This is a genomic window from Nonomuraea sp. NPDC052116, assembly GCF_040680035.1.
GTDB classification, from domain to species: domain Bacteria; phylum Actinomycetota; class Actinomycetes; order Streptosporangiales; family Streptosporangiaceae; genus Nonomuraea; species Nonomuraea angiospora_A.
On sequence record NZ_JBFAWA010000003.1, the window covers coordinates 165,768 to 281,110 of the forward strand.

Genomic DNA, 115,343 nt, shown 5'->3' on the forward strand with positions numbered 1-115,343 from the left:
CTACGAGCACGCGCTCAAGCTGTGGGAGGGCCTGGAGGAGGAGCTCGGCTACGACCTGCTGTTCAGCCAGCGTGGCGTGCTCAACCTCGCGCATAGCCTCCAGGACGTACGCGACAGCGTGCGCCGCGTCGAGGCCAACCGGCTCAACGGCGTCGACGCCGAGTGGCTGGACCCCGAGCAGGTCCGCGAGGTGTGCCCGATCGTGGACATCTCGCCCGGCGTGCGCTACCCGGTGCTCGGCGCCACCTTCCAGCCCCGCGCCGGCATCGCCAAGCACGACCACGTGGCCTGGGGGTACGCCCGCGCCGCGGCGGCCCTCGGCGTGGACTTCATCGAGCACTGCGAGGTCACCGGGCTGCGGGTGAGCGACGGCCGGGTCACCGGCGTGGACACCACCCGGGGCCCGATCTCGGCCGGCCGGGTCGCGCTGTGCGCCGCGGGCCACACCTCGGTCGTGGCCAGGACCGCGGGGATCGACCTGCCGCTGCAGAGCCACCCGCTCCAGGCGCTGGTGTCCGAGCTGCTCGAACCCGTGCACCCGACGGTCGTCATGTCCAACGCCGTGCACGTCTACGTCAGCCAGGCGCACAAGGGCGAGCTGGTCATGGGCGCCGGCATCGACGCGGCCAACTCCTACCGGCAGCGCGGGGCCTTCCACATCATCGAGCGGCAGATGGCCGCCGCGCTGGAGCTGTTCCCGATCTTCGCCCGCGCGCACGTGCTGCGCACCTGGGGCGGCGTGGTGGACGTCTCGCCCGACGCCTCGCCGATCGTCGGCCTGACCCCGGTCCGGAACCTCTACCTCAACTGCGGCTGGGGCACCGGCGGCTTCAAGGCGACACCCGGCGTGGGCTGGTGCTTCGCGCACACCGTGGCCAACGACGAGCCGCACCCGCTCAACGCCCCCTTCTCCCTTGACCGATTCACCACCGGGGCGCTCGTGGACGAGCACGGCGCCGCCGCGGTCGCGCACTGAGGAGCCGCCGATGCTGCAGATCCCATGCCCCTGGTGCGGCCCTCGCGACGAGGCCGAGTTCCACTACGGCGGGCAGGCCCACGTCGCCTACCCCGCCGACCCGGCCGCGCTGTCGGACGAGGAGTGGGCGCGCTACCTGTTCTTCCGCGACAACCCCAAGGGCCCCTTCGCCGAGCGGTGGAGCCATGCGACCGGCTGCCGCCGCTGGTTCAACCTGGTCCGCGACACCGCCACCAACGAGATCCTGGAGGCCCGATGAGGCTGTCCACCGGCGGGCTGATCGACCGCGGCGGCACGCTGCGCTTCCGCTTCGACGGCCGCGAGCTGACCGGCCACCCCGGCGACACCCTGGCCTCCGCGCTGCTGGCCAACGGCGTGCGCCAGGCCGCGACCAGCGTCAGGCTGGGCCGCCCGCGCGGCATCTTCGCCGCGGGCAGCGAGGAGCCCAACGCGGTCGTCCAGATCGAGCGGCCCTTTCCCGAGCCGATGCGGCCGGCCACCACGATCGAGCTGTACGACGGGCTCGTGGCGAGCAGCCTGCCCGGCCGGGGCCGCCTGGCGTCTGAGCCCGACCCGGCCCGTTACGACGCCGTGCACGCCCACTGCGACGTGCTGGTGGTCGGCGCCGGCCCGGCGGGGCTGGCCGCCGCCCGGGCCGCGGCCGTGGACGGCGCCCGGGTGATCCTGGCCGACGAGCAGCCCCGTCCGGGCGGCAGCCTGCTGGGCACCACCGAGGACATTCCGGGCGGCCCGGCCGGGCAAGGCGGCCACGAGTGGGCGGCGGCGGTGGCGGCCGGCCTGGAGCGCCTGCCGGACGTCACGGTGCTGCGCCGCACCACGGTCTTCGGCTACTACGACGACAACTACCTCATGGCCGTCGAGCGCCGCACGGACCATCTCGGCGCCGCCGCCCCCGCCCACGTGGCCAGGGAGCGGATCTGGCGCATCCGGGCGGGCCGGGTCGTGCTGGCCACCGGCGCGCACGAGCGGCCCATCGCCTTCGCGGGCAACGACCTGCCCGGCGTGATGCTGGCCGGGGCCGCGCGCACCTACGCCGTCAGGTACGGCGTGCTGCCCGGGCGCCGGGCCGTGGTCTTCACCACGAACGACAGCGCCTACGAGGCCGCATTCGACCTGGCGGACGCCGGCCTGGAGGTGGCCGCGATCGTGGACGTGCGCCCCTCCCCCGGGCCGCTGGCCGAGGCCCGGCGGCGCGGCATCGAGGTGCTGGCCGGGCAGGCGGTCGAGGCCGCCAGGGGCGCGGTCGAGGTCTCGTCCGTCCTGGCCGGCGGGACCGAGATCGAGGCCGACCTGGTGCTGGTGTCCGGCGGGTGGAACCCGGTGGTGCACCTGTTCAGCCAGGCGGGCGGGACGCTGCGCTACGACGAGGACCTGGCCGCGCTGGTGCCCGGCGTCTCGCGGCAGCAGGTCCGCGTGGCCGGGGCCGCCAGGGGCGTGTTCACGCTGGAGGGCTGCCTTGCCGACGGCGCCGGGGACGCGGGGCCGGTGCCGCCGGGGCCCGGGGGGACGCCGTACTGGCTGGTGCCGGCGGACGACCTCGGCGGGCACTTCGTGGACCTGCAGCGGGACGTCACCGCGGCCGACGTGCTGCGCGCCACCGGCGCGGGGCTGCGCTCGGTCGAGCACGTCAAGCGCTACACCACCGCCGGGACCGCGCACGACCAGGGCAAGACGTCGGGGCTGCTGACCTCGGCCGTGGTGGCCCACGCGCTGGGCGTGCCGGTGGGCGAGGTCGGGATCACCTCCTACCGGGCGCCGTACACGCCGGTGAGCTTCACGGCGCTGGCCGGGCGCGACCGCGGCGCGCTGCACGACCCCGTCCGGGTGACGGCGCTGCACGAGTGGCACGCCGAGCACGGGGCGCTGTTCGAGAACGTCGGGCAGTGGCAGCGGCCGTGGTACTACCCGCGCGCGGGCGAAACCATGGAGGCGGCGGTGCTGCGCGAGTGCCGGGCCGCGCGCGAGGGCGTGGCGGCGATGGACGCCTCCACGCTCGGCAAGATCGACGTGATCGGCCCGGACGCGGGCGAGTTCCTCGACCGGCTCTACACCAACCTGATGAGCTCGCTGGCCGTCGGCTCGATCCGGTACGGCGTGATGTGCCGGGCCGACGGCATGGTCTTCGACGACGGCACCGTCATCCGCCTGGCCGCCGACCACTTCCTGGTCACCACCACGACCGGCAACGCCGCCGCGGTGCTGGACTGGATGGAGGAGTGGCTGCAGACCGAGTGGCCGTCGTTGCGGGTGCGCCTCACCTCGGTGACCGAGCAGTGGGCGACGGTCGCGCTGGTCGGGCCGCGCTCGCGCGAGGTGCTCGCGGCGCTGGCGCCCGAGCTGGCGGTCTCGGCGGCCGACTTCCCGTTCATGACCTGGCGCGAGGCCGAGGTGGCCGGGATCCCCGCCCGGGTGTGCCGCATCAGCTTCTCCGGCGAGCTGGCCTACGAGATCAACGTGACCTCCTGGGACGGGCTCCGCCTGTGGACCGCGATCATGGACACCGGCCTGGTGACGCCGTACGGCACGGAGACCATGCACGTGCTGCGGGCCGAGAAGGGCTACCCGATCGTCGGCCAGGACACCGACGGCACCGTCACGCCGCAGGATCTGGGCATGTCGTGGGTGGTGTCGAAGAAGAAGCCCGACTTCGTGGGCAAGCGCTCCCACGCCAGGGCCGACAGCTCGCGTCCCGACCGCAAGCAGCTCGTCGGGCTGCTGCCGGACGACCACGGTTTCCTGCTGCCGGAGGGCGCCCACCTGGTGGCCTCCGCCGAGCTGCCCGAGCCGCCGGTGCCCATGCTGGGGCACGTCACCTCCAGCTACCGCAGCGCGGCGCTCGGCCGCACGTTCGCGCTGGCCCTGCTCAAGGGCGGGCAGTCGCGCCACGGCGAGCGGCTCTACGCGCCCGTGGGCGACGCCATGGTGCCGGTGACCGTCACGTCTCACGTCCTGTACGACCCCGAAGGAGCGCGTCGCGATGGTTGAGCGCAGGAGTCCGGCCGGGGCGTTCGCCGGCCGTTTCGAGGCGGCCTCGCGCGGCGGGGCGCTGACGCTGCGGGAGATCCCCTTCCTCACCCACGTCAACGTGCGGGTGGACCCCGGGGCCGATCTCGGCGTCCCGCTGCCGGTCGAGCCGAACACCGCGGTCACCTCCGGCGAGGTCACCGCGGTCTGGCTGGGGCCGGACGAGTGGCTGGTGATCGCGCCGCCCGGATACCGGCCCGAGCTGCTGCGCAAGGAGCTCGGCGAGCGGCACGGCTCGATCGTGGACGTCTCGGCGCAGCGCACCACGCTGTTCGTCGGCGGACCGAAGGCGCGCGACCTGCTCGCCCACGGCTGCTCACTCGACCTGCATCCGCGCGCGTTCGGGCCGGGCCGGTGCGCGCAGACCATGCTGGCGCAGGCGCAGGTCGTGCTCGTGCCCCGGGAGGACGGGTTCCTGGTGCTGGTGCGCTCGTCCTTCGCCGCCTACCTGGCGGAGTGGCTGCTGGACGCGGCGGCGGAGTACGTGACGTGAGCATCGGGGTCTTCGACCTGTTCAAGATCGGCATCGGGCCGTCCAGTTCGCACACGGGCGGGCCGATGGCCGCCGCGCACAGGTTCGTCCGGGGGCTGCGCCAGGACGGGCTGCTGGAGTCCGTCGCCCGGGTCGAGGTGATCCTGTACGGCTCGCTCGGGCTGACCGGCAAGGGCCACGGCAGCGACAAGGCCGTGCTGCTCGGCCTGTCCGGCGAGAAGCCGGAGCTGGTCGACGTGGACTCGGTCGACGCCCGGCTGCTCGCCATGCGGGAGTCGGGCACCGTGTCGCTCGCCGGCACGCACCCGGTGCCGTTCGTGGTCGGCGAGGACCTGGTCTTCGAACGCAGGATCTCGCTGCCCGGCCACCCCAACGGGATGCGCTTCACCGCCTTCGGCGCCGACGGCGGGGTCCTGCGGGAGAAGGTGTACTTCTCGGTCGGCGGCGGCTTCGTCGTCGACGAGACGGCCGCCGGGGCGGACCGCATCAAGGCGGACGACACGGTCCTGCCGTACCCGTTCACGACCGCGGAGGAGCTGCTCAAGCACTGCGCCAACACCGGGCTGTCGATCTCCGGGCTGATGCTGGAGAACGAGAAGGCCTTCGGCCGCACCGAGGCGGAGATCCGCGCGGGCATCCTGGAGCTGTGGCGGGTGATGACCGAGTGCGTCCGCCGTGGCATCGCCTCCGAGGGCGTGCTGCCCGGCGGGCTGCGCGTGCGCCGCCGCGCCCACGGGCTGCACCGGCGCCTGCTGGCGGAGGCGCCGGAGAAGGACCCGCTGCACGCGATGGACTGGGTGTCGCTGTTCGCGCTGGCGGTCAACGAGGAGAACGCCGCCGGGGGCCGCATCGTCACCGCGCCCACCAACGGCGCCGCGGGCATCATCCCGGCGGTGCTCACCTACTACACGCGGTTCGTGCCCGGCGCCGGCGACGACGGGGTGGTGCGCTTCCTGCTGACGGCGGCGGCGATCGGCGTGCTGTTCAAGGAGAACGCCTCGATCTCCGGAGCTGAGGTGGGCTGCCAGGGCGAGGTGGGGTCGGCCTGCTCGATGGCCTCGGCCGGGCTGACCGAGGTGCTGGGCGGCACGCCGGAGCAGGTGGAGAACTCCGCCGAGATCGGCATCGAGCACAATCTGGGCCTGACCTGCGACCCGATCGGCGGCCTGGTCCAGATCCCGTGCATCGAGCGCAACGCGGTGGCCTCCATCAAGGCGATCGCCGCCGCCCGCATCGCCCTGCGCGGCGACGGGCGCCACTTCGTCTCGCTGGACAAGGCCATCAAGACCATGCGTGACACCGGCCGCGACATGCTCGACAAGTACAAGGAGACCTCGCGCGGCGGCCTGGCCGTCAACGTCATCGAGTGCTGACGGAGCCGGCCAGCAGCCGCAGGTTCTCGGCCTGGGCGGAGCCGGGCGGGGCGTGGTAGACGGTCAGGGACTGCTCGGGGTCGTCGGGCAGCCGCAACGACTCGAAGGAGAGCGTGAGCTCGCCCAGCAACGGGTGACGCAGGCGCCGGGTGCCGTGGTTGCTCTCCTTCACGTCGTGCCCGGCCCACAGCCGGCGGAACGTCTCGCTCTTCACCGACAGCTCGCCCACGAGCGTCAGCAGCCGCGGATCGTCGGGATAGCAGCCGGCGTACAGGCGCAGAGCGCCGACCACGTCGGCGGCCTTCGCCTCCCAGTCCGCGAACAGCCGCCGATGGCCGGGGTCCAGGAACACCAGCCGGGCCCAGTTGCGCTCCTGGGGCGGCAGCCGGTCCCAGTCGCCGAACAGGGCCGCCGCTATCGGGTTCCAGCCCAGGATGTCCGAACGGGGCCCGGTCACGTACGCGGGGATCCCCTCCAGGGAGGCCAGCATCTGCCCGAGCGCGGTGCGCACCTGCTGCAGCGGCGGGGGCCCGTACTTCCTGCGGTCCCGGCACTTGACCAGGCGGGTGAGGTGCTCGTGCTCGGTGTCGCTCAGCCGCAGCGCGCGCGTGATCGCCCCGATCACCTCGCCCGACACGTTGTTGCCCTTGCCCTGCTCCAGCCGCGTGAGGTAGGCGACGGACACGCCGGCGAGCTGGGCCAGCTCCTCGCGGCGCAGCCCCGGCACGCGCCGGTGCCGGCTGAAGACCGGCAGCCCGACGTCCTCCGGCCGCAGCCGCGCCCGCCGGCTGCGCAGGAATTCGCCGATCTCGCTCATAACCCCCGATAGTACGCACACGACGACGAACAAGGCTGACCCTGCCAGTAGTAGGAACAGCGGTCGTACGCGGAGCGGGGTTCTGGGCGATCCAGCCGGGCTGCGGCAGGCTCGATTCCCCTGATCACCACCTAAAGGGGGATATTTCAATGTTTGTCGCTCAGCGCAACGGCCGTCCTGCGACCGCCGAGGAGTTGGCGCCGCTCGCCTTCGCCGGCTACGCGCATTTCACCGCCATGCAGGTGCGCGGAGGCCGGGTCCGCGGCCTCGACCTTCACCTGGAACGGCTGCGCCGCGCCTCGATGGAGTTGTTCGGCCGGGCGGTGCCCGACGATCGGGTGCGTTCCTACCTGCGGGCGGCGCTGCGGGACGGCCCGGCCGGCGTCTCGCTGACGGCCACGGTGCATTCACCGGCGGGCGAGTTCACCGTGGCCGAGGGGGAGCCCGAGGTGCTGGTCCGTACGGGGCCGGCGGCCTCCGGTCCGGCGGGCCCGCTGACGCTGGCGGCGGTCGAGCACGAACGCTTCCTGCCCGCCGTCAAGCACGTCGGCGAGGTGGCCAAGACGTACGTCCTCCGCCAGGCCGCCGGCCAGGGCTTCGACGACGCAGCCTTCGTCGACCGCCGCGGCCGGCTCAGCGAGGGCTCGATCTGGAACCTGGCCTTCTGGGACGGCACCGCCGTGGTGTGGCCCGTGGCCGAGATGCTGACCGGGACCACGATGGCCGTCGTCCGCCGGCGGCTCGATCGCCTCGGCGTCCCCCAGCGCGCCCAGGAGATCACCCTCGCCGACCTGCCCGCCCTGGCCGGGGCCGTGGTCATGAACTCGTGGACGCCGGGCGTGCCCGTCCACCGGATCGGCTCCGTGCCCCTGCCGGAGGCCGAGCCCTTCGTACGGTTGCTGCACCGCGCCTATCAGGCCGAACCGCCGGCCGCCCCCTGATCCGTCCCCTCCGCCCGGATGTCCAGGACCTCCAGGAACGCGGCGGCGGCCGGTGACGGGCGCCCCCTGCTCCAGATGAGGTGCTCCACCCGGGTGGGCGGGTCGCGGAGCTCGACGACGCGCACGCCGGGGAGTTCGGGCGCGAAGGCGGCGGGCATCATGGCGATGCCCAGGCCCAGCCGGACCAGCCGCGCCATGAGGTCGGCGTTCGTGATCTCGAAGGCGACCTCACGGCCGACGCCGGCGGCGGCGAACGCCTCGTCCGACTGGGCGCGCGCGGCCGTGCCGGCGGGGAAGTCGACGAACACCTCCTCCGACAGCCGGTGCAGGTCCACCCCGGCAGCCTCGTCCGGCTGGTCGGCCTGTGGGTCGGCGAGGGGGTGGCCGGGCGCCACCACCGCGACCAGCTCGCCCCGCGCCAGGACGAGCCCCCTGACGCCCTTCGGCCGCACGCTCGGCGGCAGCCCGAGGAACGCGATGTCCAGGGCGCCCTGCCGGACCTGCTCGGCCAGCTCGTCGCTCGCCCCGACGCGCAGCGTGATCCGTACCTGCGGATGGCGCACGTGAAAGGTCTTCAGCGCGCTCGGCAGGTCGACCGCCGTGACGGTGGGGATGGCGCCGATGGCGAGCCGGCCGCGGAGCTCCCCGGAGGCCGCCGCCACCTCGGCGCGAGCCCGTTCGGCGGCGTCGAGGGCCTGCCGGGCGGCGGGCAGGAACGCCTCGCCGGCGGGGGTCAGGGTGACCCGGCGGCTGGTGCGGTCGAAGAGCCGGGCGCCCAGCTCCCGTTCCAGCCGGGCGATCTGGTGGCTCAGCGCGGACTGGACGACCCGGCAGCGCTCGGCGGCCCGGGTGAAGTTCGCCGTCTCCGCCACCGCGACCACATAGCGCATCTGTTGCAGCTCCACGGATCAATCGTGGATCACGATCGCCTGACGTGACAAATATGCGTCGGGCTCATTGATCGTCCAGGTCCCGCAGGAGACCGGCCCGGCGCGTCAGTAGGTGGCGCGGCCGCCGCTGATGTCGTAGACGGCGCCGGTGGAGAAGCTGACCTTGTCGGAGGCCAGCCAGGCGATCAGTTCGGCGACCTCCTCGGGCCGGCCGATGCGGCCCATCGGGATGAGGCTGGTGATGTGGGCCAGGGCCTCGGGGCCGGTGGTGGCGTTCATCGGGGTGGCGATGACGGCCGGCGCGATGGCGTTGGCCAGCACGCCGCTGGTGGCCAGCTCCTTGCCGAGCGACTTGGTCAGCGCGATGACGGCGGCCTTGGAGGCGGAGTACGGCGCCATGTTCGGGTTGCCGTCCTTGCCGGACATGCTGGCGATGTTGATGATGCGTCCCCAGCCGCGCTCGCGCATGCCCGGGACGAAGGCGCGGCAGGTGTGGAAGGTGCCGTAGACGTTCACCTCGAAGGTGCGCCGCCAGCCGTCCGGCGGGATCTCCCACAGGGGCGCGTTGGGGCCGACGATCCCGGCGGAGTTGACCAGGATGTCGACCGGCCCGACCTCGTCGGCGGCGGCCTGCACGGCGGCGGCGTCGGTGACGTCGAGGACGAGGTCGGCGCCGTCGGCGATGTCGGCGGTGATGATCGAGACGCCTTCCTTCTCCAGCCGGAGGGCGGCGGCCTTGCCCAGGCCGCTGACGCCTCCGGTGATGAGGGCGGTGCGGGAGGAGGTCATGAGGTCCTTTCATTCCAATAGTTGGAACGAGGATTTATCTTATGGAAGTTGCTTGCGAGATTAGCCGATACCCACTTCCCGCAGGAAGCTCCCATGGAGCAGAACTTCCAGTTTTCGGAACAGTGGTCTAGCGTTCGGAACATGTTGGTATCTGTGCCCCGCCCCGGGAAACCCGTCCGCCACACCGACGTCAGCGACCGGCGCCCGCAGATCGTGGGGGCCCGGTAGTGCGCGCGCTGGTCCTGACCGGCCCGGGCAAGGCCGAGGTCCAGGAGGTCGAGCCGCCGGTCGCCGCGCCCGGGCAGGTGGTCGTGGACATCGAGCGGGCTGGCGTGTGCGGCACCGACATGGAGCTGTTCACCGGCGAGATGAGCTACCTGCACACCGGGCGGTCGTGGTACCCGCTGCGCCCCGGCCACGAGTGGTGCGGTCGCGTGACCGACGTGGGCGAAGGCGTGGACGCCGGCTGGCTGGGCCGCCGCGTCACCGGTGACACCATGCTCGGCTGCGGGCACTGCGAGCGCTGCCGAGCCGGCCGCCACCACGTCTGCGCCGAGATGTCGGAGATCGGCATCAGCCTCGGCCGCTCCGGAGCGCTGGCCGAGCGGCTCGCCTTACCGGCGACGGCGCTGCACGCGCTGCCGGACACCATGGACCTCACGCTGGGCGCGCTGGTCGAGCCCGGCGGCAACGCGCTGCGCGCCGTCCAGGGCGCCGGCCTGCGGCCCGGCGAGCGGCTGCTGATCCTGGGCACGGGTGCGATCGGCCTGCTGGCGGCGCTGTTCGCGCGCTCGCAGGGGATCGAGGTCCACCTGCTGGGCCGCGACCTCGATGGGCTGCGCCTGGCGCAGTCCCTGGGCTTCGCGGGCACGTGGACCCGGCCGTCGCTGCCGGAGCTGCGATGGGACGCCGTCATCGACGCCTCCAACGCGCCCGAGCTGCCCGCGCTCGCGGTCGACCTCGTCGAACCGGCCGGCCGCGTGGTCTACATCGGCCTGGCCGGCACCCCGAGCACCCTCGACACCCGCGCGCTGCTCCTCAAGGACGTCACCGCCGTCGGCATCCTCGGCGGCTCGGCCGCGCTGGCGGGGACCATCGCCGCCTACGCCGACGGCTCGGTCGACGCCCGCCCGCTCGTGGCCGCCACGGTCGGCCTGGCCGAGACCGCCGACATCCTGGCCGGCCACCGCCCCGCCGACGCCGGACCGGGCCCGAAGATCCACATCGATCCGCGACGATGAGCCCGGCGATGCCGCACCTGTCAGTCGCTGATCTCAGGACAGCCCGGCGGCTCCACGATCTCGACGCCGATGGGCGCCACGGTCCCCGCCTTCACGTCCGACGTGTAGCCGCCCGGCGCCGTCGCGTATGGATCCGGGTCAGGCGGGAGAAGCGCCTCTTTCCGCAACTCCTCCTCGAACCAGCCGTCGGCATCAACGAGTGGCCGCACTCGACAATCCAACGGGGCGGCCGTGCCGAGCGCCGGCACCGCCGCCAGTGCCAGGGCCAGCAGGCAGGCCGTACTCCGTCGCATCGGTAAAGGCACGCGCGCTTTCGCAGTCATTTGACGGGACAGACTAGCAGCCCTTGATCGGATCCGACGGCATTCTCTTCGGTAAAACGGCGGAATTTCCATTGTTTGACAGGTTTCGGTCCGCACTCTACTCTCCTCCGGGAACGGAAGCGCGGATACGGGGGGCTGCATGCGCGTATTCTTGGGCGTGGCCGCGAAACGCCACAGGGTGGATCTCAGCCGATATCTCTCCGTGGCTCGTTCGCATATCGGTGACGTATTTCCGGTGCCATTGGAAACCATTGACACCGACGAATGGGCCGGCGCGGGCGCCGCGTTGCTCGCCTGGTCCAATGAGGAAGGCGCCGATGAACGCCCGCCGCTGATCGTGCGGGACGGCCGTGGCGGCCTCGTCGTGAGCGGCACGCTCGCCGCGCAGCGGGACGTGCGGCGCCTCGCTCAAGCGCCCGGACTGAGCGAGGTGATGGCGGATCTCTCCGGTTGTTTCTCCGTGATCCGGGTGGCGGCGGAGGAAATTCAGGCCGCCACCGCGAGCACCCGGGCCCATTCCGTTTTCCACGCCGAGAACGACGACGTGCACGTGGTGGGAAACCGCGCCCTGCACGTGCACCTCGTGGCCAACGGGGGAAAGGTCACCTGGCACGAGGTCGCCCTGCAAAGCATGGTCCGACAGGGATACTTCTTATCCGATGAGACTCCTTACCGAGGGGTGACGGCGCTCGGGCCGTCCTCCGTCGTCACGGTGAAGGACGGCCGCGGGAGCATCGCGGCGCGTCCGCTGCCGGCGGCGCAGCCGGTGCCGGCCTCGGCGAGAGCCAGGCGCAGGGCGATCACGCAGCTGAGCGACGCCCTCGTCGCCGCCGTCGAGCCGCTGCGGGCCGTCTCCGAGCCGGTGAACCTGGCGCTGACGGGCGGGCGCGACAGCCGCCTGATGGCCGCGCTGCTGCACGCGGGCCGCGTCCCTTTCCGGGCAACGACCAACGGGCTCGACACGCACCCGGACGTGATCATCGCGGGCGCGATCGCGGCCCGGCTGGGCATCCAGCACACGGTCATCCCGCCCGTGCGGACCGAGGCGAAGGACGCCGTCCTCGTCCCGCACCCGAGCGCGCGCACGTATGAGGTCGTCCGCGCCTGCGAAGGCATGACCTCCGCGTACGAGAGCATCGTGGACTACCGGCCGTACTCCACGATGCCGACCATGTCCGGGCAGAGCGGTGAGATCCTGAGAGGCGGTTTCCTCTACAGCCAGGGGCAGACCACCGACAAGGCGATGCGCCGCAGGGTCAGTGACTTCTTCCTCAAGAACGAGCCGTTGTTCACCGGCGAGGCGAACGAGCACGCCCGCGACCTGGCGGAGCCCTGGCTGCGCCGGGTCGGTGAGAATCCGTGGGAAGTGCTCGACCACCTGTACGTCACCTACCGGGTGGGACGCTGGCACGCCGCGGCCCGGGTCGGGTCGCTGCGGCGTGGGGATCCGGTGCAGCCGTTCCTCGACAACCGCGTGGTGGTCGAGGCTCTTTCGCTCGATCAGCAGTGGCGCCACTCGGAAGAGGTCGTCTACGAGCTGATCAGCCGGCTGGCCCCCGGGCTGCAGAAGATCGAGATGGAGGGCAAGCCCTGGCGTTTCCAGGCCGGGCAGGCGGACAAGCCGCGCAGATGGTGGCAGCGGAAGCCACCCGAGGCGACCCCCGCCACGCCTGCCCCGAAGCGCGGGAACAACTGGAACTGGCGCACCAGCCCAGGGCCCCGCCTTTCCGCCCTGCTCGCAGAGTTCGTGCTCGAACGCGCCGACGCTCTGGCCCCCCTCGTACGCGGCGACGAGTTGAAGGCCTTCTTCTCCGAGCCCGTGGTGAAGCAGCCCGCGCTGGCCTGGAATCTCTATACGGTCGCCGCCCTGCTCACCGGAGTCTTCCCGGGAGAGCCCCCGACGGGCACGGATCCGGTACGCATCGAGATCCCGCAGCTGTAGGGCGCGGCGGCCCGACATTGAGTAGGGGCTACTCATGCGCGGCCGGGCCCAGAAGCCGGACGATCCTCCGCAAGGCGAACTCTCCTGGAGGAAACGACCGTGAGCTTCAACCATGGAGCGAGAACGTGGCGCCGGCGGCTCGCGTCCGGGGCGATGGGCGCGCTGCTCGCCGCATCGATCCCGGCCCTGACCACGCCCGCCGCGGCGGCGCCGGCCCCGAACATCTCGCTGACCTTCTCCATCGACTATCTCTTTCAGATCGAGAACCCGGACGGCGGGGGCCTGAAAGACGGGGACTACTACCCGAAAGTCCAGATCGCCGACGGGCCCATCGAGGTGGGCCCGCGGATCGAGGACGACGAGTTCTCGCCCAAGGGCCTGCCCGAGGCGCCCAACGGCTGGGTCTTCACCAAGTCGGACCTGCCCGGCGACAAGCCGACCGTGGACATCACCGTCAGCTTGTGGGACTGGGACAGCGCCCTCAACACCAATGACGACAGGATGGACATCAGCCCTCAGCCCCAGGACATCGAGCTGAACCTCGTCTACGACTTCCGCTCCCGGTCCCTGTCGGGGGACGGCATCGTCTTCGGCACGCCGTGCATCGATTCCACCGGCGACTTCAAGGGCCAGAGCTGCGTCGAGGGCAACGGCGACCACGGCTTCCCCAAGGACAACGACGGCAGGAGGACCAGGCTCGGCATCACCGTCAGCACCGATCCTCCCGACACCGACCAGGACGGCATCCCGGACATCGTCGAACTCTCGGGGATCCGCGACCGCAACGGCACGGTTCTCGCCGACCTGCCGGCGCTGGGCGCCGACCCGTGCCGTAAGACGATCATCCTGCAGGTCGACTACATGGCCGACGCCAGGCACTCCCACCAGCCCAAGGGCGACGCGATCACCCTGGTCAGGAACGCCTTCAAGAACGCTCCGGTCCGAGCGGCGAATCCGTGCCCGTACGGCGCACGCCCCGACGGCGTCGACTTCGTCTACATCCCGGGCGCGCGGCTCAACGAACAACCGGCCATCGGGCTGGTCAACGACACCGAGTTCGTCTCCGCTCGCAACGACCACCTCCGCCAAGAGCTGTCCCTGTACGCGCACTATGCGATCTTCGGGCACGACCTCATCGTCAGCCGCGAGGACGGGGACAAGACCGAGCCGGGGATCTCAGGCGAGTGCTGCGAGTTCCAAAGGGACAACAACAAGGACTTTCTCGTCACCCTCGGCTCGTGGCGGACCACATGCGTGGCGGACTTCGGCGTCGACTACGGCGGCGACGGCGTCCTGCAGACGAAGCCGGCGGGCGACGACAAGATGGTCGGCACAGCGATCCGGGTGGGCGGCGACGGCACCTGCGACACCACCAGCACGCATCGCACCGACGTGCAGGTGCTCGACACCGGAACGGGCAAGGCCGACGCCGAGGTCGGCACCGTGCAGGACCAGGCCGGCACCCTCATGCACGAACTCGGGCACGCGCTCGGCCTGGCCCACGGCGGTGCCCTGCCCCAGGGCGACGACCCCGACGACAACTTCAAGCCCAACTACCCCAGCGTCATGAACTACTTCTTCCAGTCGGGCATCCCCAACAGCCCGCCGCCCCTGCTCGTCAACGACATCGGGATCTGGAAGACCGGGGCGACCCGCATCGGGTATTCGACCGGGAAGCTTCCCGGCCTGGTCGAGAGCTCGCTCCTGGAGAGCAACGGGATAGGCGACGGCACCGACTACACGTTCTGGATGACCGACAACCTCGCCCACCCCGACAGCTCCGTCAGGCCCTGGCGAGCGGGGATCGGCAACGGACCGCTCAACTGGAACGACAACACCACCACGGGCACCGGCGTCCCGATCATCGACTCGACCCGGGTGAGCGTGGACATCAACGGCAGCGGTGACAAGACCACCCTCACCGATCACAACGACTGGGCGGCCGTCAGGTTCCGGGCCGGCAACTCGCCCGACAGCAGGGGGCGGGCCTGCAGCAGCTACCCGGTGAGCGCGCCGACCTGCAAGGGGACCGGCGGAAGTCCGGAGAGCGAGCTCGACTTCGCCACCGTGCTGCGGCAGGAGGTCTCCTTCTTCAACCAGTACGACCCCGACATCGCCACGACCAAGAGCGTCGACAAGCGCGACGCCGAGCCCGGTGACACTCTCACGTACCAGGTGAAACTCGACAACGTCGGCACCGGCGCGGCGACGGCGATCGCGCTGACCGACACCCCGCCCGGCGGCGCGGCCCAGACGCGCCAGGTGCCCTACCTCGGCCCGGGAGTGTCCACGACCGAGACGCTCACCTACGCGATCCCCTGCGACACCGCCAACGGGACCGTCCTGACCAACACGGCCACGGCGACCGCCAAGGACACCGGCGGCGGAGCCGAGGCGAACACGGCGAACAACACCGCCAAGGCCGAGACCACCGCGCACGCCCCGAAGCTCACCCTGGCCAAGACCGCGCCGCGGACGGTCAACGCGGGCGAGGCCATGACGATCGACCTGAAGGTCGTCAACGCGGGCAGCGGCACCGCCACCGATGTGACCCTCACCGACACCCTCCCGGCCGAGGTCGCCTACAGCCGGGCCCTCGACCAGGGCACCGGGCCCAAGCCCTCGTCGGTGACCGCCAACCCGGACGGCACGACCACGCTCACCTGGTCGCTCGGGTCGATCGACGGCGGCGCGACCTCCGGTGTGCGGTTCACGGCCCGGCCCGGCCTGCTGTTAGCCGCCGGGGACGAGCTGCCCGACGTCGCCTCGGTCTCGTACCGGAACGGGAACGGGTGCGTCTACGAGCCGGTGACCGCGACGGCCTCGACCACCGTCACCGAGGTGCCGCCCACCCGTAACCCGTGGCCGCAGCTGTCCTGGCAGCTGCACCCCGACCGGCAGAGCGCCGAACTGCTGGCCCGGATCCAGGCGACCGACTCCCGCTTCGACGGGGCCGACGGCTCGGCCCCGGACGGCGCGCTGACCCGGGCCGAGGTGAACGCGGTCTTCGGCCTCTCGATCAGGCAGCCGGACCTTCTCCGGGCCCAGCTGCTGACGACCTACCTCAACCTCGCCGACCGGCGGATCAACGCGGCGACGAAGATCTCCTCGCTGGTCGCCGCCGCGCTGGAGCTGAAGTCGGTGGCCCAGGCCGCCCGCCACGCGCAGGCCACGCTCCTGCTGCCGGACGACCTCGCGCACCTGCTCACGTATACCAAGGCGACGACCGTACTGACCGAGATCAACCTCAACCTGAGCGAACGCTACTGAGCCGGACGGCCCGCCGCGGCGACCCCGCGGCGGGCCGGGTCTCAGTCCTGGCCGCGCCACCAGGTGACGAGCAGGCCGCCGGCCAGGACCACGGCCGCCACGACGCGGTAGCCGGCGCTCATCCCGTACGTGGCCGTCACCGTGCCCATGACGGCGACCCCGACCGCGCTGCCGAGCTCGCGGGTGGCACTGTTGAGCCCGGAGCCGAGCCCGGCCCGCTCGCGCGGCAGCGCCGCCATGATCTCGTGCGAGAGCACCGGCAGGCACACCCCCATGGCCGCCCCCATGACGACCAGGCCGACCGCGTACACCGGGTACGGCATGGCCGCGTCCGCGAACGACAGCAACACCAGCCCCGCCACGATCCCCGCCAGCCCGGCCGGTACGGCGGGCCGCGCGGGCAGGCGGCCCGACAGCCGCGACAGGACGATCATGGGGATGACGAGCGGCACGATGGCCACGCCGGTGACCAGCGGCGAGAAGCCCTTGACCTCCTGCAGGAAGCGGGCGTTGACGAAGAACATCGCGAACAGCCCGAAGAACGTCACCGCCACCCCCAGCGTCCCCGCCCGCAGCCGCGGCAGCGCGAACAGCCGGGGGTCGAGCAGCGGCCGCGGCGCGCGGAGCTGGTGCCCGACGAAGACGCAGAACAGCACGGCCGCCACGCCGAACGCCGACAGCACGAGCCCGCTCCCCCACCCGGCCTCGGGCCCCTCGATGACCCCTGCCAGGAGCGCCACGGACGCGGCCGTGAGCAGCACCGTCCCCGGCAGGTCCAGCGGGGTCGCCGCCACGCGGGGCGCGCGCGGCACCAGCACGGCGACCAGCACGGCCAGCGCCCCGGCCAGCAGCACCGGCACGCCGAACAGGGCCCGCCACGGCAGGTACTCCATGACCGCGCCGCCGCCCACGTTGCCGACCACCCCGGCGGCGCCGGTGGCGGCGGTCCACGCGGCCACGGCGTGCCCGCGTTCGGCGGCCGGGTAGACGCCGACCGTCAGGGCCAGGGAGGCGGGCATCACCAGGGCCGCGCCCGCGCCGCTGAGCGCCCTGGCGGCGATCAGCGTGCCGACGTCCGGTGCGAGCGCGGCCAGCAGGCAGCCCGCCGCGAACACGCCCAGGCCCGCCAGCAGCACCCCCTTGCGGCCGAACCGGTCCCCGGCCGCTCCGGCGGGGATGAGCAGGCAGGCGAAGACGATGACGTACGCGTCCACGATCCAGAGGATCTGGGACGGTGACGGGCGCAGCTCGCTCGCGGCGAGCGTGGGGATGGCGAGGTTGACGGCGGCGACCAGGGCGACCGCGAGGATCACGGAGGAGGCCATCAGGGCCATGATCCGCGTCCGGGCGGGATGGCCGGTTTCTAACGTCGGTGCGGGCATGCGAAACCCCCGGGTTGTGGAGATGGGTGATGAGTCGAGCGGAGGCCTCCCGCGGAATTCACCGTAAACTCGGTCCTGACTTAACCTCAAATGCATCTTTTTCAGGTGATATATGCGTCAGACGCAACCCAGCCTGGACCTGCTGATCGCGCTGGACGTCCTGCTGGAGGAGGGCAGCGTCTCGGCCGCCGCGCAGCGGCTGCACCTGTCGGAGCCGGCCATGAGCCGTACGCTCGGCCGCATCCGCAAGGCCATGGGCGATCCCGTGCTCGTGCGCTCGGGGCGGCACATGGTGCCCACGCCGCGGGCGCTGGCCGTGCGGGACGAGGTGCGGGCGCTGGTCGAGGCGGCCAGGAAGGTGTTCACGCCGCCGGGCCGGCTGGACCCGGCCACGCTGGTACGGCGCTTCACGATCCTGGCCTCGGACGCGGTGATCACGGCCATGAGCGTGGCACTGCTGACGGAGGCGGCCGCGTCGGCTCCCGGGGTGCGCTTCCACTTCATCCCCGAGGGGTACGGCGACGCGCGGGCGCTGCGTGACGGGAGCGCGGACCTGGAGGTGACCGTGATCTCGGACCCGGCGCCGGAGACGCGGGTCGAGCCGATCATGGCAGACCGGGCGGTGGGCGTCGTCCGTCCCGGGCACCCGCTGCTCGACGGGCCGGTCACGGCGGAGCGGCTGGCGGCGGCCGAGCACGTGATCGCCACCCGGCGGGGCCGCGACGAGGGCCCGGTGGACGAGATCCTGGCCGGCATGGGGCTGACGCGCCGGATCGCGGGCTCGGTGCCGACGTTCGAGGCGTCGCTGCTGGTGGTGCGGCAGTCCGACCTGGTGGGGATGACGCCGGAACGGCTGACCCGGCCGCTGGTGGAGGCTCTGGGGCTGGCGACGTTCCCGATCCCGTTCGCGTTGCCGGAGATGACGCTGTCGCAGGCGTGGCATCCCCGCTACGACGTGGACCCCGCGCACGTGTGGCTGCGCGACCTCGTACGCGAGATCCTCGGCCGGCACCGCTGATAAGTGCTCAATCGATGAGCACTTTGACCGGGAGGATGGGACGCATGATGATCCTCCCGGACGCCGCCGCATGGCGGAGCTGGCTGAACGGCCACCACGACTCCATGACCGAGGCCTGGCTCGTCCTGGCCAAGAAGGGCACGAACGACCCCACCAGCCTCACCTACGAGCAGGCCCTCCAGGAGGCGCTGTGCTACGGGTGGATCGACGGCACGGCCCGCCGCCGCGACGAGTCCACCTACTGCCAGCGCTTCAGCCCGCGCCGGCGGCGCAGCTCCTGGTCGCGGCCGAACGTCGCGCGGGTCGAGCGGCTGCGGCGCGAGGGCCGCATGCGCCCGGCCGGCCTCGCGGCGTTCGAGCAGGCGGAGGCCGAAGGCCGCCTCCCGGCCCCGTCCGACGGCTGACGGCTGACGGCTGACGGTGACCGTCCCGTCCGGCGGCTGACGGCTGACGGCTGACGGTGACCGTCCCGTCCGGCGGCTGACGGCCACCGCCCGGGGCGGTGGCCGGCGATCCGGTTCAGGCGACCTTGGAAGAGCTCGCCGTCCAGGTGTTACAGGCGCCCGGCTTGCCGGACTTGTAGCCCTTCTCGAGCCAGGAGAGCCGGTTGGCGGTCTTGCCCTGGTACCTGTTCTTCCAGAACTCCGGAACCTTGGCGACGGGCTTCCAGTCCTTGACCTGCCGCCCCAGGGCCTTCGCCGACACGCCCACGAAGCAGTCGATCTGCAGGTAGTAGCGGCGGTTCTGCTCGTTCATGATGGCCGCGTCGGCGTCGTTCTCGAGTCCCCACCAGGCCTTCCCGATGCCGGTCTGCCCGGTCACGACCCCGCCCCACGTCCTGGCGATGGAGGTGAACACCGTGAGGTCGTTCTTGGCCTTGATCCAGTCGTCGGCCAGCCGGACGCGGATGACCGTGGCGCAGACCTCGGAGAACGAGCCGGAGACGTCCATGCCGGTGGAGCAGGACTCCTTCTCGTCCGGGCCCTTGAACTCCACCTTCACCGGGGCGAAGTCCTTGATGGCCGGCTTCCAGGCCGTGTTCAGGCAGGCGACGAGCTTGGTGACGTACTTCCTGGTCGACGCGGCGCTCGTGCCCTTGTCCAGCTTGCAGGCGGCCTTGGGCAGCGCGGCCGCCTTGTAGAGATCGTTGCTGGTGAGCTCGGGGGCACCCTTGACCGGTGTGGCGAGCGCCGTACCGGACAGGAGCGCCAGGCCGGCGGCCGTCCCGGCTAATAGACGAATGATCATAAAGGTGAATATTAGGGGGGTGAGATCACCAAGGGTCTCCGCTTTGACGAAGGGCCAGACTGATGAGCGAGGTCACCCCCGAGCTGGTCGTGGACGGTGCCGTACCACTGCAGCCGGCGATCTCCCCTGACGGCCGCCGGGTCGCCTACACGGTCACCACGATCGGGCGAAAGGGAGAGCACCCGAGCGGTGCGATCTGGGTCGCCGCGACCGACGGGAGCTCGTCGCCCAGGAAGCTGACCGCCGGTACGGCGAAGGACTTCCTCCCGCGCTGGGCGCCGGACTCGGCCTCGCTCTTCTTCGGGTCGGACCGGATGCGGCGGGGCACCGCCCAGTTGCACCGGATCCCGCTCGACGGCGGGGAGGCCGAGGCCCTGACCGCCTGGGAGGGCGGGATCTCCGGCTACCTGCCGCTCGCCTGCGGCCGGCTGGTCGCGGTGGTGGTCACGGACCGGCCGACCGGCGAGGACGTCATGGTGTGGGGAGAGCAGGTTCCGTACGGCCGGTTGCGGCTGCTCGACCTGGACACCGGCCGGTCGCGGGCGGTGGACGGGCTCGATGGCAGGCACGTCGTCGAGGCGGCGCAGCGTCCGGACGGGGGCCCGCTGGCGGTGCTCAGCCGGGCCGCCCCGGACCTCGACACCGGCCTCTGCACCGGCGAGCTGCACGTGATCGACCTGGAGACCGGCGACGTCCGGGAGCTCGGCGGGACCGCGCCGGAGGCCTCCACTCCGACCTGGTGGAACGCGGACGACGGCTGGCACCTGTGCTACCTGGCGACTACCCCGCCCGGCCCGGTCGGAGGCCGCGCCGTCTTCGACATCACCGTCCCCTCGACCGGCCCCACGACCGGCCCCGTGGGGGGACATCGCAACCTGACCCTCGGCATGACCGTCTGCCCGTCCGGCCTGGCGCAGGTCGCGGACGGGCCACCGCTGGCACTGTTCGCGGACGGGCTCGACACCGCCGTCCACCGGCTCGATCCCGGCACGCTGGGGTTCCGGCGGGTGTCCTCCGTGCGGGGCTTCGCCGGATTGCTCACCGTGAGCCGGTCGGGCGAGGTCGCCGCCGTGGTGGCGAGCACGTCGTACGAGCCCATGAACGTGCACGCCGGGCCACCCGCCGGCCCGCTCATCCGGCTCAGTGACACCCGGCCCGAGCTGCGCCAGGTCAGGTGGGGAAGCCAGGAACGCCTGTCGTACCAGGCGTCCGACGGACTCGATCTCGACGGGTTGCTGATCCTGCCGCCCGGGAGGACCCGCCGCGACGGCACGTTCCCGCTCGTCACGCTGGTACACGGCGGTCCGTACGCCAGGCACGCCGACCAGTTCATGCTCGGCCCGATCCCGTCGGGTCAGTGGCTCGCGACCACCGGGTACGCGGTCTTCCTGCCCAACCCGCGTGGCGGCCAGGGCCACGGGCACGACTTCGCGGCGGCCGTCGCGGGCGCGGTCGGCATGGAGGAATGGACGGACATCCTCAGCGGCATCGACCTGCTGATCTCCGGCGGCGTCGCCGACCCGGGCCGGCTCGGGATCGGCGGATGGAGCCACGGCGGATTCATGGCCGCCTGGGCCGTGGGGCAGACCGACCGGTTCAAGGCCGCGGTGATGGGCGCCGGCATCAGCGACTGGGGCATGCTCGTGGCGACCGGCGAGGGCGGGACCGCAGAGGCGGGGCTCGGCGGCAGCTGCGGCTGGGAGGGCGCCGGCCCGCACCCGCACGACCGGGTCAGCCCCATCTCGTACGCCTCACGGATCCGCACCCCGGTGCTGATCCTGCACGGCGAGGACGACACGAACGTGCCACTCGGCCAGTCCGTGTACTTCCACCGGGCCCTGCGGCGGTTCGGCGTCGAGCACCAGTTCGTCGTCTATCCCGGGGAAGGACACTCCATCCAGGACCGCGACCACCAGCTCGACCTGCTCCGGCGCACCCGTGCGTGGTTCGACCGACGGCTCGCCGGCTGAGCCACGCGGCGATCACGCGCCGGGCGGTGGGGCGGTGCTGCCGCGGACGACGAGCTCCGGCGTCGGGGCCTGGACCGCGCGGGGCTCCGGGCGCTCGGCCATCGTGTGGAGCAGCTCGGTCGCCGTCAGCGTGCCCAGCGCGTACGTGTCGCGGGTCAGCGCGGTGATCGGGGGATGCGGCAGATGGGTGAGGATGGAGTCGTCGAAGGACACGATGGACACCTCGCCGGGCACCGGCACGGCCATCTCGGTGGCCACGCCGAGCCCCGCCGCGGCCATGACGTCGCTGTCGTAGATGATCGCCGTGCACCGCGGGCTCGCCTCCAGGAGGCGGCGGGTGGCCGAGGCGCCCTGGGTGTCGGAGTAGTCGGTGGCCACGCTGGCGATGTCGATGCCGAGGCTCTCGCGGGCGTCGCCGATGGCCCGCAGGCGGCGGCGCGTGTGCTGGTAGGACGGTATGCCGCTGACGTGGCCGATGAACCGGTGGCCGAGCGCGGCGAGATATTCGAGGATGCGGGTCATGGCCGCGTGGTCGTCGACCCAGACGCTGGTCAGCGGCAGCGGGGCCCCGTGGCCGCCCAGGATGACGGCGGGGACGCGCAGGTCGGCGACGAGCCGGGGCCGGACGTCGTCGACCGTGAGGTCCAGCAGCACGAGCCCGTCGACGCGGTTCTCGGCGGCCCAGCGGCGGTAGACGGCCACCTCCGCCTCGGTGTCCTCGACGATGAGGAGCTGGGTGGCGATCCCCTCGTTGGACAGGCGGGACTGCAGGCCGGACAGGAAGTGGGCGAAGAACGGCTCGACGCCGAGCGTGCGGGCCGGACGGGCGATGACGATGCCGGCCACGTCGTTGTTGGCCCCCTTGAGGGCGCGGGCGGCGCGGTGCGGGCGCCAGTTGAGCTCCTCGGCGACCTCGAGGATGCGCTTGCGCGTGGCGTCGCTGATGCCGGGGCGGGCGTTGAACGCCAGCGACACCGCCGACACCGAGACCCCCGCCAGCCGCGCGATGTCGGTGCTCCTCAGCCGGGCCGGCGCAGTGCCCGCCAGGGACGCGGGAGGCTCGGACGAACCGTCTGAGTCCTGAAGCGGAACCTGGTCGTTCGGCGGCATCGATCCTCCATGGCGGACAACCGTCGTTATGCAAACTTGATGAGCCCCCCGGGTGACCGCAGCACCTAAAACGTATTAGTCTGCGGTCGCTCGCTGATCATAACGTACTAAAACGTATTAGTCAGATTGTGATACCTCCGCTACGGAGAGGTACGGAATGCACAACCACCTCAGCCGCACGCTAGAGAGGCTCGCCCGCGTGCGGCGGGAACGGATTCAGCCCCGGCTCCACACCCGGCTGGGCGGTGTCGAGGTCGAGGCCTGGACGGTCCCGGACGACGGCGAGCCGGTGCGCGCCCGCCATGCCCTCGGGCTCGAACCCGAAGCCGGCCGGGCCGCCCCCGCCTACCGCCCCTTCCCCCTGGGCGCCGCCTGGGGCGAGGCCTGGTCCACGACCTGGTTCCGGATCCGGGGCACGGTCGACCCGGGGCAGGACGGCCCGATCGACCTGGTGCTGGACCTGGGCTGGTTCGACCACTCCGTGGGCGGTCACTGCGAGGGCCTGGTCTTCACCCCGGACGGGACGATCGTCAAGGGCCTGCACCCCCGCCAGTCCGACATCCGGTTACGAGGTCACGGGGCCGATCTGGTCGGCGCCGACGGCTCGTTCGTGCTGTATGTCGAGGCGGCGGCCAATCCCCTGCTGCTCGGCCTGCCGCCCTTCGTCGTCACCGAGCACGGCGAGAAGGGCGCGCAGGAGCCGTTCGAGCAGTTCAGGCTGCGCCGCGCGGAGATCGCCGCGTTCTCGCCCGAGATCCACGCGCTGTGCTGCGACCTGGACGTGGCCGGCGGCCTGGCCGCCGAGCTGAGCGCGGACGAGCCGCGTCACTGGCGGCTGCTGCGCGCGATCGAGGAGGCCCTGGACGTCTACGACGAGGCGGACGCCGAGGCGGGTGCCGGGCGGGCGCGGGCGATCCTCGCTCCCGTCCTGGCCACGCCCGCGCACGCCAGCGCCCACCGGATCACCGCCGTCGGGCACGCGCACATGGACACGGCGTGGCTGTGGCCGCTGCGCGAGACGGTCCGCAAGCTCGCCCGTACGGTCTCCAACGCGCTCGCTCTCCTCGACGCCGACCCCGGCCTGGTGTACACGATGTCGGCGGCCCAGCACTTCAGCTGGCTCGAAGAGCACTATCCGGAGCTGTTCGAGCGGCTTCGGCGCTATGTCGAGCAGGGCCGGTTCGTACCCGTCGGCGGCATGTGGGTGGAGGCGGACGGCGTCATCCCCACCGGCGAGTCGATGGTGCGCCAGCTGACCTACGGCAAGCGCTACTTCCTGAGCCGCTTCGGCCGCGAGCCCCACGAGATGTGGCTGCCCGACTCCTTCGGCTACTCGGGCAGCCTGCCGCAGCTGGCCCGCAGGGCCGGGTCCCGCTGGTTCCTGACGCAGAAGATCTCCTGGAACGACACCACGGTCTTCCCGCACCACTCCTTCTGGTGGGAGGGCATCGACGGCACCCGCGTCTTCACCCACTTCCCGCCCGCGGAGACGTACGCCGCCGAGGTGACCGCCCGCGAGCTCCATCACGCGGTCGCCACGTTCAAGGACAAGGCGATCGCCTCCCATTCGCTGCTCCCGTACGGCTACGGCGACGGAGGCGGCGGCCCCACCCGGGAGATGGCCGAGCGGCTGCGCCGCTTCGCCGACCTGGAGGGGGCGCCGCGCGTGATCTCCAGGACCCCGGCGGAGTTCTTCGAGGAGGCCGAGTCCGAGCTGCGGGAGGCCGGGGCGCTGGAGCCGGTCTACCGGGGCGAGCTCTACCTGGAGCTGCATCGGGGCACCCTGACCTCGCAGGCGGCCATGAAGCGGCACAACAGGCGCTGCGAGTCGCTGCTGCGGGCGGCCGAGTATCTCAGCGCGGCGGCGAGCGCGCTGCGCGGGGCGCCGTACCCGCGCGAGGACCTCGACGAGATCTGGCGCACCGTGCTGCTGCACCAGTTCCACGACATCCTCCCGGGTACGTCGATCAGCTGGGTGCACCGCGAGGCCCGCGACACCTACCTGGCGATCGAGGAGCGGCTGCACGATCTGATCAAGCGGGCCGGCACGGAGCTGGGCGACGAGCAGGCTGAGGGCGGGCTGCCCCCGTTCATCACGCCGGCGCGGCCGGGTGCGGCCCCGGTCGAGGTCTCCGACGGCGAGGCCGGCGCCACCGTGCTGGACGACGGCCTGCTGCGGGTCGTGGTGGACGGCGGCGGCCACGTCGTCTCGCTCCTCGACCTGCGCAGTGGCCGGGAGGTCGTCCCGCCCGGCCGCCGCCTCAACGAGCTGCAGCTCTTCCGCGACGAACCGGTGCGCTGGGACGCCTGGGACGTGGACCGCCACGTGCTGCGCCACCCCCGGGCGCTCGACGACGTCACGAGCCGCAGGGTGGTCCGCAGCGGGCCCGACGCCGGTGTGGAGGTGGTCCGGCGGACCGGCGCGTCCACGGTCACGCTGACCATGTGGCTGCGGGCCGGCACCGGGCGGTTCGAGACCGAGTGCGCCGTGGACTGGCAGGAGCGCGAACGCCTGCTCAAGGTCGCCGTCCCGGTGCGGGTCCTGGCGCGGACCGCGCGCTTCGAGACCCAGTACGGCTACGTCGAACGCCCGCTGCTGACCAACACCGCGACCGAGGAGGCGATGTTCGAGGCCGCGATGCACCGCTACGTGCACGTGGACGACGGCGACTTCGGCCTCGCGATCGTCAACGACACGATGTACGGGGCCGACGCCCGCGCCGACGGCGACTCCACCGTCGTCCGGCTCTCCCTGCTGCGGGGCGCGCGCTTCCCCGACCCCCGCGCCGACCTCGGCACGCACACCTTCCGCTGGGCGGTGCTGCCCGGCGCGGACGTGCCGGCCGCGGTCGAGGCCGCGTACACGTTCAACGCGCCCGACCTCACCGGGCTGCCCGCCCCGCTGGTCCGGTTGGAGCTCCTCACCGGCCACGCGCTCGTCGACTGGGTGAAACAGGCCGACGACGGCTCCGGCGACCTGGTCGTACGCGTGTACGAGACGCGGGGCGGACGGGCGAGCGCCCGGCTGAGCTGCCACGACGAGCTCGGCGCGGGAGCCGTCGTGTGGGAGACCGACCTGCTCGAACGGGAGATCGACGCGGACGAGGACCTGCCCGTGGCCCTGGGCCCGGCGGGCGCGCGCCGTCCCGTCGGCGAGGCGCGGCTGGACCTCGGCCCCTTCCAGGTGGCGACCCTGCGGATCGCCACTCATGCATCACTCAAGGAGGATGTCCAATGAGAACACGGACTTGCGTCGCGGCGCTGGCCCTGGGATCGCTGCTGCTGTCCGGGTGCGGTGACGGCGGAGCGACGCCGCAGGCCTCGGGCGGGGCGCTGACGGGATCGATCAAGTTCCAGACGTGGAACCTGAAGAACGAGAAGTTCACGCCGTACTTCACCGAGCTGATCGCGGCCTTCGAGAAGGAGCACCCGGGCACGAAGATCGCCTGGGTGGACCAGCCCGCCGAGGGCTACCAGGACAAGCTGTCGGCCGACGCCGCGGCGGGGGCGCTGCCCGACGTCGTGGACATGGGCCCCGAGGCCGCCTACACGCTGGCCCAGGCCGGGGTCCTGCTCGACCTCAACAAGGCCGACCCCCAGGCCAAGGGCCAGTACCTGGACAAGGCGTGGCAGGCGATGACGTTCAGCGGGCTCGGCGGCGGGACCTACGGCTACCCGTGGTACCTGAACACCGGGCCGGCGTTCTTCAACACCGCGCTGTTCAAGAAGTGCGGCCTCGACCCGGCCAAGCTGCCCGCCACCTACGACGAGCTGTTCGACCAGGCCGAGACCATGGCCAAGAGCTGCTCGGACGTGTCGATGATCGCCCGGATGCCCGTCATCGAGATGTTCGGCGAGTACGGCGTGCCCCTCATGGACGCCGCGGGCAAGCAGTTCACCTACAACGACGCCAAGGGCGCGGAGTTCGTCGAGCGCTTCCGCAAGCTGTTCGCCAGCAAGGGCCTGACCCAGGAGGCGCTGAACAACCTGCAGACCAAGGAGGTCGAGGAGTTCAAGGCCGGCCGGCTGGCGTACCTGTCGGGCAGCTCGTACACCCTCAACGACCTGAAGGACACCGCGCCCGAGATCTACAAGACGCTCGGGATCGGGCCGCGGATCAGCAACGCCGCCCCCAACATGTACATCGAGTCGCTCGTCGTGAACGCCGCCGGCAAGAACCAGCCGCTGGCCACGGCCTTCGCCAAGTACGTCACCAACACCGCCAACCAGCTCGCCTTCGCCAAGAAGGCCTCGGTGTTCCCGTCGTCGGCCGGGTCGATGGACGACGAGTACTTCACCAAGGACGACGGCGACCCCGCCACGAAGGTGCGCCTGGAGAGCGCCGCCCAGGTCAAGAAGGCGGTCGTGTGGTGGCCTCCGGCGTTCTCCGGCTCGGCCGACGCCGACACGCTGCGCGAGCAGATCGCCCAGGCGCTGCTCGGCAAGAAGACGGTGCAGCAGGCGCTGGACGAGTCGGCCAAGTACTCCAACGAGCGGCTGGCCGCGCACGGATGACCGGCTCCGCCACGCACGACGAGGGCAGCGCGCCGGCGACCCATCGCTGGCGCCTGACCCCGTGGCTGTTCCTGCTGCCGGCGCTGGCCGTCATCGTGGTCCTGGTCCTCGTGCCGTTCCTGAACACGCTGCGCCTGGCGTTCACGGACTCCACCCTGCTCAGGGCCGGGGAGTTCACCGGGTGGGACAACTTCCGGCGGATGTTCACCGACGAGCGCTTCGGCACCGCGCTGCTGAACTCCACGCTCTACACGGTGTGCGTGGTGCCGCTCATGGTGGCGCTGCCGCTCGTGCTCGCCTCGCTGCTGAGCGGCGCAGGCCGGCTGATGGGCTTCTTCCGCACCACGATGTACCTGCCGGTGATCATGTCGCCGGTCATCGTCGGGCTGATCTGGACGAACATGCTCGACAAGCGCGGCCTGGTGAACGAGCTGCTCGGCACGCTCAAAGCGGTCGCCGCGCCGGTCCCTTTCCTGACCGACCGGTGGCTGCTGCTGTTCAGCGCGATGTTCGTCACCGTGTGGATGGGCCTGGGCTACTACATGGTCATCTACCTGGCCGCGCTGGCGAACATCGATCAGAGCCTGTACGACGCGGCGGCGATGGACGGCGCGGGCCCGATACGCAGCTTCCTCAGCGTCACCGTCCCGGGGGTGCGCTCCACGATGGGGCTCATCGGCGTGCTGTCCTCGGTGGCGGCCTTCCGGGTGTTCGGCGAGATCTACGTGCTCACCGACGGCACCGGCGGGATCGGCGGCGGCGATCTCACGATGACCATGCTCATCCAGCGCGAGGGCACCGGCCTGCAGGCGCGCACCGGATACGCGGGCGCGATCAGCCTGGTCATGTTCGTCATCCTCGGCGGGCTGCTGGTCGCGCAGCTCGTCCTGCAACGCAAGCAGAGGTCCTCCTGATGTCCGGTCCGTCCGCGCGACGCCGCATCGCGGCAGGCATGGTCGTGCGCTACCTGATCCTCCTGCTGATGGCCGTGCTGCTGGCGGGCCCGCTGCTGTGGCAGGTCTCGCTGTCGCTCAAGGGAGCCGGGGACGCGCTCTACACGCGGCCGCCCGAGCTGCTTCCCGGCCATCCCACGCTGGGGAACTTCGCGACGGTGCTCGACCGCGTCCCGGTGCCGCACTACCTGCTCAACTCCCTGATGGTGGCCGCCATGGCCGTCACCGGCAACGTGGTGGGCGCCACCTGCGCCGGGTACGCGCTGGGCAAGCTGCGCTTCCGCGGCCGCGGGGTGGCGGCGGCCATCTGCGTCGCGGCCCTGCTCGTCCCGGCCGAAACCGTGCTGATCTCCCAGTTCCTGCTGGTCAGGGCGGCCGGGCTGGCCAACACCCTGGTGGGGGTCGTCCTGCCGACGATCGTGGCCGCCCTGAACGTCCTGCTCATGCGCAACGCGTTCCGCAACCTGCCGGCCGAGTTCGAGGAGGCGGCCGTCGTCGACGGCGCCAACGCCTGGCAGCGGTTCATCCGCGTCTCCGTCCCCCAGGTCAAGGGCGTCATCACGGTCGTGGCGATCTTCGCTTTCGTCGGCTCGTGGAACGACTTCCTGTGGCCGCTCATCGTGCTGTCCGACGAGGACAACTACACCCTCACCGTCGGGCTGAACCGCCTGCGCGGCACCTTCTACGACGATCCGCGCCTCATCGCGGCCGGCACGATCATCGCCCTGGTGCCCATCGTCACGTTCTTCGCCATCCTGCAGCGCTACTTCTTCCGCGGGCTCGAAGCGGGAGGCTTGAAAGGTTGAAATGCTGAGATTCGGGGTCAACTACACGCCTTCCCAGGACTGGTTCTACTCCTGGCTGGATCCGGACTGGGCGGCCACCCGGCGGGACATGGAGGCCCTGGCCGGGCTGGGCCTGGACCACGTACGCGTGATGCCGCTGTGGCCCGTCCTGCAGCCGAACCGGACGCTGATCCGCCGCCGCGCGCTCGACGACGTCCGCCGCGTCGTGGAGATCGCGGGCGAGGCCGGCCTCGACGCGAGCGTGGACGTCCTGCAGGGGCACCTGTCCGGCTTCGACTTCGTGCCGAGCTGGCTGACGGACTGGCACCGGCGCAGCATGTTCACCGACCCCGCCGCGATCGCCGCGCAGGCCGAGCTGGTGGAGGCGCTCGACGGGCACCTGTACGACCTGCCCAACTTCCTCGGCCTGACCCTGGGCAACGAGGTCAACCAGTTCACCTCCGCGCTGCACCCGAGCCGGATGCCGGCCACCGCCCGGCAGGTGACGGCCTGGCTGCGGGCGCTGCACGGCGAAGGGCCGCGCGACCGCCGCCACTTCCGGCTCAACGCCGAGTACGACGCCGTCTGGTACGCCGACGACCACCCCTTCACCCCGGCGCACTCCAGCCGGCACGGCCAGATGAGCGTGATCCACTCGTGGATCTTCAACGGCACCGCCCAGGGCTATGGGGCGATGTCCCACGAAAGCATCACCCATGCCGCGTACCTCATAGAGCTGTCGCGCGCCTTCGCCCTCGACCCGGCGCGTCCCGTCTGGCTGCAGGAGGTCGGCGCGCCGCTCAACCACCTCACCGAGGACCAGGCGCCCGGCTTCTGCGAGGGGACCGTGCGGGCGGCGGCCGACAGCGACGCCCTGTGGGGCGTCACGTGGTGGTGCTCGCACGACGTGGAGCGCCGGCTGGCCGACTTCCCCGACCTGGAGCACAGCCTCGGCCTGATCGGGGCGGACGGCGCGGTCAAGCCGATCGGCCGGCGCTTCGCCGACCTGGCCGCCGAGCTGCGGCACCGGCCGCGTCCCTCCCCGCGGACCGAGGCCGTCGTGGTCCCCGTCGGCGCCGACGACGTCCCCGTGTCCCGGGCGGAGCTCTCCCCCGGCGGCGGCGTCTTCGAGACCTGGATGGGCCGCGCCCGCGCCGGGGCCCGCCCCGCCCTGGTGACCTCGGCGACCGCGGGCGACCCGGCCGCGCTGCGCGCCCGCGGCATCGAACGGCTCGTCCACGCCGAGCCCACGGGCCGCACCTTCTACAGCTCGGTCGCCGACGACGAGGTCCTCGACCGGATGGCCGCCCATGCCGACCGATGAGCCGGTCGAGCGGCTGCTCGCCAAGCTGTCCCCGCGCGAGAAGGTCGGCCAGCTCAACCAGCGCCTCTACGGCTGGCAGGCCGTCGAGCGGGACCCTCGGGGCGGATTCCGGCTCACCGATCTCGCCCGCGCCGAGCTCGACCGGTGGGGCGGGCTCGGCGCGCTGTACGGGGTCTTCCGCGCCGACGCCTGGTCGGGCCGTACCTGGGCCGACGGGATCCGGCCGGAGGAGCGCGCCGAGGTCGCCGCCCTCGTCCAGGACGAGGTGACGCGGGCCGGCGGCCACGGGATCGGGGTGCTGCTGTCGGAGGAGGCCCCGCACGGACACCAGGCGCTCGGCGGGACGCTGCTGCCCACCAACCTCGCGGTCGCCGCCGGGTGGGATCCGGAGCTGCTGGTCGAGGCCGCGGCCGCCGTCGCCGCCGAACTCGCCGCGAGCGGCGTGCACCTGGCCCTGGTGTCCGCGCTCGACCTGCTGCGGGACCCGCGCTGGGGCCGCGCGGAGGAGTGCTTCGGGGAGGATCCGCTGCTGGCCGCCGAGCTCACGCGGGCGCTGGTGATCGGCATGCAGGGCGCCGAACGCGGCGCGGTGGGCCGCGGCGGGGTCGCGATCGTGCTCAAGCACCTGGCCGCCCAGGGCGAGGCGGTCGGCGGACGCAACGGCCAGTCCGCCGTCATCGGCCCCCGCGACCTGCGCGAGCTGCACCTCCCGGCGGCGCGGGCCGCGGTGGAGGCCGGGGCGCTGGGGTTCATGGCGGCCTACAACGACATCGACGGGGTGCCGTGCTGCGCCAACCGCGACCTCCTGACCGGCTTCCTGCGGGACGAATGCGGATTCGACGGGATCGTCATGGCCGACGGGCTGGCCGTGGACCGGCTGACCGCGATGACGGGCGACCCGGCGGCCGCCGCCGTGGCCGCGCTGGAGGCCGGGGTGGACCTGTCGCTCTGGGACGAGTCCTTCGCCCTGCTGGAGGAGGCGGCCCTGGCGGACCCGCGGGTGGCCGAGCTGGTGGACGCCGCCTGCCGCCGGGTGCTCACCCTCAAGCACCGCGCCGGCCTGCTCGGGGACACCGGGGGTGAGGCCACCCCGGGTGCCGAACGCGAGGCGCTCACCCTGGCCGGGCGGGCCGCCGACGGCCTGTCCCGCCGCCTGGCCCGGCAGTCCCTGGTCCTGCTGCACAACGCCGGCGACCTCCTGCCCCTCGAACCGCGTTCGCTGACCAAGGTCGTCCTCGCCGGCCCGAACGCCCGCGACGTCACCGCCCTGCTGGGCGACTACGTGCCGCCCCTGCCGCCGGGGTCGGCCGCCGGACTGGACCTCGCCCTGCGGCAGGCCCTGCCGGACGCCGAGGTGGTGTGCCCGCCGGGCGTTCCCACGGCGGCCGACCTGAGCGGCGCCGACCTGGTGATCCTGGCGCTCGGCGGGACGAGCCACCGCACGTACGCCGAGGAGTTCGCGGCCAACGGGGCGATCGCGGGCCAGGCGGCCACGGCGACCGCCGGGGAAGGCGTCGATCTGGCCGATCTCACCCTGCCCGGCGGCCAGGACGACCTGGTCGCCGCCGTCCGGGCGCGGGCCGGCTGCCCCGTGGTGGCCGTCGTCGTCGCCGGCCGGCCGCACGTGCTCACCGGCGTCCTCGCGCACACCGACGCGCTGCTGTGGGCCGGCTACCCCGGCCCCCATGGAGGCCACGCGATCGCCGACGCGCTGTTCGGCGGCTACGAGCCGGTCGGCCGCCTGCCGTTCACCGTGCCGAGCCATCCGGGCGCCGTGCCGGTCCGCCACAACGACCGGCACCCCGCCGGCGGCGTCTACCAGGACGCGCCGGACCCGGTGCTCTTCCCCTTCGGCCACGGCCTGCGCTACCGGCCCGTGCTCCTCGACCGCCTCACCGCCGAGGCCGGCGCGGACACGGTCCGGGTGAGCGTCGAGGTCGCCAACCCGGGCGGCGCCGCGGCCGAGGTCGTCGTGCCGCTGTTCGGGCGCCGTACCGGAGGCCGGGTGCTGCCGCGCCTGCGCGAGCTGCTCGCCTTCCGCAGGGTGACCGTCCCGGCGGGCGGCCGTACCGCCGTCGTCTGGGACCTGCCCGCCGCGCGCTGCTTCGCCGAGGACGCGGCGGACCGGGCCCGTACCGATCTGTACGTCGCGGACCTGCACGAAACCATCCGCCCGGCCGTCCACTCCCCCGGACCGGCCGACCCCCTTCCCGACAGTGAGGAGTCGTGATGGCCCGATCACATCGCACCCGCAGACGGGCGGTGACGCGCGCCGGCACCGCCGCCTTGGCCGCGATGCTCGCCGTCGCGCTGACCGCCACCGGCGCCGCGGCCAGCGACACGCTGCCCTGGACCGGCGAGAGCGCGGTCGGCGCCAGCCAGCCCTACCAGCACGGCTACTCCGTCACCGACCTGCTGCGCTGGAACCCCGCCGACGACGCCGGCGCCGAGTTACTGCGCGCCAAGGTGCCGCTCCAGCAGCGCAACGCCGCCAACGCCGCCACGCAGCGCAACCCGGCGCTGCCCGGCGGCACCCAGCTGCTGACCCTGGCCGGCGACTACGGCAACGCCTTCTTCGAGAGCCACCCCTACACCAACGAGTTCAGCCAGTACCTGTTCAACTACTGGCAGTACGCCGACTTCTACGGCTCCTGGCACGGCATGCCCACCCAGGGAGTCCCGGTGAACTACTACGACCCGGCCGCCGACTGGCGGGAGAAGTGGTTCGAGTTCGGGATGCTCAACCTGCCCAACCCCGGCTACACCAACGCCGCCCACGCCAACGGGGTGCGCTCGCTGGGCTGCATCTTCTTCTCCGACAACGACCGCGGCGACCAGACCTACTCCGAGCTGCTGGTCCGCGACGCCGCCGGCGGCTTCCCCGTGGCCGCCAAGCTGATCCAGGTCGCCAAGTTCTACGGCTTCGACGGCTACTTCATCAACCAGGAGGCGCGGGTCGCCCCGGCGGACATCCCGGTGTACAAGCAGTTCCTGAAGCAGCTGCGCGACGGCGGCATCTACGTGCAATGGTACGACTCCATCGACAACTCCACGGGCGCCATCTCGTACCAGAACGAGTTCAACGCGGTGAACGGCCCGTTCGTGCGCGACCCGCGGCTCGGCGACGTGTCCGACTCCATCTTCCTCAACTACTGGTGGAACCGGACCAAGCTCACCAACTCCAAAAGCTACGCCGCCGGTCTCGGCCTGGACTCCCGCAAGAGCGTCTTCGCCGGGGTCGAGGCCGGGCAGTACCAGTTCAACCAGCCGTACAACCTCGAGGACAACCTCGACGCCGGCGGCGCGCCGATGAACGCCATCGCCACGCTCGGCGCCGACTTCGTCTCCTCCGACTACGCGAACAAGACCGACGACGCCGCGCAGCGGGACGTCTTCGACCGGGAGCGCCGCTGGTGGACCGGCTCCTCGGCCGGCGCCACCACCCCCGAGGGCACCTGGAAGGGGATCTCCAAGTACGTCGCCGAGCGCTCCGTCATCGGCGGCACCACGTTCGCCACCTCCTTCAACACCGGCCACGGCCTGTCCACCTGGACCAAGGGCCGGCTGTCGAACCCGAAGGAGTGGGGCAACATCAACCTCCAGGACATTCCGGTGACCTGGCAGTGGTGGATCGACGCGGCCGGGACGCCGCTCAGCGCCGACTTCGACTACGGCCCCGCGTACACGCCGGCGAGCCGGTTCTCGTACCAGAAGATCGGCGCCTACAACGGCGGCAGCTCGCTCGTGCTCAGCGGCACGCTCGACGGCGACAACACCGTACGGCTCTACAAGACGGACCTGCAGGTCGCCAAGGGCTCGACCCTCGACCTGACCTACACCAAGCCCTCGGCGAGCGACGACTCCGAGCTGCGGCTCGGCCTCGTGCTCGCCTCCGACCCCACCAAGGTGGTCCAGCTACCGGTGGCCGGCTCGGGCCGGCGCACCACGGGCTGGACCACGCGGTCGGTGGACCTGTCGGCGTACGCCGGCCAGCGCGTCGCCGCGCTCGGCCTGGTCGTCGCCGCCGGCGCCCGCCCGATCCAGGGATACCAGGTCAACCTCGGCGCGCTGGCCCTGCGCGACGGCAAGGACCGCACCCCCGCGGCGCCGCAGGACCTGCGCATCACCCAGCTGCTGCCCGAGACCGGAGAGCTGTTCCTGGCCTGGAAGAGCGCCGGGTACGACAAGGTGCGCCGGTACGACGTCTATCTCGACGACACCTACCTCGGCGGGATCTACGACGACGTCTACTACGTCAAGCGCTTCACGGCCACGTCGGGGACGATCAGGCTGGTGGCGGTCGGCCCGGACGGGTCCGAGAGCCCGGCCGCGACCACCTCGTTCGACCTGGCCACGGCGCCGGCCAAGGTGAAGGCGTCGGCCAAGCCCGACGGCACGTTGACCGCCTCCTGGACTCCCCCGGCGAACGGCCGGCCCGTCACGCTGAAGGTCCAGAGCCTCGACACGTCCCGCCCGTACAGCAAGGAGGTCGAGCTGCCCGGGACCGGCACGGGCACGACGCTGACCGGGGTGCCCGTCAACGGCGACGGCTACCTGCTCACCCTGCGGGCGGGGCCGGGCACGGCCACCGCCGTGCGCGGGAAGTTCGCCGACACCGAGATCGCGCCCTACCCGGCGTCGGCGGTGAAGATCAGCGGGAACACGTTCACCTTCTCCCGGCCGACCCTTGCGGACTGGCACACCCTGACCGTCCTTGAGAACGGCCAGGCGAAGTCGTTCGCGACGACGTACGGGTCGGGCGCCAAGCCGTACATCATCCGCGGCCGCACCACCCGGGCGGCCGAGACGGTGACCATGTCCAGCGCCGGTAGCAAGGTGGTCGCGGTGCTGGAGGACTACGCCGGTAACAAGGTTACGACGGTGCTGCGCGGCAACTGATCACGGGGGCGCCGCGGGCTGGTGAGCCAGCACCCGCGCGGCGAACGCGGCCCCGGCGTCGCGGGCACGGCGGACCGTGTCGCCGACCCGGACGACCTCCAGGGCGTTGTTCCCGCCGGTGAGAGGTTCCTCGGTCATGACGACCATGGTGCCTCCCGCCGGAAATCCGGGTGCTCGGCGGGCCGGCGATCCGGCACGATGGCCGCCATGACCTCGGGAACGGTGACGCAGCCACCGCCCGGCGTGCTGACCGCCTTCGGGCTGACCGCACCCGTCCACCCGCTCGCCGGCGGCCGGGGACGGAGCTTGCGGGCCGGCGACGCGGTCGTGAAACCCGTGGACGGCGCGGAAGAGGCCGAATGGTCCGCGCGGGTGTTCGCGGGCCTGCCCCCCACCGCCGGTTTCCGGGTCCCCCGCCCGCTCCGCTCCCACGACGGGGGCTACGTGGTCGAGGGGTGGACGGCCGCCGAGTTCCTGGACGGCCGGGAGGGGCCGGCCGGGAAGTGGGGGTCGCTGATCACCGCAGGCAGGGCGTTCCATCGGGAGTTGCGGCACGTCCCCCGCCCGGCCCTGCTCGACCGGCGCGACGATCCCTGGGCGGTCGCTGACCGGGTCGCCTGGGGCGAGGCCGCTCCGCCGCGACCGACCAACGCCGATGAGCTGCTGGGCAGGCTGGGTGAGCTCGCGGGTCCCGTGGCGGCTCCCAGCCAGCTCATTCACGGCGATCTGACCGGGAACGTGCTGTTCCATCCCGGACGGCCACCCGTCGTGATCGACTTCTCCCCGTACTGGCGGCCGGTCGCGTATGCCGAGGCCGTCGTGGTCGCGGACGGGCTGCTCTACCACCGGGCGGAACCGGAGCTCATCGAGGCCGTCCTGCCCGGCCGCGAAGGGCTTCACGTGCTGGCGCGCGCGCTCATCTTCCGGCTGGCCACGACGGCCGTCTGGGCGGGCCGCGTTCCCGAGGACGAGCTGACCCGCTTCGCGGGCGTCACTCACCTCGCCGAGCAGGCCGCCGTGGCCGCCCTCGCCACCCGGCGAACCCTGTAGCGGCGCCGGAAATTGAGCGGCGGGCCCCGGATCGGGAGGGATAGGGTTGCCCGCGTGATTTCCTCCCGGCTCGGCGCATACCGATCATCCCAGGCAGGCCCCGTGGGCGATGCGCGCTGACGCGCGGCCGGTGAGCCGGTCGCTGTGGCGCGACCGTGACTTCCTGATCTTCTGGTGTGCCCAGACGCTGTCCGTGGCGGGCGACTCGTTCGCGCTCATCGCGGTGCCCCTTCTCATCCTCGACGTCACCGGCTCCGTCGCCCAGATGGGGCTGCTCACCGGCGTGTCGGGGGCGGCGTCGGTGGCGGCCGGGGTGTTCGCGGGGGTGCTCGCCGACCGGTTCGACCGGCGCCGGCTGCTCATCGCCTGCGACGTCATCCGGCTCGTGCTGTACGTGACGATCCCGGTGGCCTGGGCGTTCGGCCAGCAGGTCTGGCTCCTGTACGCGGTGCTGCCGCTGGCCGCCGCCGTGGGCATGGTCTTCCAGGTCACGTACGTGGCCGCGGTCCGCGGGCTGGCCGGCGAGAAGCGCGTCACCGAGGCCAACAGCATGCTGTACGCCACGGCCGCCGCGGCGGGCATCCTCGGCCCCACCCTGGCCGGGGTGGTCAGCGGGCACCTGGGCCCGACCGCCGCGATCGCCATCAACGCCGCCAGCTTCGGGCTGTCCGCGCTCGGCGTCCTGCTGACCCACGCCTCCCGGTACGCCGTCGAGACCGTCGAGCCGGTGGAGCCCGCGCCCGGTCGGCGGCCGTGGCGGGAGCTGCTGGCCGGGGCGGAGTTCCTGCTCCGGCACCCGGTGCTGCGCACCCTGACCATCCTGCTGTCGTTCTTCATCTTCATGACGCTCGGGCTGACGGACATCATCATCTACCGCCTCAAGCACGACCTCGGCCAGCCCGATTCCGTGGTGGGCGTCGTGCTGGGGGTCGGGGCGGTCGGCACGATGGCCGGTTCGGCGCTGGTGGCCCGGATGCGGCGGATGCTCGGGTTCGGACCGTTGTGGATCGGGGCGCAGATCGTGTCGGGCCTGGCCATCCTCAGCCTCGGGCTCGCCGGCTCCGTGTGGGGCGTGGCCGCCATCATGGCCCTCTACCTGGCGTGCGTGAGCCTGGCCGGCATCAACTCCATGTCGCTGCGGCAGCAGGTGACACCCGCTCACCTGCTGGGCCGGGTGACGTCGGCGTTCTGGACGATCCACTTCTCGCTCGGGCCGGTGGGCGCGGCCGCGCTCGGCTGGGGCGCCGCGCACTACGGCGCGACGACGGTGTTCGTCGTCGCGGGGGCGTCCTGCCTGCTGCTGGCGCTGATCGCGCTGGCCACCCCCGTACGCCAGCGCCACCCCGAGAAAGCCTGAGGTCACACCCATGATGAAGGACGACACCGCCGGCATCGCGACATGGCTGTGGCGCGAGGTGGATCCCGGCGACTGGTCCGGCGCGGCGCTGCGACCGGCGGCCGAGGGGCACGGCCGGCTGGTGCCGGTGCCGGCGGCGGAATGGCGCGGCGGGCTGGTGCCGGTGGCGGAGCACGAGCGGCGGTACGCGGGCGATCGTGAACATCGCGGCCTGACCGTCCCCCTCTCTCTAGCGGGCGCACCGGCCGCCGCGTTCCGGCGGCACGCCGAGGCGGTGGAGGCCGCGATCGGCCCGGCCGACAGCGTCGGCAGCCACGGCCGGACCGGCCCCTGGTACGACCCGTCGCCGGACTGGGGAGCCCCTTTCCTGCGCTGGCGGCGGCCCGGCGCCGAATCGCTGGAGCTACGTGCCACCGCGACCGGCGCGGAGCTCTCCCTGCAGCCGACAGAGCCTTACGAGGAGTGGCGGCGGGCCACGTTCGAGTGGGGCGAGCCGTCGCAGTCGCCGGGTGGATTCGTCATCGAATATCTGACCCCCGCCAACGAGGGGCTGAGCACGCCGGGCGGGTGGCGGGTGCCCCGGTGGGCGGCGCTGCCGCCCCTGCTGGGGGCGTTCCTGCGCACGCTGCCCGCCGAGACCGGCGCGATCGGCAGGAACGTGAGCGTCACCCTGTTCGTGGGAACCCGCTCCGTCCTCGCCATCCGCTCCGCCGAACGGCTCACCGTCGAGGGCTGGTTCAAGCACTTCTCGCCGGGCACGGACCAGGACTGGTCGCAGCGGGTCGAGCGGACCGTGCGCTCCTGGACGCTCGACGCGGGCGGCCCCGGCGAGGTGGACGGCGAACGGCTGGCGCGGCACCTCGTCGACGTCCTCAAGGCGGAGAAGGTGTCCTCCCCGGCGAAGCTGAGCAAGCACGTCCGCGGCCCGGAGGACGCCCACACGGTGCTGCTCGGCCTCGGCTTCTGACTCGGGGCGGGCCGATCCGCGAGGCGGGCGGCGCGCCGGAAAGCGATTGCTGGGGCCGCCTGATCACCCCTAGGGTGGCGGGCATGTCCCTGTTGAGCTACGACCGGATGCGGGCCGAGATCGCCGGGCAGACCGAGCTGCTGCGATCGCTCATCAAGAACGCGGACATGAAGACGCCCGTGTCCACCTGCCCTGGGTGGTCTCTGGGGCAGTTGCTGCGGCACGTCGGCGAGGCCCATCGCTGGATGGGGACGGTCGTGGCGTCGCGGTCCGTGGAGCCGGTCTCCGACGAGCGGATCAACGACCTCGACGCGTACACGGACGAGGTGGCGGCCGAGCTCGATCCCTGGCTCGGGGAGGGCGCGGAGCGGCTGGTGGAGGCGTTGCGGGGGGCCGAGGGGCCCGTGTGGACCCCGCAGGGGCTGGACACGCCGGCGTTCTGGGCGCGGCGGGCGCTGTTCGAGACCGTGCTGCACCGGGCCGACGCCGCGCTCGCCCTGGGCGCCGGCTTCGAGGTCGACGACGAGGTCGCCGTCGAAGGGCTGGAGGAGTGGCTGGGGTTCAGCTGCGTGCCGGAGGCGTACGAGGGGCACGGGCTGCTCGGCCCGGGACGGGCGCTGAGCTTCAACGGCGAGTGGCTGGTCGACCTCGGCGGGGACGCGCCCGTCTGGAGGCGCGGGCAGGGGGACGCCTCGGTGACGGTTCGCGGGCCGGTGAGTGAGCTGCTCCTGTTCGTCTACCGGCGTCCCGCGCCGAAGGTCGAGGTCTCCGGGGATGCGGCGCTGCTCGGGCGGTGGCTGGAGCGGTCCGGGTTCTGGCTGGAGGAGGACGGCTGACCCCATGGCGAGCCTGGACGAGCGTCTGGCCGACATCGGGATCACCGGCCTCGAACCGCTGGGGCGGGGCCTGGAGTTCTCCGTCTTCCGCGGCCGGTCGGGCGACGGCGGGCCGCCGGTCGCCGTCCGCGTCGGCGAGCGCCGCTTCGACTCCAACGCCAACGACCCCCGGGTCGACACCCGCGCCCTGCTGCGCCAGGAGTACCGGCTCACCCGCCTGCTGGGCGACCACGGGCTGCCCGTGCCCGAGCCGGTCGCCCTCGTCCTCGCCGAGACCCCCGACGAGCCGGACCTCCTGATCAGCCGCTACGTGGAGGACGACGGATCGGAGCTGGACTGCTTCCGGCTCGGCGAGCTCCTGGCGCGCCTCCACGCGGTCCCGCTGCCCGGACCGCGACCCGTCGCCGCCGAACATCTGACGGCGCCCCGGCTCGTGGTCGGCAGGATCCTGCGCCGCTGGCGGGAGATCGCCCGCCTCAGGGACGGCTGGCCACCGCCCCCCGCTCCTGGACGGCTGCTCCCGATCGCCGCGCCGCTCGGCCGTGGCTCCCTGCTCCACCTGGACGTCCGCAGGGCGAACGTCCGCTGCCACCAGGGCCGGGTACGCGCCCTCCTCGACTGGTCGAACGCCCTGCACGCCCACCCCGCCCTGGAGTTCGGGCGCCTGGGAGAGTTCGCCAGGCTCCCGGAGAACCAGCTCGACGTCGAGGCGTTGCGCGCCGGCTACGCGCGCCACGGCGAGCCCCCGCCCGACGCCGGGCCGCTCGCGCTGCTGTGCCGGCTGGACGCGGCGGTGATGCTCGCCCTCGTCTTCCTCTCCGAGGCACCCGACCCCGCCCGCGCGGACACCGCCGTGGAACGGGTCCTCGAGCTGGCCGCACTGTGAGGTCAGGCGGCCGGGTCGTCTCCTTGTGGGTCGGCATGCGCGCGACCAGGTTGCGAGGAGATGAGGATTCTGAGCCCGCCGCGCGAGCTGTGCCCATGTGCCAGGGCGGCGGCTCCATGACCTACAGCGGGACGTTCATCGCCCGCTGCTGGGGCTGCTCCGGCACGGGGCAGCCCCAGCGACAGGCACGTGTTCCAGCTCGTCGCCCTCCAGACGTTCGCTCTCCTGGTGCGTCGGGGGCCGCCGGCGCGCTCCGCGAGCGCACCGGCATGAGGTTCCTGGGCTCCCTGTTCTTCGTTCTGGACGCCGACTAACGGCACCTCGTAACGATCAATTGTGGTGACAGAGCGTTCCAGCGGATGCTCTCACGAAGATCCGCCTCGCGGCCGGTTACCTATTCCAGCGGGCCGGCGTGCACGGTTTTTGAGGCTACGCTCCTGATTCGATTTGCCTTGCCACGTCCCTAGATTGGTCGCCATTCGGGCTCTCGGGAACGTGGAGGAACGCGTGCGCAGAAGAACCATAGGTCTGGCCACAGCCTTAGCTCTCACCGTGGTGACCACCATGCCCGCAGCGGCGCTCGCCTCGGCGGCGCCCCCACGCGGGCCTGTGCTGCTGTCGCCGCAGTCGACCGATGTCAAGACGTTGCCGGAGCCCACGGCACTGGCTCTGGACAGGGCACGGAAACTGGCCGAGCAGCACCCCGATGACTTCGGCGAGCCGTGGGTGGACCCGGAGACGGGCCAGGTGGTCCTCGGAACGGTGACCGGCACCGGCAACCGCCTGGCCGCCGATCAAGGGAAGGACGTTGTCCAGCGGCCGGTCACCCGGAGCAAGGCCGTACTGGAGAAGATCAAGGATGGCGCGATCGGGGAGCCGGCGGCGGACGTCCCTGATGCGGAGGCCATCCGGATGACCCGCATCGACGCCGAGCACAACCGGGTGATCGTCACGGTGAACAAGACCACCGACGCGATGCTCCAAGCGCTGACGGCAAGGTACGGAGCCGACGCTTTCGCCGTCGAGGTCGATCCCGCCTTCAACCCCACGAAGTCCAGCCGCTCCGACGACGGACCCGACAACTGGGGCGGAGCCGCGGAGATGACGATCCGCCAGTCCCCCGACGGAAATGTGGTCGGATGCTCCTCCGGCATCCCCGTCTGGCTGCCGGGCGACAAGTCGGGGATGCTGACCGCGGGCCACTGCGCTCCCAAGGGCGGCTTTTTCTTCAACGGGAACGACACCGACTACATGGGCTGGGTCAGCGAGAACACCAGGGAGAACTGGTATGACGGGCGGGGATCCACGCTGATACCCGGCCAGACTGAGTTCAGGGGCGACCTCGCGCTGATCGAGATCCCCAACGGGACCAGCGGCTACTACATTTACCGCGGATCCGTCAGCAACCCCTACACCGCGATCATCGGTCAGCTCGCGCCGCGCCGAAGCGGGGTGGGCGACACGTACTGCAACAGCGGCTACAAGACGGGCGAGCTTTGCGGGTGGAAGGTCTACAACTACAGCGTCAACATCAATTACAGCGGCGGTGAGACCGTCCGCAATGTCATGGCCGGCTCCAAGACCGGCACGTGCACGGGCCACGGCGACTCGGGAGGCCCGACGTACTACGTCATGTCGAACGGCCGCGTTCAGGTGAAGGGCATCCACTCGGGCGGCAGTAATCTGGACGGCTCGGGCGACTGCAGGGAGTACTTCACCGACGTGTGGGACGCCCTCGACGCCTTCCCCGGCATCTTCCCCCGCGTGCTGCCCTGACTCTGGTCAGGGCGCGAAGAAGACGGCACAATGATCAACTGTGCGCGGGGCGTCCTTGACGGGCAGGGTGCGGGAACGGCAGGTCGTCGACGGGCTGCTGGCCGGCATGGCGGACGGCGGGAGCGGCGCGCTGATCATCAGGGGCGGGCCGGGCATCGGCAAGACCGCGCTGCTTGAGTACGCGCGCGACGCCGCGGAAGACGTACGCCTGCTGTGGGCCAACGGCGTGGAATCCGAGGCCGAACTCCCTTTCGCCGGACTGCACCAGCTCCTTCAGCCCGTCATGCACGGGCTGAAGGAGCTGCCGCGCACCCAGGAGGCCGCCCTGCGCGGCGCGATGGGGCTCGGCCCCGCCACCGGGGACCGGTTCCTTGTCGGCCTCGCGGTCCTGACGCTGCTGGCCGGCAGCGGTCCCGTGCTCTGCCTGATCGACGACGCACAATGGCTGGACAGGTCCTCCGCGGACGCGCTGATCTTCGCCTCCCGCAGGCTGACCGTCGGGGGCGTGGTGCTGCTGTTCGCCGCCAGGGACGACTGGCCCGCGCTCGCGGGGCTTGACGAGCTCCCCCTGACGGGGCTGGACCCGGCCGCCGCCGAAACGCTGCTGCGTGAACGGGCGCCCGGGCTCACTCCACAGTTGCGCGAACGGATCATGAGTGAGGCGCTCGGCAACCCGCTCGCGCTGATCGAGTTCGCGAAGACGGCCGGGGTCGCCGATCCGCAGGGTTTCGGCGCCCCGCAGGCCCCTCTGCCGGTCACCCGGAAATTGCACGAGACGTTTCACCGCCAGGTCGACGCGTTGCCGGAGGCGGTGCAACGCCTGTTGCTCCTCGTGGCCGCCGATGACACGGGCGACCTGGAGTTGGTCCTTCGAGCCGCGGAGCTGGCCGACGGGCAGGCCGAAGCCGAGCGGGCCCTTGAATCGGCCGAGACCGCCGGCCTGATACGGATCGACGGTGGCCTGCTGGCGTTCCGGCACCCACTGGTCAGGTCGGCCGTCTACCAGGGCGCGCCCTTCACCCGCCGCTGCGCGGCGCACCGCGCGCTCGCCGACGTCCTGCTCACCTACGGCGAGGCCGTCGACCGCAGGGTCTGGCACCTGGCCCTGGCCGCCACCCGTTCCGATGACGCCATTGGGGCCGCCCTCGAAGGGGTGGCCCACCGGGCAGGCGGCCGGACCAGGTACGCCACCGCGGCCGCCGCCTACGAGCGGGCCGCCCACCTGACCGCCGACCTCCGCCAGCGCGGCCTGCGGTTCTCCTATGCGGCCGAGGCGGCGGTCCAGTCAGGTCAGCTCGGGCAGGCACGTGACCTCGCGCGTCGCGCCGAGCGCCTCACTCACGACCCCGTCCGGCTGGCCGGTCTGGCGAGGGTGCGCGCCGCCGTGGAGTTCGAGCTGGGCTTCCCCTCGGACGCGGGAGAGGTCCTGGTGAAGAGCGCCGAATCCATCGAGCGCGCCGATCCCGAGCGCGCCGCGCTGATGCTCGCCCACTCCATCCGCACCTTCTCCTTCAGCGGTGACGCCGGCCGGGCGCACGATGCCGCGGAGCGGCTGAGCCACATCGACGTGCCACCGGGCTCAGGCCTGACGCCGCTGGTCAGGGCAATGCGGGCGATGGCCGACCTGCTGGCGGGCAGAGGAGGCGTCGGAACCCCTATTCACGAGCTGATCGCGGCGGCGCACCACTTGCCGGCTCACCGGCCCGCCGAACGTCTCCTCGCGGCCTCACTCGCCCTCGTCACGGCACAGGACACGATCGCGCTCGAGCTGGCCGAGCCCGTCGCGGAGCACGCGAGGACGCACGGCATGGTCGGGATCCTGCCACATGCGCTCGAGATCATCGCTGAGGCGCAACTGCTCGGCGGACGGCATTTGGACGCGCTCACCAACGCCACCGAGGGCTACGACATCGGCCGCGGCATCGGTCAGCTCCACCGCCTCGCCCATCTCGGTGGCCTGCTGGCCTGGCTGGCCGCGATCAGCGGTGACCACGAGCGGTGCCGCATGCTCGCCGAGGCCGGTATCCGCTATGGAAGCGACCACGGAGTGGTACCTGCCGGGGCTCTCGGCACATGGGCGCTCGGCCTGCTCGAGCTGGGCATGGGGCGCGCGGCGCACGCTGTCGGCCATCTGGAGGCCACGCGGCACCCCATCGTCGCCGTGTGGTGCGCCGCCGACCTGATCGAGGCGGGGGTACGCGCCAACCGGACCGAGGTTGCCGAGCGGTCGCTACGGACGCTCATGGAGTGGACCCGGACGGTAGGGAGACCTTGGGTCTCGGCCATGGCGCTCCGCTGCCGAGCCATGACAACCTCGGGCAGTGACGCGGGGGAGTACTTCGAGGCCGCGATCGAGCTCCACGAACGATGCGCGCAGCCGTACCAGCATGCCCGGACGTGCCTGGCCTACGGCGAGTGGCTGCGCAGGCGACGCAGCCGGGCCAGGGCGGGGATCCAGCTCAGGACCGCCCTGCGGATCTTCGAGGACCTCGGCGCACGACCGTGGGCGGACCGGGCGCGGGCCGAACTCGACGCCGCCGGCGAGGCCCGGCCGGGATACGGGACCGACGCCGCGAGCCTGCACCGGCTCACGCCCCAGGAACTCCAGGTCGTACGGCTGGCAGCGGCCGGCCTCAGCAACCGCGACATCGCCGGACAGCTCTTCCTCAGCCCCAAAACGGTGGCGCAGCATCTCTACAAGGCCTACCCCAAACTCGGCGTAACCTCCCGAACCCAACTCGACCACCTGGATCTCGAAACCCCTGCGGCCACCGGCCGACCGTGACCCATGACGAGAGCCCGAAGCCGGGTCGGTCCGGCTGCCGGCCTCCCGCCAGATGACCTCCTCGACGAGGTGGTCACAGTCCGAGCTGCTGGTGAAGGACGCCGGCCTGCCTCTGGTGGTGCTCTCCCCCGGTCTCGCTCCCCCCGCAGCTCCCGGAAATCGTCCGGAGGTCACGCATCGGGATGGCCGGTCAGTCGGTCGGCGGCGCGAGCACCATCGCGGCCATGGTGAAGGACGCACGCATCCGCTCGGGAGTCAACCTAGGTGCTGCGTACCAGGTTGTAGCCCGCCGCGGGGAGAGCACTGCGGGCTGACCGCGGGCGCCCTACTCGCGGGACTCCGTGCCGGACAGCTCAAGAGCGGCACCGAGCAGGCTGCGGGTGTACTCGTGCCGGGGCGCCCCCAGCACCTCCGTCGCCTGCCCTTCCTCCACCACCACACCCTGGCGCATGACGGCGATCCGGTCGGCGATCTGGTGCACCACGCCGAGGTCGTGGGAGATGAAGAGCATGGCCAGATGGTGGCGCTCGCGCAGGTCGACCAGCAGCCGGAGGATCTGCGCCTGGACCGACACGTCCAGGGCGGACACCGCCTCGTCGCACACCAGCAGCCGGGGCCGGACCGCGAGCGCGCGGGCGATGCTGACCCGCTGGCACTGCCCGCCGGACAGTTCGGCCGCCCGCTGCCCGGCGACGCTCGCGTCGAGGCCGACGTCGTCGAGCAGGCGGTGCAGCGCGGCGGTGCGGTCGCCGGACGGGGCCGAACTCGGATGGGTGCGCCACGCCTCGTCGATGATCGCGGCGGCGGTCATGCGCGGGCTGAGCGACGACCGCGGGTCCTGGAAGACCATCTGCGCGGCACGCTGCTGCGCCGTCGTCCGCCGCCCGACCGGCCCCAGGGCCACGCCGTCGAGCAGGACGGCGCCGGAGTCGGGCCGGACGAGGCCGACGATCGCGCGGGCCACCGTGGTCTTGCCCGACCCCGACTCCCCGACCACCCCCACGATCTCGTCGGGGGCCACCGTGAGGCTCACGCCGTCGACCGCGACGAAGTCCCCGGACCGGCGGGCGGCGCGCGGCCGGAACCACGCGGTACGCCGGCCGAAGCTGACCCGCAGGTCCCGCACCTCGAGCAGATCGACGCTCATCGCTGCAGCAGCTCCTCGGCGAAGTGGCACGCGGCCCACCGGCCAGGCGCGACGGTTCTGGTCTCCGGCTCCTCGGTGCGGCACCGCTCGCGCGCCAGCGGGCACCGGGGGTGGAAGGCGCACCCCGGCGGGCGGTTCGCCGGGGTGGCCGGCGTGCCCGGCAACGGGTGGGCCAGCGCGGTACGGGTCCGCACCGCGGGCACGCTGTCGACGAGTGCGCGGGTGTACGGGTGAGCCGGGCCGGCCAGCACCGCCTCGGTGGGGCCGCGCTCGGCGACCCGGCCCGCGTACATGACGACGACCTGGTGCGCGACGTGCGCCACCACCCGCAGGTCGTGGCTGACGAGGAGCATCGCCAGTCCCTCGTCCTGCTGGATGGAGCGCAGCAGGCGCAGGATGCGCGCCTGGACGGTCACGTCCAGCGCCGTGGTGGGCTCGTCGGCGAGCAGCAGCGCCGGGCTGCCCGCCAGCGCGAGGGCGATCATGGCCCGTTGCCGCATCCCACCGGAGAACTCGTGCGGGTAGCCGCGCATCCTGCTGTCCGGCTCGGGGATCCCCGCCCGCTCGAGCAGTTCGAGCACCCGCCGGCGCACCTCGTCACGGGGGCGGCCGGCGCGGCGGAGGATCTCGCCGACCTGGCGGGCGATCGTCTGGGTCGGGTTGAGCGCGGCCAGCGGGTCCTGGAAGATCATCGCGATCTCGTGGCCCCGCAGCCGGCGCCGGTGGGCGGGGCTCGCCTTCAGGAGGTCCTCGCCCCGCCAGCGCAGCTCCCCGCCGGTCGCCGCCCCCTCCGGGAGCAGGCCGATGACGGCGTTCGCGGTCATCGTCTTGCCGCTGCCCGACTCGCCGATGAGCCCGACCGTCGTCGCCGGCGGGATGTCGAACGTCACCCGGTCGACGACGCGGACCGGGCCGCGGGCGCCGGGCAGGTCGACGACCAGCCCGGCCACCTCAAGCAGCCCGTCCACCTCGACCGGCGCCTCGACCGGGGTCCGCACGCCGCTCATGAGCTGCTGACCCGCACGCCGGCGAAGTCCGGCAGCCCGTTCGGGTCCGGCGTGACGCCGGTGACGCGGTGGTTCCAGGCGTAGGCGTACTTGACCGCCATCGGGAACATGCCGACCGCGTCCTGCCAGATGATCTTGCTGGCCTCACCGTACAGCTTGACCCGCTCGTCGCTGTCCGAGCTCGCCCCGGCGGCGGCGAGCAGCTTGTCGAGCTCGGGGTTGCAGTAGCCGTTGCGCTTGGCCGCGCAGGGGTAGAGCCGGCCGAGCGTGTTGGCCGCGTCGAACGTGGGGTTCGACAGCTGCTGGAAGTTGACGTCCCAGTTCAGGGCGAGCAGGTCCTTGGTGAACACCGCCTGCTCCTTCTCCAGCAGGTCCACCTGGACTCCGATCTTCTGCAGGTCGGAGACGATCGCCTGGTTGAACGGCCGGAACTCGGCGTTGGCGAACTGCAGCCGCAGCTTCGTGGAGAAGTCGAACTTGGCGTCGGCCAGCGCGGCCTTCGCCGCGGCCGGGTCGTAGCGGACGGGCTCCTGGGGAGCGTAGCCGAGGGTGACGGGCGAGACCGGGGCGTCGGCCAGGGTGCCCGTCTGCGGATAGAGCCGCTTGATGATGGTGGCGAAGTCGACCGCCTGCCACAGCGCCCGCCGCACCTTGGCGTCCTTCAGCGCGGGCGTGGAGGAGTTGAACCACATGGTGAACACGGCGGTGCTCGGCACCGTCTCGACCTTGAGGGTGGAGTCGCGCTGCAGCTCCGCGAGCTGGTCGTCGGGGATGCCCCAGGCGAGGTCCACCTCGCCCGTCCGCAGCGCGGTCAGCCGGGCCGCGAGCTCGGGCATCTTGCGGATGGTCACCCGCTTGACCTGGGGCGCGCCGCCGTAGTGGTCGGGGTTCGGCACCAGCACGAGCGTCCCGGACGGGTCGAACTTCTCCACCTTGAACGGCCCCGACCCGACCGGGTGCTGGAAGAACGCCGGGTTCTCGCCGGTCAGGCTGCCCGGCAGCACGTAGAAGATGGCGAGCTTGTACGGGACCGCCGCGTCCGGTTTCGGCGCCTTCAGCACGACCTCGGTGGGCGACGAGGCGGTCATCGTGTAACCGACGAAGTTGGCCGCGTTCGTGCTCTTGAGATCCATCATCCGCTTGAACGAGGCGACGACGTCGTCCGCGGTGACGGCCTTGCCGTCGCTGAACTTCACGCCCTGGCGCAGCGTGAACGTCCACTGCGAGGCGGAGCCGTCGGGCTTCCACGCGGTGGCGAGGTCGCCCTCCAGGGTGCCGTCCGGGCGGGGCCGTACCAGCCGGCTGAAGATCGCCTTGGAGGCCAGCTGCGTGCCGGTGGCGCTGCCGCCCGTGGGGCTGGCCGGGTCGAGGCTGTCGATCGCGTAGGTGCCGGCGACGGTGATCTCGCCGCCGGCGCCACCGCCGCCGCCCGTGCCGCCGCCGGTGGCGGCGCTGCAGCCGCCGAGCACGAGGGTCGCGGCGGCGATGAGGGCCAGTGCCGCGAGCCGCGGCCTACCTGAGGCAAGGGGTCTGGTCATGGACGTCTTCCCGCCTTCCGGGGATGGTTCTTCGGGGGGGTGCTCGTGATGGAAGGGGTTATGTGCCTGCCGGACGACGGTCGCCGCACTCACCTGAGGTGTCCGCGTCCGTATCTGGCGGTGAGCTGGTCGCCGAGGATCCCGATGTTGATGATCAGCAGCGACAGCGCGACGCCGGGCAGAGTGGAGATCCACCAGGCGGTTTCGAGATACTGCTTTCCGTTCGCGATGGTCTGGCCCCAGGACACCGAGGAGCCGGGCAGGCCGATGCCGAGGAAGCTGAGCCCGGCCTCGGCCAGCACGACGAGGGCGAACTCCAGCGTCGCCAGGGCCACGACCGGGCCGACCGTGAGCGGCAGGATGTGCCGGACCAGGATGCACGCCGGCCGTACGCCGAGCACGCGGGCCGCGTCGATCCAGGCCCGCTCCCGCATCGACAGGGCGACGCCGCGGGTGACCCGCGCGAACGAGATCCAGGCCGTCGCGGAGAGCGCGATCACCACCACCAGGACGCTGCGCTCGAAGGCGCCCGCGATCACGATGGTCAGCAGGATCGCCGGGAAGGCGAGCAGGATGTCGATGCCGCGGGCGAGCACCGTGTCCAGCCAGCCGCGGAAGTAGCCGGCGACGATGCCGACGGTCACGCCGATCACGCAGCAGACGGCGACCGTCGAGACACCGATGATCATCGACGTGCGGGCGCCGTAGACGACCTGCGCGAGGACGTCACGGCCGAGGCCGTCCGTGCCGAGCCAGGCGACGCCGCCCGACGCGAGCCGCGATCCCGGGCCGAGCAGCCGGTCGTCGAGGGAGACACGCACGGGGTTGTAGTCGAGGACCAGCGGTCCCACCCCGGCGACCACGACGTACAGGGTGAGGACGGCGTACGGGATCCGGCTGAGCCACCGGCCGCGCACCACGGGCCGGCGTACGGCGACGGCGGTCATGCCGCACCGTCCAGCTTGATACGCGGGTCGAGCTGGGAGTACAGCAGATCGGCGACGAGGTTGAACAGCATCACGATGCCCGCGATGAGAAACGTGGCCGCCTGCACGACCGCGTAGTCACGGTTGGAGACCGCGTCCACCACCAGCGTGCCGAGCCCCGGCCAGGCGAAGACGTTCTCGACCACGACCGCGCCGCCCATCAGGCCGCCCATGTGCAGCCCGACGATGGTCACCACCGGGATGAGGGAGTTGCGCAGCGCGTGGCCGAGCAGCACCTGCTGCTCGGTGAGCCCTTTGGAGCGGGCCGTCTGGATGTACGGCTCGCGCATCGTCTCCGCGACGCTGGTCCTGGTCAGGCGGGCCACGATGGCGGTGAACGGCAGCGCCAGCGTGACGGCCGGCAGGACCAGGTGAGCCGGCGATCCCGCCCCGGCGCTGGGCAGCAGGCGGAAGGCCAGCGCGAAGACGAGGATCAGCATGATGCCCACCCAGAAGGTGGGGAACGACTGCAGGGCGATGGTGCCCGCGGTGACCAGCCGATCGACCGCGCCGCCCGGGCGCGCGCCGGCCAGCAGCCCGAGCACGAGGCCGAGGGACACGGCGATGACGGTGGAGGCGAGCATCAGGTCGGCGGTCGCGGGCAGGCGCTCGAACACCTCCGACATCGCCGGCCGGTCGAACCGGTAGGAGTCGCCGAACTGTAACCGGGCCACCTCGCCGAGATAGCCGAGATACTGGCTGAACACCGGCCGGTCGAGCCCGAGCTTCCCGGTGAGCTCGGCCACCTGCTCCCGGCTCGCGTCCGGGCCCAGCAGGATCGTGGCCGGATCTCCCGGGGCGACCCGGACGATGAGGAAGATGAGCGAGGCGGCGCCCCACATCACCAGCACGCCCACGAGCAGTCGTTTGGCGATGACCCGGATCATGTGGGCTTACCTGGTTCGGTCACTGCTGTCTCCTTGGTGGGGCCACGGTCGCGCCCGGCATGAGGGGGCACTCGACGTTCTCTCTGCGGGCCTCCGGCTCGGGTGCCTCCAGCAGCCGCACCAGCAGGTGGGTGGCCTGCCGGCCCATCTGCTCCCGTGGGACCACCAGGCCGGTCCAGAGCGTGTCGGTGCGGCGCGCGCCGGTGGAGTCGCCCAGCACGACGACGCTCAGGTCGTCCGGGACCGACATCCCGTGCCGTCGCGCGCACTCCAGGAGCTCCTCGGCCAGGAGGACCTGCTCGGCGACCACGGCGGTGATGCCGCCGTGCCGGATCTCCGCCAGGAGGCCCGCCACGTCGTCGGCGGATTCCAGCGTCCACACCGGGCCGGTGAGCCGCCTGGCCTCACCGGCGGGCATCGCCCGCCGGAATCCCTTCTCCCGGTCCCGGCTGGGCTGGGCGTCGCCGTCACCGATGCGGGCGTACGCGACGCGCCTGTGCCCGAGCTCGAAGAGCCGTTCGGTGAGCTGCCGGGTCGCCGTGGCGTAGTCGGCCGCCACGTAGGAGACCGGCTCTCCCGACACCTCCCGGTGTCCCACGTAGACGAAGGGGAAGCCGGTGTCGCGCAGCCGCTGGATCTCCTCGACGTTCGGGTCACGCCCGAGCAGCAGCGCGCCGTCCGCGAGCGACAGCCGGGTGGAGCCGTCGCGGAAGACCTGCCGCTCGCCGCCGAGGCTGGTGAACAGCAGGAGGTCGTAACCGAGCTCCGCCGCCGCCTGCTCCATGCCGAGCAGGAACGGGAAGTAGAAGTCGACGCTGGTCGTCGGGAAGACCGGCTCGAAGGTGAACACGCCGATGATCTTGTTCTGGCCGCCGGCGAGGGATCTCGCCGAGGCGTTGGCGACGTAACCCCACTCGCGGATCGCCGCCAGCACCCGCTCCCGGGTCGCCTGGCTGATCCGGACGTCGGAGTCCCGCTCGTTCAGCACCAGCGAGACGGTGGCCTGGCTGACCCCCGCGAGGCGCGCGATGTCGGCCTGGGTCGGCCTCCGCCCCGGTCCGCGACTCATTCGGGCCTCCTGCTAATGCGCCTGACCCAACGAACGCAAAGTTTGACCCGCGCTTCTGTGAGGCGTCAATGGACCTGGGCGAAAAAGAACACGGGAAACAAGAGCGAATTACTAATACCCATTAGCATCTAGCGTCCCGCGTAGATCGCGGATACCGTCCGGAGCGTTTGCCGAGGGAGGTGCCTTGGATACCGACCATCCGGTCACCGGCATGATCATCCCGCTCGTCACCGCGCTCGACCGGGGCGGGCGGCCCGACCCGCCGGCCGTCCGGCCGCTGCTGGCCCACCTCGCGTCCGCCGGCGTCACCACGCTGATGCTGGCCGGCACCAACGGCGAGGGCCCGCTGCTGCCGGCCGACGACGTCCGGGCGTACGCGGTGGAGGTGTCCGCCACGTGGCGCGACCTGGCCGGGGCGCCCGCCCGGGTCATGGTGGCCGCCGCCGGCACCGGCACCCGGGAGACCCTGCGGCGCATGGACCGCCTCGCGGAGCTCGACCTGGACGCCGTGGTCGTGCTCGCGCCGTCCTACTTCCGGCACACCGAGAGCGAGCTGCACGCGCACTTCCGCGACCTCGCCCGCCACGGCCGCCCCGTGGTCGTCTACAACAGCCCCGGGTACACCGGCAACCCCGTCCCCGTGTCCGTGATGCGCCGCCTGCTCGACGAGCCGGCCGTCATCGGGTTGAAGGACAGCTCGGGGGACGCCGCCCTGTTCGCCGAGTTCTGTGCCCTGGCCGGAGAACGCCCCGGCTTCCAGGTGGCCCAGGGCGCCGAACGGCAGCTCGCCGACGGGCTCCGCACGGGGGCCGCCGGGCTGGTGCCGGGGGTGGGCATGCTCGCGCCCGCGCTCTGCGTCGACCTGCTCAAGGCCGGCCGTGGCGGTGACCACGCCACCGCGGCGGCGCTGCAGCACGACGTCGACCGGCTGGCCGCGCTCTTCGGGGTCCGCCCCGGGGTCAGCGGCGTGGTCGTGATCAAGACCGCGCTCCACCTGCTGGGGCTCTGCCCGCCGCACGCCGCGGCGCCGTTCCTGCCTCTCACCGAAACCGAGCTCGCCGCGCTGCGCGCCGCGCTGGGCCGGATCCATGACCTCGTAGGACCACTCGACCCGCAATAGACCCGAGCACCCCCACGCTCCTGCCGAGGAGAGTCGCATGACCATGCCCATCAGCCGGCGGGCCTTCGCCCTCGGGCTCGCCGCGGGCGCCGCCGCGGCCGCCCTGCCCTCCCCCGCCGCGGCCGCGCCGGCCGCGGCCCAGCCGTTCTTCGCGGAGGCCACCTTGTGGGACTCCGCCGTGGATCCGCTGGCCAGCTACCACGTGTACGGCCTGGCCGTCCTGCCCGACGACACGATCCTGGCCTGCACGGAAGGCCGGCACAAGGTGTGCGACGCCGGACCGCACGACCTGCTCGTCCGCCGCAGCACCGACGGAGGGAAGACCTGGAACCCGTCGCAGACGGTGGCGGCGTCCGTCGACGGCGAGTCCTGGTCCAACCCCACCTTCGTGGTGGACCGGGTGACCGGCGAGGTGTTCCTCTTCCACGGGCTCTGCGTGCAGTTACCCGAGAACACCAGCTGCTCGGCCGACTCCAGCACGGTGTACGTCATCTCGAGCAAGGACGGCGGCGTCACCTGGAGCGAACCGCGCAGCCTGGCCGGGCTCTTCGACCACTTCCCGTACAACTGGGCGATGCACGGCCCGGGACCCGGCCACGGCATCCAGCTCGACTCCGGCCGGCTGCTGCTCACCGTGTCCCACCGCACCATCATCACCGGCGTCCCGACCGCCGATCGCCACTACGGCGCCTCCACCGTCTACAGCGACGACCACGGCGCCACGTGGCAGTCCGGCGGCGAGGTGCCGATGGGCGACGGCTACCCCGTCGTGGGCGAGGCCAGGCTGGTGCAGCGTGCGGACGGCACGGTGGTGATGAACAGCCGGCCCGGTTCGGGCAACGACTGGCCACGGGACATCGCGGTCAGCACGGACGGCGGCCTGACCTGGTCGCCGCCCAGGATGGACTTCAGCCCCGCGCTCTTCAACGGCGTCGACACCGGCCTCATCCGCTACACCGGCGGGCCGGGCAGCGAGGACGTCAACCGCGTGCTGTTCAGCCGGCCCGACTCGCCGATGCGCTGGAACATGACGGTCGCGGTGAGCTACGACGAGGGCCACTCCTTCAGGTACAGCCGCTCGGTCAACCCGGGCCGGGGATATTACTCGGACCTGGCGTCCCTGTCGGACGGCACGATCATCCTCCTCTACGGCTGCGACGGCGACCTCGACGGCTCTCCGCGGCGCGTGGCCGCCGCCCGGTTCAACCTGGAGTGGCTGACGCAGGGCCGGGACAGCCTGGTCACCGTTCCGAAGCCGGCCGAGAGAACGCACGACCTGGGCCGCCCGGCGGTGCGGGCCAAGCTTTCGGGCGGGACGGTGACCGTGGTGGAGGAGGCCACGGCGCGCGGCGGCGCCCGCGCCGTCTTCACCCCCGGCGCGATCGGGGACTACATCGAGTACCCCTTGATCGTCGCCCCGGGCGGGCGGCCGGAACTGTGGCTGCGCTACTTCCGCTCCGGCGACGGGGGCCTCGTCACGGTGACCGTGGACGGGAAGGCGCCGCGCGCCTCCACGCTGGATCTGACGTCGTTCCGCGGCGACGGCTACGACGTCGCCTTCCTGGGCCGGATGGCGTTGCTGCCCGGCCCGCACACCATCCGCTTCACGCTGGCCGGCGCCGGCCGGGGCGGCGGCACGACCATCTCGCTCGACCAGCTGAGCCTCGTCCGGGGCTCCGCCGCGCCGGACGTCCGCGAGGAGGTCACCGTCGACAACGGCGGGCTCGGTTTCGAGACCACCGGCACCTGGCCGAGCAGCAGGGGCGTCAGCGGATACTACGGCTTCAACTACCTGACGCACGCCCGCGGCACCGGCGCCAACACCGCGCGGTGGCGACCGGCGCTCCCGGGCGAGGATCGCTACGAGGTGCTCGTCTCCTACGCGGCCGACCCCAACCGGGCGACCAACGCCCCCTACGTCGTCCACCATGCCGGGGGCACCACTCCGGTGGCCGTCAACCAGCAGGTGCGCGGCGTGCCCGACCCGCGCATGGGCGAATGGACGTCTTTGGGCACCTTCTCCTTCCGGGCCGGCCTCGAGGGATATGTCGAGCTCAGCGACGCGGCCAACGGCGTGGTCATCGCCGACGCCGTCCGGTTCCGCCGGCAGGCGCCCGCATGACGGCCGTACCGAGCCCCGCCGCCGCGGTGGCGCTGCGCCCGCTGCCGCTCTCCGGCAGCCGCGTGGCCGGCGGGTTCTGGGCCCGGCGGCTGGACGCCAACCGGGCCGCGATCCCGCTCGGGCACGAACGGCTGGACGAAGCGGGCAACCTCGGCAATCTCCGGATCGCCGCCGGCGAGGCGGCCGGTGAGGCCCGGGGTGCGAGCTTCCGCGACTCCGACGTCTACAAATGGCTGGAGGCGGTCGCCTGGGAGTACGCCCGCAGCCCCGACGACGCGCTGCTGGACCACCTGCGCGCGCTCGGCCGTACGATCGCGTCGGCGCAACGCGAGGACGGCTACCTCAACTCCGCCATCCAGGTCCGCGGCGAGGAGCGGTACGCGCGGCTGTGGATGAGCCACGAGCACTACTGCGCCGGCCACCTGATGCAGGCGGCCGTGGCCGCGGCCCGGGCGACCGGCGAGACGGAGCTGCTGCGGGTCGCCACCCGGCTGGCCGACCATCTGACCGGCACGTTCGGCCCCGGCCTGCGCGAGGAGCTGGACGGCCACCCCGTGGTGGAGATGGCGCTCGTCGAGCTGTACCGGCAGACGGGCGAACGACGGTACCTGGACCTGGCCCGCCACTTCGTCGAGGCCCGCGGGCACGGTCGTGCCGTCAAGCCGGGCTTCGACCCCTCGCACTACGGCGACCCGGCCCACTACTCCGACCGGCTGCCCGTACGCGAGGCGGAGACGGTGGAGGGGCACGCCGTGCGCGCCGTCTACTTCGCGGCGGGCGCCACCGACGTCGCCATCGAGACCGGCGACACCGAGCTGCTGGCCGTGATGCGCCGGCAGTACGACGCGATGCGCCGCCGCAAGCAGCACGTCACCGGCGCCGTCGGCGCACGCTGGGACGGGGAGGCGTTCGGCGAGGCGTACGAGCTGCCGCCCGACCGGGCGTACGCGGAGACCTGCGCCGGGATCGGGGCCATGCAGTGGGCGTGGCGGCTGCTGCTGGCCACCGGCGAGTCCGCCTACGCCGACCAGATCGAGCTGCTGCTGTACAACGCCCTCCTGCCCGCGGTGTCGCTGACCGAGGCCGACTACTTCTACGTCAACACGCTGCACCGGCGGACCGGCGCCCGGGGTGACGTGCAGCGGTCGCCGGCGTACGGCCGCCGTCCCTGGTTCAACTGCGCCTGCTGCCCGCCCAACGTGATGCGTACGCTGGCCGCCCTGCCCACGTACCTGGCGACCGGCACGGAGGACGGCCTCCAGGTGCACCTGTACGCCCAGAGCACGCTGACCTCGGGTGGGCTCGCCGTGGACGTGGGCACCGAGTATCCGTGGGACGGCCTGGTCACGGTGACCGTGCGCGAGGCGCCGCCGCGCGAGATGGAGCTGGCGCTGCGCGTACCGGACTGGGCCGAGGGCGCCACCGTGGACGGCAAGCCGGTGGAGCCCGGTTACGCCCGCGTCCGCCGGGTGTTCCGGCCCGGCGATCGGGTGGTGCTGCGGATGCCCATGCCCGCCCGGTTCATGGTGGCCGACGATCGCATGGACGCCACGCGGGGGTGTGTCGCCGTCACCCGCGGGCCGCTGGTCTACGCGATCGAGCAGCCCGACCAGCCGTCCGGCGTCGTCCTGGAGGACCTCCGCATCGACGCCGCCACGCCGCCGCGGCCCGAACACCGGCCGGACCTCCTCGGCGGCGTGACCGTGCTCCGAGCCGGCGGCGCGCTGGCAGGAGGGCCCGCCGAGTCCCCCTACCGCCCCCACGGGCAGCCGGCCCCCGAGGCGCGGCCCACGGAGCTCACGCTGATCCCCTATTACGCCTGGGCCAACCGCGGGCCGCACGCCATGCGGGTGTGGATCCCCCTATGAAGGAAAACATGACGCATTACGGGCATGTCCAAGCCTCGCTCGCCCGGGGCTGGAACACCTGGGACACGCGCAGCGTGCTCACCCACGTCCTCCTCCCCGACGCCCTGGGCCTGTCCCTCGGCCTGAAGGAGTACTACCGGGGCACGTCGCTGCGCGCCGCCCAGATCGGCCGCCGCACCGAGGGCGCGGAGACGGTCACCCTGGGCCGGCACGCCTACGACGGCGGCTACACCGAGACGACCGTGACCTGGGCGGGCGTCACGATCCGGGTGCAGACCGCGCACGCGGGTGACGACCTCGTCGTACTGGTGACGCCCACCGCCAACCAGCACAAGAGCGCGCTGCTGACCGTGGGCGTCGCCTTTCTGTGGAACCGGCCCGGCTCCGTCACCCGCGAGGGCGACCGGATCACCGCCCAAGGGCCCGGCGGGACGGTCGAGGTCTTCTGCACGGCCCCGCACGTCGACGACCCCTACACCGACGTCGACGGGCCGTACCTGGCGATGGAGCTGACCGGCGCCGTCGGGATCAGCACCGGCCGCGCCCGCGACCTGCCGGAGATCGCGCGGATCGTCGCCCGCGCCTCGACCGCGATCGGGGCGGCCGGCACCGATCCCCTGGCGCAGCACCGCGAGATCGTCAGGGACGCCATCTCCTGGAACACCATCTACGAGCCCGCGCGCTCCCGCGTGATCACGACCGTCAGCCGGCTCTGGAACGTCGGCAAGCGCGGCGGCTACGCCCTGTTCTGCTGGGACGCGTTCTTCAACGCGCTGCTGGCGGCCGTGTCGAGCAAGGAGCTCGCCTACGTCAACACCGTCGAGATGCTGCGGGCCCTGACGCCGGAGGGCTTCGTGCCCAATGTCGAGCAGGGCACCGGCCGCACGACCCACGACGGGTCCCAGCCGCCGGTGGGCTCGCTGGTGGCCCGGGAGCTCTATCGCAGGTTCGGCGACCGGTGGTTCCTGGAGGAGTGCTTCGAGCCGCTGCTGTCCTGGAACCGCTGGTGGTGGCGGGTGCGCCGGGACGGTGACCTGCTGTGCGCGGGCTCGACGTACTTCGACCCCGAGTTCCCCTCGCCGCAGGACATCCCCCGCATCCACCAGCATTTCGGCGCGACCTGCGAGACCGGCTGGGACAACCACCCCGTCTTCGAGGACGTGCCCTTCGACCAGGCCAAGAGCCTGCTCGCCGCCCACGACGTGGGCCTGAACAGCCTGTACGCGGCCGACTGCGAGGCGCTGGCCGACCTCGCCGACGTCCTCGGCGACCGGGAGGCCGCGGCGGAGCTGCGCGAGCGGCACGCGACCGTCGTGGCGGCGATGGAATCCCTGTGGGACGAGCCGAGCGGCGTCTACCGCAGCAGGCGCACCGACACCGGGCTGCCGACCGAGCGGCTGTCCACGATGAGCTTCTACCCCCTGCTGGCCGGCGTCGGCGCGGGGGAACGGACCCGGCGCATGGTGTCCGGGCTCCTGATGACCGACGACGGCTTCGGCGGCGAATGGCTGCTGCCCACCTCACCCCGCGGCGAGCCGGTCGACGTCGGCGAGGGCAGCTACTGGGCGGGACGGGCGTGGCCGCCGGTGAACTTCCTCGTCTACCTGGGGCTGCTGCGCGCCGGGGAACGGCCTGCGGCCGCGTGGCTCGCCGAAGGCAGCTCCCGGCTCGTGCTGAAGGAATGGAACGAGCACCGCCACGTGCACGAGAACTACTCCAGCGTCCACGGCGGCGCGTGCGACAAGCCCAACAGCGAGCCGTTCCAGACCTGGGGCGCGCTGCTGAGCCTCATCGTCCTCATGGAACGCGGCGAGGTCGACTTCTTCGAGAAAGGTGATGTGATTTGAGCGGCGCCGAGGCGGACGTCCTGGTGGTCGGGGGCGGGATGGGCGGGGTCGCCGCGGCGCTGGCGGCGCTGCGGCGCGGCCGGACCGTCGTGCTCACCGAGGAGACCGACTGGCTGGGCGGGCAGCTCACCAGCCAGGGTGTGCCGCCGGACGAGCATCCGTGGATCGAGCAGTTCGGCGCGACCCGCTCCTACCGCAGGTTACGCACGGCCATCCGCGACCACTACCGCACCTGGTACCCGCTGACCCGGGAGTCCCGGGAGGCGCCCGACCTCAACCCGGGGCGCGGCACGGTCAGCAGGCTCTGCTGCGAGCCCCGGGTGGCCGCCGCGGTGCTGGCCGACATGGTCGGCCCGTACCTCGCCGCCGGGCGGCTGACGATCCGCTACCTGCACCGGCCGGTGGCCGCCGACGTGGACGGCGACCGGGTGACCGGGGTGACCTTCGCGGGCCCGGACGGCGAGCCGTTCCACGTGCGCGCGGCGTACGTGCTCGACGCCACCGAGCTGGGCGACCTGCTGCCCCTGGCGGGGATCGAGCACGTCACCGGCTTCGAGTCGGCCGCGGAGACCGGCGAGCCCAGCGCCCCCGCGCAGGCCCAGCCGGCCAACATGCAGGCGTTCTCCTGGGTCTTCGCCGTCGAGCACCGCGCCGGCGAGGACCACACCGTCGATCGGCCCAAGGACTACTCCTTCTGGCGCGACTACCGGCCGCCGTTCTGGCCGGACCGGCTGCTCAGCCTCGTCGCGCCCGATCCGCGCACGCTGGAGCCGAAGCCGCGCAGGTTCGTGCCGCACGCCTCGTCGGGCCCGGTCGTCGCCGACCAGAGCCGCGACCCGGGCGACACGGATCTGTGGGTGTTCCGGCGCATCCTGTGCCGCGAGGTGTTCGAGCCCGGCTTCGCGGTGAGCGACGTCGTCGTGGTCAACTGGCCGCAGATCGACTACCTCCCCGGGCCGCTGATCGGCGTCCCCGAGGACGAGCGGGCCCGGCATCTCCAGGGCGCCAGGGACCAGGCGCTCAGCATGCTCCACTGGCTGCAGACCGAGGCGCCCCGGCCCGACGGCGGCACCGGCTGGCCGGGGCTGCGGCTGCGCCCCGACGTCATGGGCACCGCCGACGGCCTGGCCAAGAGCCCCTACATCCGCGAGTCGCGGCGCATCCGCGCCCGCCGCACGGTCGTGGAGCACGACCTGTCGCTGGCGGTGCGCGGCGAGCACGGCGCGGTCGCCTACCACGACACCGTGGGCGTCGGGATGTACCGCATCGACCTGCATCCCTCCACCGGCGGCGACAACTACATCGACGTGGCGAGCTGCCCGTTCCAGATCCCCCTGGGCGCGCTGCTGCCGATCCGCGTGCGCAACGTGCTGGCCGCCGGGAAGAACCTCGGCACCACCCACATCACGAACGGCTGCTACCGCCTGCATCCGGTGGAGTGGAACGCCGGCGAGGCGGCCGGCGCGCTGGCGGCGCACTGCCTGGCCAACCGGCTCGAACCGGCGCAGGTCCACGAGGATCCCGCGGCGCTCGAACGGTTCCAGGCCGAGCTGGTCGCCGACGGTTTCGAGCTGGCCTGGCCGCAGGTGCGGGGATACTGACCGCTTCCGGACTTTTGGTCTTACGTAGGAGTTCATGGCTCAGTTAGTGTGAGCCGGTGTGATCACGAGGTGTCAACTCCCCGCTCGTGGCTCGCCGCCGCGATCATCGGCGCGGTGCTCAGTACGGCCGTCGCCGTCCCGGCAGCCGCAGCCCACTCCCCCACCAAGGTCACCGATCCCGCCAAGGTCACCGATCCGGTACGCCACGTCGATCCGCTGATCGGATCGGCCAACGGCGGCAACACCTATCCCGGCGCCGTCCTGCCGTTCGGGATGATCTCGTGGAGCCCGACCAACACGGCGGGCGACCAGACCAACGCCGCGGGCGCCAACGGCTACTCCTACAACACGCCCCGCGTGCGGGGCTTCGCGCTCACGCACGTCAACGGCGCGGGCTGCCATCCGGGGGCCGCCGGGGACGTCCCGATCATGCCGTTCGCCGGCCAGGTCACCTCGTCGCCGACCGCGGACAAGACCGACGCGATCTACGCGAGCACGTTCAGCCACGACAAGGAGAGCGCGCGGCCCGGCCGGTACACGGTCACGCTGGACTCCGGCGTCAGGACCGACCTCGCGGTCACGACCCGCGCGGGCGTGGGCGAGTTCAGCTTCCCGGAGGGCTCGCCGGCCAGCCTGCTGTTCCGGGTGTCCAACTCGCTCAACGGCAGCGAGGACGCCGAGATCACGATCGACCCCGCCACCCGTACGGTCACCGGCTCGGTGCTGACCGGCGCGTTCTGCGGCCGGCGGGCCAACGGCGGCGTCAACAACCGCAAGAGCTACTACCGGCTGCACTTCGCCGCCTCGTTCGACCGCGCCTTCACCGCCACCGGCACCTGGGTGAACGGCGACCTGCGCCCCGGCACGACGACGGCGAGCGGCGGCGAGGGCTACGCCACGGGCGCCGACCGCGCGGGCCGCGGCTCCGGCGGGTACGTCACCTTCGACGGCGCCGACGTCCGCATGAAGGTCGGCATCTCCTACACCAGCCTGGTGGCGGCCAGGCAGAACCTGGCCGAGGAGATCTCCGGGCGGGACGACGTCGCGTCCGTGGCCGCCCGGGCCACCCGCGCCTGGAACGAGCGGCTGCGCTCGGTCGAGGTGGCCGGCGGGTCGGCGGACCTGCTGACCACGTTCTACACGGCGATGTACCACGCCTACCTGCAGCCCAACGTGACCAGCGACGTCGCGGGCACCTACCTCGGGAGCGACCGGCAGGTGCACCGGCTGGCCCGGGGCCAGGGCGTCCAGTACGGCAACTTCTCCGGCTGGGACCAGTACCGCGCGCACACCCAGCTCCTGGCCCTGCTCGAACCGCGGGTCGGCGGCGACTACGCCCAGTCCCTGTACAACCTGGCGCGGCAGAACGGCGGCGTCTGGGACCGCTGGGTGCACGTCAACGGCCCCACCCACGTGATGACCGGCGACCCGTCGGCCCCCGCGCTCGCCGGCTTCTACGCGCTCGGCGTGCGCAACTTCGACGTGCGCGGGGCCTTCGACTCCCTGCTCGCGCAGGCGACCGTGCCGCACCCGTCCGGCCTGTCGGACAAGGGGTGCCCGGGGCAGTGCGAGGGCCAGCGCCCGAACCTGGCCGAGTACCTGCGGCTCGGCTACGCGCCCCAGGACACCTGCCACTGCTGGGGCGGCGCGGCGGAGACGCTGGAGGACGCGACCGCCGACTTCGCGCTCGCGGACTGGGCGGGCCGGCTCGGCCGCACCGCCGAGCGCGACCTGCTGATGCCGCGGGCGAGCTGGTGGCGTAACACGTTCAACCCGTCGGCCGGGCCGGAGGGCGGCTACCAGCAGGCGCGCAAGGCCGACGGCGGCTGGCTGTGGCCGTTCTCGGCGACCTCGGACGCCGGTTTCGCGCAGGGCACCAGCGCCACCTACACCTGGATGGTCCAGCACGACGTCTCGGGGCTGGCCGCCGCCATGGGCGGCCGGGAGCAGGCGGTCAAGCGGCTCGACACGTTCTTCCACCGCGCCGACGGCTCGTGGGCGACCGGCGGCGACGGCTTCCGCTACGACCCGACGAACGAGCCCGGCATCCACGTCCCGTGGCTCTACAACGCGCTCGGCCGGCCGTGGAAGACCCAGGAGACGGTACGCGCGATGGCGTCCCTCGTGTACAAGACCGGCCCCGGCGGCCTGCCCGGCAACGACGACCTCGGCACCATGTCCGCCTGGTACGTCTTCGCCGCGCTCGGCATGTACCCCCAGACGCCGAGCCGGGCCGAGATGCTGCTGTCCAGCCCCATGTTCCCGAAGGCGTGGATCAAGCGCGGCAACGGCCGCACGATCACCGTGAGCGCCCCGCAGGCCGCCCCCGACGCCGTCTACATCCAGGACGTGAAGGTCGACGGCAAGGCGTACACCCGCTCCTGGCTGCCCGAGTCCCTGCTCGACAAGGGTGGCGACGTCGTGGTGAACGTCGGCGCCACTCCCGACACCACGTGGGCGACCGCACCCGGCGACCTCCCCGTGGACCGCGTCCCCGCCGCCGAGGCCCCGATCCCGAACCTGCCCGCCGCGTGCGAGCCGTCCGGCTCCTCCTGCGCCCAGAGACTCCAGTACGACGTGGACGGCGTGGCCACCGCGGACGCCAAGCCCCAGGGCAACCTGGACGGCAAGGGCTGGAGCTTCCCGGCCGAGCAACTGCCCGAGCCGGGCCTGCGCACCGTGTCGGGCGGCGCCTACCTGATCCCGGAGACCAGGGGCACGGCGGGCAACTTCCACAGCCTGCGCGGCCAGCGCACCTACCTCACGCCGGGCCGCTACCAGGCCCTCGACCTGCTGGTCACGGCCGTCAACGGCGACCAGCAGACCGAGCTCACGATCACCTACGCGGACGGCACGACCTCCACGGCCCCGCTGAAGGTGACCGACTGGGCGAGCGCGTCACCGCGCTTCGGCGAGGAGGCGGCGATCACGGCCGGGACCCGCTACAACGTCAACGGCACCGCCGACGGCCGCAAGGTGAGCATCTGGCAGGTGTCGGTGCCGGCCGACGCGGCCCGCGAGGCGGTCTCGTTCGCCGGCCCCGCGATGCCCAACGTCAAGATCTTCGCCCTCACGACCCGCGCGTGACCGACCGCGGTGCCCGGCCCGCTACGGACGGCGGGCCGGCACCGTGGTGAAGGCGGCGCGGTCGGGGTCCGGCAGCCATTGGCGGCGCGGGTCGAACGGCTGGTAGTTGTCCGTGACGTACCGGACGAGCCGGGCCAGCACCGGGTGGTGGCTGTGCCGGTGGAAGATCAGCGAGCACGGGTACACGGGGGCGGGGGCGACGACCGGGATCTGGACGGTGCGCGGGTTCCAGGGCATCCGGAGCCGCCCCCCGACGAACCCGACGCGTTCACCGGCGGCTATCTCCTCCGTGAAGTACTCCCAGCCGAAGTCCGGCCCCGCGGTGTCGAGCGGGATGTCGAAGGCGGCGCTCAGGAAGCCGTAGTACTCGGCCCACTCGCTGCCCGGGACGTTTCCGGGCATCCACACGGTCGTCCCTGACAGGCGTTCGACCTCCACCTCCCGCAGGCCGGCGAGCGGATGGTCGCGGGCGGCCAGCAGGTGCACGGGGTCGAGGTAGGCCGGCACGTGCCGGAGGTCCTCCTCCAGCGTCCCGCTGACGCGGGCGAAGGCGGCGTCGACGGACCCGCGGGTGAGCGCGCCGCGTGCCGATCTGAGCCCGTTCGAGGTGATGACCTCGACGTCCGCGTCCTCGACGGTCTCGTGGAACTTCCGGATCAGGTCGCTGGAGTGCATCCGGGTGTCCATGACGTCGACCCGGAGCGAGCGGCGCCGGCCGCGCAGCACTTCGCGTGCCTGGTCGGCGATGCCGACGAGGGCTCGGGCGTGATGCAGGAACGCCTTGCCGTCCTCGGTGAGGTCGGCCCCCGTGCGGGTGCGGGAGAACAGCCGTACGCCGAGGTCGGACTCGAGCTTGGCGATCCGCTTGGAGACGGCCTGCTGGCTGATGCCCAGCCTGGCGGCGGCCTCGCTGAAGTAGCGGTCCTCGGTGATGACGACGAAGGCGCGGACGGCGGCGAGGTCCAGGTCGGCCACCGCCTCTTCCACCACCGTCGGTTGTGGCTCTTCGGTGTGTCGATTGTTGGACAACCGGGCCTGCTCTCGGGTCGAATGCTCGGGTTCGCGGGTGAGCCTACAACCAGGAGGCGTGGTCTCGGTGGGATCTTTCGTGCATCTCCACGTGCATACGGAATACAGCATGCTCGACGGCGCGGCCAAGGTCGGGCTGTTGATGGATGAGGTCTCCCGGCAGGGGATGCCCGCGGTGGCGATGAGCGACCACGGGAACGTGCACGGGGCATATGAGTTCTACCAGGCGGCGCGCAAGACGGGGATCAAGCCGATCATCGGCATCGAGAGCTACGTCGCCCCGCTCTCGCGGCGCCACCGGCAGCCGGTGTACTACAGCGACAACCTCGCGCTGCGCCGCTCCAACGACGAGACCGGCGAGGGCGGCGACGTCTCCGGGCGCGGCCTGTACACGCACATGACGATGTGGGCGACCGGGGCGCAGGGCCTGCGGAATCTGTTCCGGCTGCAGTCGCGGGCCTGGCTGGAAGGCCACGTCCAGAAATATCCGCGCATGGATGACGAATTGCTCGCCGAGTACGGCCAGGGCATCGTCGCCACGACCGGCTGCCCGTCCGGCGAGGTGCAGACCAGGCTGCGGCTCGGCCAGTACGCCCAGGCCGTCGAGGCGGCGGCCCGCTATCGCGACATCTTCGGCAGGGACCACTATTTCCTGGAGCTGATGGATCACGGCCTGGCCATCGAGCGCCGGGTCCGCGAGGAGCTGCTCAAGCTCGGCAAGGAGCTCGGCCTGCCGCCCCTGGCCACCAACGACTCGCACTACGTCACCGAGAACCAGGCCCCGGCGCACGACGCGCTGCTGTGCGTGGGCACCGGCAAGCGGCTGGCCGACGCCGACCGGTTCCGGTTCGGCGGCAGCGGCTACTACGTCAAGTCCGCCGCCGAGATGCGCGCGCTGTGGGACGCCGAGGTGCCGGGGGCCTGCGACAACACGCTGCTGATCGCCGAGCGGGTGGGCGACTACGGCGAGGTGTTCGCCCACCGGGACCTGACGCCGCGCTTCCCCGTGCCCGAGGACGAGAGCGAGGCCAGCTGGCTGCGCAAGGAGACCCTCGAGGGCGCCCGCCGCCGCTACGGGCGGCCGTCGCAGGAGGTGCTGGACCGCATCGACTACGAGCTGTCGGTCATCGAGGCCATGGGCTTCCCCGGCTACTTCCTGGTGGTGGCCGACATCTGCCGCCACGCCCGGGAGCGCGGCATCGGCCTGGGCCCCGGCCGCGGCTCGGCCACGGGGTCGATCGTCGCGTACTGCACGGGGATCACCCAGCTCGACCCGATCGAGCACAGACTCATCTTCGAACGCTTCCTCAACCCCGAGCGCATCTCCATGCCGGACGTCGACCTCGACTTCGACGACCGGCGGCGCGACGAGATGATCGACTATGTCACCCGCAAGTACGGCGACGACCGCGTCTGCCAGATCGTCACCTTCGGCACCATCAAGGCCAAGGCCGCCGTCAAGGACTCCTGCCGCGTGCTGGGCCTGCCGTACGCCTTGGGCGACCGCATCACCAAGGCGTTCCCGGCGGCGGTCGGCGGCAAGGAGATCCCGCTGGCCGCCGTCCACGACAAGGGTCACCCCCGGCACGGCGAGGCAGCCGAGCTGCGCCAGATGTACGAGCAGGACCCCGACGTCAAACGCGTGCTCGACACCGCGGCCGGCATCGAGGGCCTCACCCGCGGCACCGGCATCCACGCCGCCGGCGTGATCCTGTCCAGCGAGCCCCTGATCGACGTGATCCCGCTGGTCAAGCCCAAGGCCGGCGGCCCGATCGTGACCGGCTTCCCCTTCACCCAGGCCGAGGACATGGGCCTGCTGAAGATGGACTTCCTCGGCCTGCGCAACCTCACCGTCATCGGCGACGCGATCGCCAACGTCCGGGCCAACAAGGGCGTCGACATCGACATCCTCGACATCCCCATCGACGACGCCACCACGTACCGGCTGCTGGCGCGCGGCGACACGCTCGGCGTCTTCCAGCTGGACGGCGGCGGCATGCGGGTCCTGCTGAAACTCATGCAGCCCACCGCGTTCACCGACATCGCCGCGGTGAACGCGCTGTACCGGCCCGGGCCGATGGAGATGAACGCCCACACCAACTACGCCCTACGCAAGACCGGCAAGCAGCCGGTCGAGCCGATCCACCCCGAGCTCGAGGAGGCCCTGGAGCCCATCCTGGGCGACACCTACCACCTGGTCGTCTTCCAGGAGCAGGTCATGGCCATCGCCCAGCAGCTGGCCGGCTACTCCCTCGGCGCCGCCGACATGCTGCGCCGGGCCATGGGCAAGAAGAAGAAAGAGGTCCTGGACGCCGAATGGGACCGCTTCTCCGCCGGCATGAGCGGCCGCGGCTTCTCCGCCGAGGCGATCAAGGCGGTCTGGGACGTCCTCGTCCCCTTCAGCGGCTACGGTTTCAACAAGTCCCACACCGCCGGGTACGGCCTGGTCTCCTACTGGACCGCCTACCTCAAGGCCAACCACCCCCAGGAGTACCTGGCCGCGCTGCTCACCTCCGTCGGCGACGACAAGGACAAGATGGCCGTCTACCTGTCGGACTGTCGCCGCCTGGGCATCAAGGTGCTGCCCCCGGACGTCAACGCCAGCCGGCTGGACTTCGCCGCCGTCGGGTCCGACATCCGCTTCGGCCTGGGCGCCGTACGCAACGTCGGGGCCGGCGTCGTGGACGCCATCGTCGCCGCCCGCGAGGCCCAGGGCCCCTACGTCGACTTCAACGACTTCCTCGGCAAGGTCCCGACGGCCGTCTGCAACAAGCGCGTCATCGAGTCGCTGGCCAAGGCCGGCGCGTTCGACAGCCTGGGGCATCACCGCAAGGCCCTGGTCGCCGTCCACGAACAGGCCGTCGACTCGATCATCGACGTCAAGCGGAACGAGGCCCGCGGCCAGGACTCGCTGTTCGGGGAGCCGAGCCAGAGCGGCGCCTTCTCCATCGCGATCCCCGAGGGCGAGTGGGACGGCGTCACCCTGCTGGCCTTCGAGCGCGAGATGCTCGGCCTGTACGTCTCCAGCCACCCGCTCGACGGCGCCGAACGCGTCCTGGACGCCAACCGCGACACCACCCTCGCCGACCTGCTGGCCTCCGGGCGGCAGGACGGGGCGACCCGCATCAGCGGCATCGTCTCCGGCCTGCAGCGCAAGGTCACCAAGCAGGGCAGCCCGTGGGCGATCGTCACCCTCGAGGACCACGACGCCGCCATGGAGGTGCTCGTCTTCCCCAAGACCTACACCCTGTACGGCGAGGCGCTGGCCCAGGACCGCGTGATCTCCGTGCGGGGCCGGATCAACGTCCGCGACGAGACGATGAGCGTGTACGGCGAGGAGATCGCCCTCCTCGACGTCTCCCGGGCGGACACCGAGCCTCCCGTGGTGATCTCGATCCAGGAGACCCAGCTGAGCCCGCGGCTCGTCCAGGAGTTCAAGCACATCCTGATCACCCATCCCGGCCGCGCGCCCGTACACGTGCGCCTGCACCGCCCCGGCGCCAGGAGCGTACTGCTGAACCTCCAGCCGTTCCGGGTCACCGCCGAACCGGCGCTCTACGGCGACGTCAAGGCGCTGCTGGGCGCGGACGCGATCGGCGGGGCATGACCGGCGACCCGCCCTGCCCCCGGTGCCGCACCGACAGCGTCCTCGCCGAGCTGCGCCTGCCGCTCACCTGGACGAACGCCTCGGGGAACGAGGTCCGGGGCGTCAGCGAGGTCCTGCTGTGCGCCCGCTGCGACGCCGGCGATCCCGTCGCCGGGCCGATCGTCGCGTACTTCGCGATGCACGGATCCGTGCGGCCGGAGCACACCGCCGAGCTGGCGCGGGCGCTGCGCCACTGGGCCGATCGGGCCCGGCTCCCGCGCCCGGACGAGACCGAAGCCTCCTACCGCGGCGACCTGTGAGCAGCCTTATCGGGCGGCGTCGGCGTACTGCGCCACGCCCTCGCCGAACGACCAGTCGAGCAGCGAGTTCTCGCTGACCGTGACGAAGACGTTGCGCGGCTCGGTGCCCGCGTACTCCTCCGCGAGCTCGGCGATCCTGCGGTAGAGGGCCTGCTTCTGGTCGGCGGTGCGCCCCGCGCGCATGGTGACGGCCACGAACACGAGGTCGTCGTCCCGGCGGATGCCGAGGTAGCCGTCGTCGTAGCGGAACGTGCCCCGCGCGCCGTCATGGCTGGTGAGCACCTGGAACAGGTCGTCCTTCGGGATGCCGATGGCCTCCACCAGGGCGTCGTGCACGGCCCGGCCCAGGGCCTCCAGCCGCTGCGGGTCCGCACGGAGCGCGTCGATCCGAACAAAGGGCATGGGTTCCTTCTTTCACAGCGATTCGATCAGCGGCTGGTCGCCGGTGAGCAGGTAACTGGCCACGAACGTGGCCGGCTCGGTGGCGGAGAGGTTGTCGAAGCGGCGGACGGTCGCGCCGGCGGGCTCGAAGAAGGCGCTCCCGGCGCTGAGCTCCCGCGCGGGGTGCCCGTCGAGCTCGTACACGATCCGGCCCGCGGTGACGTAACCGGCGACGCCGCCGGGGTGGGTGTGCGGGCCGCTCGCCGCCCCCGGCGGCAGGGTGACCCGGTGCGTCTCCACCCGGTCGATCCGCCCGGGCCGGCCGGCCAGGTCGCCGGTCACCAGGTGCTCGCGGCTGATGGCGCTCATAGGAATGCTCCCTTCACGTGTTCCCTTCACCGGGCATGTCCGGCGAGCAGGCCGAGCGCGCCGTCGACGGCCTGCGCGTACACCTCCGCGTCGGCGGCGGCGCGGGCCAGCACATATCCGCCCTGCAGCACCGCGACCAGCGCGGTGGCGGTGGCCGCCGGGTCGGGCCCGGCGGCGAGCTCGCCGCCGGCCTGCGCTTCCGCGAGGACGGCGGAGAGCCGGGTCCGCAGCCAGGAGAAGGTCTCCTCGACCGGACGGCGCAGCTCGGGATCGGCCATCACGTCCGGGTCCTGGGTCAGCCGGCCGACCGGGCAGCCCCGCAGCGCGTCGCGCTCCCGGCTCAGGTAGGCGGTGATCCGCTGGAGCGGGGTGCCGGGGCCGGACAGCTCCGCCTCCGCGCGTCCGCGCATGTCGTCGGCGGTCCGGGCGATCGCGGCCAGCGCCAGGTCGGGCTTGCCGCGGAAGTGGTGGTACATGCTGCCCTGGCCCGCCCCGGACCGCTGCTGGATCGCCTTCGGCGAGGTGCCCACGTAGCCGCGCTCCCACAGCAACTCGCGGGTGCTCTCGATCAACCGTTCCCTCATGTCCACGCCACGAGCGTACATACTAGTAGGTACAGAGGGCAACTAAGTCGTGACGACGATCTTGCCGAACTGGGTGTTCGACTCCATGTGCCGGTGCGCCGCCACGATCTCCTCCAGCGGGAACAGGCGGTCCACCACCGCGCGGAAGGCCCCGGTACGCAGCCCCGAGGCGACGAACGCCGCGGCGCGGCGCATCCGCCGCGGATCCCGGGTGATCTCATGCACCGTGTACGTGCGCATATTCAGCGCCGGCATGCCCAGGTCGAACCCCGGATAGGGCGTCGGCTGCCCGCTCTGCGCACCCCACAGGAACAGCGTCCCGTCGGCCGCCACGGCTCTGGCCAGCTCCGTCACGCCCGGTCCGGCGACGGCGTCGAAGACGTACTCGGCGCCCCGGCCGCCGGTCAGCGCCAGGATGCGGCCCGCCACGTCCTCCTCGTCCGAGACGATCACCTCGGCCGCGCCCTCCTCGATGAGCCGCCGTCTCTTGGCATCGGTGCGGGTGACGGCGATCGGCGTGGCGCCCAGGCGGCCGGCCGTGCGGATCGCGGCCAGGCCGACGCCGCTGGAGGCCGCGTTCACCACCGCCACGTCGCCCGCCCGCATGCCGCCGACCTCCACCATCGCGCCGTAGGCCGTCAGGTAGGGCATCCACACCGCCGCGCCGGAGACCGCGTCCACCCTGTCGGGGCGCGGCACGAGCGAGCTCGCCGGCGCGATCGCCCGTTCGGCGTACATGCCGTAGTCGTTGTAGGAGAAGTTCGGCACGACGCTGACCGCCTGGCCCTCCTCGAACCCGGCCACCTCCGGGCCGACCGCCTCGATCACACCCGCGGCCTCGGAGCCGAGCCCGGCCGGGAACCGCTTGACCGGCTCGATGTACCGGCCGCTCCGGAACAGCGCCTCCGCCCGGTTGACCCCGATCGCGTCCACCCGGATCCGCACCTCGCCCGGCCCCGGCTCGCCTGGCTCCAGATCCTCCAGCCGCATCACCTCGGGCCCGCCGACCTCGTGGAACCGCACAGTCCTCGCCATGGCAACGTCCTTCTCTCTCAGCTCGAACGCGGCTCACTGTAGAGAGAAGTACGATCGTCGTCAAACTTCGATGTATGTCGTACTATTGGCCCATGGGACGTACACCACCTCACCCCGAGGTGTCGCAGTTCGGCCTCCAGCAGGTGCTGGAGGCCCTCGTCGATCCGGTACGCCGGAGCATCGTCACGCAGCTCGACGCCTCCGGCGAGGACATCAAGTGCGGCGACTTCGACATACCGGTCAGCAAGTCCACCGCCACCCACCACTTCAACGTGCTGCGCGAGGCGGGCCTGATCCGGCAGTACTACGTCGGGACCGCCCGGATGAACACCCTGCGCCGGGACGAGGTGGACGAGGCGTTCCCCGGCCTCCTCGCCGCCCTCACCACCCCCCAGGCCCGCGCGGCCCAGCCTCTCGCCGGCTGACCCCGGCTTCAGAAGCCGATGCGCTCCGGCGCCTGGGCGACAGGTCCGAACACGAAGCCCAGGGCGGTGCGCAGTTCGCCGATCGTCTCGGGTGGCAGTTCGAGGCGGGCCTCGAAGGTCGTCTCGGTGCCCACGGCGTCGGCGGCCTCGGGCGTCAGCTCGAACCGGAGCGCCGTCTCATCCAGGGTGATGGAGCGCACGCCCTCGCTGGTGCCGCGGGTGCCGGGCCGGATCACCCAGTAGGCCTCCTCGTAGCCCATCACGTAGAGGTGCTCGGACTCGTCGTCGCCGGCCGACTCCGCCAGGAAGACCACGCGCTGGCGATGCTCGTCGCGCCGGCCGAAGTCGCGGCAGGTCATGGCCGCGGCCGGGACGTAGGCGACGTCCCCGTGGATCGGGGGCGGAGGCGGCGGGCGGCGGCCGGAGTCGTCGCCGCCCCATGTGGTGTAGCGGCGGTCGTAGTGTTCGCCGTACGTCGTGGGCATGCCGATCGGCGCGGCGGTCGGCAGCGCGGCCAGCAGCCAGCCGGGCGACTCCGTGCGGGGGAACGTGGTCAGCTCCGCCAGCGCCGCCGGCGCGGGCACGTCCTCGAACGGCGGCGCGGAGGAGTCGACGCGCCCGGTGTAGCCCCGGCCGCCGGCCCGGAACGCCAGCTCGCAGGTGAACCAGGTGCCGGAATCGGCCTGGTAGGAGAGCTCGCGCAGGCGCTGGAACGGCTCGTCCAACCCCTCCGCGGCGATCTCGCGGCCGTCGCGGGTGAGCGTGGTCCGCGCGTACGAGCCGACCTGGGCGCGGCGGACCTCCAGCCGCGTCCAGCCCGGCTCGGCGGCGGCGCGGGCGAGGTCTCCGATCTCCAACCGCAGGGCGTGGCCCTCGTCGTGCCGGGTCCGCCATTGCTTGTTCTTTCGGAATCGTCTGGCCGCCATGGTCATCCTTCCTGGCCGTTGTCGCCGGTGAGCAGGTCGTGCAGCCGTCGGGTCTCGCGCAGCAGGCCGCTGCCGCCCCTGCGGGCGGCCATGGCGCGTACCTCGGGGATCTCGCCGCGCGCCCCGGACCACTCGGCCGCCGCGGCGGCGAGGAAGACGAAGCCGGCCAGGCCGTTGCGGGGGCGCTCGCCCGGCGCGGGCAGCAGGGCGGGCAGGGCGGTGGCGGCGATCCGCCACACGTACGCGTGGGCCCCGCGCCGGGCCGCGGCGTCCAGCGGGGCGATCATGTCGATCATCCGGACCTCGCCGCTCGCCACGAGGAGCCCGACCTGGCGACCGACCTCCTCCGCGGGCAGTTCGCCACGCGCGGCGGTCTCCAGCAGGACGTCGACCGACTCGGGCATCCGCGGGTCGCCCAGGACCCGGGCCAGGACGACCGCGAACGCCGCCCCGACCGGCCCCTCCGCGCGGGCGAGCTCGCGGGCCTGCTCCGGCCCGACGGTGTCGTGCACCCAGTAGCGCCTGAGTGCGTGCGGCATGAGGTACGCGGCGGCGGCCTCGCGATGGGAGGGCAGCGTCGAGGTCCACCATTCGCGGTGCTCGCCACTGCCAGAGTGCTCGGGGACGCTGAGCATCAGGTCGACCAGCGGCAGCCCGGTGGGCGCGACGGTGGCCGACGGCACCAGGCGTATGTCGTGACTGTGGCTCCGATCGTGCCAGTCGTGGCCTTCGCCTTCGCCGTCGCACCGCCACTCGAGCTCGATCGCGATCTCCGGGCAGGTCCAGCCGGCGACGATCCGGCCCGCGCCGGACGTCAGGCGCGCGGCCCGCCGCATGGCCTCGGGATCCGGGGTGCGCGGCAGGCGCAGCAGCGCCTGCTGGAGGTCGGCGGCCAGCGGCTTGGCCCCGGCCGCCTCGATCACCTCCAGCCGCCGGACGAGCTCGGCCGCCGCCACGTGCCCGGTGCTGTGCGTGGGCGTGGCCAGCAGCAGCGGCGGGAGGGTGTCCTCCTCGACGGCCCGCAGGATCTCGGCCGCGCGATGCAGCAGGAGCCGGAGCGGGGCGGCCAGCCGGGTCTTCGGCATGTAGCGCGTCCAGGCACTCCGGACGGCCGCGGTCCCGGCCAGCGAATGCGTGGCGCCGTCGAACCACTGGCCGACCCGCTCCCAGGTCTCCTCGCGGTACGTCCAGCCGGGCCCGCCGATCAGCCGGGGGCGCAGCTCCGCCACCATGCCCGCCCGGTCGCGGCCGGCGAGCGCGACGAACCCGGCGAGCAGCCGTTCCCAGGCCTGCCAGGAGCGGGGCACCTCCGTCATCAGCTCCTCGATGGACTCGATCGGGGCCGGGAAGGCGTGGACGCGTTCGGGCGCCGCGGGCAGCGGCGGCGGCACGAACGCGGGCTCGGCCTCGGCGACGCTGCCGCCCGCGAAGGCGGCGGAGGCCCGCAGGCCGAGGTGGGGCGGGAGCAGCTCGATCGCCTCGCGTACGGTGGCGCGACCCTCCTCGGTCATGCGGCCGGCATGGGCGACGGCCAGCTCGACGGCCTTCTCCTGCAGCTCGGCCGAGTCGGCGGCGAACGCGCTGGCCAGCGGCGCGGCGACCAGGCCGGCCAGCTCGGGCGCGCGCCGCACGGAACGGTCGAGCCACGACATCCCGGCGCGCACCAGCTTGCGCTCGGGGCGGAACAGCAGCGACTCCCACGCCTCGACCAGGTCGTCGGCGGTGAGCTCGCCGCAGGAGCGCAGGCGCTTCAGGGCCAGCTCGGCGACCGGGCCCGGGGAGGCGGGCAGCAGGCGCAGGTAGTCGCGGGCGCGGGCGGCGGCCTCGGCGGGCGAGGGATCCAGCGCCTCGTGCAGGCGTACGAAGAAGCGCAGGTCGATGGGCGTGCCGCCGAGCAGGAAGCGGCGTACGCAGCCGTCGATCAGCGCCTCGCGCCTGACCCGGCCCGACGCGGCCACCTCCAGCAGCGCCCGCAGCCAGCCCTCCTGCGGCGACCGCTCCCACTGGAGCACCCGGCCGACCCCCTGGGCCTCGAACAGGCGCGGCAGCAGGTGGTCGAGCAGCGGGTCGTCGGACAGCGACGGCTCACGGCCCACCCAGCCGGCCACCAGCGGCTCGTGCGGCGGCGGCTCGATGCCGGTCTCGCGGAGCAGGGCCAGCGCGAGCCCCATGCCGCGGTCGTCGGGCACGCGCAGGCGCAGCACCAGCCGCTCGGCCAGGTCGGCGCGCCAGGCGGCGGGCCGGTCGGCGAGCACCGCCAGGACGAGGCCGACGTCGGCGTCGGGGCCGTCCCACTGCGGCGCGAAGTCGCGCCGGTAGAGCCAGGACGCCACGGCCGCCGCCCCGCCGAAGGTGGCCGCGCCCGCCACCCGCAAGGCGCTCCCGTAGGCGACCAGGCCGTCGTCCCACCGGTCGAACCGGACCCGCAGCTCCTTCAGCAGCTCCGGCAATCGGGCGGCGACCTCCTTGCGCCCCTGCTCGTCCAGCGCCTTGACCTGCTCGGCGAGCCGGTCGGCCTGGCGTGCGACGATCAGCTTCTCGATCTCTCCGCAGTGATCCACAGCGGGGACATTAACCACCGCCGCCGACACTTTTGGCCACACTATTAAATCAGTCGCTTGACTTACGTATCCCCCCCTGGTTGGCTGGCGGAAGGGGTCCACTCGGGGAGGTCATGGTGGGTCAAGGATGCGGTGAGAGCCGCGCCTTCGAGCCGCGGGGACCGTACGGTCCGGCTCGGCGGCGACCATGACGGTGCGGGCCGAGCGGGCCTGCGCGACCCGCGAGCAGATCCTGACGGCGGCCGAGCGGCTGTTCGCCGAGCACGGGGTGTTCGCCGTCTCCAACCGGCAGGTCAGCGAGGCCGCCGGGCAGGGCAACAACGCCGCCGTCGGCTACCACTTCGGCACGAAGACCGACCTGGTACGCGCGATCGTGCGCAAGCACATCGAGCGGATCGAGCGCGTCCGCCGCCGCATGCTGGCCGAGACGGCCGGGTCCGGCGAGGTACGCGACTGGGTGGCGTGCCTGGTGCGCCCGGTCACCGAGTATCTGGCCGAGATGGGCAACCCCACGTGGTTCGCCCGGTTCGGCGCGCAGGTGATGACCGACCCCGTCCTGCGCGACATCATGATCGACGACGCGCTGAGCTCCCCCACGCTCGTCGAGATCCTCGGCGAGCTGAAGCGGTGCCTGCCCGAGCTGCCGCCCGACGTGCGGGCCGAGCGCAGGGACATGACGAGCCACCTCATGGCGCACGTGTGCGCCGAGCGCGAACGCGCGCTGGCCGAGGACACGCCCACGCCCCGGGCCGACTGGCACGACACGGCGACCGGGCTGATCGACGCGACCGTCGGGCTGTGGACAGCACCTGTCACAGCACCCATCATGGGGCCCGGCGGCCGGACCACCTCACGCAAAGGAAGCCGGCGATGACCGAGATCCACGAGTTTCCCATGGCCAGAGCGGCGAGCTGCCCGTTCGACCCGCCGCCGCCCCTGCGCGACCTGCAGAAGGAGGGGCCGCTGGCCAAGGTCAGGTTGTGGGACGGCAGCACCCCGTGGCTGGTGACCACGTACGCCGAGCAGCGGGCGCTGCTGGCCGACCCCAGGGTCAGCGCCGACGTCACCCGCCCCGGCTACCCGATCCAGGCGCCCCGCATCGGCGCCGGCGGCACGATCAGCTTCATCATGATGGACGACCCCGAGCACTCCCGGCTGCGGCGGATGGTGCAGGCCCAGTTCACCGTCAGGCGGACGGAGTCCCTGCGCCCGGCCGTGCAGAAGATCGTGGACGACCTGATCGACGGCCTGCTGGCCGGCCCGAATCCGGTGGACCTGGTGGAGGCGTTCGCGCTGCCGGTGCCCTCGCTGGTGATCTGCGCGCTGCTCGGCGTGCCGTACGCCGACCACGACTTCTTCCAGGAGAACAGCAAGACCGTCATCAGGCGCAGCACGCCGCCCGAGGAGCGGGCCGCCGCCGGCGCGAGGCTGTTCGAGTACCTGGACTCCCTGATGGGCGAGAAGCTCGCCGACCCGGCGGACGACCTGCTGTCGAAGCTGGCCGAGCGGGTCAGGGCCGGCGAGATGACCCGGCAGGAGGCCGCCCAGATGGGCGTGCTGCTGCTGATCGCCGGGCACGAGACCACCGCCAACATGATCGCCCTGGGCACGCTCGCCCTCCTGCGGCACCCGGGCCAGCTCGCCCTCCTGCGCCACAACGACGACCCACGGCTGGTCGCCAGCGCGGTGGAGGAGCTGCTGCGCTACCTCAACATCACCCACAGCGGGCGCCGCCGGGTCGCGCTGGCGGACATCGAGATCGGCGGCCAGGTCATCCGCGCGGGCGAGGGGATGATCATGGCCAACGACATCGCCAACCGCGACCCCGCGATCTTCCCCGACCCCGACGAGCTGGACATCCGCCGTGACGCCCGCCGTCACGTGGCCTTCGGCTTCGGCGTCCACCAGTGCCTGGGCCAGCCGCTGGCGCGGATGGAGCTTCAGGTCGCCTACAGCACGCTCTACCGGCGGATCCCGTCCCTGCGCCTGGCGGCGGACCTGGAACAGATCCCCTTCAAGCACGACGGCCAGGTCTACGGCGTCTACGAGCTCCCCGTCACCTGGTGACCCGCCGGCACCTGCTCAGCGGCAGAAGGGCGCCATGCCCATGACGGACTTCACGCCGCCGAGCAGGTGCTGCACGAAGTACTGGTCGCCGTCGAGCGGCTCGTCGGTCCACGCCTTGACGTCGTGGCCGAGGGTGGTGAGCCAGGCCCTGCCGCCGTCGTAGTACTGGCACCAGCTGACCGGATGGTCGCCGCCGTGGCCGGGATGGCCGAGGTTGCCGCGCACGCCGCGGGCCAGCGTGCTCTCGTCCACCTTGGCCAGGACGCGGACGCGCGTGGGGAACGGGACGAGGTTGTACCACTCGTCGGTGAAGGCCCAGCGCTGCGGCAGCCCCTGGGTGGAGGCGTCGCGCCGGTCGGCGGTGACGACGGTGCCCGGCTGGTTGGCGGCGTGGTCATAGAAGTTGGCGTTGCCGAGCAGCCCTTCGTACCAGGGCCAGTTGTACTCGGTGCCGAAGGCGTTGTGCACGCCGACGAACCCGCCGCCGGCCCGGATGTACTGACGCAGCGCGGTCTGCGCGGCGTCGTCGAGGGTGTCCCGGGTGGTGCTGAGGAACATCACCGCGTTGTACGGCAGCAGCCGCCCCGCCGAGGACAGCTGGGCGACGTCCTCGGTGTAGTCGACGGCGAAGCCGTTGTCCTGGCCCAGCTTGAGCACGGCCTTGATCGCGACGTTGTCGTCGTTGAGCGGCGGGTTGAGCCCGGGGCCGAGCGGGGTGCCGAGGTGGGCGTGGCGGGGGCCGGCGGTGCGGCTGTAGACGAGCAGCCGGTAGCCCTTGGCGGGGTCGAAGTTGCCCCAGTCGTGGTAGCAGCGCGGGTCGGTGCCGCGGCAGACGCCGTAGTCGGGGTCGCCGAGGTTCTGCGCCCCCTCGCGTGCGGCGGCGGAGCCGGGAGCGGTGGCGGTGAGCAGGAGTGCCGCCGCGCCGGTGAGGGCGGCGATCGACAGTCTGGTACGCATGGGCACCTCATGCCTCGATCCACTAGACGGATCGTATGGTCCACTAAGAGGTTCGAGCGTAACCACGGCCCGGCACGAGAACAAGCTCTTGCCTTCACGATCGGCCGAGGCTTATGGTGCGTCCGTCATATGGATCAATAGGTCCATGTAGCGGACCGCTGAAGGTGTGTGGTGCCAGTGGAACGACGTAACTTCCTCCTCGGCGCGGCCGCGGCGCTGACCACCGCCGCCACGGTCGCGGAACCCGCCACGGCCGCCACGGAACGCCAGCCCGCCTCCCTCGGCGTCGCCGGCAAGGACTTCCCCAAGGTCTGCGGCAACCTGGGCAACCACAACCACTCCCCGCTCAAGCAGATCACCGCCCGGAACCTGAGCCGCCTGGGCGGCGCCTGGCACGTCAACCTCGAGGGCGGCAGCACCGCCGCGCACCAGCAGAGCACCTGCGTCGTCGAGAACGGCGTCCTGTACGTGCAGACCACGCAGCAGAACGTCTTCGCCGTGGACGGCCGGACCGGCGCGATCAAGTGGAAGACCAACCTCGGCACCAGGCAGACCAACATGCGCGGCGTCGCCCTCGGCGAGGGCCTGGTCTTCTCCACCTCGGGCGCCAACATCGTCTACGCCTTGAAGAAGGACACCGGCCAGGTCGCCTGGCAGCGCCGGCTCATCACCGACGACGAGGGCGGCGGCGACACCGGCGGCTGCGACCCGCAGAACGGCCAGTGCGGCGGCCTGACCGGCACCCTGGCCGGCGCGGTCGTCTACCACGACGGGCTGATCTACGTCGGCATGCAGGGCAGCACCGGCGGCGCGCGCGGCCGGGCGTACGCGCTCAAGGCCGCCACCGGCGAGGTCGCCTGGACCTTCTGGGCGTGCCCCGGCGAGGGCCAGTTCGGCAACGACACCTGGGAGGGCGAGTCCTGGAAGACCGGCGGCGCGGTGCCGTGGATCCACCCGGCCGTCGACCCGGAGCTGGGCCTGGTCTACTGGACGTTCGGCGGCTCCTACCCGCGCCTGGACGGCTCCGGCCGGGGCGGCGACAACCTGTTCGCCAACTCGATCGTGGCCATCGGGGCCAAGACCGGCAAGCGCAGGTGGCACTTCCAGTCGGTGCACCACGACATCTGGGACCTGGACAACGTCATGGCGCCCGTGCTCGTGGACATCAAGGTCAAGGGCAGACTGCGCAGGGCCGTCGTCTACGGCAGCAAGGCCGGCATGTTCTACCTCCTCGACCGGGAGAGCGGCGAGCCGCTGCACGGCGTGGAGGAACGCCCCGTGCCGCAGGACCCCCGGCAGAAGACCGCGCCGACGCAGCCCTTCCCCGGCGGCGAGCCGTTCATCACGCAGGCGCCCGAGTTCGGCAAGGCGACCAGGCCGGTGCCGTTCTACGCCTGGGGCGGCCTCTACACGCCGCACTGGGACCGGGCCACGATCATCTTCCCGGGCGCGGGCGGCGGCGCGGACTGGGCGCACCTGTCGTACAACCCGCACACGGGCTGGATCTACGTCGGGTACGGGCTGATCAACTCCGGCTTCTCCAACACCCACGACGGCCGGGTCAACACCTCGCGCCCGCTGGGCGAGTACTTCGCGGGCGGCATCGCGGCCGTGGACCCGCGTACCAACGAGCCGGTGTGGACCCTCGACCGCGAGTGGTCGCTGGCGCACGGCAACGGCATCCTGACCACCGGCGGCCGGGTGATGTTCCAGGGCGGGCCCGACGGGCTGCTGCACGCCATGGACGACACCGACGGCCGGATCCTGTGGAGCTTCCAGTGCGGCGCCGGCGTGCACACCAGCCCGATCAGCTACGAGATCGACGGCGAGCAGTATCTCGCGGTCCTGGCCGGCGGCAACGGGCTGCCGTATCCGGACATCCCGCGCGGCGACCACCTGTGGGCGTTCAAGCTGGGCGGCAAGGTGGCCCCGGCGGCCACGCCCACGCCGCCCAGGAAGCGCAACGACATCAGGGCGGCGGTCGTGGCCGGCACCACCGTCACGCTCGGCCGGATCTGGGACGCCGCGAACCAGCGGCCCGGCGCGACCGAGAACACCGTCGCCCAGAACGCCATGTCACCCCAGCACCTGCGGGTGCCGAAGGGCACGACGGTCACCTTCGTCAACCCGGCCGACAACAAGTCCGCGCACGCCGCCGTGTCGTTCTTCGAGTACGAGTTCGACAGCGGCGTGCTGATGCCCGGCCAGTCCTTCACCCACACGTTCGACACGGCGGGCGAGTACTTCTACAACGACGCGATCTTCCCGCAGAACACCGGCAAGATCGTCGTCTACTGACGGCGCTCAGGCGAGGGGGTGGTCGAAGCCGCGTTCGGACATGCGCTTGGCCACCTCCCGCAGGTCCGCCGCGAACTCCGCGACGCGGTCGTCGCCGAAGCGCACCGTCGGGCCGCTGAGCGTCAGCGCCGCCACGGTCGCCCCCGAGCCGCTCGTCACGGGCACGGCGACCGCCGACAGGCCGGGCTCGCGCTCGCCGTGGCTGACCGCGTAGCCGTCGCGCGCCGCCTGGTCGATCCACTCCCGCAGGGTGGCCGTGTGGGACTCGCCGTACGGGGAGGAGCGGGCGACCCGGGACAGCAGCCGCTCGGGGGCGTCCTTGAGCAGGATCTTCGAGGAGGCCCCCGCCCACAGCGGCAGCTCGTCGCCGACCCGTACGACGTGGCGCAGCGGCTGCGGGCTCTCCTGCTGGGCGATGCAGACGCGGTGGACGTCGCGCAGCACGTACAGGTTGACGGTCTCCCGCTGCCGCGCGCCGAGCTCGCGCATGAGCTGGACGGTCTCCGGCGGCAGCTCCCACGCCGTGCGGGCCAGGTGCGCCCACCGCCACAGGGCGGGGCCGGCCGCGTAGCCCTTCGGCGTGCTCCACAGCAGCCCCATGTGCTCCAGGGTCTGCAGCAGCCGCAGCGCCGTCGTCTTGGCCAGCCCCGTCTCCTCGACGACCTCGCGGATGGTCAGCGTCCGCCGCTCCTCGGTGAGCAGCGACAGGATGTCGAACGCCCGCTGGACGCTGCGCACGCCGCCGCTCTCACCGGACTCTGCGGGAAGGTTCGAAGGCACGGGTCCTCACTTGTGGGTAGAAGGTGAACCTGCTGCCCACCTTCTCATGCGGTCCGCAGGCTAACATCCGGTCCGCTTGATGGTCCATATGATCCGCTATGTGGTTCAGGGTCTTGCCAGAACCCGTACCGTCCTCATACCTTGAGGCCATCCACAGTGCGGTTCATGAGAACCGCTTAGCGGATCCATGGAGCCGCCATGAACGCAATCCACGACACCGGCTGCCTGGTCGCCGGCCAGTGGCTCACCGAAGGACCGCGGGCCGAGCGCGTCGGCCCCTACGTCCGCCAGGTCGTCAGCCGGGCCAGAACGGCGCAGGCCGACGACATCACCACAGCTCTCGGCTACGCCCGGCGCTCGGCCAGGACGATCGCGCGGCTGGCCCCGGCCACCCGCGCGGACATCCTGGAGCGCGCCGCCGCCGCGCTCACCGATCGCGGCGAGGAGTTCGCCGGCCTCCTGGCGCTCGAACTGGGCAAACCGCTCAAGGACGGGCGCGGCGAGGTGCTGCGGGTGGCCGACACCCTGTCCGTCGCGGCGGCCGAGGCCAGGCGGATCGGCGGCGAGGTGCTGCCGGTGGCGGGCTGGGCGCGCGGGGTCGGCAACACCGCCCTCACCCAGCGCGCCCCGGCGGGCCCGGTGCTGGCGATCACGCCGTTCAACGCGCCCGCGAACCTGCTGGCCCACAAGCTCGCCGCCTCCTTCGCCGCCGGCAACACCACCATCGTCAAGCCGCCGCCGCAGGCCCCGGCCGTCTCCACGGCGCTGGTCGAGCTGCTGCTCGACGCCGGCATGCCGGTCGAGGCCGTACAGGTCCTGCACGGCGGCGGCGAGGTGGGCGCGCGGCTGTGCGCGGCGCCGGAGATCGCCGTGGTGAGCTTCACCGGCGGCGTCGCGGCCGGGCACGCCGTCGCCCACGCCGCCGGGCCGAAGCGGGTGCTGCTCGAACTCGGCGGCAACGCCGCGACCATCGTGTGCGAGGACGCCGACGTCGCCGAGGCGGCCCGGGTCTGCGCCCGCACCGGCTACAGCAACTCCGGCCAGAGCTGCATCTCGGTGCAGCGCGTCTACGTCCAGCGCTCCCGCTTCGAGGACTTCGCCGACGCCCTGACCGGCGAGGTGAAGGCCCTGGCCGTGGGCGACCCCCTCGACCCGGCGACCGACGTGGGCTCGATGGTGGACGACGCCGCGGCCGAGCGCGTGGTCCGCTGGAGCGCCGAGGCCGCCGGGGCGGGCGCCCGCATCACCGCGGGCGGCGGTCGCGACGGGGCGGTGATGGCGCCCACCGTCGTGGTCGCGCCGCCCCGCGACGCGCGGGTGGTCAGGGAGGAGGTGTTCGGCGCGCTGGTGGCCGTGCTCCCGTACGACGGCTTCGACGAGGTGATCGAGGAGTGCAACCGCAGCTCGTACGGTCTGCAGGCCGGGATCTTCACCCACGACGTGCGCCGCATCCTCACCGCCTGGCGGGAGCTGGAGGTCGGCGGCCTGATCGTCAACGGCTCCTCCAACTTCCGCCTCGACCACGTCCCGTTCGGCGGCGTGAAGGACTCCGGCATCGGCCGCGAGTCGCCCCGCTGGATGATCGAGGACTTCACCGTGACCAAGACCCTCATGCTCAAGGGGCTGACGATCTGGGGAGATCAATGACCACCGCCGCCCACGCGCTCGTCGCGCAGCTGGAGGAGCTCGGCGTCGAGTACGTCTTCGGCACCTGCGGGCACACCAACATCGCGGTGCTCGACGCGCTGGCCGACAGCCCCATCCGCTTCGTCATCGCCCGCCACGAGCAGGCCGCCGCGCACGCCGCCGACGGCTACGCCCGCGCCGGCGGCAAGCCCGGCGTGCTGCTCGTGCACGTCGGGCCCGGCCTGACCAACGCCGCCACCGGCGTCATGACCGCCGCGCTCGACTCGGTGCCCCTCATCGTGATCTCCGGCGACATCCCCTCCTACTACCGGGGCCGCCACCCGCACCAGGAGATCAATCTGCACGCCGACGGCGACCAGGCGTCGGTCTTCCGCCCCTTCGTCAAGCGGGCCTGGAACGTGCACCGTGCCCAGGACCTGGGCCGGGCCGTGGAGCGGGCCTTCTGGACGGCGTTGTCGGGACGGCCGGGCGCCACGCTCGTCAACGTGCCGATGGACGTCTTCTCCCGGCCCGCGGCGCCGTACCCGCCGATCAGCCACGCGGCACCGCCCGACCTGCCCGAGGCCAGCGCCGAGCTGATCGCCGCGACGCTGGCGGCGGCCGAGCGACCGCTCGTCTACATCGGCGGGGGCCTGCGCGAGGATGCCGACGCGCTGATCGCGCTTGCCGAGCATCTCGACATCCCCATCGCGCACTCGCTCATGGCCAAGGGCACCGTGCCCGACGCCCACCCGCTCGTGCTGGGCATGCCCGGCTTCTGGGGGCTGGAGCTGACGAACGCGTACGCCAGGGAGGCCGACGTCGTGCTCGCCCTGGCCACCCGCTTCGCCGAGACCGACGCCAGCTCCTGGGACCCCCGCTTCACCTGGGACTTCTCTGCCGGCAGCACGCTGATCCAGATCGACATCGACCCGGCCGAGCTCGGCCGCAACTACCCGGTGGCGATCGGCGCGGTCGCCGACGTGGGGCTCGCGGTCAGGGCGCTGGCCGAGGCCGCCAAGGCCCATCCCCCGGCCGAGAGGCCGGAGCTGAGGGAGAAGATCCGCGAGGCCAGGTCCGGGCTGTTCGCCGCGAGCAGGGAGCGCGGCCGGAGCGAGGACTTCCCGCTGCGGCCCGAACGCATCCTGGCGGACCTGCGCGAGGCGATCCCCGCCGACGCGGTGCTGGTCACCGACGTGGGCTGGAACAAGAACGGCGTCGCCCAGTGCTACGAGCTGCCGCCGCAGGGGCGGTTCGTCACCCCCGGCGGCGCCTCCACCATGGGGTTCGGCCCGGCCGCGGCCGTGGGCGTGCAGCTGGCCAGGCCGGAGCGGACGGTGGTCGCGCTCATCGGCGACGGCGGCATGAGCGCGCAGCTGCCCGCCGTGCCGCTCGCGGTCGAGCAGGGCGCCCCCGTGATCTTCGTCGTGATGAACAACAGGTCGCACGGGACCATCTCGGACCTGCAGGCGGCCCACTTCGGCCGCAGCCACGGCTGCGACTTCACCGACCCGGCCGGGCGGCCCTACAGCCCGGACTTCGCCGCGCTCGCTGTCGCGTGCGGCGCCGACGGCCACACCGTCACCACGCCCGCCGAGTTCGGCGCGGCCCTGCGCGCGGCCGTCGCGAACCGGCGTCCCGCGGTCATCGACGTCCCGATGGTGAACGAACCGGTGCCGACACCCGGCCACTGGAACATACGAGACATCTATCAGGGGATGTTCTCCGACTGAAACCGTTGCGCGTTCGATATTTCCTCCGCTTCCGTGCGGCGCTATAACGAACGTACTAGTCCGTGAATTAACTCTCTCACCTACCCCCAGAGGTGAATCGTGAGATTTCCGATCGTCGCGGCCGCGTTCATCCTGCTCGCCGCCTGTGCCCCGCCCGGACAGTCGAACCAGTCAGGCGCCGGCGCCACCGGTCCCATCAAGATCGCGAACGTCGACGCCCAGAGCGGGCAGCTCAGCTCGCTCGGCCAGTGGGAGCACAAGGGTGTGAAGCTGGCCATCGACGAGGCCAACAAGGCCGGCGGCGTCAACGGGCGGCAGATCCAGCTCGACCTGTTCGACAGCCAGGGCGACCCGACCGTCGGCACCAACCTGGCCAGGAAGATCGCCGGCGAGGGCTACATCGCCATGCTCGGCACCGCCGAGAGCGCGGTCACCCTGGCCATGGCGCCCATCCTCAAGGACGCCAAGATCCCGAACATCACCTCGGGCCAGTCGCCCAAGCTCGCCGAGCTGAAGAGCCCGTTCCTCTTCCTCAACGCGCCGACCAGCGTCACCTTCGACGAGACGCTCGCCAAGTACCTGGTCGACGAGAAGGGGCAGAAGAAGATCGCGCTGATCAGCAACAACGGCGCCTACGGCAGCGGCGAGCACGACGCCTTCCTCAACGCCCTCAGGACCAGGAGCGTCACCCCGCTGGCCGACGAGGTCGTCACCCCCGACCAGAAGGACTTCAACGCCAACCTCGCCAAGATCCGCGAGAAGGACCCGGAGGTGCTGTTCATCGGCGCCGAGGAGGTCCAGTCGGGGCTGATCGCCAAACAGGCCCGCGAGCTGGGACTCAAGGCCGTCTTCGCCGGCGGCGCCCCGATGGGCACCGACGTGTACGCCACCACGGCCGGGCTGAAGAACGCCGAGGGCTCGATCGTCAGCTCGCCCTACCTGAGCAACGACGCCGGCGACGCCATCAAGGCGTTCGCCGCCAAGTACAAGGCCGCCTACAACGAGGAGGCCCGGATGCACGTCGCCAAGGCGTACGACGGCGCGTCGATCCTCATCGAGGCGCTCAAGCAGACCAAGGGCGAGGGCGGGCAGAAGCTGGCCGACGCCATCCGCGGCGTCAAGCGCGCCGGGCTGCTGGGCGACTACGACTACGACGCCAACGGCGTCGGCATCCACACCACCAAGATCGGCCTGGTCAAGGACGGCAAGGTCGTGCCCGAGGCCGCGAGCTGACGTGCAGGTATTCCTCCAGACCCTGATCGGCGGGGTCACGTTCGGAGCGGTGTACGCGCTGGTGGCGATGGGGTTCTCGATCGTCTACCGCACCATGGGGCTGGTCAACTTCGCCCACGGCAGCGTCGTCATGATCGGCGCGTACGCCGCCTCCACGTTCTACCTGGCCAGCCGGCTCCCCTTCGCCGTCGCGATCGTCGTGGCCATCGCGGTCACCGGACTCATCGGCCTGGTGATCGAGCGCTTCCTGCGCCCCCTGGAGAACAAGGACTTCACGCTGATGCTGATCGGCACGATCGGCTTCGGCGCGGTCCTGGAGGCGGGGGCGGTCCTCGTCTGGGGGGCCACCGGCCACGCCGTGCCCTCCCCCGTCGCCACCGAGCCGATCGACCTGGCCGGCGTCCGCATCCCCACGTACAACGTGCTCGTGATCGCGGTCGCGGCGGCGGCGACCGGGCTGCTGGCGCTGTTCCTGCAGCGCACCAAGCGCGGCGCGGCCATGCAGGCGGTCGCCATGGACCACCAGGCCGCCACCGCGGTCGGCATCCACGTCGGGCGCAGCAACGCCATGGCCTTCGCCATCGGCGCGGGCCTGGCGGCGCTGGCGGGCAGCCTGATCGGGCCCATGCTGTACGTCAACCCGACCATGGGCGGAACCCTGGGCATCAAGGGCTTCGCGGCCGCCATGCTGGGCGGCTTCGGCAGCATGCCGGGCGCGATCGTCGGCGGGCTGGCCTTCGGGCTGCTCGACGCGTTCGCCGCGGGCAACTTCCAGGAGTACTCGGAGCTGGTCACGTTCCTGGTGTTCGCCGCCGTGGTCATGATCCGCCCGACCGGCATCTTCGGAGAGGCCACGGTGAACCGCGCATGAGACGTCTGGCCTGGCTCGTCCCCGTCGCCGTGGCCGCCTGGCTGCTCCCCTACGTCCTGGGCGGCTACTCGATGCACGTCGCCGACGTGGCGATCATCTTCGCGATCCTGGCCGTCGGCCTCGGCCTGACCATGGGGGTGGCCGGGCAGATCAACCTGGCCCAGGTCGCCTTCTTCGGCGTCGGCGCCTACACCGTGGCCATCCTCACCACGCAGGCCGGCTTCGGCTTCTGGACGGCCGCGGTCCTGGCGGTGGTGGCCGCCGCGGTCTTCGGCGCGCTCGTGGGGGTGCCCGCGCTGCGCATGCAGTCGCACTACCTGGGCATCGTGACGCTCGGCCTGGCCCTGGCCTTCACCAACTGGGTCACCAACGCCACCGTCGCGGGCCGCGCCGAGGGCATCAGCGATGTGCCGGTGCCGCCGATGTTCGGCCTCGACCTGTCCAGCGGCTACCTCTTCTACTACGTCGAGCTGATCGTCTTCGCGCTCGTCCTGGCCTTCGCCCTGCTGGTCGCCCACTCGCCGCTGGGCCGCCGGCTGCGTGCCATGCGCGACGACGACCTCGCGGCGGGCGCGCTGGGCGCGGAGATCCCGCTGCTGCGCATGACCGCCTTCGTGCTGTCCGGCCTGTACGGCGGCGTCGCGGGCGTCCTGTACGCCGGGCTCATCCGCTTCGTCGCTCCCGAGTCCTTCAACATCGCGAACATGTTCCTCCTGCTCGCCATGGTGATCATCGGCGGCCGGAGCAGCATCCTGGGCTGCGTCGTCGGCGCCGTCGCGCTCTCCCTGGTCAGGGAGGCGCTGCTGGACGCCTCCGCCTATGCCCAGCTCGGTTACGGCCTCGTGGTCGTGCTCGTGGTGGTGTTCGCGCCCAAGGGCCTGGCCGGGCTGCCCCGCCAGCTCCTGCGGCGCCGTCGCGACGGCTCGCGTGCCCAGCTCGGCCCCTTCCGGCCGTACGAGGCCGCCGCGCCCGCCCCTTCGGACGGCGACGTGCTGGAGGTCCGGGACGTGACCAAGCGGTTCAAGGGCCTGGTCGCGCTCGACGGGGTGTCGCTCACCGTGCCCGCCGGGCAGATCCGCGGCATCGTGGGGCCCAACGGGTCGGGCAAGACCACGCTGTTCAACGTCATCAGCGGCTTCTACACGCCCACCCAGGGGTCGGTGCGGCTGCGCGGGCGCGACGTGACGGGGGCGGCGCCGTACCGGCTGTCGCACCGCGGCGTGGCCAGGACCTTCCAGAACCTGCGCCTGTTCGAGGACCTCAGCGTGCGCGAGAACCTGCTCGTCGGCCTGGACCGCACTCCCACCACATGGATCTGGCGCTACCCGGGCCTGCCCTGGAAGGTGCTGGGCTACGAGCGGGAGCTGCGCGAGCGGGCCGCGGAGCTCATCGAGCGGTACGGGCTGGGCGAGGTCGCCGACGCCGAGCCGCGCTCGCTGCCGTACGGGATCCAGCGGCGCATCGAGCTGGCCCGCGCCATGGCCATGCGGCCCGGCCTGCTCCTGCTGGACGAGCCCGCCGCCGGAATGAATGGTGAGGAGGTGCGCCGGCTCGGCGAGATCGTCCGCTCCATCAGGGACTCCGGCGTGACCGTCGTGATCATCGAGCACAACATGGGCCTGGTCATGTCGCTGTGCGAGCAGGTCACCGTGCTGTCGGGCGGCCGCGTCATCGCCGACGGCCCGCCGGCCGAGGTGGCCGTGCACCCCGACGTCGTGGCCGCCTACCTCGGCGACTCGATGACCGCCCCCACCGCCGAGGAGGCCACCCGTTGAGCACGCTCACCGTCGAGAACCTCTCCGTCCACTACGGCGGCGTACGGGCCGCCCACGACGTCTCCTTCACCGTCGAACCCGGCCAGTCACTGGGGATCATCGGCGCCAACGGCGCGGGCAAGACCTCCACGCTCAAGGCCGTCATGGGCCTGGCGCCCCGGCAGGCCGGCGCGATCGACTTCGGCGGGCACGACCTGCTGCGCACGCCCGCGCACACCCTGGTGCGGCACGGCATCGGCTACGTCCCCGAGGGCCGGCACGTCTTCCCCGGCCTGAGCGTCGAGAAGAACCTCCTGCTCGGGGCCTACACGCAAAGCTGGAAGCGCACGCCGATCGACGAGGTGTACGAGGTCTTCCCGGTGCTGCGCGAGATGCGCCATCGCCTGGCGGGGGCCCTGTCCGGGGGCCAGCAGCAGATGCTGGCCGTCGGACGGGCGCTGATGTGCCGCCCCAAGGTGATGCTGCTGGACGAGCCCTCGATGGGGCTGTCGCCGATCCTCGTCGCCGAGATCGCCGCCGTGCTCAAGCGGCTCAACGCCGACGGCCTGGCCATCCTGCTCGTCGAGCAGAACGCCAAGCTCACCTTCGACGTCACCACGACCTGCCTGGTGATGGAGAACGGCGAGATCGCCGCCACCGGCACCTCGGCCGAGCTCCGCGACGACCCCCAGGTCCGCCGCATCTACCTCGGCCTGTGACCCCCCGGCTGCGGCACCCCGCGGCCGGGGGGTGGGTCAGCCGGCGATCTCCGCGATGTCCGGCTCCAGCAGGGGGAAGCGCTTGAGCACCTCCGGGTCATGACCGGCGACCACCAGGTGGGGCCCGTCGGCCAGCTCGTTGATCCGGTCGAAGGCGCCGTACATGCCGGTCATGCTGTGCAGGATCGGGAACGGCCGGTCGCCCTCGATGTTCTCGTAGAAGTGGCTCGCGTCGGAGGCCAGCACGACGTGGCCGCGGGCGGTGCGCACGCGTACCACCTGCATGCCGGCCGTGTGGCCGCCGACCAGGTGCACGCTCAGCCCGGGGACCACGGTCGCGTCGCCGTCGAGCAGGGACACGCGGCCGTCCCGGCGGGCGGCCTGGAGGTGGGCGAGGTCGTCGTCGTTCAGCAACCAGCGCTCCCCGGTGACGCGCTCGGCCCAGGGTCCCGTCCAGTAGTCCAGTTCGGCCCGCTGCAGGACGTAGCGGGCGGAGGTGAACTCGCCGGCGGTGCCGGTGTGGTCGTAGTGCAGGTGGGTCAGCACCACGTGATCGACGGCGTCCGCCGCCACGCCCAGCCGGGCCAGCGCCTCCACCGGCGAGGCCAGGTAGCGCAGCCCCACGGCCCGTTCCGCGCGGGCCCGGGCGATGCCGGTGTCGATGACGACCGTGTGCTCGTCGTCGACGGCCAGCCAGACGTAGTACGCGGTGGGGTGCGGCTCGGCTCCCCGGGTGTCGTAGCCGTGGAAGTGCTCGCCACGCCGGGCGTCGCGCTCGGCGTAGCGCAGGGCGTACACGCGGAAACCGGTCACACCCGCACCGGTTCCTTGAGCCCGAGCTGCTCGGTGGGGACGCGGTAGGTCTCCCGGGCGGTGGCCACGGCGACCACGTTGACCAGGCACACGACGGCGGTGATGACCGACACGCCCAGCCAGCTGTCCTGGCCGGTGCCCGCCAGCGCCGTGGCCACGGTCGGCGCGAAGCCGGCGATCGCGAAGCCGATCTGGGTGCCGATCGCCATGCCCGACAGGCGGACCCGGGTGGTGAACATCTCACCGTAGAACGACGGCCAGACGCCGCTGGTGGCGCTGTGCACGACGCCGAACATCAGGATGCCCACGACGAAGATCAGGGGGTAGCTTTCGATGGAGATCGACCACAGGTAGGCGAACATCAGCGCCGCGCAGCCCAGCGAGCCGCCGATGAAGACCGGCTTGCGGCCGATCCGGTCCGACAGCCGCCCCCACAGCGGGATCGTGATCACCGCGGCGACGTTGGCCAGCACGCCGACCCACAGCATGGGGCCGCGTTCCAGGTGCATGGTGTTGACGGCGTACGACAGCGCGTGGACGGTGAAGATCGTGCTCACCGAGGCGATGACCGCGGCCACGACCACGCGCAGCACGTCCCCCCGCTGCTCGCGGAAGAGCACGGCCAGCGGCATCCTGGCCACGTTGTTGGTGGCGACCTCCTGCTCGAAGGCGGGCGTCTCCTCCAGCGTGCGGCGGATGACCAGCCCGACGGCGGCCACCCCGATGCTCAGCCAGAACGGCACCCGCCAGCCCCAGCTCAGCAGTTGGTCCTCGGGCAGCGCGGCGATCGGCAGGAAGATCGCGGTGGCGATGATCTGCCCGGCCTGGGTGCCGTTGAGCGTGAAGCTGGTGTAGTAGGCCCGGCGGTTGTCGGGGGCATGTTCGAGCGTCATCGAGTTGGCGCCGGCCTGCTCGCCGGAGACGGAGAAGCCCTGCAGCAGGCGCAGGACCACGAGCAGGACCGGGGCGAGCACGCCGACCTGGTCGTAGGTGGGCAGGCAGCCCACCAGGAACGTCGAGGCGCCCATCATGACCAGCGTGGTGACCAGGACCTTCTTGCGGCCGAACTTGTCGCCCACGTGCCCGAGCACGAACGCGCCGACCGGCCTGGCCAGATAGCCGACGCCGAAGGTGGCCAGGGCCAGGAGCGTACCCGTGGCGGGCGAGCTGGACGGAAAGAAGATCTTGCTGAAGACGAGCGCGGCCGCGGTGCCGTAGATGAAGAAGTCGTAGTACTCCAAGGCACTACCGATCCATGCAGCTATAGCCGCTTTGCGAGGTTTGCCCTGCACCGTCACGATTATGCTCCTCACGGGGGGAATGGCATAGCGCAGTGGCAGGAAACTAACTCACCAGTTCGTACATTACAAGGGTGTTGCCAATCGGTTACCTGAACGACGGTGGGTCAGGCCTGACCGCGGAGGTAGGCGACGACCATCTCGCCCACCATCCGGCGCAGCCGGTCGCGGTGCTCCGGCGCCGCCATGTCGCGCCCGAACAGCGCGCCGAACGTGTGCTGGTTGGCCACCCGGAAGAAGCAGAACGAGCTGATCATCATGTGCACGTCGATCGCGTCGGCGTCGGTCACGAACTCGCCCGAGGCCTGCCCCGCGTCCAGGATGCGCGAGATGACGTCGAGCACCGGCGTGCCGAGGTTGGCCAGCACCTCGGACTTGCGGATGTGCTCGGCCTGGTGGACGTTCTCGATGGCGACGAGCTTGATGAAGTCGCGGTGCAGGTCGTGGTGGTCGAAGGTCAGCTCCGCCAGGGTGCGGATCGCCTCCACCGGGGCCAGGTGCTCGACGTCGATCGTCCGCTCCATCGCCCGGACCTCGGTGTAGGCCTTCTCCAGGACCGCGATGTAGAGGCGCTCCTTGCTGCCGAAGTAGTAGTAGATCATGCGCTTGGTCGTGCGCATGCGCTCGGCGATCTCGTCCACGCGCGCGCCCGCGTACCCGTGCCGGGCGAACTCCTGCTGGGCGACCTTGAGGATCTCCGCCTTGGTGCGCTCGGCGTCCCGCTGGCGTTCGGAGGCGACGGGTTGCGTGGTCATTCGGTCATCTTAGTGAGGTCCGGCGTGCTGCACGGAGAGCCGGATCGGGGCGTTCCCGGCGCCGTACCCCTGGTAGCCGCCCGTGCGCTGGACGAGCTCGAAGAAGACGCGGCCCACGGTGACGGTGTACAGGTGCAGGAACTCGCCGTGGGCGTCCCGGTCGTACAGCACACCCAGTTCCCTGAGCTCGGGGTCGACGTTGTCGTGGCGGGCCTCCAGGTCGTCGTAGTAGTTGGCGGGGATGGGCAGCAGCAGCTCCGGATGCTCGGCCCGCAGGCGGCGGGCGACGGCCACGACGTCGTCGCAGGCGAGCGCGACGTGCTGCCACGGCAGGTCCCTGGCGCCGACCTGGGTGAGGTTGATGACCATCCGGACCGCGCCCTCGGCGGCCGACATCGCCTTGCTGCGCAGCAGCCCGTACGGGTCGGCCAGCTCCAGGCTCTCCTGGGGCCGCAGGCCGAGCACGGTGCGGTAGAATAGCTCGGCCTCGTCGAAGTAGTGGACCGGCTGGGTGAGGGCCACGTGGTCGATGCGGGTGATCTCCCCGGCGACCGGCCCAGAGAGCGGCCTCGCGGGGTCGAAGTCGTCGAGCCAGGCCGTGTCGCAGAAGAAGATCTCGGTGCCGTCGGGGGCGGCGACGGCGTCCAGGCGCGCCTCCCTGGGCGCGCGCTCGCGCGGCAGGACCGGCGACAGCAGCGACTCGGCGTGCTTGACCGCCGTGCCGGGGTCAGGGCTGTCCAGCCCGATGGCGACCAGCGCCGCCTCCCCGCCTGCGGCGTTGAGCAGCAGCCGCGCCCCGCCCTGCTCCCACAGCTCGACGGGTTTGGTGGGATGCGTCCCGGTACGTTGGAAGCCGAGCGCGCTCAGGACTCCGCCGAGAGCTTCGGGGTCGGCCAGCTCCGCGAAGGCGAACCCGGTGGGGACGGCCGGATGCGCGGCCCCGTACAGGGTGTCCTCCAGGGCGATGAGCGAGCGCATGCCGTCGCGGGCCGTGCGGGCGGTGCCGGCCTGGCGGAAGTGGTCGTTGAAGACCTCCAGCGAGAGCGGGCCGGCGTATCCCGCGTCGAGGACGTGCCGCACCAGCCCCGCCACGTCGAAGTTGCCCTGGCCGGGGAAGCAGCGGTAGTGGCGGCTCCACTGCAGCACGTCCATGGCCAGCAGCGGCGCGTCGGCGAGCTGGAGGAAGAAGATCTTCTCGCCGGGGATCGCCTCGATGCCGATCGGGTCGGAGCCGCGCGAGAGGATGTGGAAGCTGTCCAGGCAGGTGCCCAGGTTCGGGTGGTCGGCCATGCGCACCAGGCGCCAGGCGTGCAGGTACTCGTTGACGTGCCGGCCCCAGGCCAGCGCCTCGTACGCGATGCGGATCCCGTGCTCGGCGGCGCGTTCGGCGAGCAGCCGCAGCTGGGAGGCGGCCAGCTCGTCGTCGCCGATCGCCTCCGGCGAGACGTTGGAGCAGACCAGCAGCAGGTCGGCGCCCAGCCGCTCCATGGTCCGGAACTTGTGCTCGGCGCGGCGCAGGTTGCGGGCCAGCAGGTCGGCGGGCACGGCCTCGAAGTCGCGGAAGGGCTGGTAGAGGTCGATGGAGAGCCCCAGGTCCGCGGCGCGGGCCCGGATCTCCTCGGGCGGCAGCGGGCAGACCAGCAGGTCGTTCTCGAAGATCTCCACGCCGTCGAACCCGGCGGCGGCGATGGCGTCCAGCTTCTCGGTCAGCGTGCCGCTCACCGACACGGTGGCGATGGACTTGCGCATGACTTCTCCTCAGACGGTCACCAGGTCGGTCAGGTGGGCGAGCATGCGCTCGGTGTCGGGTTCGCGGCCGGTGAACAGGCGGAAGGCGTGCGCGGCCTGGAAGACGACCATGCCGCCGCCGTCCAGCGTCCGGCAGCCCGCCGCGCGGGCCTGCTTGAGCAGCTCCGTCTCCAGCGGCCGGTACACGATGTCGGCCACCCACAGGCCGGGGCGCAGCAGCGCCGCGGGCAGCGGCAGCCCCGGGTGGTGGGCCATGCCGGTGGGTGTGGCATGCGCCAGCCCGTCCGCCTCGGCGAGCAGTCCGGGCAGCTCGTCCTGGGTGGCGGCGCGGGCCCGGCCGGCGCCGAACCGGGAGCTCAGCTCCGCCGCCAGCCGCACCGCCCGGCCTGGGTCGGCGTCGAGGATCGTGACCCGGTCGGCGCCGAGGGTGAGCAGCGCGTGCCCGACCGCCGCCCCCGCTCCGCCCGCGCCGAGCTGCACGATCCGGCGGGTGGGCGCGTCGGGCAGGCCGCGGGCGAACGACTCGGCGAACCCCGTCCAGTCCGTGTTGTGCCCGATGGCCCGCTCGCCGTCGAACACGACGGTGTTGACGGCGCCGAGCATGCGGGCGTCCGGCGACAGGTCGTCCAGGTGCGGGATGACGCTCTGCTTGCACGGGTGGGTGATGTTGAGCCCGTCGTAGCCGAAGCGGCGCGCGGTGCGTACCAGCTCCCCCACGTCGAGCCCGAGCACGTCGGTGTCGAGCAGGCGGTAGACGTAGTGCAGCCCGTGGTGGACGGCCTCCCGCTCGTGCAGCGGCGGGCTGAGCGAGGGGCCGATGCCCGAGCCGACCAGCCCGGTCAGGAACGAGGCCATCAGTTCTTCCTCTCCGGCGGATGGGACAGGTGCGTTGGACGCCTCCTAATGTACGTACTAGTGAGTTAGCTGGCTAGACGAGGGCCGCCACCGGCCCTTCCCCGGCCCCAGGGGGTCAGGCGAACGGCTGGGCCATCTGGTCCAGCACCTCTTCCGTGACCTCCCGCATCGTCCGGGACTCGTCGTCGAGCCACTTCTGCGTCGCGATGCGCATCGCGACCAGGAAGGCGGCGGCGATCACCTCGGGACCGACGCCTCCGGCCTGCTCGCGCCCGGCCACCGCCGCGCACAGCTCCCGCTCCAGGCGCATCCGGCTGGCCAGTTGCCTGGCCAGCAGCGAGGGGTGGCGCATGACCAGCCTCGTGCGCACCTGCCACTCCCGGTCGGGGGCGACGGTCTCGACCTCGAAGATGTCGAGCGCGCTGCGCAGCGCCCGCCACGCCGACAGCTCGGGCGGCTGCTCGCGCACCCGCCGCACTAGTTCGAGCAGGCGCTGCTCGTCGCCGTAGAGCAGCGCCTCCTCCTTGCCGTCGAAGTAGTTGGAGAACGTCCGGCGCGAGATGTTGGCGGCGTCGGCGATGGCCTCGACCGTGACGTTGTCCAGGCCGTGCTCGATCGCCAGCCGCAGCGTGGCCTCGTGCACCGCTCTGCGGGTCTCGGCCTTCTTGCGCTCGCGCAACCCCATTGTGCTGTCCATGACGCAGGCAAGCTTACCCGGCGGGAATAGATGCCCAGTGCGCAAAGTTTCCCATTGAGCATGTATGGTGTCCCGGTCCCACGTACTCATTTGGAGGTTCGCGCATGAGCGCACAGACGGCGGCGCCGTCGCCGGCGGCGGAGCCGATGGCCCACCGCCAGGTTCTGGAGGCCCTCAGCGGCCTGTTGCTCGTCCTCTTCGTCGCGATGATCAGCGGCACGGTCGTCTCGGTCGCGCTCCCCCAGATCATCGGCGCGCTCGACGGCAGCCAGTCGCAGTACACGTGGGTGGTCACGGCCTCCCTGCTGGCCTCGACCGCCTCCACCCCCATCTGGGGCAAGCTGGCCGACCTGTTCAACAAGAAGCTGCTCCTGCAGATCTCCATCGTGATCTTCATGGTCAGCTCGCTGGCCTGCGGCTTCGCCCAGAACACCGGGCAGCTCATCGCCTTCCGCGCGATCCAGGGCCTGGGCATGGGCGCCCTGCAGATCCTCACGCAGGTGATCATCGCCGCGATGATCACTCCCAAGGAGCGCGGCCGCTACAACGGCTACCTCGGCGCGGTCATGGCCGTGGCCACCGTCGGCGGCCCGCTGCTCGGCGGCCTCATCTCCGACACCTCCTGGCTGGGCTGGCGCTGGTGCTTCTTCATCGCCGTGCCGTTCACCGTCGTCGCCTTCACGCTGCTGACCAAGACCCTGCGCGTGACGACCGTACGGCGCTCGGACGTGAGCATCGACTACTGGGGAGCCACCCTCATCGCCGCCGGCGTCAGCGTCCTGCTCATCTGGGTCACCTTCGTCGGCAACGAGTTCGACTGGCTGTCCTGGCAGACCGCGGCCATGGCGGGCGGCGGCGTGCTCCTGCTCGCGCTGGCCGCCTGGGTCGAGTCCCGGGTCACGGAGCCGGTCGTGCCGCTGCATGTCATCAGCAGGCGCACCCCCGCCCTGGCCATCCTGGCCAGCCTCGCGGTCGGCATGGCGATGTTCGGCGGCTCGGTCTTCCTGGGCCAGTACTTCCAGATCGGGCGCGGGTACGGCCCGACCGCCGCGGGTCTGCTGACCATCCCGATGATGGCCGGCGTGCTGCTCTCCTCGACGATCAGCGGCCGGATGGTCTCCAGGAGCGGCCAGACCAAGCCGTACATCCTGGCCGGCCTGGTCGTCCTGACGCTGGGCTTCGCCGGGCTGGCCACGATCGACCACCAGACCTCGATGGTGCTGATCTCCGCGTACATGCTGGCCGTGGGCGTCGGCGTGGGCATGTCGATGCAGAACCTCGTCCTCGTCATCCAGAACACCGTCCCGCTGCGCGAGATCGGCGCGGCCAGCGGCGCGATCACCTTCTTCCGCTCGCTCGGCGGCACCGTCGGCGTGTCGGTGCTCGGCGCCGTCCTGGCCAACCGGGTGGCGTCCAACATCGCCGAGGGCCTGGCCAAGGCCGGCATCCCGGCGGGCGGGCAGGCGGCGGGCGGCAGCCTCAACCTCGCCGCGCTGCCCGAGCCGATCAAGCTGATCGTCAGGTCCGCGTACGGCGACGCCACCGGCCACATCTTCCTCATCTCGGCCGCGATCGCCGTCGTCGGCCTCGTCGCCGCGGCCTTCCTCAAGCCGGCCAAGCTCCGCGACAGCCTGGACCTGCCGGAGCCCGCCAAGGAGGAGGCCCCGGCCAACGCCTGACCTGCGACAGCAAGGATTCGCCAGTTCATGGTCAGCCGCGGGTCGCTCCGGAGCGGGACGGGTCCCGACGCGGTACGCTGAGGGCCGCGTCAGGCCCAGCCGTAGACCGAGCGGACGGCCGCGGCGATCTCGTTGACCAGGCCCATGTTGTTGCCGTTGGCCAGGATCGCGTATCCGGCGCCGAGCTCCGGATAGCCCTTGAACACGGACTTGAAGCCGTAGTTGGAGCCGTCGTGGGTGTAGGAGAAGTTCTTCGTCCCGGAGCCGGCGATGAAGAAGCCCCGCCCCATGGTGGGCTCGGGCCCCGCGGTGAGCAGCGTGCGGACCGAGGCCTTGGTGAGCGGCCCGGCGATGTCGCCGGAGGCGGTCCACGCCTTGTTGAGGTAGGACACCAGGCGGCACAGGTCGAGGACGTTCGTGTAGAGGCCGGCGGCGGCCGACTCCGGGTAGCGGTTGCGCTTGCCGGAGATCACCGTGCCGGTGGCGGTGTGGCCGGCGGCCAGCTCGAAGCCCGGTGACAGCGCGTAGGAGCTGTTCTTCATGCCGAGCGGTCCGAACACCTCCTTGTCCATGTACGACGCCAGCGGCAGCCCGCTCTTCTGCTCCACCATCCGCTGTGCCAGCACGAACCCGGCGCCGGAGTAGTGGAACTCGGCCCCCGGGGCGGTGGTGAGCTCGATCTTCGGCGAGTTGCCCTCGCCGTTCATGACCTGTAGCAGCGAGGGCACGGTCGCGCCGGGACCGTAGCCGGCGAAGCCGCCGCCGCCGGTGTCGAAGCCGGTGCAGGCGTCGGCCGGGGAGGTGGAGCCGCGGCCGATGAGGCCGGCCCGGTGCGTGAGCACGCGGTCGATGGTCGGCACCGCCGTCGAGGTGACGCAGTCGCGGCGCGGCAGGGTCCAGCCCAGGTGGGGCCGGATGTCGCCGGTCAGGGGCAGCTTGAGCGTCTGCGTCAGGCGCATGACGCCGACCGCGGCCACGGCCTTGCTGATGGAGGCGGCCTGGAAGGCGGTCTCGGGGTGCGCGGCGGCGCCGCTGCCGGCCTCCAGCCAGCCGTACCCGGTGGACCAGGCGATCTTGTTGCCGACCACCACCGCGACGGCCACCCCCGGCGTCTTCCACGCGTTCATCCGCTGCCAGATGGTCGCGCCGCCCACCGCGTTCTCGACCTGCCGCGCCCGGTCGGCGGGCAGCGCGGGCACCTTGCCGCGCGTGCTCGCCACCCAGCCGCCGGCCGCGGAGAAGGCGACGTTGTGCAGCTGCCAGCCGCCGGCGGCCAGCTCGTTCAGCTTCTTGAAGCAGGCGTCGTCGATGGCGCGCGCGTGGAACTCGTCCTGCGCCACGACCACCCATCCGCCGCCCTTGGGGAAGGCGACGCCGGTCAGGCGGCGCCCGCCCTGCGTCAGGTTGCGCATCATCTGGTAGCACTCGTCGTCGACGCCCCGGGCGTAGAAGCCCGTGGTGTCGGCCACCGCCCAGCGGTCGCCGCCGGCCGGCGGGAACGCGACGTGCACGACCTGCCGACCGGCGGTGTAGGAGTCGCTGACGCGCTGGTGGCACGCCTCGGGCAGGCCGCGCGCCGCCATCCCCTTGTCACTCGTGATCACCCAGCGGTCGCCGCCCTCCGGCGGGAAGGCCACGCAGTGGATCTTCGCCCCGGCCTTGACCATCTTCCCGAGCTCGGCGAAACACGCGTCGGGCACGCCGCGGGCGAAATAACGGCCGTCCTGGGTGACGATCACCCAGCCACCGGTCGGCGTGAACGCAACCGTGGTGACGCCGTACGGCGCCAGCTCCCCCATCTTGGCATGCAGCTCATCGGGAACCCCCGCGTCGGCGAACGGGAAGCCCGCCGCCAGCGCCGGCCGGGCGAAGTCCACGGCCGCCAGGCCCGCGGCGCCGGTCAGGGTGAGGAAATGTCTGCGGTCCAAGGGGGAACTCCTCAGGGGGCAATGGTCACCAACTGCGTTTGAATCATGGCAGACCGCAGACACTCCTCGATTCACCCCACGGTGGGCGGGCCCTGCTCGATGCGGCGCAGCACGGGCGCGAGCCGGTCCAGGTCGGCGCCGTCGATCGGCTGGCGCTCGTCCCACCAGGTGGCGCCGGCGTCCATGAGCGGGCCGAGCAGGTCGCGGGCCTGGGCGGCGCCGGTGGGGCTGATACCGCCGACGACGAGCTCGAAGGGGCCGTCGTCCTCGCGCTGCTCACGTACGTACGCGGCCAGCTCCCGCACCTGGTCGACGGGCGGCCCGTATCCGTGCGAGCCCGGCCCGAACAGCGGGACGGCGCCGTCCCAGCGCGCGGCCCGGCGCATCGGCCTGCGGTTGGGCCAGAACCCGGCGACCCATACCGGCGGGCGGGGGCGCTGCACGGTCGGCGGCAGCAGGGTCACGTCCTCGGCCCGGAAGTGCCGCCCGTGATGGGTGACCGGCTCGCCGCTCCAGTAGCGCGCGAGGAGGTCCAGGCCCTCGTCGAGGAGCTCGGCGAGCACGACCGGGTCGGTGGGCTCGCCGAAGCTGCCGTACTCGTCCTCGATCGGCCCGCCCAGGCCCGCGCCGAAGATCACCCGGCCGCCGCTGAGCGCGTCGAGCGTGGCGACCTGGCGGGCCAGCTGCTGCGGCCGGCGCCGGGCGACCGGGGTGACCAGGGTGCCGAGCCTGATCCGGGTGGTCGCCAGCGCCGCCGCCGTCAGCAGCATCCAGGGGTCGCCGAACGCCCGGCGCCTGCTCTTGACGTGGACGACGTGATCCCAGACGAACAGCGCGTCCCAGCCCGCCTGTTCCGCGGCGACGGCCACCGAGGCGACGGTCCTGGGGTCGGCGAAGTCGCCGAAGTTCGGAATGTTGATCGAGAAGTGCATCCCGCCATGCTGCTGGCCCGCGGCGGGGGACGGCAATCGTTTTAAGGCGTGTCGGCGATGTCGTTGGCGGCCACGTACCCGAAGGTCATGGCGGGGCCGATGGTCGAGCCGGAGCCCGCGTAGCTGTGGCCCATGACGGCTCCGCTGGCGTTGCCGGCGGCGTACAGGCCGGGGATGACCGACCCGTCGGCCCGCAGCACGCGCGACCGGGCGTCGGTGCGCATCCCGCCCTTGGTGCCGAGGTCCCCTGGGACGATCTTGAACGCGTAGAAGGGCGGCAGCCACAGCGGCGCGAGGCACGGGTTCGGCTTGACCAGCGGGTCGGCGTAGTAGCGGTCGTAGGCGCTGTCGCCGCGGTGGAAGTCGAGGTCCTTGCCGGTCGCGGCGAACCCGTTGAAGCGGTCGACGGTGCCGCGCAGCGCCGCCTGTGGGACGCCGATCTTCTGGGCCAGCTGCTCGATCGTCCACGCCTTGAACGCGGCGCCGCCGGCGAACCATTCGTCGGGCAGCGGCAGCAGCGGCGCGACGTCCCGGAACAGGTACTTGTTGCGGTAGTTCTGGTCGACGATGAGCCAGGCGGGGATGTGCGGCGCGGACGCGCTGTTGCGGTCGTACATGACGTGGACGACGTCGCTGTAGGGGGCGCCCTCGTTGACGAAGCGCACGCCGTTGCCGTTGACCAGCAGGCAGCCCGGCAGGGTGCGTTCGGCCAGGCAGAAGTACGGCTGGCCGGGCAGCGGGATGGCCGGGCCCCACCAGGCGTCGTCCATCAGGTCCAGCGCGGCGCCGACCCGCTCGCCGGCCTCGATGCCGTCGCCGGTGTTCTCCTTGGCGCCGACGGTCCAGCTCGTGCCGATGGGCTGGCGCTGGAACTCCGTGCGCATGGCCGCGCTGTGCTCGAACCCGCCCGAGCCGACGATCACGCCGCGCTTGGCCTTGACCAGGCCGCCGGGCGTGACGACGCCGGTGACGCGGCCGGACTCGACCTTGAGGTCGAGCAGCGGGGTGTTCAGCAGCACCGGCACGCCGGCCGAGAGCAGCCCCGCGCGCAGGCCGGCGGCCAGGGACTGGCCCATGGTCAGCGGTTTCTCGCCGCGCAGCGCGGCCTCGGTGCCGCGCAGCAGGCACGCGGCGCTCACCTCGAGGCCCTTGGCGTTGACGGCGGCGAGCGTCAGCCACTTGTAGTCGGCGCTGTAGACCACCAGGCCCGCGGGGGTCTGGATGTACGGGCCGTTCAGGTGGGCCAGCTCGGCGCCGAGGATGTTGCCGTCGAGCTGGGCGGGCTCGATGGAGCGCCCGTTCGGCATGCCGCCGGTGAACTCCGGATAGTAGTCGGAGTAGCCCTCCATGAACCGGAAGCGCAGCGGGCTGTTGCGCATCACGAACGAGATCATCGCCGGCCCGGCCGACAGGAAGGCCCGCTGCCGCTCGATCGGCACGGTGTCGCCGACGACGCGGGCCAGGTAGGCGGCGGCCTTGGCCGGGGTGTCCTGGACTCCGGCGGCGAGGATGACCTCGTTGCACGGGATCCAGATGCCCGCGCCCGATCGGGCGGCCGAGCCGCCGAACGTCGGGGCCTTCTCCACCACGACGGTACGCAGCCCGCGTTTGGCCGCCGTCAGCGCCGCGGTCATCCCGGCGGCTCCGGCGCCGACCACCACGACGTCGTACTCGACCTCGGCACGGGCCGGCGCGCTGCCGAGCGCGGCGCCCGCGACCATTGCGCCGCCCGCCACGGCGGCCCCGCGTAACAGGGCGCGCCGGCTCTGGCCCTGGGGGGTGAGGCTGGATTCGACCATGACGGCAAGCATGCGCTTGGTTGTTTTCACTGTCAATGCGGCCGGGTGTTGACGCCGCCGCCGAAGCCTGGTGCCATGATCGGGACGGTCCGCAGAGGAGATGCGATGCGACGATTGGCCGCCGTGCTCCTGTTCGCCGCGGCGCTCGTGGCGCCGGCGACGACGGCGTACGCCGAGACGTGCTCGACCACGCTCCCCCGTCCGGACGGCCACGGCATCACCTGCGTGCGGGTCGAGCGACATCTCCAGAACGACGGCTCCGAGCTGCGCGACGTCGTCATGACCTCGACGGCGATCTTCCAGGCGGCCGGCGGCACCCCCGCGATCGACCCGCTCGCCCACGAGATCAGCGTGCGCGTCTACCTGCCCCCGGGGTACGACCCCGCCAGGAGCACCCGCTACCGCTCCCTCTACCTCATCAACGGCGGCGGCGACAACTACGACGAGTGGACGACCAAGACCGACCTCGTGTCCCTGATCCGCACCACGCCCGGCCACCCGTACGACGGGATCGTGGTGATGCCGACCGGTGGCATGACCGGCTGGTACAGCGACTGGGCCGGGCGTACGGACGGATATTTCGCGCCGAAGTGGGAGACGTACCACATCTCGCAGCTCATCCCGTGGATCGACGCCAACTTCAACACGATTGTCAACCGGTCGGGGCGGGGCCTGGCGGGGCTGTCGATGGGCGGGTTCGGCACGCTGAAGTACGCCGCCGCGCACCCCGACGTGTTCTCCGTCATCGGCGCCTTCTCGCCGGGCATCGACCTGCGCGGCAAGCCCGCCCAGCGGACGGTCTCCGACTCGATGTGGCAGTCCGGGGCCGCGATCACCGTGCTGGACCCGGGGCCGTACCGGGTCAACAAGTACGACGGCTGGCTGCCCGTGCTCGACCAGCGGCAACAGCTCGTCTACCGGCTGGACACCCTGTTCGGGCCGCACACCACCAGCGCCTCCGGAGACCTCGACTGGCCCGCCGCCAACCCGGCGGTGCTCGTGACGCAGGGCAAGTACGCGCCCTTCAGCGGCAGGCTCGGCCTGTACGCGGGCGGCTGTCAGTCGCTGCCGCGCGACCCGTCGGGCCAGTACATCCTCGGCGACGGCCACGGCCCCGCGCCCGCGGAGTGCGCCTACAGCACCACGTCCCAGGCGAACACCGAGGCCCTCTCGGTGAACGAGGCCATCCTCGGCTCGTACGCGAGCGTCTTCGACCAGACCCTGACCGGCCTGGGCGTCGGCCATCGCTACTGCTACGGCACGGGCGGCCACGACTGGAACTCCTGGCCCGCGATGCTGACCGACTTCCTCCAGTACGCCTACGGCACGGCCCCGCCCCGCTGCCCCGACGCCTGACGCGCCGGACCTTCCGCCCGGCTTGGGCTCAGGCACCAGCGGCCGGTGGACGGGAGCAGGGCCATGAGCCCGGCGCCGGCCGATGCCAAGACGGTCAGCGGGGCGATGACGAAGATGAGCACGGAGACGGGCGTCTCCAGCGTCAGCCGCCCACCCGTCAGCAGGTACTGCGCGCCGGCGCTCATGCCGTGCAGAGCCACCGCGCCGCCGGTCACCGCGATCATCCAGCGCCCGGCCTCGTGGCGCCGGAACAGCAGCAGCGCTCCCGTCGCGAGCACGACCGCCTCCGCCACGCCCACCATCAGGTTCATCAGCATCAACCAGACCGGCGGACCGGGGTCGATGAGGAGTGCGGCGGCCTGGGAGATCATGGCCAGCAGCCCTGGAAGGCTCAGCAGCGCCAGCGTCGCCGCGGCGGTCGCGGTGCCGCCGCCCTGCTCGATCGCCGCCGCAGGGCGTTCCGTCTCGCCGGCGTCGCGCGCAGGGGGCTTCGGCGGTTCGGGGTCGCCGGGCCGGGTCAGGGTGCGGATCGCCGTGCCCCGTTCGGTGATCATGGCGGTGACGTCCGGCGGGAGCCAGTGGGTGACGGCGTCGGGCCCCTCCAGCCGGTCGAGGACGTCATCCAGCCGGGGCCGGTCGGCCGGGGTCTTGGCCAGGCAGGCACGCAGCAGGGGCACGAGGTCGGCGGGGACGCCGCCGAGATCGGGCTCTTCGTGGACGACCCGGTAGACGACCAGGTCGGCCCTGCCGCCGCCGAACGGCCCGGTGCCGGTGGCGGCGTAGGCGAGCACGCAGCCGAGGGAGAACACATCGCTCTCCGGACCGATCTGGCCGGCCCGGGCCTGCTCGGGGGACATGAATCCGGGCGTGCCGATGACGCGCGTCGAGAAGTGCACGGTGTCGAGGACCTTGGCGATGCCGAAGTCGATGACGCGCGGCCCGTCGTCGGCGAGGATCACGTTGCGGTGGGTGAGATCGCGGTGGACCAGGCCCGTCGAGTGGATCGCGGCCAGCCCCTCGGCCAGGCCCGCCCCCAGCACGCGGACCGCCGCGGGCGGCAGCGGCCCGTGCCCCGTGACGGCCTCGGCCAGGGAGGGGCCGGGGATGTAGGCGGTGGCCAGCCAGGGCGGGTCGGCATCGGCGTCGGCGTCGACCACCTCGGCGGTGTAGAAGCCGCCGACCCGGCGGGCCGCCTCGACCTCGGCGGCGAACCGGCGCCGGAACTCCGCGTCGCCGGCCAGTTCGGCGTGCACCACCTTCACCGCGACCGCCCGGCCGCCGCGGGAGCGGCCCAGGAAGACCCGGCCCATCCCGCCGCTGCCCAACTGCCCGATCAGCCGGTACGGCCCTATCCGCCGAGGGTCGCCATCCCGTACAGGATCCATCGCCCCATACTCCCGCACGAGAACACCCTCGTTCGACCTATCCCCTACCCTCAGCGAGGCTTTCGGAGGCGTACGGACGGGCAGACGGGGACGGGCAGCTCGTCGGGCGACGGCCGCGCGCCGGACAGCAGCAGGGCCAGGTAGCGGCGCGGATCGGCGTGCTCGGGGTCGCTTGGATGCACGGTCGCCAGGGCCATCACGACGATCGCCGCCAGGTCGCGCACCATCAGGTCCGCCCGCACCCGCCCCTCCCGCTGCGCCCTGGCCAGCACGGCGCCCAGCGGCCCCATGAACCGCTCGGCGATGTCGACCGTGAACGCGCCCGACTCCCGGGCCGCCCGCAGCAGCCCGTGGTGGGCGGCCAGGGTGTCCACGGTGGCCGCCAGCGCCTCGGTCAGCGCGCTCCCGGCGTCGTCGGCGTCGCGGGCGGCCAGGGCGAGCGGTTCGACCTCTTCGGCGAAGTACGTCTGGAACGCGGCCCTGATCACCCCGTCCCGGTCGCCGAACCTCCGGTAGACGGTCGCGATCCCGATCCCGGCGCGCCGGGCGATCTCGTCGAGGGACAGCGCCGGGCCGCTCTCACGCAGACTCGCGATCGCGGCCCGGACGATCTTGTCTGAGTTACGCAGCGCGTCGGCCCGCTGTCCCTGCTCGTGCACGATCCGTCACGTTAGCAGCCGGTCACCAGGCCACCGGGAACGAGCGCAGCCCGTACACCACGTTGAAGACGCGGAACTCGGCCGGCTCCCCGGCCTCGCGCAGTCCGGGGAAGCGCTCGAAGAGGGCGGGGAAGGCGATCTGCATCTCCATCCTGGCCAGCGGCGCGCCCAGGCAGTGGTGCACGCCGTGGCCGAAGGCCACGTGCCCCATGTCGCCGCGGCCGATGTCGAGCCGGTCGGGGTCGGCGATGTAGGCCGGGTCGCGGTTGGCCGCGGGCAGGGCGCACACCACCAGGTCGCCCGCCGCGATCGGCTGCCCGGCCAGCTCGGTGTCGGCGGTGGCGACCTTGAACGTGCCCGTGTGGACGATGCTGAGCCAGCGCAGCAGCTCCTCCACGGCGGCGTTGATCCGCTCGGGCTCGCGCCTGAGGAGCTCCAGCTGTCCGGGGTGGCGCAGCAGGGCCAGGGTGCCGATGCCGAGCATGTTGGAGGTGGTCTCGTGGCCGGCCAGCAGGAGCAGCGAGGCGATGCCGGCCAGCTCGTCGGTGCTCAGGTCGTCGCCGTGCTCGCGCACGAGCATGCCGAGCAGGTCCTCGCCCGGCTCGGACCGGGTGCGGGCGACCAGCTCGGCCATGTAGGCGCGCGACTCGAGCTGGGCGGCGCCCCGCTCCTGAATGGGCAGCGAAACGTCGAGCATCTTCCCCGTACGTTGCTGGAAGTCGCCCCGGTCGGCGTACGGGACGCCGAGCAGCTCGCAGATCACCAGGGACGGGACCGGCAGGGCGAAGGCCGAGACCAGGTCGGCGGGCGGCCCGGCGGCCTCCATGGCGTCCAGGTGCTCGGTGACGATGTCCCGGATGCGCGGCTCCAGGCGGCGCATCCTGCGCATGGTGAACTCGGGCGTCAGCATCCGGCGCAGCCGGGTGTGCTCGGGAGGGTCGAAGGCGAGCAGGTTGCCCGCCCGGAACCGCTCGATCTCCTCGGGGCTCGCCTTCGGCATGCCGGGGGCCCTGAAGACGTTGCGCTGGGCGTTGCTGAAGCGCCCGGAGTCCCCGAGCACCTCCCTGACGTCGGCGAAGCGGCTGACCATCCAGACGTCGAGGCCGAACGGGGACTTCTCCCGCCGGACGCCGTCCTTGTCGCGCGCCACCGCGACCTCGGGATCCGGGTCGAACGCGTTCCGGCGCATGTACAGGGGCAGGGTTACAGGCTCGCTCATGCCAGCTCCTCGGGAGATCGACCGTGGCCTGAAAACGATAGAAGTCTATTGCTTTCGGGCCCGGAGCGAGCGGAGCCGGTCAGCGGGTCGAGCCGGTCCGGGTGTCGTGGTCGAGTCCAGCTCGCCCAGGGCCCCGTATCAGCGGGTGAGCAGTTCCCGCAGGGCCTTGACGATCTCGGCAGGCGCCTCCTCGGCCATGAAGTGGCCGTGGCCGACGGTGTCGTGCCGCAGCCGCGGCGCCCACGCCCGCCACAGCGCCGCCGCGTCGTAGCCGAGGGCGGCGCCCCAGTCCTGCTGCAGCACCGTCACCGGCATCTCCAGGCGCCTGCCCGCCTCCCGGTCGGCCCGGTCGTGGTCGGCGTCGATGCCGGCCGAGGCGCGGTAGTCGGCCACGATCGAGGGGACCGCCCCGCGGCAGGCCTCCAGGTACGCGGCACGTACCTCGGCGGGGATCGCCTGCGCGTCGCCCGTCCAGGCGTCGAGGAAGTGGCCGAAGAACACGTCCGGGCAGGCCGCGATCATCGCCTCCGGCAGCCCGGGCGGCTGCGCCATCAGGTAGAGGTGGAAGCCGACCGCCGCCGACGCCCCGCGCATCACGTCCCACATGTCCACGGTCGGCAGCACGTCCAGGCAGGCCAGATGGGTGATCGCCGCCGGGTGGTCGAGCCCGGCGCGGAAGGCCACCAGGGCGCCGCGATCGTGCCCGGCCAGGGCGAACCGCTCGTGCCCGAACGCCCGGGCCAGCGCCACGACATCGGCGGCCATGGTCCGCTTGGCGTAGGTGCCGGGCCCGGTCTCGGCGGGTTTGTCGCTGGCACCGTAACCACGCAGGTCGGGACAGATGACCGTGTGGTCGGCGGCCAGGTCGGCGACGACGTGCCGCCACATGAGGTGGGTCTGCGGGAAGCCGTGCAGCAGCACGATCGGGCTGCCCTCCCCCGCGACGGCCGCGCTGAGCGACACGCCGTCGGCGACGGGGACGCGGTGATAGGTGAACCCTTCGATGACCACGATGGCCCTCTCTTTCGGTGAGTTTGTTCCGGTGGGGGCGGGCTCCAGCGTGCCGGGCGTGAATGAGCATCCGATCAGCGCGCTACCGTGACCTGAGGCCGGCTGAGCGGCGTGGAGCGGCGCTACCGGTGTGCGAGGCTTGGCACCACCGCTGTGCAAGGTCCGCCTACCTGGTGCGGCGCTGCCGTACTCGGGAGTGAGCCATGACCGGGCCCGTACCCCGGGGAAGGTCCGCAACCGGGAGACCGGGAGCGGCCCGCAACCGGAAGCGGCCAACACTGGCATCGGGCTGCGGCGCCTGAGGCCGGCGGCACCCGAGACCGGCGACGGACACGGCCGGTGACGGGCCACCCGCCTGGCGCGGCCGGGCCCGCTCAGGCGCCTGCCCGCCCGCCCGGCGCCGAGGCGCAAAGGACGCCCGCCACGAGCGGGGACGCTGGTGGCGGCCGACGGATCGCTCGGTCGGCATGACCGGTCGAAGGGGGTGGCGGGAGCGGTGCAGGTGAGGTTCGGCGTGCTGGGGCCGGTGGCCGCCTGGGACGATGCGGGGGACCCGATCGCCTTGAAGGGGCCGCGCCATCGCGCGGTGCTGGCCCGGCTCATCGTCGCCCGGCGGCGCGTCGTACCGGTCGCCCACCTGGTGACGGACCTGTGGGAGGACCCGCCGCCGGACGCGGTGGGCGCGCTGCGCACGTTCGTGGCGGCACTGCGCCGGGCGCTGGAGCCGCAGCGCCCGCCCAGGTCGCCGGCCCGGCTGCTGGTCACCGAGGGGCCGGGGTACGCGTTGCGCGCGGAGCCGGACGCGGTGGACGCCTGGCGCTTCGAGCGGGCGGTGACCGCCGCAGGGTCACCCGCTGACATGCTCCCCCGCGTCGAGGAGGCGCTGGGATGGTGGCGCGGGCCCGCCTACGCCGACTTCTCCGACGAGCCCTGGGCCCGTGCCGAACGCTCCCGGCTGACGGAGTTGCGGCTGCACGCCGTCGAACGCCAGGCCGAAGCCCGCCTGGACCTGGGACTGGCCGGGGAGGCGGTCCCCGACCTGGACGCGCACGTCGCCGAACATCCCTGGCGGGAGGAGAGCTGGCGGCTGCTTGCTCTGGCGCTGTACCGTACCGGCCGCCAGGGCGACGCGCTCGCGGTGCTGCGCCGGGCGCGGGAGCTGCTGGTCGAGCACCTGGGCGTGGACCCCGGTCCCGGGTTGAGCCGCCTGGAGGCGGACATCCTCCACCACGCCCCTCACCTCGTCCCCCACCGCCAGGGCCCGGCGGACACGGTGTGGGCGCGGGCTGCCGCGGCCTACGACCGCAGCGTGCCGTCGGGTGCGCGTGCCCGGCTGGAGTCGACGGTGGGGCTGATGCGCGACCTCGCGGTGACGGGTGGCGGCGGCCTGCGAGCGGCCCGCGAACACCGGGTGGCGGCCATCGCGGCGGCCGAGGAACTGGGGGACGTGGAGCTGACGGCCCGCGTCATCGGCGCCTACGACGTACCCGCGATCTGGACCCGCCTCGACGACCCCGACCAGGCGAGCCACGTGATCGCAGCCGCCGAACGCACCCTCGCCGCCCTCCAACCGAGCACTCCGGACCTGGCCACCACCCTCCCACCGGACCCGACAGCTACCCCAGCAGGCATGACCGCTACCCCAGCGGGCACGGCGCCGCTCCCGGAGCATGCGACCGCGGCCTCACAGGGCGGCGGCACTGCCACTCCCGCTGACGGGGCACGTTCCCCGCTGGGGGCCCGTGACGCGGTGCGAGCCCGCCTGCTGGCCACCATCGCGCTGGAGTCCCGCGGCACGAACGCGACACGAGGCCCCATCGCCGCCCGGGAGGCGGAGCTGCTCGCCCGCCGCCTGGACGACCCGGGCCTGCTGGCGTTCGCGCTCAACGGCGTCTTCATGCAGACGTTCCACCGTACGGGCCTGGCGCCCGACCGGGACGCCATCGGCGCCGAGCTGATCGCGCTGTCGGCCCGGCACGGCCTGGTCACCTACGAGGTCCTCGGCCACCTCATCCGCCTCCAAGCCCGCAGCGCGCTCGCGGACTTCGCCGGAGCCGACACCCACGCGACCGCCGCCGATCACCTGGCCGCGCGGCACGAGCTGCCGCTGGTGGGCGTGTTCACCCAGTGGTATCGAGCGCTGCGCCTCGACGCGACCGGCCAGGCCTCGCCGCAGGAGGTCGAGGCGGCCTACCGATCCGCCGCCGCCCGCGTGGACGGCGCCGGCATGCCCGGCCTGGAACACGGTCTCCTGCCGCTCGCCCTTCTGTGCCTGCGCCTGCGCCACACCTCACCCACCTCGGCCGACGACAGCGCCGACTTCGGCCCCTACGAGCCGTGGACGCGCCCGCTGGTCCTCCTCAGGCTCGGACACCGCCGCGAGGCTGCGGCGAAGCTGCGTGACGTACCCGACCCGCCGCGCGACCTGCTCTTGGAGGCCATGTGGTGCCTGGTCGCGCGGGCCGCGGCGCCCCTTGGCGACAGGGAGACCATGGCGCGCGCCCGCGCCGCACTCGCACCCGCGGCGGCGGAGCTGGCCGGAGCGGGCAGCGGCCTCCTCACCCTGGGCCCGGTCTCCCAGCACCTCGATCTCCTCCGCTGAATGCCCCCAAGCCCTCAGGCCCCGGCGGGAGCGTCGTAGACCAGGGTGTACCGCCAGAACAGGCGACGCCGGACCCGGGCGCCGGGCAACTCCTGCGCGGCCGCGGCCCTGATGTCGGCCAGGGTCTCCTGCGCCACGGCGGTGGGCGCCGTCATGTGCGGGGGCGGCACGTCGGCGCGGGCTGGATGCTTGACCAGCCCCATGATCGGGTTGGCGACCATGGCAGGCAGGTCCGCGAGCAGATCGGCGGGCCCCGCCGCGCGGTAGCAGCCGACGACCACGAGACGACCGCCCGGGGCCAGACAGCCACGCAATTCCCGCAGCGTCGGCACCAGCGGGAGATGGTGCAGGACGGCGACGAGGGTGACGGCGTCCCAGCGCCGCTGCGGGTCGCGCCCGGCGAAGTCGCTCTGGGCGATGGTGACCGCGGGGTCGTCGGCGAAGCGCTCCGCCGCGGCCCGGGCGGTCGCGGGGTCTGGTTCGAGCCCGGTGACGGTGGCGGCGCGGCGGCGGAGCCGGGCGGCGAGGTTGCCCGTCCCGCACCCGACGTCAAGGACGTGGCCAGCCCCGGACGCGGCCACCTGGCCGACAACCCAGCTGCCGTAGTGGTCGTTGTGGCTCCACGGGTGCCGCTTGTTGAAACGGTCGAGGTGAGACAGCAGCGCCATGACGACCAACCCTAGCGATCATCATTCACGGCCGCGGCCCGGTTGCACCGGGGTATGGCGACCCAGCCGCTCAGCTCACCCGGTCGGCCGCCTGAACACGCCAACAGCAGCTACGGCTCGGCCAGGCCGGGTTCATCCGCATCGCGTGGGTCGTAGACGAGATCCATACATCCTGGGCCGACTTGACGAGCTGACCAGCGCGCTCTCCGACGGGTGATCACGATCGCACGAAAATCGATCGAGACCCGCTGACGAGTGCGCTAGCGTCTTATCTCGCTAGCCCCTCACATCCGTTGGGCCTGGTGCGAGTACGGGTCGAACTGCATCGGTTATCTCTTTCTGTAAAAAAGATCACATCCGGTGCCGATTCTCATATCCGTACTCGTTCTCAGCTCGGCGGCCACCGGCGTGGTTCGGTGAGGGCACGGGTCGAAGTTCATCGGTTACCACTCATAATGGGGCGGTCGCAGGTTCGAGTCCTGCCCGGGGCAACGCTCCGGTAGCTCAGTTGGCAGAGCACCTAATACCGGTGAACACCCCATATCCGTGCCTTCTCCGGACCTCACCGGCCCCCTCGTCAGCTTTGTCGGTGGCACGGGTCGAATCTGGTCGGTTACCTGAGGTTCGACTCCTTTCGGCCGCTCTCTCGTGCGGCCGGCGCCCAGATCGGTTGGGCACCCGGCCGGAGCCCCATATCCGTGCCTCCGGCAAAGATCCGCCCTCCCCTCCCCCGCATTCGCCACCTGGCGGGGGGTCGACGCAGCGACGCAAAGATCACGCTGATCGCCGACGCAGCGGCCTCGGAGTAGCTGCGGACCGAGCGCTCGGCGACAGCCCCTTGATCGCGGTCTCGAACCTCCCAGAGAGCCGGCCCGCACCCCGTACAGGGCCGTTGACAGCCGATCGTCCCGGGCAGGCAGTGGGAGCGAGCGCCGTCCCCGGAGAGACGACACCGCGGGTCAACGCGCCGGTCGCGGACGGCGGCGACAACGACGGCCGTACCCATCCGCACGACAGGCCCGGCCACCGCCCGCCCCCTTCGCCTCCGCCCCGACGGCCGTTTGCCCGGCGAGGTGCGGTGACCCCACCGGGCAAAGAGCACCGCCTCTGTCAGGAGGTCGGAGTGAGGACCTTCGCCTCGTGCTTGGGCTCGGCCGGCTTGCGCCGCATCCGCTCCTTCGCCCGCTCCACCATCGTGTACAGCGTCGGGACCAGCACCAGGGTCAGCAGCGTCGAGCTGATCAGACCGCCGATCACCACGATCGCCAGCGGCTGCGAGATGAACCCGCCGGAGCCGGTCACCCCCAGAGCCATCGGCGTCAGCGCGCAGATCGTGGCCACCGCCGTCATCAGGATCGGCCGCAGCCTGCGCCGCCCGCCCTCGATGACCGCTTCCACCACGCCCATGCCCTGCTCGCGATACTGGTTGATCAGGTCGATGAGCACGATGGCGTTGGTCACCACGATGCCGATCAGCATCAGCATGCCGATCAGCGCCGGCACGCCCAGGGCGGTGTCGGTGGCGATCAGCAGCCCGATCGCGCCCGTGGCCGCGAACGGGATCGACACCAGCAGGATCAGCGGCTGGACGAAGCTGCGGAACGTCGCCACCATGATCAGGAAGACGATCGCGATCGCCGCCAGCATCGCCAGCCCCAGGTCGGAGAACGCGTCCGACTGCTGGGCCGACGCGCCGCCGATCTCATAGGTGGCGCCCGCGGACAGCGACAGACCGTTCAGCTTGGTCGTCAGCGTCTGCGTCACGGCGCCCAGGTTGCCGGCGTCGGCCGCCTTGGCCGACACCGTGGCCGAACGCTCGCCGTCGATCCGCGTCACCTGCGTCGGCCCGGCCACCTCCTTGACGTCCGCGACCGTCGACAGCTTGATCATGCCCGCCGCCGTCGGCAGCTTCAGGTCCTTGATCGCCTTGATGTCGTCCGGCGCGTCCGCGCCGCGCAGCACCAGGTCGCTGGAGCGGCCGTCCAGGGTGATCTGGCCCAGCGGCGCGCCGCGGAAGGCCTGCGCCACCGCCTGCCCCACCTGTGCCTCCGACAGGCCCCGCTCCGCGGCCTCCTGCCGGTCCACCGCGACCTCGACCCGCGGCGCGCTGGTCTCCATGTTGGAGGACACCTCGGTGAGGCCCGACACCTCGCCCATCGCGGTCTTGACCGTGTCGGTCGCCGTGCGCAGCGTCTCGGCGTCGGGCGCCTGCACGATCACGTCGATCGTGTCTGAGGAGAACCCGCCCCCGCCGGCGCCGCCCACCGTGACCTCGCCGACGCCCGACAGGCCGTCGATCCGCTCGCGCAGCGCCTGCTGCACCTTGTCGGGGTCGGCGCCCTCCTTGACCGTCACCGAGTACGACGCCCGGTCCGCGCCGCCGCCGACCGCGCCACCCTGCATGGCGTTGCCACCACCGACGTTCACCTGGTACGTCTCCACGCCGTCCAGGTCCTTCAGCACGCCCTCGACCTGCTGGGCGGCCTTGTCCGTGGTCGCCAGGTCCGTACCGACCGGCATCTTCTGCGACAGGGAGATCGTGTTCTGGCCCGAGGAGTCCAGGAAGTTCGTCTGCAGCCCCCCGGCCAGGCCCATCGTGCCGATGAACACCGCCACGCCGATGAGGATCGTCACCAGCTTGAACCGGGTCGCGAACCGCAGCACCGGCAGATAGGCCCGCTGCAGCGGCGAGCGCAGCTCCTTGGCCTCGGCCTCATCGCGCTGCTTGCGCGCCTGCTCCGGCGTCAGGTCCGGTGCCTTCAGGAACCAGTACGCCAGCACCGGCACCACCGTCAGCGACACGACCAGCGAGGCCAGCAGCGCCACCGCCACCGTGATCGCGAACGGGCTGAACAGCTCGCCCACCATGCCGCCCACGATCGCGATCGGCGCGAACACGGCCACCGTCGTCAGCGTCGAGGCCGTCACCGCGCCCGACACCTCGCGGACCGCCGTCAGGATCGCCTGCAGCTTGGCCTCGCCGTACGCGAGATGTCGCTTGATGTTCTCCAGCACCACGATCGAGTCGTCGACCACCCGGCCCACCGCGATCGTCAGCGCGCCCAGGGTCAGCATGTTCAGCGAATAGTCGCCCGCCCACAACACGATCAGCGCGATCACCACCGACAGCGGGATCGACACCGCCGTCACCAGCGTCGAACGCACCGACAGCAGGAACACCAGGATGACCAGCACCGCGAACGCCAGACCGAGCAGGCCCTCCGTGGTCAGGCTCCGGATCGACTCCTCCACGTACGGCGCCTGGTCGAACACCACCGACACCGCCGTGTCCGAGCTGTCGCCCAGCGACCTGGTCAGCTCGGGCAGCTTCTCCCGGATGTCGTGCGAGATCGACACCGCGTTGCCGTCGGGCACCATCGTCACCGACACGCCCAGGCTCGTCTTGCCGTCCGTACGGGTGATCGTCGTCGAGTCCGCCAGCCCCTGCTTGATCTCGGCGACGTCGCCCAGCTTGACCGGCTTGAGCGGCTTGGGCTTGGGCGCCTGCTGCTGCGCGAGGGCCGCCGGGGACTGGCCCGGCCGGCCGGGCTGCCCGGTCTGCGGGCGGGCCTGGGCCTGGCTCGGCTGCTGCTGCTGGGTGGCCGCCGGCTGCGCCGGGGTCAGGTACAGGTCCTTCAGCTTGGCCACCGAGTCGACCCGCGCACCCACCTGCACCGTGAGCGACTTGCCGTCAGCAGTCAGGGTGCCCGCCGGGATCGGCGTGCCGTTCGCCTTCAGTACGTCGGGGATCTGCGAGGCCGACACGCCGGCCTTCGTCATCTTCTTGGTGTCCGGCTCGATCGTGACGACCTCGTCGCGGGTGCCCGTGACCGACGCCTCCCGAACGCCTTCCACGCTCTGCAGCTCCGGCACCATGATCCGGCGCAGCTTGTCGGCCATCGCCCGCTCGTCGCCGCCGTCGCCCACCGCGAGCACGACCACCGGGATGTCGTCGGTGTTGCCCGCCACGACCTGCGGATCCACCCCGTCCGGGAGGGAGACCCGGGTGATGGCCTGCTGCATCTTGTTCAGCGAGGACTCGACGTCCGTGCCGTACTCGAAGGCCACCTGGATCTGCGCCAGGCCCTCCTTCGACGTCGAGGTCATCTGCTCCATGCCGTCCAGGCCCTGGAACGAGTCCTCGATCGGCTTCGTCACCTGGTCCTCGACGATCTCGGGCGAGGCACCCGGATACGCCGCGACCACGAACGCGCCAGGGAAGCTCAAAGACGGCAGCAACTGCTGCTTCAACTGCGGAATCGTGAACGCGCCGAAGGCGCTGAGCACGAGCGCGAGCAATATCACAAGGCTGCGATTGACCAGGCTCAAACGGGCGAATGCGGTCATAGGCGTCCCCTCCAAGAGTTCGCCCCAGACTAACACTTCGCCTCGAACGAATATTTAGACAGATTGAGCTTTCCTGATAACCTTCTCAGGAAGCGAGAGGTGAGTGTGAGCGACGAACGCGAAGACCTGATCCGTCGAATCAGCGAAACACAGCGTGGCATGGGGCGACTGTTCGCCCAGCATCAGTCCCCGCTGTTCACCTCCAACCTGACCATGCGACAACTCCACGTCATCATGCTCCTGGCCTTCAACGGCTCCGCCTCCGGCCAGGAGCTCGCGCACCACCTCGGCGTCAGTCTCGGCACCGTCACCGGCCTCGTCGACCGGCTCGTCGCCCACGGCCTCGTCACCCGTCACGAGGACCCCCACGACCGCCGCGTCCGCCGCGCCGAGCTCTCCCCCGCCGGCACCGCCCTGATCGAGGAGATCCACAACGCCGGGCTCGAACACTACCGCCGGATCCTGGACCACCTCGACACCGAGACCCTACGTTCCCTCGACCACATCACGTGCACCATCCGTGCGGTGGCCGACAAGCTCTACAACGAATGACCCGCGCTCCAGGGGGACGGCCTTTACGTTGTAGATTCGGAAGTCAGGCCGGACAGCACCTCCGGCAGCTCCCCCTCGTACACCACGGTCAGCCGCCGGGTGGCCCGCGTCACCGCCACGTACAGGTCCTGGCCCCCCATCGGCGACTGCCCCATGATCCCCGCCGGATCCACCACCACGACCGCGTCGAACTCCAGCCCCTTGGCCTGCCCCACCGTCAGCACCACCACCGGCGCGTCCAGGTCACCCTCCGGGAACAGGCCGGCCACCTCCGCGTGCCACGCGTCCGAGGTCACCACGCCCACCCGGCCCTCGCCGATCGAGGCCAGCTCCCCGTCCACCAGCCCCGGCAGCCCCGGCAGCCCTGCCATCGGCAGGCGCACCGCGCGCGGCCGTGAGCCGCCCTCGCGTACCGACTCGGGCGGCTCCTGCTCGGGCGCGAAGGCCCGCAGCACGTCCGCCGCCACCGTCATGATCTCCACCGGCGTGCGGTAGTTGACCAGCAGCCGCTCCTCGCGCCAGCGCCCCTCGAGGTATGGGTCCAG

At 72.1% G+C, this 115,343-nt stretch carries 87 protein-coding genes (2 of these 87 cut by a window edge); 48 read left to right on the forward strand and 39 right to left on the reverse strand.

What is annotated here, in order from left to right; all coding sequences use genetic code 11:
• The 5 genes in view from AB0L65_RS06430 to AB0L65_RS06450 are tightly spaced (at most 10 nt apart) and all read left to right on the forward strand, a layout consistent with a single transcriptional unit that may run on beyond the window.
• A protein-coding gene (locus AB0L65_RS06430) for a sarcosine oxidase subunit beta family protein (protein WP_364241040.1) crosses the window boundary here: on the forward strand, positions 1 to 976 show its 3' portion. 236 nt of this gene lie to the left of the window's left edge; the window shows 976 of its 1,212 coding nt (coding positions 237-1,212); its start codon lies off the left edge, out of view; its stop codon occupies positions 974 to 976.
• A gap of 10 nt (positions 977 to 986) precedes the next feature.
• On the forward strand, positions 987 to 1,235 hold the full coding sequence (locus AB0L65_RS06435; RefSeq protein ID WP_364241043.1) for a sarcosine oxidase subunit delta: 249 nt from the start codon (positions 987 to 989) through the stop codon (positions 1,233 to 1,235).
• Positions 1,232 to 3,982 (forward strand): 2Fe-2S iron-sulfur cluster-binding protein, encoded by a 2,751-nt coding sequence (locus tag AB0L65_RS06440; RefSeq protein WP_364241046.1) that lies wholly within the window; start codon positions 1,232 to 1,234, stop codon positions 3,980 to 3,982. Before AB0L65_RS06435 ends, AB0L65_RS06440 begins: the two co-directional genes overlap by 4 nt.
• The gene (locus AB0L65_RS06445) at positions 3,975 to 4,514 is read left to right on the forward strand and encodes a sarcosine oxidase subunit gamma family protein (protein WP_364241049.1); all 540 of its coding nucleotides are present in this window, start codon (positions 3,975 to 3,977) and stop codon (positions 4,512 to 4,514) included. The genes AB0L65_RS06440 and AB0L65_RS06445 overlap by 8 nt, the downstream gene beginning before the upstream one ends.
• Positions 4,511 to 5,887, forward strand: coding sequence for an L-serine ammonia-lyase (locus tag AB0L65_RS06450; RefSeq protein ID WP_364241052.1), 1,377 nt, complete (start codon positions 4,511 to 4,513; stop codon positions 5,885 to 5,887). Before AB0L65_RS06445 ends, AB0L65_RS06450 begins: the two co-directional genes overlap by 4 nt.
• Here the strand turns inward: AB0L65_RS06450 and AB0L65_RS06455 are convergent.
• Entirely contained in the window at positions 5,874 to 6,704 is an 831-nt protein-coding gene (locus AB0L65_RS06455; protein ID WP_364241055.1) for a helix-turn-helix transcriptional regulator, read from the reverse strand. The two genes, AB0L65_RS06450 and AB0L65_RS06455, sit on opposite strands and share 14 nt — an antisense overlap.
• Before the next feature lie 149 nt (positions 6,705 to 6,853).
• Here AB0L65_RS06455 and AB0L65_RS06460 point away from each other — a divergent pair, with 149 nt between their 5' ends.
• Positions 6,854 to 7,645, forward strand: a complete 792-nt coding sequence (locus AB0L65_RS06460) for an aminotransferase class IV family protein (protein WP_364241058.1) — start codon at positions 6,854 to 6,856, stop codon at positions 7,643 to 7,645.
• Here the strand turns inward: AB0L65_RS06460 and AB0L65_RS06465 are convergent.
• Positions 7,618 to 8,550: a LysR family transcriptional regulator gene (locus AB0L65_RS06465; RefSeq protein WP_364241061.1), complete on the reverse strand. Its 933-nt coding sequence runs from the start codon at positions 8,548 to 8,550 to the stop codon at positions 7,618 to 7,620. The genes AB0L65_RS06460 and AB0L65_RS06465 overlap by 28 nt on opposite strands.
• Before the next feature lie 90 nt (positions 8,551 to 8,640).
• Positions 8,641 to 9,324: an SDR family NAD(P)-dependent oxidoreductase gene (locus AB0L65_RS06470; RefSeq protein WP_364241063.1), complete on the reverse strand. Its 684-nt coding sequence runs from the start codon at positions 9,322 to 9,324 to the stop codon at positions 8,641 to 8,643.
• 227 nt (positions 9,325 to 9,551) lie between these two features.
• Here AB0L65_RS06470 and AB0L65_RS06475 point away from each other — a divergent pair, with 227 nt between their 5' ends.
• A complete protein-coding gene (locus tag AB0L65_RS06475) occupies positions 9,552 to 10,565 on the forward strand; it encodes an alcohol dehydrogenase catalytic domain-containing protein (RefSeq protein ID WP_364241066.1) in 1,014 nt (337 codons plus the stop codon).
• A gap of 20 nt (positions 10,566 to 10,585) precedes the next feature.
• On the opposite strand, the gene AB0L65_RS06480 is transcribed toward AB0L65_RS06475, so the two are convergent.
• The gene (locus tag AB0L65_RS06480; RefSeq protein WP_364241068.1) at positions 10,586 to 10,858 is read right to left on the reverse strand and encodes a hypothetical protein; all 273 of its coding nucleotides are present in this window, start codon (positions 10,856 to 10,858) and stop codon (positions 10,586 to 10,588) included.
• Between the two features lie 265 nt (positions 10,859 to 11,123).
• On the opposite strand from AB0L65_RS06480, the gene AB0L65_RS06485 reads away from it, so the two are divergent.
• Together AB0L65_RS06485 and AB0L65_RS06490 are read left to right on the forward strand one after the other, a co-directional pair.
• Positions 11,124 to 12,830 carry an asparagine synthase-related protein gene (locus tag AB0L65_RS06485; RefSeq protein WP_364241071.1) on the forward strand — a complete coding sequence of 569 codons (1,707 nt, stop codon included), beginning with the start codon at positions 11,124 to 11,126 and terminating at the stop codon, positions 12,828 to 12,830.
• Between the two features lie 99 nt (positions 12,831 to 12,929).
• On the forward strand, positions 12,930 to 16,100 hold the full coding sequence (locus tag AB0L65_RS06490; RefSeq protein ID WP_364241074.1) for a CARDB domain-containing protein: 3,171 nt from the start codon (positions 12,930 to 12,932) through the stop codon (positions 16,098 to 16,100).
• A gap of 41 nt (positions 16,101 to 16,141) precedes the next feature.
• Here the strand turns inward: AB0L65_RS06490 and AB0L65_RS06495 are convergent, their stop codons facing one another.
• The gene (locus tag AB0L65_RS06495; RefSeq protein ID WP_364241076.1) at positions 16,142 to 17,425 is read right to left on the reverse strand and encodes an MFS transporter; all 1,284 of its coding nucleotides are present in this window, start codon (positions 17,423 to 17,425) and stop codon (positions 16,142 to 16,144) included.
• A 169-nt stretch (positions 17,426 to 17,594) separates the two neighbouring features.
• Between AB0L65_RS06495 and AB0L65_RS06500 the strand changes: the two genes are divergently transcribed.
• Positions 17,595 to 18,500: a LysR family transcriptional regulator gene (locus AB0L65_RS06500; protein ID WP_364241079.1), complete on the forward strand. Its 906-nt coding sequence runs from the start codon at positions 17,595 to 17,597 to the stop codon at positions 18,498 to 18,500.
• Between the two features lie 44 nt (positions 18,501 to 18,544).
• A complete protein-coding gene (locus tag AB0L65_RS06505) occupies positions 18,545 to 18,904 on the forward strand; it encodes a hypothetical protein (protein ID WP_364241082.1) in 360 nt (119 codons plus the stop codon).
• A 115-nt stretch (positions 18,905 to 19,019) separates the two neighbouring features.
• Here AB0L65_RS06505 and AB0L65_RS06510 read toward each other — a convergent pair whose 3' ends face one another.
• The gene (locus tag AB0L65_RS06510) at positions 19,020 to 19,748 is read right to left on the reverse strand and encodes a hypothetical protein (protein ID WP_364241084.1); all 729 of its coding nucleotides are present in this window, start codon (positions 19,746 to 19,748) and stop codon (positions 19,020 to 19,022) included.
• Positions 19,749 to 19,810: 62 nt separating this feature from the next.
• Between AB0L65_RS06510 and AB0L65_RS06515 the strand changes: the two genes are divergently transcribed.
• Positions 19,811 to 21,718 (forward strand): S9 family peptidase, encoded by a 1,908-nt coding sequence (locus AB0L65_RS06515; protein ID WP_364241087.1) that lies wholly within the window; start codon positions 19,811 to 19,813, stop codon positions 21,716 to 21,718.
• A 12-nt stretch (positions 21,719 to 21,730) separates the two neighbouring features.
• Here the strand turns inward: AB0L65_RS06515 and AB0L65_RS06520 are convergent, their stop codons facing one another.
• On the reverse strand, positions 21,731 to 22,828 hold the full coding sequence (locus AB0L65_RS06520; RefSeq protein WP_364241090.1) for a LacI family DNA-binding transcriptional regulator: 1,098 nt from the start codon (positions 22,826 to 22,828) through the stop codon (positions 21,731 to 21,733).
• 199 nt (positions 22,829 to 23,027) lie between these two features.
• Here AB0L65_RS06520 and AB0L65_RS06525 point away from each other — a divergent pair, with 199 nt between their 5' ends.
• Genes AB0L65_RS06525 through AB0L65_RS06555 form a run of 7 tightly spaced genes read left to right on the forward strand, consistent with a single transcriptional unit; the run spans position 23,028 to position 35,304 of the window.
• Positions 23,028 to 26,066, forward strand: a complete 3,039-nt coding sequence (locus tag AB0L65_RS06525; protein WP_364241093.1) for a glycoside hydrolase family 38 C-terminal domain-containing protein — start codon at positions 23,028 to 23,030, stop codon at positions 26,064 to 26,066.
• Positions 26,063 to 27,343: an extracellular solute-binding protein gene (locus tag AB0L65_RS06530; RefSeq protein WP_364241096.1), complete on the forward strand. Its 1,281-nt coding sequence runs from the start codon at positions 26,063 to 26,065 to the stop codon at positions 27,341 to 27,343. The genes AB0L65_RS06525 and AB0L65_RS06530 overlap by 4 nt, the downstream gene beginning before the upstream one ends.
• Positions 27,340 to 28,257: a sugar ABC transporter permease gene (locus tag AB0L65_RS06535; protein ID WP_364241098.1), complete on the forward strand. Its 918-nt coding sequence runs from the start codon at positions 27,340 to 27,342 to the stop codon at positions 28,255 to 28,257. The genes AB0L65_RS06530 and AB0L65_RS06535 overlap by 4 nt, the downstream gene beginning before the upstream one ends.
• Positions 28,257 to 29,102, forward strand: coding sequence for a carbohydrate ABC transporter permease (locus AB0L65_RS06540; protein WP_364241101.1), 846 nt, complete (start codon positions 28,257 to 28,259; stop codon positions 29,100 to 29,102). The genes AB0L65_RS06535 and AB0L65_RS06540 overlap by 1 nt, the downstream gene beginning before the upstream one ends.
• A 1-nt stretch (position 29,103) precedes the next feature.
• On the forward strand, positions 29,104 to 30,405 hold the full coding sequence (locus AB0L65_RS06545; protein WP_364241103.1) for a glycosyl hydrolase: 1,302 nt from the start codon (positions 29,104 to 29,106) through the stop codon (positions 30,403 to 30,405).
• Positions 30,392 to 32,635, forward strand: a complete 2,244-nt coding sequence (locus AB0L65_RS06550) for a glycoside hydrolase family 3 N-terminal domain-containing protein (protein ID WP_364241105.1) — start codon at positions 30,392 to 30,394, stop codon at positions 32,633 to 32,635. The genes AB0L65_RS06545 and AB0L65_RS06550 overlap by 14 nt, the downstream gene beginning before the upstream one ends.
• Positions 32,635 to 35,304, forward strand: a complete 2,670-nt coding sequence (locus AB0L65_RS06555; protein ID WP_364241108.1) for a hypothetical protein — start codon at positions 32,635 to 32,637, stop codon at positions 35,302 to 35,304. The genes AB0L65_RS06550 and AB0L65_RS06555 overlap by 1 nt, the downstream gene beginning before the upstream one ends.
• Here the strand turns inward: AB0L65_RS06555 and AB0L65_RS06560 are convergent, their stop codons facing one another.
• A complete protein-coding gene (locus AB0L65_RS06560) occupies positions 35,305 to 35,442 on the reverse strand; it encodes a hypothetical protein (RefSeq protein WP_364241111.1) in 138 nt (45 codons plus the stop codon). It lies immediately after the preceding gene.
• Positions 35,443 to 35,511: 69 nt separating this feature from the next.
• Here AB0L65_RS06560 and AB0L65_RS06565 point away from each other — a divergent pair, with 69 nt between their 5' ends.
• From AB0L65_RS06565 to AB0L65_RS06595, 7 genes are all read left to right on the forward strand, one after another.
• On the forward strand, positions 35,512 to 36,354 hold the full coding sequence (locus AB0L65_RS06565) for a TIGR02569 family protein (RefSeq protein WP_364241113.1): 843 nt from the start codon (positions 35,512 to 35,514) through the stop codon (positions 36,352 to 36,354).
• Positions 36,355 to 36,463: 109 nt separating this feature from the next.
• Positions 36,464 to 37,711 (forward strand): MFS transporter, encoded by a 1,248-nt coding sequence (locus AB0L65_RS06570; RefSeq protein ID WP_364241116.1) that lies wholly within the window; start codon positions 36,464 to 36,466, stop codon positions 37,709 to 37,711.
• 10 nt (positions 37,712 to 37,721) lie between these two features.
• Complete coding sequence (locus AB0L65_RS06575; protein WP_364241119.1) at positions 37,722 to 38,678, forward strand: hypothetical protein; 957 nt, start codon at positions 37,722 to 37,724, stop codon at positions 38,676 to 38,678.
• An 83-nt stretch (positions 38,679 to 38,761) separates the two neighbouring features.
• A complete protein-coding gene (locus AB0L65_RS06580; RefSeq protein WP_364241122.1) occupies positions 38,762 to 39,514 on the forward strand; it encodes a maleylpyruvate isomerase family mycothiol-dependent enzyme in 753 nt (250 codons plus the stop codon).
• Positions 39,515 to 39,518: 4 nt separating this feature from the next.
• Positions 39,519 to 40,400, forward strand: coding sequence for a phosphotransferase (locus tag AB0L65_RS06585; RefSeq protein ID WP_364241125.1), 882 nt, complete (start codon positions 39,519 to 39,521; stop codon positions 40,398 to 40,400).
• Positions 40,401 to 40,964: 564 nt separating this feature from the next.
• Positions 40,965 to 42,176, forward strand: a complete 1,212-nt coding sequence (locus AB0L65_RS06590; RefSeq protein ID WP_364241127.1) for a S1 family peptidase — start codon at positions 40,965 to 40,967, stop codon at positions 42,174 to 42,176.
• A gap of 40 nt (positions 42,177 to 42,216) precedes the next feature.
• Complete coding sequence (locus AB0L65_RS06595) at positions 42,217 to 44,961, forward strand: LuxR C-terminal-related transcriptional regulator (RefSeq protein ID WP_364241130.1); 2,745 nt, start codon at positions 42,217 to 42,219, stop codon at positions 44,959 to 44,961.
• A 325-nt stretch (positions 44,962 to 45,286) separates the two neighbouring features.
• Here AB0L65_RS06595 and AB0L65_RS06600 read toward each other — a convergent pair whose 3' ends face one another.
• The 6 genes from AB0L65_RS06600 to AB0L65_RS06625 all read right to left on the reverse strand — a co-directional run bounded on the left by AB0L65_RS06600 (position 45,287) and on the right by AB0L65_RS06625 (position 51,595).
• Entirely contained in the window at positions 45,287 to 46,108 is an 822-nt protein-coding gene (locus AB0L65_RS06600) for an ATP-binding cassette domain-containing protein (protein ID WP_364241133.1), read from the reverse strand.
• Positions 46,105 to 47,115 (reverse strand): ABC transporter ATP-binding protein, encoded by a 1,011-nt coding sequence (locus AB0L65_RS06605; protein ID WP_364241135.1) that lies wholly within the window; start codon positions 47,113 to 47,115, stop codon positions 46,105 to 46,107. The genes AB0L65_RS06600 and AB0L65_RS06605 overlap by 4 nt, the downstream gene beginning before the upstream one ends.
• On the reverse strand, positions 47,112 to 48,653 hold the full coding sequence (locus AB0L65_RS06610; protein ID WP_364241138.1) for an ABC transporter substrate-binding protein: 1,542 nt from the start codon (positions 48,651 to 48,653) through the stop codon (positions 47,112 to 47,114). The genes AB0L65_RS06605 and AB0L65_RS06610 overlap by 4 nt, the downstream gene beginning before the upstream one ends.
• A gap of 89 nt (positions 48,654 to 48,742) precedes the next feature.
• The gene (locus AB0L65_RS06615) at positions 48,743 to 49,600 is read right to left on the reverse strand and encodes an ABC transporter permease (RefSeq protein WP_364241140.1); all 858 of its coding nucleotides are present in this window, start codon (positions 49,598 to 49,600) and stop codon (positions 48,743 to 48,745) included.
• Positions 49,597 to 50,526, reverse strand: coding sequence for an ABC transporter permease (locus tag AB0L65_RS06620; RefSeq protein ID WP_364241142.1), 930 nt, complete (start codon positions 50,524 to 50,526; stop codon positions 49,597 to 49,599). The genes AB0L65_RS06615 and AB0L65_RS06620 overlap by 4 nt, the downstream gene beginning before the upstream one ends.
• Positions 50,527 to 50,545: 19 nt before the next feature.
• Entirely contained in the window at positions 50,546 to 51,595 is a 1,050-nt protein-coding gene (locus AB0L65_RS06625) for a LacI family DNA-binding transcriptional regulator (protein ID WP_364241145.1), read from the reverse strand.
• 184 nt (positions 51,596 to 51,779) lie between these two features.
• On the opposite strand from AB0L65_RS06625, the gene AB0L65_RS06630 reads away from it, so the two are divergent.
• From AB0L65_RS06630 to AB0L65_RS06655, 6 genes are all read left to right on the forward strand, one after another.
• Positions 51,780 to 52,715, forward strand: coding sequence for a dihydrodipicolinate synthase family protein (locus tag AB0L65_RS06630; protein ID WP_364241147.1), 936 nt, complete (start codon positions 51,780 to 51,782; stop codon positions 52,713 to 52,715).
• 37 nt (positions 52,716 to 52,752) lie between these two features.
• Complete coding sequence (locus AB0L65_RS06635; protein ID WP_364241150.1) at positions 52,753 to 54,837, forward strand: exo-alpha-sialidase; 2,085 nt, start codon at positions 52,753 to 52,755, stop codon at positions 54,835 to 54,837.
• Positions 54,834 to 56,705, forward strand: coding sequence for a beta-L-arabinofuranosidase domain-containing protein (locus AB0L65_RS06640; protein ID WP_364241153.1), 1,872 nt, complete (start codon positions 54,834 to 54,836; stop codon positions 56,703 to 56,705). The genes AB0L65_RS06635 and AB0L65_RS06640 overlap by 4 nt, the downstream gene beginning before the upstream one ends.
• An 8-nt stretch (positions 56,706 to 56,713) precedes the next feature.
• The gene (locus AB0L65_RS06645) at positions 56,714 to 58,552 is read left to right on the forward strand and encodes a trehalase family glycosidase (RefSeq protein ID WP_364241155.1); all 1,839 of its coding nucleotides are present in this window, start codon (positions 56,714 to 56,716) and stop codon (positions 58,550 to 58,552) included.
• A complete protein-coding gene (locus AB0L65_RS06650) occupies positions 58,549 to 60,153 on the forward strand; it encodes an FAD-dependent oxidoreductase (protein WP_364241158.1) in 1,605 nt (534 codons plus the stop codon). The genes AB0L65_RS06645 and AB0L65_RS06650 overlap by 4 nt, the downstream gene beginning before the upstream one ends.
• 69 nt (positions 60,154 to 60,222) lie before the next feature.
• Positions 60,223 to 63,240, forward strand: coding sequence for a GH92 family glycosyl hydrolase (locus AB0L65_RS06655; RefSeq protein ID WP_364241161.1), 3,018 nt, complete (start codon positions 60,223 to 60,225; stop codon positions 63,238 to 63,240).
• A 21-nt stretch (positions 63,241 to 63,261) separates the two neighbouring features.
• On the opposite strand, the gene AB0L65_RS06660 is transcribed toward AB0L65_RS06655, so the two are convergent.
• Complete coding sequence (locus AB0L65_RS06660) at positions 63,262 to 64,269, reverse strand: LysR family transcriptional regulator (protein WP_364241164.1); 1,008 nt, start codon at positions 64,267 to 64,269, stop codon at positions 63,262 to 63,264.
• A gap of 67 nt (positions 64,270 to 64,336) precedes the next feature.
• On the opposite strand from AB0L65_RS06660, the gene dnaE reads away from it, so the two are divergent.
• Complete coding sequence (dnaE, locus tag AB0L65_RS06665) at positions 64,337 to 67,876, forward strand: DNA polymerase III subunit alpha (protein ID WP_364241166.1); 3,540 nt, start codon at positions 64,337 to 64,339, stop codon at positions 67,874 to 67,876.
• On the forward strand, positions 67,873 to 68,175 hold the full coding sequence (locus tag AB0L65_RS06670) for a DUF6300 family protein (protein WP_364241169.1): 303 nt from the start codon (positions 67,873 to 67,875) through the stop codon (positions 68,173 to 68,175). Before dnaE ends, AB0L65_RS06670 begins: the two co-directional genes overlap by 4 nt.
• Positions 68,176 to 68,181: 6 nt before the next feature.
• Here the strand turns inward: AB0L65_RS06670 and AB0L65_RS06675 are convergent, their stop codons facing one another.
• The 4 genes from AB0L65_RS06675 to AB0L65_RS06690 are packed head-to-tail and all read right to left on the reverse strand — an operon-like array spanning position 68,182 to position 70,544.
• The gene (locus AB0L65_RS06675; RefSeq protein WP_364241172.1) at positions 68,182 to 68,577 is read right to left on the reverse strand and encodes a tautomerase family protein; all 396 of its coding nucleotides are present in this window, start codon (positions 68,575 to 68,577) and stop codon (positions 68,182 to 68,184) included.
• 12 nt (positions 68,578 to 68,589) lie between these two features.
• Positions 68,590 to 68,925, reverse strand: a complete 336-nt coding sequence (locus tag AB0L65_RS06680; RefSeq protein ID WP_364241174.1) for a cupin domain-containing protein — start codon at positions 68,923 to 68,925, stop codon at positions 68,590 to 68,592.
• A gap of 26 nt (positions 68,926 to 68,951) precedes the next feature.
• Positions 68,952 to 69,509, reverse strand: a complete 558-nt coding sequence (locus AB0L65_RS06685; RefSeq protein ID WP_364241826.1) for a TetR/AcrR family transcriptional regulator — start codon at positions 69,507 to 69,509, stop codon at positions 68,952 to 68,954.
• Positions 69,510 to 69,551: 42 nt separating this feature from the next.
• The gene (locus AB0L65_RS06690; RefSeq protein WP_364241177.1) at positions 69,552 to 70,544 is read right to left on the reverse strand and encodes a zinc-dependent alcohol dehydrogenase family protein; all 993 of its coding nucleotides are present in this window, start codon (positions 70,542 to 70,544) and stop codon (positions 69,552 to 69,554) included.
• Positions 70,545 to 70,636: 92 nt separating this feature from the next.
• On the opposite strand from AB0L65_RS06690, the gene AB0L65_RS06695 reads away from it, so the two are divergent.
• The gene (locus AB0L65_RS06695) at positions 70,637 to 70,969 is read left to right on the forward strand and encodes a helix-turn-helix transcriptional regulator (RefSeq protein ID WP_364241180.1); all 333 of its coding nucleotides are present in this window, start codon (positions 70,637 to 70,639) and stop codon (positions 70,967 to 70,969) included.
• Positions 70,970 to 70,977: 8 nt separating this feature from the next.
• On the opposite strand, the gene AB0L65_RS06700 is transcribed toward AB0L65_RS06695, so the two are convergent.
• A complete protein-coding gene (locus AB0L65_RS06700) occupies positions 70,978 to 71,895 on the reverse strand; it encodes a hypothetical protein (protein WP_364241182.1) in 918 nt (305 codons plus the stop codon).
• A 2-nt stretch (positions 71,896 to 71,897) separates the two neighbouring features.
• Positions 71,898 to 74,456: a DUF6493 family protein gene (locus AB0L65_RS06705; protein ID WP_364241184.1), complete on the reverse strand. Its 2,559-nt coding sequence runs from the start codon at positions 74,454 to 74,456 to the stop codon at positions 71,898 to 71,900.
• A gap of 187 nt (positions 74,457 to 74,643) precedes the next feature.
• Between AB0L65_RS06705 and AB0L65_RS06710 the strand changes: the two genes are divergently transcribed.
• Both AB0L65_RS06710 and AB0L65_RS06715 read left to right on the forward strand, forming a co-directional pair.
• Entirely contained in the window at positions 74,644 to 75,330 is a 687-nt protein-coding gene (locus AB0L65_RS06710; protein WP_363969036.1) for a TetR family transcriptional regulator, read from the forward strand.
• Positions 75,327 to 76,523: a cytochrome P450 gene (locus AB0L65_RS06715; protein ID WP_364241187.1), complete on the forward strand. Its 1,197-nt coding sequence runs from the start codon at positions 75,327 to 75,329 to the stop codon at positions 76,521 to 76,523. Before AB0L65_RS06710 ends, AB0L65_RS06715 begins: the two co-directional genes overlap by 4 nt.
• Before the next feature lie 15 nt (positions 76,524 to 76,538).
• On the opposite strand, the gene AB0L65_RS06720 is transcribed toward AB0L65_RS06715, so the two are convergent.
• Positions 76,539 to 77,480, reverse strand: coding sequence for a ThuA domain-containing protein (locus AB0L65_RS06720; protein WP_364241189.1), 942 nt, complete (start codon positions 77,478 to 77,480; stop codon positions 76,539 to 76,541).
• 177 nt (positions 77,481 to 77,657) lie between these two features.
• On the opposite strand from AB0L65_RS06720, the gene AB0L65_RS06725 reads away from it, so the two are divergent.
• The gene (locus AB0L65_RS06725; protein WP_364241192.1) at positions 77,658 to 79,778 is read left to right on the forward strand and encodes a PQQ-binding-like beta-propeller repeat protein; all 2,121 of its coding nucleotides are present in this window, start codon (positions 77,658 to 77,660) and stop codon (positions 79,776 to 79,778) included.
• A 6-nt stretch (positions 79,779 to 79,784) separates the two neighbouring features.
• Here AB0L65_RS06725 and AB0L65_RS06730 read toward each other — a convergent pair whose 3' ends face one another.
• Positions 79,785 to 80,558, reverse strand: coding sequence for an IclR family transcriptional regulator (locus tag AB0L65_RS06730; RefSeq protein WP_363968514.1), 774 nt, complete (start codon positions 80,556 to 80,558; stop codon positions 79,785 to 79,787).
• A 198-nt stretch (positions 80,559 to 80,756) separates the two neighbouring features.
• Between AB0L65_RS06730 and AB0L65_RS06735 the strand changes: the two genes are divergently transcribed.
• From AB0L65_RS06735 to AB0L65_RS06760, 6 genes are all read left to right on the forward strand, one after another.
• The gene (locus AB0L65_RS06735) at positions 80,757 to 82,205 is read left to right on the forward strand and encodes an aldehyde dehydrogenase family protein (protein ID WP_364241195.1); all 1,449 of its coding nucleotides are present in this window, start codon (positions 80,757 to 80,759) and stop codon (positions 82,203 to 82,205) included.
• Positions 82,202 to 83,917, forward strand: coding sequence for a thiamine pyrophosphate-binding protein (locus tag AB0L65_RS06740; protein ID WP_364241197.1), 1,716 nt, complete (start codon positions 82,202 to 82,204; stop codon positions 83,915 to 83,917). The genes AB0L65_RS06735 and AB0L65_RS06740 overlap by 4 nt, the downstream gene beginning before the upstream one ends.
• 99 nt (positions 83,918 to 84,016) lie before the next feature.
• The gene (locus AB0L65_RS06745; protein ID WP_364241200.1) at positions 84,017 to 85,150 is read left to right on the forward strand and encodes an ABC transporter substrate-binding protein; all 1,134 of its coding nucleotides are present in this window, start codon (positions 84,017 to 84,019) and stop codon (positions 85,148 to 85,150) included.
• Between the two features lies 1 nt (position 85,151).
• Positions 85,152 to 86,021 (forward strand): branched-chain amino acid ABC transporter permease, encoded by an 870-nt coding sequence (locus tag AB0L65_RS06750; RefSeq protein WP_364241203.1) that lies wholly within the window; start codon positions 85,152 to 85,154, stop codon positions 86,019 to 86,021.
• A complete protein-coding gene (locus AB0L65_RS06755) occupies positions 86,018 to 87,796 on the forward strand; it encodes a branched-chain amino acid ABC transporter ATP-binding protein/permease (protein WP_364241205.1) in 1,779 nt (592 codons plus the stop codon). The genes AB0L65_RS06750 and AB0L65_RS06755 overlap by 4 nt, the downstream gene beginning before the upstream one ends.
• Positions 87,793 to 88,494 carry an ABC transporter ATP-binding protein gene (locus AB0L65_RS06760; RefSeq protein WP_364241208.1) on the forward strand — a complete coding sequence of 234 codons (702 nt, stop codon included), beginning with the start codon at positions 87,793 to 87,795 and terminating at the stop codon, positions 88,492 to 88,494. Before AB0L65_RS06755 ends, AB0L65_RS06760 begins: the two co-directional genes overlap by 4 nt.
• Positions 88,495 to 88,530: 36 nt before the next feature.
• Here the strand turns inward: AB0L65_RS06760 and AB0L65_RS06765 are convergent, their stop codons facing one another.
• The 6 genes from AB0L65_RS06765 to AB0L65_RS06790 form a co-directional block, all read right to left on the reverse strand.
• Positions 88,531 to 89,307, reverse strand: coding sequence for an N-acyl homoserine lactonase family protein (locus AB0L65_RS06765; RefSeq protein ID WP_364241211.1), 777 nt, complete (start codon positions 89,305 to 89,307; stop codon positions 88,531 to 88,533).
• A complete protein-coding gene (locus AB0L65_RS06770; protein WP_364241213.1) occupies positions 89,304 to 90,620 on the reverse strand; it encodes an MFS transporter in 1,317 nt (438 codons plus the stop codon). Before AB0L65_RS06770 ends, AB0L65_RS06765 begins: the two co-directional genes overlap by 4 nt.
• A gap of 92 nt (positions 90,621 to 90,712) precedes the next feature.
• Positions 90,713 to 91,360 carry a TetR/AcrR family transcriptional regulator gene (locus tag AB0L65_RS06775; protein WP_364241216.1) on the reverse strand — a complete coding sequence of 216 codons (648 nt, stop codon included), beginning with the start codon at positions 91,358 to 91,360 and terminating at the stop codon, positions 90,713 to 90,715.
• A 9-nt stretch (positions 91,361 to 91,369) separates the two neighbouring features.
• Positions 91,370 to 93,109 carry a TIM barrel protein gene (locus tag AB0L65_RS06780; protein WP_364241219.1) on the reverse strand — a complete coding sequence of 580 codons (1,740 nt, stop codon included), beginning with the start codon at positions 93,107 to 93,109 and terminating at the stop codon, positions 91,370 to 91,372.
• A 9-nt stretch (positions 93,110 to 93,118) separates the two neighbouring features.
• The gene (locus tag AB0L65_RS06785; RefSeq protein WP_364241222.1) at positions 93,119 to 93,964 is read right to left on the reverse strand and encodes a shikimate dehydrogenase; all 846 of its coding nucleotides are present in this window, start codon (positions 93,962 to 93,964) and stop codon (positions 93,119 to 93,121) included.
• Positions 93,965 to 94,079: 115 nt separating this feature from the next.
• Positions 94,080 to 94,661: a TetR family transcriptional regulator gene (locus tag AB0L65_RS06790; protein ID WP_364241225.1), complete on the reverse strand. Its 582-nt coding sequence runs from the start codon at positions 94,659 to 94,661 to the stop codon at positions 94,080 to 94,082.
• A gap of 104 nt (positions 94,662 to 94,765) precedes the next feature.
• Between AB0L65_RS06790 and AB0L65_RS06795 the strand changes: the two genes are divergently transcribed.
• Complete coding sequence (locus tag AB0L65_RS06795; RefSeq protein WP_364241228.1) at positions 94,766 to 96,340, forward strand: MDR family MFS transporter; 1,575 nt, start codon at positions 94,766 to 94,768, stop codon at positions 96,338 to 96,340.
• A gap of 89 nt (positions 96,341 to 96,429) precedes the next feature.
• On the opposite strand, the gene AB0L65_RS06800 is transcribed toward AB0L65_RS06795, so the two are convergent.
• The 3 genes from AB0L65_RS06800 to kstD form a co-directional block, all read right to left on the reverse strand.
• On the reverse strand, positions 96,430 to 98,268 hold the full coding sequence (locus tag AB0L65_RS06800) for a serine hydrolase domain-containing protein (protein ID WP_364241230.1): 1,839 nt from the start codon (positions 98,266 to 98,268) through the stop codon (positions 96,430 to 96,432).
• A gap of 71 nt (positions 98,269 to 98,339) precedes the next feature.
• Entirely contained in the window at positions 98,340 to 99,200 is an 861-nt protein-coding gene (locus AB0L65_RS06805; protein ID WP_364241233.1) for an LLM class flavin-dependent oxidoreductase, read from the reverse strand.
• A 41-nt stretch (positions 99,201 to 99,241) separates the two neighbouring features.
• Positions 99,242 to 100,999, reverse strand: coding sequence for a 3-oxosteroid 1-dehydrogenase (gene kstD, locus AB0L65_RS06810; protein WP_364241236.1), 1,758 nt, complete (start codon positions 100,997 to 100,999; stop codon positions 99,242 to 99,244).
• Positions 101,000 to 101,104: 105 nt separating this feature from the next.
• Between kstD and AB0L65_RS06815 the strand changes: the two genes are divergently transcribed.
• Positions 101,105 to 102,355, forward strand: coding sequence for an alpha/beta hydrolase-fold protein (locus tag AB0L65_RS06815; RefSeq protein ID WP_364241238.1), 1,251 nt, complete (start codon positions 101,105 to 101,107; stop codon positions 102,353 to 102,355).
• Here the strand turns inward: AB0L65_RS06815 and AB0L65_RS06820 are convergent.
• The 4 genes from AB0L65_RS06820 to AB0L65_RS06835 all read right to left on the reverse strand — a co-directional run bounded on the left by AB0L65_RS06820 (position 102,319) and on the right by AB0L65_RS06835 (position 106,629).
• The gene (locus AB0L65_RS06820) at positions 102,319 to 103,740 is read right to left on the reverse strand and encodes a serine/threonine-protein kinase (RefSeq protein ID WP_364241240.1); all 1,422 of its coding nucleotides are present in this window, start codon (positions 103,738 to 103,740) and stop codon (positions 102,319 to 102,321) included. The two genes, AB0L65_RS06815 and AB0L65_RS06820, sit on opposite strands and share 37 nt — an antisense overlap.
• Positions 103,741 to 103,790: 50 nt before the next feature.
• Positions 103,791 to 104,399 carry a helix-turn-helix domain-containing protein gene (locus tag AB0L65_RS06825; protein WP_364241242.1) on the reverse strand — a complete coding sequence of 203 codons (609 nt, stop codon included), beginning with the start codon at positions 104,397 to 104,399 and terminating at the stop codon, positions 103,791 to 103,793.
• Between the two features lie 22 nt (positions 104,400 to 104,421).
• Positions 104,422 to 105,618, reverse strand: coding sequence for a cytochrome P450 (locus AB0L65_RS06830; RefSeq protein WP_364241244.1), 1,197 nt, complete (start codon positions 105,616 to 105,618; stop codon positions 104,422 to 104,424).
• 138 nt (positions 105,619 to 105,756) lie between these two features.
• Positions 105,757 to 106,629, reverse strand: coding sequence for an alpha/beta hydrolase (locus AB0L65_RS06835; protein ID WP_364241246.1), 873 nt, complete (start codon positions 106,627 to 106,629; stop codon positions 105,757 to 105,759).
• Positions 106,630 to 107,125: 496 nt separating this feature from the next.
• Between AB0L65_RS06835 and AB0L65_RS06840 the strand changes: the two genes are divergently transcribed.
• A complete protein-coding gene (locus AB0L65_RS06840) occupies positions 107,126 to 109,231 on the forward strand; it encodes a BTAD domain-containing putative transcriptional regulator (protein WP_364241248.1) in 2,106 nt (701 codons plus the stop codon).
• A gap of 14 nt (positions 109,232 to 109,245) precedes the next feature.
• Here AB0L65_RS06840 and AB0L65_RS06845 read toward each other — a convergent pair whose 3' ends face one another.
• Both AB0L65_RS06845 and AB0L65_RS06850 read right to left on the reverse strand, forming a co-directional pair.
• Positions 109,246 to 109,899, reverse strand: coding sequence for a class I SAM-dependent methyltransferase (locus tag AB0L65_RS06845; RefSeq protein ID WP_364241250.1), 654 nt, complete (start codon positions 109,897 to 109,899; stop codon positions 109,246 to 109,248).
• Positions 109,900 to 111,009: 1,110 nt separating this feature from the next.
• Positions 111,010 to 114,246 carry an efflux RND transporter permease subunit gene (locus AB0L65_RS06850; RefSeq protein WP_364241253.1) on the reverse strand — a complete coding sequence of 1,079 codons (3,237 nt, stop codon included), beginning with the start codon at positions 114,244 to 114,246 and terminating at the stop codon, positions 111,010 to 111,012.
• Between the two features lie 159 nt (positions 114,247 to 114,405).
• Here AB0L65_RS06850 and AB0L65_RS06855 point away from each other — a divergent pair, with 159 nt between their 5' ends.
• The gene (locus tag AB0L65_RS06855) at positions 114,406 to 114,798 is read left to right on the forward strand and encodes a MarR family transcriptional regulator (RefSeq protein ID WP_364241255.1); all 393 of its coding nucleotides are present in this window, start codon (positions 114,406 to 114,408) and stop codon (positions 114,796 to 114,798) included.
• 23 nt (positions 114,799 to 114,821) lie between these two features.
• On the opposite strand, the gene AB0L65_RS06860 is transcribed toward AB0L65_RS06855, so the two are convergent.
• On the reverse strand, positions 114,822 to 115,343 hold the final stretch of the coding sequence (locus AB0L65_RS06860; protein ID WP_364241257.1) for an ATP-binding domain-containing protein. Its footprint extends 1,773 nt past the window's final position; only the last 522 of its 2,295 coding nucleotides appear in the window; its start codon lies off the right edge, out of view; the stop codon is at positions 114,822 to 114,824.

Excerpts from the sequence above, each read along its gene's own strand:
- AB0L65_RS06435 (WP_364241043.1), top strand. The coding sequence starts at position 987 with ATGCTGCAGATCCCATGCCCCTGGTGCGGCCCTCGCGACGAGGCCGAG.
- AB0L65_RS06440 (WP_364241046.1), top strand. The coding sequence starts at position 1,232 with ATGAGGCTGTCCACCGGCGGGCTGATCGACCGCGGCGGCACGCTGCGC.
- AB0L65_RS06445 (WP_364241049.1), top strand. The coding sequence starts at position 3,975 with ATGGTTGAGCGCAGGAGTCCGGCCGGGGCGTTCGCCGGCCGTTTCGAG.
- AB0L65_RS06455 (WP_364241055.1), bottom strand. The coding sequence starts at position 6,704 with ATGAGCGAGATCGGCGAATTCCTGCGCAGCCGGCGGGCGCGGCTGCGG.
- AB0L65_RS06460 (WP_364241058.1), top strand. The coding sequence starts at position 6,854 with ATGTTTGTCGCTCAGCGCAACGGCCGTCCTGCGACCGCCGAGGAGTTG.
- AB0L65_RS06470 (WP_364241063.1), bottom strand. The coding sequence starts at position 9,324 with ATGACCTCCTCCCGCACCGCCCTCATCACCGGAGGCGTCAGCGGCCTG.
- AB0L65_RS06480 (WP_364241068.1), bottom strand. The coding sequence starts at position 10,858 with ATGCGACGGAGTACGGCCTGCCTGCTGGCCCTGGCACTGGCGGCGGTG.
- AB0L65_RS06495 (WP_364241076.1), bottom strand. The coding sequence starts at position 17,425 with ATGGCCTCCTCCGTGATCCTCGCGGTCGCCCTGGTCGCCGCCGTCAAC.
- AB0L65_RS06500 (WP_364241079.1), top strand. The coding sequence starts at position 17,595 with ATGCGTCAGACGCAACCCAGCCTGGACCTGCTGATCGCGCTGGACGTC.
- AB0L65_RS06505 (WP_364241082.1), top strand. The coding sequence starts at position 18,545 with ATGATGATCCTCCCGGACGCCGCCGCATGGCGGAGCTGGCTGAACGGC.
- AB0L65_RS06510 (WP_364241084.1), bottom strand. The coding sequence starts at position 19,748 with ATGATCATTCGTCTATTAGCCGGGACGGCCGCCGGCCTGGCGCTCCTG.
- AB0L65_RS06515 (WP_364241087.1), top strand. The coding sequence starts at position 19,811 with ATGAGCGAGGTCACCCCCGAGCTGGTCGTGGACGGTGCCGTACCACTG.
- AB0L65_RS06520 (WP_364241090.1), bottom strand. The coding sequence starts at position 22,828 with ATGCCGCCGAACGACCAGGTTCCGCTTCAGGACTCAGACGGTTCGTCC.
- AB0L65_RS06530 (WP_364241096.1), top strand. The coding sequence starts at position 26,063 with ATGAGAACACGGACTTGCGTCGCGGCGCTGGCCCTGGGATCGCTGCTG.
- AB0L65_RS06535 (WP_364241098.1), top strand. The coding sequence starts at position 27,340 with ATGACCGGCTCCGCCACGCACGACGAGGGCAGCGCGCCGGCGACCCAT.
- AB0L65_RS06540 (WP_364241101.1), top strand. The coding sequence starts at position 28,257 with ATGTCCGGTCCGTCCGCGCGACGCCGCATCGCGGCAGGCATGGTCGTG.
- AB0L65_RS06545 (WP_364241103.1), top strand. The coding sequence starts at position 29,104 with ATGCTGAGATTCGGGGTCAACTACACGCCTTCCCAGGACTGGTTCTAC.
- AB0L65_RS06550 (WP_364241105.1), top strand. The coding sequence starts at position 30,392 with ATGCCGACCGATGAGCCGGTCGAGCGGCTGCTCGCCAAGCTGTCCCCG.
- AB0L65_RS06555 (WP_364241108.1), top strand. The coding sequence starts at position 32,635 with ATGGCCCGATCACATCGCACCCGCAGACGGGCGGTGACGCGCGCCGGC.
- AB0L65_RS06560 (WP_364241111.1), bottom strand. The coding sequence starts at position 35,442 with ATGACCGAGGAACCTCTCACCGGCGGGAACAACGCCCTGGAGGTCGTC.
- AB0L65_RS06565 (WP_364241113.1), top strand. The coding sequence starts at position 35,512 with ATGACCTCGGGAACGGTGACGCAGCCACCGCCCGGCGTGCTGACCGCC.
- AB0L65_RS06570 (WP_364241116.1), top strand. The coding sequence starts at position 36,464 with ATGCGCGCTGACGCGCGGCCGGTGAGCCGGTCGCTGTGGCGCGACCGT.
- AB0L65_RS06575 (WP_364241119.1), top strand. The coding sequence starts at position 37,722 with ATGATGAAGGACGACACCGCCGGCATCGCGACATGGCTGTGGCGCGAG.
- AB0L65_RS06580 (WP_364241122.1), top strand. The coding sequence starts at position 38,762 with ATGTCCCTGTTGAGCTACGACCGGATGCGGGCCGAGATCGCCGGGCAG.
- AB0L65_RS06585 (WP_364241125.1), top strand. The coding sequence starts at position 39,519 with ATGGCGAGCCTGGACGAGCGTCTGGCCGACATCGGGATCACCGGCCTC.
- AB0L65_RS06590 (WP_364241127.1), top strand. The coding sequence starts at position 40,965 with ATGCCCGCAGCGGCGCTCGCCTCGGCGGCGCCCCCACGCGGGCCTGTG.
- AB0L65_RS06600 (WP_364241133.1), bottom strand. The coding sequence starts at position 46,108 with ATGAGCGTCGATCTGCTCGAGGTGCGGGACCTGCGGGTCAGCTTCGGC.
- AB0L65_RS06605 (WP_364241135.1), bottom strand. The coding sequence starts at position 47,115 with ATGAGCGGCGTGCGGACCCCGGTCGAGGCGCCGGTCGAGGTGGACGGG.
- AB0L65_RS06610 (WP_364241138.1), bottom strand. The coding sequence starts at position 48,653 with ATGACCAGACCCCTTGCCTCAGGTAGGCCGCGGCTCGCGGCACTGGCC.
- AB0L65_RS06615 (WP_364241140.1), bottom strand. The coding sequence starts at position 49,600 with ATGACCGCCGTCGCCGTACGCCGGCCCGTGGTGCGCGGCCGGTGGCTC.
- AB0L65_RS06620 (WP_364241142.1), bottom strand. The coding sequence starts at position 50,526 with ATGATCCGGGTCATCGCCAAACGACTGCTCGTGGGCGTGCTGGTGATG.
- AB0L65_RS06625 (WP_364241145.1), bottom strand. The coding sequence starts at position 51,595 with ATGAGTCGCGGACCGGGGCGGAGGCCGACCCAGGCCGACATCGCGCGC.
- AB0L65_RS06635 (WP_364241150.1), top strand. The coding sequence starts at position 52,753 with ATGACCATGCCCATCAGCCGGCGGGCCTTCGCCCTCGGGCTCGCCGCG.
- AB0L65_RS06640 (WP_364241153.1), top strand. The coding sequence starts at position 54,834 with ATGACGGCCGTACCGAGCCCCGCCGCCGCGGTGGCGCTGCGCCCGCTG.
- AB0L65_RS06645 (WP_364241155.1), top strand. The coding sequence starts at position 56,714 with ATGACGCATTACGGGCATGTCCAAGCCTCGCTCGCCCGGGGCTGGAAC.
- AB0L65_RS06670 (WP_364241169.1), top strand. The coding sequence starts at position 67,873 with ATGACCGGCGACCCGCCCTGCCCCCGGTGCCGCACCGACAGCGTCCTC.
- AB0L65_RS06675 (WP_364241172.1), bottom strand. The coding sequence starts at position 68,577 with ATGCCCTTTGTTCGGATCGACGCGCTCCGTGCGGACCCGCAGCGGCTG.
- AB0L65_RS06680 (WP_364241174.1), bottom strand. The coding sequence starts at position 68,925 with ATGAGCGCCATCAGCCGCGAGCACCTGGTGACCGGCGACCTGGCCGGC.
- AB0L65_RS06685 (WP_364241826.1), bottom strand. The coding sequence starts at position 69,509 with ATGAGGGAACGGTTGATCGAGAGCACCCGCGAGTTGCTGTGGGAGCGC.
- AB0L65_RS06690 (WP_364241177.1), bottom strand. The coding sequence starts at position 70,544 with ATGGCGAGGACTGTGCGGTTCCACGAGGTCGGCGGGCCCGAGGTGATG.
- AB0L65_RS06695 (WP_364241180.1), top strand. The coding sequence starts at position 70,637 with ATGGGACGTACACCACCTCACCCCGAGGTGTCGCAGTTCGGCCTCCAG.
- AB0L65_RS06700 (WP_364241182.1), bottom strand. The coding sequence starts at position 71,895 with ATGGCGGCCAGACGATTCCGAAAGAACAAGCAATGGCGGACCCGGCAC.
- AB0L65_RS06710 (WP_363969036.1), top strand. The coding sequence starts at position 74,644 with ATGACGGTGCGGGCCGAGCGGGCCTGCGCGACCCGCGAGCAGATCCTG.
- AB0L65_RS06715 (WP_364241187.1), top strand. The coding sequence starts at position 75,327 with ATGACCGAGATCCACGAGTTTCCCATGGCCAGAGCGGCGAGCTGCCCG.
- AB0L65_RS06720 (WP_364241189.1), bottom strand. The coding sequence starts at position 77,480 with ATGCGTACCAGACTGTCGATCGCCGCCCTCACCGGCGCGGCGGCACTC.
- AB0L65_RS06735 (WP_364241195.1), top strand. The coding sequence starts at position 80,757 with ATGAACGCAATCCACGACACCGGCTGCCTGGTCGCCGGCCAGTGGCTC.
- AB0L65_RS06740 (WP_364241197.1), top strand. The coding sequence starts at position 82,202 with ATGACCACCGCCGCCCACGCGCTCGTCGCGCAGCTGGAGGAGCTCGGC.
- AB0L65_RS06755 (WP_364241205.1), top strand. The coding sequence starts at position 86,018 with ATGAGACGTCTGGCCTGGCTCGTCCCCGTCGCCGTGGCCGCCTGGCTG.
- AB0L65_RS06775 (WP_364241216.1), bottom strand. The coding sequence starts at position 91,360 with ATGACCACGCAACCCGTCGCCTCCGAACGCCAGCGGGACGCCGAGCGC.
- AB0L65_RS06780 (WP_364241219.1), bottom strand. The coding sequence starts at position 93,109 with ATGCGCAAGTCCATCGCCACCGTGTCGGTGAGCGGCACGCTGACCGAG.
- AB0L65_RS06785 (WP_364241222.1), bottom strand. The coding sequence starts at position 93,964 with ATGGCCTCGTTCCTGACCGGGCTGGTCGGCTCGGGCATCGGCCCCTCG.
- AB0L65_RS06790 (WP_364241225.1), bottom strand. The coding sequence starts at position 94,661 with ATGGACAGCACAATGGGGTTGCGCGAGCGCAAGAAGGCCGAGACCCGC.
- AB0L65_RS06795 (WP_364241228.1), top strand. The coding sequence starts at position 94,766 with ATGAGCGCACAGACGGCGGCGCCGTCGCCGGCGGCGGAGCCGATGGCC.
- AB0L65_RS06805 (WP_364241233.1), bottom strand. The coding sequence starts at position 99,200 with ATGCACTTCTCGATCAACATTCCGAACTTCGGCGACTTCGCCGACCCC.
- kstD (WP_364241236.1), bottom strand. The coding sequence starts at position 100,999 with ATGGTCGAATCCAGCCTCACCCCCCAGGGCCAGAGCCGGCGCGCCCTG.
- AB0L65_RS06815 (WP_364241238.1), top strand. The coding sequence starts at position 101,105 with ATGCGACGATTGGCCGCCGTGCTCCTGTTCGCCGCGGCGCTCGTGGCG.
- AB0L65_RS06820 (WP_364241240.1), bottom strand. The coding sequence starts at position 103,740 with ATGGATCCTGTACGGGATGGCGACCCTCGGCGGATAGGGCCGTACCGG.
- AB0L65_RS06830 (WP_364241244.1), bottom strand. The coding sequence starts at position 105,618 with ATGAGCGAGCCTGTAACCCTGCCCCTGTACATGCGCCGGAACGCGTTC.
- AB0L65_RS06845 (WP_364241250.1), bottom strand. The coding sequence starts at position 109,899 with ATGGCGCTGCTGTCTCACCTCGACCGTTTCAACAAGCGGCACCCGTGG.
- AB0L65_RS06850 (WP_364241253.1), bottom strand. The coding sequence starts at position 114,246 with ATGACCGCATTCGCCCGTTTGAGCCTGGTCAATCGCAGCCTTGTGATA.
- AB0L65_RS06855 (WP_364241255.1), top strand. The coding sequence starts at position 114,406 with ATGGGGCGACTGTTCGCCCAGCATCAGTCCCCGCTGTTCACCTCCAAC.